Below are 109,164 nucleotides of genomic sequence, written 5' to 3'. Positions count from 1 at the left end.
GGGCCCACGAGGGCGTTGCCGTTCTGGCCGGTGACCAATCGCTGGTTGGCCTCGGAGATCTGCCGGTCCAGCTCGGCGAGATTGCGGTTCACCTCGTCAAGAGCCTTGGCGGGGACGCCCGGCAGCTTGTCGCGGACCGACGGGCACCGCACCTGCGGAGTCGCGGCCGTGCCGTGCCCACTGTGGAGGGTGATGTGCACGGCGTCGAAGCTCACGTCACAGTCGGCCAGCGAGACCATGCCGCCGGCACCGACCGCCTTGCCGAGCCGTTGCAGGAGGGCGAGGCGCTGGGTCCGCAGCCACTGAAGCACCTCGGTGTTCAGCTTGGCGTTCACGCCGCGGGACGCCAGCACGCGACGGTCGGCGGTGACTTCGAGCCGGTCCAGGTCGGCCAGCATCCGGTCGACCGTCTTCTTGGCGCCGGCGGGCACGGCCGGCATCCGGCCGCGTACCGACGGGCAGACCACCGTCGGCGAGGTCGAGGCCAGAGCCTGCTTGACCGCGTTGTCCCCGGCCCGGACCGCCTTGTCGATCCGCACGACCGGCCAGAAGTACGAGGACTTGTCGCCGTTGCGGCACGTCGTGCCGGATGCGGCGAGATCGGCATCCGACGAATCCGCGGTGATGGCGAGGTTGCCGACGAAGTCGTGCACGTGCTGCGCGCCGTTCTTCACGCCCGGCTGCGCCACCGGATTGTCCGGGCTGAACTTGCCGTTGCCGTTGGTGCCGCAGTCCACCGTGAACCGCCCGGTTGAGGCCCTGGGCCCGGCTTTCGGCCTGACCACGTTGGGCGGCACCTGCTCGATCGCCAGAAAGTCCGCCAGGCTCGTGGCGGCGTCAGCGGAGCCCTTGCCGCCGCTGGACACGAACGTGACCGTGAGCGCGCCGGTCGCCACCAGCACCGCCGCCACCAGCGCCAGCCGGACGGGCCGCGCGTCGCGCCATTTCGACTTCCTTCTCATCCGCTTTCCTCCTCGTGCCCGGGGGTGATGTGCCCGGATACGAGGGCGACCGAGGGCAGGGATGAGGAAAGCGGCCGAGCGTCATCGGTTGGTAAGAACTGCCCCTATCGAGGCGGGAAGCCGGGATAGAAGTAGCCCGGGGACCAGTACGGCGGAAATCCGTAGTATCCGTAGAGGTCCTCGTAGTACGGCCGCTGGTCGGCGAGGTCCGGGCTGTACCGGGGCGCGCCGGCGATGCGGTCCTTCGCCGAGGCCACGTGCACTTCGTCGTCGGTGACCCGCTCAATCGCATCGACGGGGATGAAGGACGTGGTGGCCCCGAACCCGAGGATGCCACCATGCTCGACGCTCAGAAACCGGACCGCCTCGCCGGCGGAGTCGACCAGAAGGTCAATGACAGTGCCGACCTTCTCACCGGCGCTGTCGATCACGCTACGGCCGCGGACATCCTGCGCGGGATCGGCAACGGTCTGCCCGGTCTCGCTCAACGGAGTCAGCGTCCCTGACGGCTCAGCCATCCCCGGCGATTACCCAAAATCGGTCAAGTTCATGCGACACCCCGCCCGCTCGCCGCCCCCGAGCGGCTAGCCCATGAGGGCGGCCTCGCGCGTGGCGGCGGGCTCGCGCGTGGCGGCGGGCTCGCGCGTGGCGGCGGGCTCGCGCGTGGCGGCGGGCTCGCGCGTGGCGGCGGGCTCGCGCGTGGCGGCGGGCTCGCGCGTGGCGGCGGGCTCGCGCGTGGCGGCGGGCTCGCGCACATCGGAGACGTTCGGCGCGAGGTCGCATTGCGTGGTGGCGCGTCGCTTGGAGGGCACTTCGCTTAGGGGCACGCTGTGCAGATGGCGCGCCGTGCAGAGCCGGCGCGTCGCGCGTTGCGCAGGGCGTGCGCCGCGCGTGGCGGCTCCCCGTGTGGCGGCTCCCCGTGTGGCGGCTCCCCGTGTGGCGGCTCCCCGTGTGGCGGCTCCCCGTGTGGCGGCTCCCCGTGTGGCGGCTCCCCGCGTGGCGGCTCCCCGCGTGGCGGCTCCCCGCGTGGCGGCTCCCCGCGTGGCGCCTCCCTGCGTGGCGCCTCCCTGCGTGGCAGTGGGGCGGTCAGGCGGCGGGCTGCAGGGTCTGGTGGTCCGGCCCCTCCGCGACCAAGGGCTCGGCGATCGCGGGCTCGGCCTCCACCGGCTCGGGCTCCAAGGACTCGGCAAGCAGGGGCTCGGCGGGTGGGGTGGCGACGGCCAGGCGGGCGGTCGGGGCGGGCTCGACCGGGATCGGGATGGCGGCGGCGCCGGCGCCGGTGGGGCGTGGTTTGCGTTTGGGGGAGCGTGACGACGCGCTGCCGCCCCGGCCGGGGTAGACGTAGAGGCCGTTGACCGGGTCGGGGGTTGCGTCCAGGGCCGCGGTGACGACGGGCAGGGAACGGAAACGGTCCCACTCGTCGGTCTCGCGGAACGCCACCTCCAGGACGACGCCGCCGGGGATCACGGTCCACTCCCACTTGCGGGCGCCGTTGGTGATGGCCGCTTCCAGAAGGGCCTCACCGTAACCGTCCTTCCACCGCATCGCGGGCAGGACGCCATCGCGCACCTCGATCGACCACCACCGCACGCTCATGCCATCGAAGGTACGCCGCGAAAGCACGTTCCGGGGGTACGCATCCGGGCCGTGATGAATCGGAGCGAGCTGGGCGCTGCAACTTATCAATGATGAATTGGCGCGAGCGGGGCACGGCAGATCATCAACGGTGAGGTGGTGCGAGCGGGGCACGGCAGATCATCAACGGTGAGGTGGTGCGAGCGGGGCACGGCAGATCATCAACGGTGAGGTGGTGCGAGCGGGGCACGGCAAATCAGCAAGGCTCAGGGGGCCTCGAGGGCGCCGTCGGGGCGGCGGACCGTGGCCGCCCAGCGTTCATGGGCGCCGACGACCGGCGGGTGGGCCGCGGCGAGTTTCTCGTTGAGCTCGATTCCCCAGCCGGGAGCGGTGGAGGGGCGGGCATATCCAGCCTCGATCACCGGCGTCCCGGGGAAGATCTCGTGGACCACATCGGGATAGATGTGGCCCTCTTGTATGCCGAAGGCGGGGCTGGCCAGATCGAGCGCGAGGTTGGCGGCGGCGCCGATCGGGGAGACGTCGGCGGGGGCGTGCCAGGCCGTCTGGACGCCGGAGAGCTCGCACAAGTCGGCCAGCTTCCGGGCGGGGGTCAGGCCTCCGATCGCGGAGATGTGGCAGCGCAGCAGGTCGACCCCGCCGGTGGAGACCAGGCGGGCCGCTTCGGCGACCGAGGTGGTCAGCTCACCGCAGGCGATGGGTACGGGTGAGGCCGCGCGCACCTCGGGCAACCGGTCGTAGTGCTCGGGCGCGATCGGGTCCTCGAGGAAGAACAACCGGTACGGCTCGAGCGAGCGGGCCAGCACCACGGCCTGCTTGGGCGTGAGCCGGCTGTGCACGTCGTGCAACAGCTCGACGTCGTCGCCGAGGCGGTCGCGGGCGGCGGCGAACAGGCGCGGCGTCTGGGCGAGGTAGTGCTGGACGCTCCAGCCGTCGGGGTAGGGCGCCAGCGGATAGCCACCGGGCCGGCCGGGAGCACCGTAGGCGCCGAGGCCCGGCTGGCCGGTCTGCAGGCGTACGTGCGTGAAGCCGTCCTCGATCAGCGACTCCGCATGGTCGAGGGTTTCCGGGATGGTCGCGCCGGAGGCATGCAGGTAGACCGGCACGTCACCGCGGAGCCGCCCGCCCAGTAGCGAGTAAACGGGCATGCCGGCGCGCTTCCCCGCGATGTCCCACAGCGCCATGTCCACGCCGGACAAAGCACTGTTCAGCACCGGTCCAGCCCGCCAATACGACGAAAAATGCAACAGACGCGAAATTTCGGAAATGTCCGAAATTGGGTGGCCGACGAGCAGCGGCGCCACGTGCGACTCGAGGGCGGAGACAACCGCGGCGAATCGCTGGGTAAAAGTGGCGCAGCCCAAACCGTAGAGCCCCGGCGAAGAGGTGTCGATCCGGACCACCACGAGGTTGACCCCCTCGGGGGCGGTGATCACGACCCGCACGCCGGTGACGGCGATGTCGTTCCCCTGATCCCACGGCGGCCTCATGCCCGTACCTCATAAAGGAATTTTGCGGTGAAATCCAGCAGATCGAGCGCCGGCGTCAGATCGATCGGCACCGAACGACCGGCGAAGCGGGGCCGCGGCACGCCGGGATGAAAGGTCTCCAGCAGCCACTCCGTCGGCTGCGGCGCCAGCGTGGACGGCGCCGCCACGTACACGACGTGGTGCCCGGCCACCGCCGGCCGCAACCCGGCGACGAGAGCCCGCGCCGCGTCCCGATCGTCCAGATAGCTCCAGACGTCGGCCGCGCCCGTCTGCGGCGAGTGGGTGAATCGCGCGGCCGCCTCGGCCAGCCGCCCCTCCGCGGTCCCCACGAACGGCAGCCGCAGCGCCACCACGCTCATCCCGTACTGGCGGTGGATCATCAGCGAGGTGGCCTCGTCGACCTGCTTGGACAGCGCGTACGGGTCGGTGATCTGCAGCGGGATCTCCGCGTCGATCGGGAAGTACGGCATCCGCAGCGGCGCCCGCGCGAACGGCAGCCCGCAGATCGCATAGCTGCTCGCGATCGCGGCCCGCTCGACGCCCGCCCGGCCGGCGCGATCGAGCACGGTGAAGGTCGCGAGCGTGTTGTGCCCGAAAACCTTCTCGCCGGGATCGTGCAGCGGAGTCGGGATGGCGGCCAAGTGGATCACGTCGGTCACATCGCGCAATGCTTCGTCGACCACCGGCGCCGAGCAGGCGTCGCCCACCACGACCCGGTCCGCGAGCAGGCCCGGCGCCTCCTCGAGGACCAGCGCCGTGACCGGGACGCCGCGGTCGGCGAGCAGGGTGAGCACGGCCGACCCGACCAGCCCGGCCGCGCCGGTCACGAGGGCGCGCATGAGCTGCAACTTACTCTGATCATGACCGCGACGAACGCCTGGCCACGCCATTATCATCGAGCCGCTATGGCTTACCGGGTGGAGTACAACGGCGAGGACATCGAGCTCGCCACCCTCGATGCCGCCCTGAATTGCGCCCGCAACGCGATCGCCAACGACGTCGACCGTTTCGACGGCTGGGCGGTCGAGCACGACGAGGAGCTGGACGACTGGTTCGTGCAGGCCGTGCGCAGCGGCCGCCGGATCGGGCCGACCGCGGTGATCTCCGGACCCGGCGCCCGCGTCGTGGAGGAGTGGGAGCGCCGGGTGTCGTTCGTCGGCCGCACGCCGGCCGAGGCGTTCGCGATGGCGGCCGACTGGCTGGAGCGCCGGCCCGACGTCGAGGTGCTCGGCGACGTCGGGTGGCACCACACGTCCAGCGGCCACCAGTTGCGCATCTACTTCCGCGGTTAGGCGGCCTCGTTCTTCAGCGAGTTCTCCAGGTCGGCGCGAAGCTTCCGGAAATCGACGTCGTGGTCGGCCAGGACGCGGGCGGCCAGTCCCTGGCCCTCGCGCAGCAGGCCCAGCATGAGGTGCTCGGGGGCGATGAAGTTCTGGTGCAGGCGGATCGCCTCGCGCAGCGAGAGCTCCAGCACCTTCTTCGCTCGCGGGGAGAACGGGATGTGCCCGCTGCCCGCGTAGAACTTGCCGAAGATGCCCCGCTTCTTGGGCGCCGGCTTGGGCAGCTTCAAAGCGCCCGCGCCGAAGCTCTCCTCGATGGCGGCGCGCACCTTGTCGAGGTCGATGCCGATGGCCTTGAGCGCGGCGGTGTCCTCATCGTCGGCTTCCGTGAACGACAAGTCGGGCTTCAGGGGACCGATCGCCTCCCGGGCCGCCTCGTAGTCGAAGGGCCGGAGCAGTCGCGCGACCGCGCCATCCGCGTCGGCGAGCATCGAGAGCAGCACGTCCTCGGTGCCGATGTGATCGTGGCCCAGGTCGCGGGCCTCTTCCTGGGCGCCGACGACGACCTGGCGCGCGGCGGCGGTGAACCTCTCGAACATGTCAGCCCTCCCGTGGGTCGCGCGCCGGCATGAGGTGCGCGTGCTTCTTGTGGACGCCCTGGCGGGTCACGTCGAGCGCGTCGGCGATCTCCTGCCAGGACCAGCCCTGGCGGCGGGCGTTGGTGACCTGCAGATGCTCGAGGCCCTCGAGCAGGCGGCGCAGGGCGACCACCGCGCGCAGGCCGACGCGGGGGTCGGTGCTGCCGGCGGCGGCGGCGAGGTCGGTTGCCTCAGTCATGCTGTCAACTTACGTTGACGCGGGCCAACCGTCAACCCCGGTTGACATCGCGCGCGCAAAAAAAGGCCGGCTTCTTGCGAAGCCGGCCAAAAACTAGCCGCCGTACGTCAGCTCGAACCCGATGATGTCGTTGTAGGCGATCGAAAGCTCCACCGGCCGCGGCGCCGGCGCCGTGATCGCGAACGCCGCACCCGTCGGATCGCAGATCTCGACATACCGCCCGAGGCCCATCTCCACCGGCCCGGCCGTCACCCGGCCACCCATCCGGGCCACGTCGTCCACCAGCGAGGGGCAGTCGGCCACCTGGAACGACGGCTGCCAACGGTTGTCGTACCGCCCGGTGATCAGCCCGGCCACCGAGTCGTGCGCTTCCGTCAGCCATTCGCCACTGCCGAACTCGTGCGTCAGCGTCCACCCGAACACCGAGCCGTAGAACGCCGTCGCCGGGGCCATGTCGTCGATCAGCAGGTCCGACCAGGCCATCGTGCCCGGCTCGCCCCGCAGCTGGGCGCCCGCGAAACCGGTGGACTGCCAGAGTCCGAACAGAGCGCCGCCGGCGTCGGCGACAATCGAGCTGCGTGCGCCGGCTCGCTCTTCCGGCGGGGTCAAAATTCTCCCGTACGCCTGGAGCACACGTTCCCAGGTCTCCTCGAGCTCGGGTGTCGCGAGGTACGTCAGCCACCCGTCGGGCCGGTCGTGCCGGCTTCGGGAGATGCCGGCAACCGCGCGGCCATTGAGCAGGAACCGATCGCCGTCGATCTCCCAGCCGAACAGTCCGGCGTAGAACTCCGCCGCCCGCGCCGGGTCCGAAGTCGTCAGTTCCACCCAGCAGGGGGTCGATGGCGCAAAGCCTCTGATCCTCATGTGCCGCTCCAACCTGGATGTCCCCGAATTGCTGAACACCTTACGGCACCCAATACGCTTCGTCACTACCCAAGGGTTCAATGTCCGGTTTGGCGCGTGTTGCCGCAACGCAGAGTAATTGGTTGAGGGTTCGAATGTAACGCGACCGTTAACCAGTCGATCAGTCGAGTGTGGACCTGATCAACATCTCGAACCACACCGTCGAGCCGCGGACCGACGGATCGGTGCCCCACGAGTCGCTCAGCTCCTCGATCAGCCCGAGGCCACGCCCGCGACTGCTCAGGCTCGTCTTGGCCTCGGCCTGCGTGCGGATCACGCTGCCCCGGGTGCCCGTGTCGGCGACCGAGACGAGCAGCCTTTCCGCGTTGAGGTCGATCTCCACCTGGGCCGGGGTCCCGGCGTGCAGCAGGGCGTTGGTGGTGAGCTCGCTGGTGCACAGGACGGCGGAGGCGATCACCGGCTCGGGCACCGACCACTCGCGCAGGCGGGCGGTCATCCAATGGCGTACGCGGCTGGGGCCGCTCGGATCGGCCGCCACCCGCATCGTGTCCGACCGGCTGCGGGTCACCGCCCGCTCCACCGCGAGCACCGCCACGTCGTCGTCGGTCGGCGGGCCCGGCACCGCCGCGGTCGCCAGCGAGCACAGGTTGCGCGGGTCGCCGCTCGGCGCCGCCGCGGCCGCCGCCACCAGCGCGTCCAGCCCGTCGTTCAGCGCCCGGCCGCGGCGCTCCACCATCCCGTCGCTGAACAGCATGATCGTGTCGCCCGGCTCGAGCCGCACCTGGCCGGTCTGCCAGCGGCCACCCAGCCCCAGCGGCGCGCCCGGCGGCACCTTGACCAGCTCGGCGCTCGGCGGCTCGCCGGCCACGCCCGCGCGGCGCAGCACCGGCGGCGGGTGGCCCGCGCTGGCCAGCGTGATCGTGCCGTCGGCGAGGTCGAGCACGCCGTACGCCACGGTCACGAAGATCTCCTCGTTGCGCGACTCGGCGCCCAGCGAGCCGACCAGCCGGTCGAGGCCGGCCAGCACCGCCGGCGGCTCGGGGTCGGTCAGCGCCATCGCCCGCAGCGCCGCCCGCACCTGGCCCATCACCGCGGCCGCCCGCACGTCGTGCCCGGCCACGTCGCCCAGCACGATCGCCAGCCGGCCGTCGGCCAGCCGGAACGCGTCGTAGAAGTCGCCGCCCGCGGCGTTGCCGTCGACGCCCGGGGCGTACCGGGCCGCTATGCGGAAATGCTCCAGCTCGGGCAGGTGCTCGGGGAGCATGCTGCGCTGCAGCAGCTGGGCGGTGCCGTGCTGCGCCTCGAAGCGGCGGGCCCGCTCGGCGGCCTGCGCCACCAGCTGGGCGACGGCGCTGAGCAGCGCCCGCTCGGCCGGCAGCCAGGTGTGCGCGGCGCGGTAGCCGATGCTCAGCGCGCCGGTCAGCGACGGCGTCCGCAGCGGCAGCACGGCCAGCGCCCGGATGCGCCGCTCGTGCCGGTCGGCCGCCACCTCGCGCAGCGGCTCGCCGTCGGGCACGAACGACGGCCGGCCCTCGCGGGCGGCCGCCACCACCGGGGCGCGCGGATCGTCGGGGATCCTCTTCCACACCGGGGGGAGGCGCTCGTCGGCCTCGTCGAGCACCTCGCCGCGCACCCGGCGCACGATGCGGAACGCGGCGCCGTCGTCGACGGCGAAGACGCAGTGGTCGACGTCGAACGAGGCCAGCGCGTAGCCCAGCACGACCCGGGCCACGTCGTCGACGGTCAGCGCGACCGCGAGCCGCGCGGTGAGATCGCCCAGATTTTGCAGGCGCCGGGTCACCTGGGTGGTCTCGGCGGCGACGGTCAGCACCCCGGTGACGGCACCCCGCGAGTCGTGCACGACCGAGTGCCCGCGGGTGAAGAAGGCCTGCTCGGAGGGGCCGCCCTCGGTGCGGGCCACGGTCAGCTGGGTCTCGGCCTCGAGGAACGGCTGGCCGCTGCGGTAGACCTCCTCGACCACGCCGCCCAGGGACGCCCAGAGATCGGCGAGCCCCTCCGGCGCGGGGCGGCCGAGCGCGGCCGGGTGCAGGGAGCCGATCATCTCGGCGTACGCGTCGTTGTAGATCAGGACGAAGCCTGCGCCGGCGCTGAACGCCATCGGCATCGGCGACGCCAGCACGAGCTCGACCGCGGCCGCGACCGCCGGATCCCAGTGGTCACGCGGGCCGAGCGCGGTGGCCGACCAGTCGATCTCGGCGACGATCTCGGCGCAGCTGCGGCGGCCAGGCGGGAGCCCGCCCTGCTGCGCGGGCAGCGTGGGCATCACTGAGGGGCTCACCCCACCCGTCCCGGCCATGACCAAAAGCGTAGCCCGACTCGGCCATTCGGACGATGCCCCGCCCTCCGTCCGTCCGATTCCTGACGGTACGAGTTATTGACATTGCGAGCCGAGCGGCGTCGCTCGTTCCGTCTTATGGTCGCAGTGGCCTCGATGACAGCAGGGGAGTGGTGATGACCGGGAACGGGATCGGCCAGGGACTCAGCGACATGTGGCGCTCGGTGCTGTTGTTCCTGCCCGCGGCGCTGGCGTTCATCGTGATCCTGGTCGTCGGATACTTCGTGGCCCGGGTGCTGCGGACGCTGGTGGCCAAGGGTCTGGCACGCACCGGGTTCGACCGGGCGGTGTCGCGCGGGGGCGTCGGGCGGGCGCTGCGGAACGTCAGCGCCGCCGACCTCTGTGCGAAGATTGTCTTTTATGCGGTGCTGCTGTTCGCGCTGCAGCTGGCCTTCGGCATCTGGGGTCCCAACCCGGTCAGCGATCTGCTCACGGCGCTGATCTCGTGGCTGCCCCGGGCGTTCGTGGCGATCGTGATCGTGGTGGTGGCCGCGGCGATCGCGGGGGCTGTCCATGATCTGATCGCCAGCGCGCTGGGCGGGCTCGGGTACGGGCGGGTGCTGGCCCGGGTGGTCGCGATCGTGATCGTGGCGCTGGGGGTGATCGCGGCGCTCGACCAGGTGCGGATCGCCACGTCGGTCACCCAGCCGCTGTTGATCGCGGTGCTGGCCACGGTCGCCGGCGTGGTGATCGTGGGGGTGGGCGGCGGGCTCATCCGGCCCATGCAGCAGCGGTGGGACGGGTGGCTGGATCGCGCCTCGACCGAGTCCAGCGCGATCCGGGAGCACGCGAAGGCGTATGCGGACGAGCGCCGCGCCGAGGAAGAGCGCCGTGCCGAGGAGGCGCGCCTGGCGGAAGAGGCCCGGCTGGCGGAGGAGGCCCGGAAGGCCGAGGAGGCCCGTCGCGCGGAGGAAGCGCGTCTGGCCAAGGAGGCCGAGGTGGCCCGTCGCGCGGAGGAAGCGCGTCTCGCCAAGGAAGCGGAGGACGCCCGTCGCGCTGAGGAAGCTCGTCTCGCCAAGGAGGCCGAGGAGGCCCGTCGCGCCGAGGAAGCGCGTCTGGCCAAGGAAGCGGAGGACGCCCGTCGCGCTGAGGAAGCTCGTCTCGCCAAGGAGGCCGAGGAGGCCCGGCGCGCGAATGAAGCCCGCCAGGCCGAAGAGGCCCGCCAGGCCGCGGTCGCCGCCGCCGAGGCCGAGCGCCAAGCCGCCGCCTCCCGCGCCGCCGGCCAGCAGCCCGCCGGGGGCGCCGAGCCGCCGCCGGACGACACCCAGGTCATCCCGACCCCGCGCGGCCGCCGGGTCACCGACAGCGCCTTCGACACCGAGCGCCGCGAGCACCGCCCCGACTTCATCCCCGGCTTCGACCCCGACCCCGACGACACCACGATCATCACGTCGGACACCGCCGACACCACGATCATCAACCCGGGCGCCGACAACACGGTGGTGATCGGCCCCGACGAGACCCAGGTGATCCGCCCGGACGGCACGACGCCGGACGACACGACGCAGGACTTCGCGACGCAGGACGACACCACCCAGGACGTCACCGCCGCCGAGCGTCGCAAGCCCAAGACATAGAAAGGGCCGCCGCCGGGCGTGAACCCGGCGGCGGCCCCTGGTCGGACAGCCTGTGGAGCGGTGTTGCCCTAGCTCAGCTGGGGTCGGGCAGGGTGCGGGCGAGCACGCACACGGCCAGCAGCCGGCGCATGACCCAGTCGTTGTCCGACCAGTCGATCGGGCCGACCGGCGGGCGCCAGCCGTGGGTGAACGCGGCGTCGCGCACGCCCTCCGCGTACGCGGCGAGCAGAACCGCCGTCAGCGGGCGGACGTCCGCGGACAGGCTGTCGCGGATCCCGGCGGCGTGCTGGTCGACGATGGCCATCAGGCCCGGGCCGGCGTCGGCGGCGTCGAGGCCGCTGACACCCACCGTGTCGTGGAGCTCGGCGAGGCAGGCGTAGGCGGAACGGAGGGCAGCACGGGCGGCAGCGCCGCTGAACAGGCCATTCATGAGAAGAAAAGTTACGGAGCCTCGGGTAGGGAAAGGTTCTCCGTACAGGTGCAGGTCGGTTGAAGGGGAAAGACTTTGGAAGACGGACCGGACGAGGCCCACCGGCGCCCGGAGGGCCTCGACGATCTCACCGTGCAGGCGCTGGGCAAGCTGAGCGAGGCCCTCGAGACCACCGAGCGGGTCCGCGGGCACCTGTACGCGATGCACCAGCTCACCGGCACCGCCGACTTCCAGCTCGACGAGGCGGTCTCGCTGTTCATGCAGGCCGGCCACGAGGAGCTGGCCGAGCGCATCCAGCGGGAGCTGATCGGCCGCAACGTCACGCCCGGCCACTGGACGTTCCAGCTGGTCGAGGAGTACGACGACGGCTACTGGTCGGAGTTCCGCGCGCTGGAGAGAGAGGCCCGCGAGAAGCTCGCCGGCGGCCGGCGGCATCTTTACGAGGCGGAGCTGAAGGAGCGCCGCCGCACCCACGGGAGAACCGGGCACGAGGCGCGGTAGAGCGCTACTCGATCGGCTCGGGCCGGCGGCGCTGGGCGTCGTCGGCCAGGATCACGGTGGCGACGCAGAGGGCCACGGCCACGGCGAACAGCCAGGACGCGTCGTCGATGACCTTGGCGGCCACGGGCGCCTGGACGGCGGCCAGCAGGAAACCGACCCAGGCGAAGAGACGCTGGCGTTCGGACAGGAAACCGGCAGATCGCATTCGGCCAGTTTGTCGCGATCACACGGGATCGCCGTCACCCGTTCGGCCGATTCTCCGTTGTCCGATCGTGCCCTCAGGATTGCGTCCCCGCGGCTCAAGACTTCGCGCGTTCGTCGCATTGTCGCTGGTCACCGCGCTGGCCGGGTGCGCGCCGCACGAGACGCCCCCGGCGGCCCCCGCGCCCGCCCCGCATGTGGCCGTGGGGTCCCTTCTCGGTCGCACCGGCGCATACCTGACGGTCGACGACGCCGCCTCCCGGGTCCAGGTGGTCACCGCGACGCTCCCCGGCCTCCTCTACCGTGTCACCACCCCCGCCGACAGCGGCCTCACACCTCATGTGACCAGCGAGAACGGCCATGTCCGGGCCATTCTGCGACCGAACGGCGCCGACGGCCCCGACGAGGTTCGCATCGTGCTCAACCGGGACGTCCGGTGGGGGATAAGCCTGCCCTCGGGCGCCGGCGAGCAGCAGCTGGACCTGCGCCGCGGCCGCGTCTCCCGGCTCGAGCTGGGCGCGTCGGGCCTGCTGGAGCTGCGCCTGCCGCCGCCGGCCGGCACCGTGCCGATCACCCTCGCCGGCGCCGTCGGCAGCGTCGTCCTGAGCGCGTCGCCGCTGCGCCTCGAGCTCGATCAGGGCGCCGGCTTCGCCGAGCTTCCGTGGGGGTCCGGCCAGGCGATCACGCCGGGCGCCGTCGTGGAGACGCCCGGGTGGAGCAAAATCCCTGATCGGTACGCGATCAGAGCGCGCTCGACCATCGGAAGCCTGACCGTCCGTCAGAAGGAGTAGGGCCCGAACCGCCCCCACGCGACCACCACGGTCAGGATCAGCAGCACGACGTTGCCGATCACCATCGGCGTCTCCTTGCGGCGCGCGTGCACGACCACCGCCCCGGCCATGACGATCGCCAGCCCCGTCGCCGCCAGCGGCACCAGGATCGGCGCGATGTCGAGCGCCGCGGGCAGGATCAGCCCGATCGCGGCCAGCACCTCCAGCGCCCCGATCAGCTTGATCGTGCCCGCGCCGAAGTCGTCGGTCCACCCCATGCCCTGCGCCTTGAGCTGCTCCTTCGGCCGCAGCACCTTCAGCAGGCCGCTGCCGAGGAAGACGGCGGCGAGCAGGCTCGCAATGATCCACAAAACGACGTTCACGGGCCCTCCATCAGTTAACGAGTGAAGCGAACCGTACGCAGATTCACTTCACGCCGCAAGTGATCATCGGTTCAAGCTTTAAGCTACGATGGCCGGTGTGGAGACCGATGCGGAGCCGCGCTGGCTGGATGACGACGAGCAGGAGGCCTGGATGGCGCTGCTCGCCGTCCTGATGCGCGTCCCCGGCGCCCTCGACGCCCAGCTCCAGCGCGACGCCGGCCTCACCCACTTCGAATACCTCGTGATCTCCGGCCTTTCCATGTCTCCCGGCCGCACCCTGCGCATGAGCGACCTCGCCGCCTTCGCCGAGGGCTCGCTGCCCCGCCTCTCCCAGGTCGTCTCCCGCCTCGAGAAACGCGGCTGGATCCGCCGCACCCCCGATCCCACCGACGGCCGCTACACCCTGGCGATCCTCACCGAGGAGGGCTGGGCCAAGGTCGTGGCCTCCGCGCCCGGCCACGTCGAGGCCGTACGGCGGCTGGTCTTCGACCCTTTGACCAAGCCGCAGCAACGCCAGCTGAAGGAGATCGGCCGCCGCATCATGCAGGCGATCGATCCCGGCTGCCCCCGCCCCGCCCCGTCCTCGGAAGGCCCCCGGCCGTGACCTCGATCTTCGATCCCGCGGTGCCCGCCGGCGCCTACGACGACTTCCTGCTCGAGGCGCTGCCCGCTGCCCGCGACCAGCGCGACTGGACCCCGGCCGACGGTCCGATGCCCGCGCTCTACCTGAGCCACGGCGCACCGCCCCTGTTCGACGACCCGGCCTGGCTGCGTCAGCTCTTCACCTGGGCCCGGTCCCTGCCGAAGCCCCGCAGCATCCTGATCGTCTCGGCCCACTGGGAGAGCGCTCCCTTGATGCTCTCGGCCCCGGCCGCGCGCACCCCGCTGGTCTACGACTTCGGCGGCTTCCACCCGCGCTATTACGAGCTGACCTACGACACTCCCGACGCCTCCGCCCTGTCCCGCCGGGTGGCCGCCGCCATGCCCGACGCCGACCCGGTCCACCAGCACCCCCGGCGCGGCCTCGATCACGGCGCCTGGGTTCCGCTGATGGCGATGTACCCGCTGGCCGACGTCCCCGTCCTCCAGCTGAGCATGCCCACCCACGACCCCGGCCGCCTGCTGGCCCTGGGCGCCCGGCTGCGCGAGCTCCGCCAGGAGGGCACGCTGGTGATCGGCTCCGGCTTCATGACCCACGGCCTGCCGTTCATCACCCGGGAGATGCTCACCGGCGCCGTCCCGTCCTGGTCCTCGGAGTTCGACGCCTGGGTGTCGGAGGCCCTCGCCCGCGGCGACGTCGACACCCTGGCCGACTACCACCGGGCCCCGGGCATGCCGTTCGCCCACCCGACCCCCGACCACTACCTGCCGCTGTTCGTCACCCTGGGCGCCGCCACCAACCCCGAGTCCCCGGTGAAGACCACCATCGACGGCTGCATGTTGGGTTTCGCCAAGCGCTCGTTCGAGACGATCGACTAGCGCAGCTGGTCGCGGCGGCGCGTCAGGTAGGCGGTCTCGGCGGTGTTCCCGGCCAGCTCGATGGCTTTGTCGTAGGCGGCTCGGGACTCCGCGCTGCGGCCCAGCCGGCGCAAGAGGTCGGCGCGGGTGGCGTGAAAGGCGTGGTAGCCGGCCAACCGCTCTTCGAGACGGTCGACGGCGGACAGGGCTACCTCGGGCCCGTCGAGCTCGGCGACCGCGATGGCCCGGTTGAGCGCGACGACCGGGGAGGGGTCGACCCGGACGAGCTGGTCGTAGAGGGCGAGGACCTGCGACCAGTCGGTGTCGCGCATGTCGCGGGCGGAGGTGTGCACGGCGTTGATCGCGGCCAGGATCTGGTAGCGGCCCGGCGGCACCCCGGCGGCGGCCGCGGCGAGGCGCTCGCGCACCAGCCGGTGGCCTTCCGCGATCAGCGCCTTGTCCCAGCTGCCGCGGTCCTGCTCGTCGAGGGCGACCAACTCGCCGCCGGGCGAGACCCGGGCGGTGCGGCGGGCCTCGATGAGCAGCATCAGCGCCAGCAGCCCGGCCACCTCGCCGTCCTCCGGCAGGAGGGCCCGGGTCAGGCGGGTGAGCCGGATGGCCTCGGCGGTGAGGTCCTGGCGCACCGGGTCGGTTTCGGGGCCGGTCGCCAGGTAGCCCTCGTTGAACACGAGGAAGAGGACGGCGAGCACGCCGGAGACGCGGACCTGCAGATCTTCCGCGGACGGCACGCGATAGGGGATGCGCGCCGCTTTGATCTTGGCCTTCGCGCGGGTGATCCGCTGCCCGGTGGCGCTCTCGGCCACCAGGAAGGCGCGGGCGATCTCGGGCACGGTCAGGCCGCCGACCATCCGCAACGTCAGCGCCACGCGGGACTCCATCGCGAGCGCCGGGTGACAGCAGGTGAAGATCAGCCGGAGCCGGTCGTCGTCGATGGCGCCGGGAGGTTCGGGACGGTCGTCGCCGTACGCCATCTGCGCCTCCCTGTGCTTGTCGTCGCGCTTGTTCTCGCGCCGGATCCGGTCGATGGCCTTGCGGTTGGCGGTGGTGGTCAGCCAGGCGCCGGGGTTGGGCGGCACGCCGTCGGCCGGCCAGCGCTCGACGGCGGTCGCGAAGGCCTCGGCGGCCGCCTCCTCGGCTATGTCGAGGTCACCGAAGCGCCGGGTCAGGGCGGCGACCACCCGGGCCCACTGTTCGCGGTGGACCCGGGTGACCGCCTGGTGGACGTCGTCCTCGCTCACCGGAACGGCCGCACCTCGACCTTGCGGTTGCAGGCCTTGGATCCCTCCGAGGAGAGCTTGAGCGCCACGTCGAGGTCGGGGGCCTCGATGATCCAGAAGCCGGCGAGGTACTCCTTGGACTCCAGAAAGGGCCCGTCGGTGACCATCGCCGCCCCGGCCCGGTTGTCGATGACGGTGGCCGAGTCGGGCGAGGCGAGACCGCCGGCGAAGACCCATTGGCCGTCGGCCTGGAGCCGGTCGTTGAACACATCGATCGCGGCGGCCTCCTCGGCCGTGGCGAGACCGTCGTTCTCGTCGAAGATGACGGAGATCAGGTACTGCATCGGAAGATCAGCTCCTCGGGGTTGTCAGGCCGGCCGGTAGACGTTGATCGCCACGCCCTTGGTGTCGACGCGCGACTCGACCAGATCGAGCGCGAGATCCGGGCCGTTCTCGGGGAACAATCGCGCGCCCTGGCCGAGAATCACCGGGACCACCATCAGCGTCATCTCGTCGACGAGATCGTTCGCCAGCAGCCACCGGATCAGCGTGCCACTTCCGTGCACTTGCAGCTCGCCGTCCGACTTCGCCTTCAGCTCCCGGATCGCGGCGGCGACGTCCCCGGCCAGCAGGGTGGTGCCCGGCCAGGCCGGATCGGCGAGCGTCGTCGACACCACGTACTTGGGCTGCGTGTTCAACGCGCGCGTGACGGCCGCCCAGTCCGGGTTGTCCTGTTCCGTCATGGATCCCCACGAGGCGGCGAACAGCTCGTAGGTCCGCCGGCCGAACAGGAACGCGTCGGCGCGCTGGTAGGTCTGCTTGATCAGCGCGTGGGTCTCGTCGTCGCCCTTGCCGAGGGCCCATCCGCCGCGCTCGAATCCGTTCCGGCGGTCCTCGTCCGAGGCGCCGCCGTTGCCCTGCATCACGCCGTCGAGGGTGACCTGGGTCATGGTCGTGAGCTTCATGCTCGGGGTTCCCTTTTCTTCGGGCCGCCCCTCGTGGGCGGTCTCACCCCTGCTACGAACACCACCGGCCGGATACGACACCCGCGCGGAAAGAATTTGGCGGACACGGAAAACGGCCGCGCTCGGCGGCCGTCTCCCTGGTGTCGCGCTTACAGTCCGGGTCGATCCACGTCGCCGCGCCACGCGCCGGTCTCGAGGCCGTCGCGGTCCTCGATGAACTCGCGGAAGCGCTTCAGGTCGCCCTTCACGCGGTGGTCGACCATGCCCAGCTTGGCGCCGGCCGTCTCGACCGCGCCCTGCGGGTCGAAGTCCATCTGGACCGTCACCCGGGTGTGGGTGTCGTCCAGGCGGTGGAAGGTGACCACGCCGGCCTGCTTCTCGCCGCCGGTGGACTTCCAGGCCACGCGCTCGTCCGGCACCTGCTCGGTGATCTCGGCGTCGAACTCGCGCTTGACGCCCGCGATCTCGGTCTTCCAGTGCAGGTGGGTGTCGTCGAGCTGGCGGATCTCCCGCACACCGTCCATGAACCGCGGGAACTCCTCGAACTGGGTCCACTGGTTGTACGCGGTGCGAACGGGAACGTTGACGTCAACAGACTCCGTCACGGTACTCACGGGATCTCTTTCCTTCCGGTCGAGTTTTCCGTTCGTGTTATGCAAGGACGTGCCCGGGCATTCTGGGGCTAAACGTGGTGGGGAGATCACATGGACACCGCCGACGCGATCGTGATCGGCGCCGGGCACAACGGGCTGGTCGCCGCGAACGTGCTGGCCGACGCCGGGTGGTCGGTGCTCGTGCTGGAGGCGACGCCGCGGCCGGGCGGCGCCGTGCGGTCCGGCTTCGTCACCTCGCCGGGGTACCTGTCGGACCTGTTCAGCTCGTTCTATCCGCTGGGGATCGCGTCGCCGGTGCTGCGCGAGCTCGACCTCGGCATCGAGTGGCGGCACGCGCCCGACGTCTTCGCCCACCTGCTGCCGGACGGGCGGGCCGCGACCGTCAACCGCGACCTCGAGACGACCATGGCGTCGATGGAGCAGTTCGCCCCGGGTGACGGTGAGCGATGGAAGTCCGCGTACGAACAGTGGCTGTCGATCTCGGCGCCGTTACTGGGCGCGCTCCTGCGGCCGTTCCCGCCGGTGACGGCCGGCCTGGGATTGCTCGCCCGGCTACGGGTCGCCGGCGCGCTCCGGATGGGGCGGCGGCTGATGTTGCCGGCCCGCCAGCTCGGCTCGGAGCTCTTCCGCGGCGAGGGCGCGACGCTGGCGCTGGCCGGCTGCGCGCTGCACACCGACCTGTCGCCGGACGACGCGGGCAGCGGCGTCTACGGCTGGCTCCTCGCCATGCTCGGGCAGGAGGTCGGCTGGCCGGTCCCGTCCGGCGGCGCCCAGCGGATCACCGACGCGCTGGTGGCCCGGCTCGAGGCCCGCGGCGGCGAGATCGTCTACGACGCGCCGGTCGAGCGTGTCCTGATCGCCCGCAACCGGGCGATGGGTGTCCGCGCCGACCGGGATTACCGGGCAAAACGGGCGGTCCTCGCCGATGTGCCGGCCCCGGCATTGTTCCTCGATCTTGTCGGAGCTGAGAAGATGCCGCCGCGCCTCGTAGACGATTTGTCCCATTTCCGCTGGGACGGCGCCACCCTCAAGGTCGACTGGGCCCTTCGCGGCAAGATCCCGTGGACCAACCCGGCCGTCAACGGCGCCGGTACCGTCCATCTGAACGCGGATCTGAACGGGCTCACCCGATACGCGGCCGAGCTGGCCACCGGCGAGATACCGCGGAATCCCTTCCTCCTTCTCGGCCAGATGTCCACGGCCGACCCGCGGCACTCGCCCCCCGGCACGGAGTCCGCCTGGGCCTACACGCACCTGCCGAGGCTCGACAAATGGCAGGCCGACGAGATGGCGGCCCACGTCGACAAGGTGGAGGCCGCGATCGAGAAGGCGGCGCCCGGCTTCCGCGAGCTGGTCATCGGCCGGAATGTGTTCTCCCCGGCCGACCTCGAGCGCGAGAACCCGTCGCTGAACGGCGGCGCCATCGGAGGCGGCACCGCGGCCGCGTACCAGCAGCTCTTCCTCCGCCCGATCCCCGGCCTCGGCCGGGCCGACACGCCGGTCGACCGCCTTTATCTGGCGAGCTCCTCGGCCCACCCCGGCGGCGGCGTGCACGGCGCCCCGGGCGCGAACGCCGCGCGGGCCGCGCTGGCCCGCGAGGCGCCCGTCACAGGCGATCTCTACCGTGCGGCCATCGCCGCAGCTCAGCGGGCTGTCTACCGGTAACGTGGGAGGGGTGATGTTTACCGATTCGGGCGTCGGGCACCAAGCACCCCGTCACCGTCGCCCGACCGGAGGGACACCGTGCGCATCGCGATGATTTCCGAGCACGCCAGCCCCTTGGGCGACGGCGGGCAGAACACCCACGTCGCCGACCTCTCGGCCGCGCTCGCCGAGCTCGGCCACGAGGTACGCGTCTACACCCGGCGGGACGACCCCACGGTCGCCGAGGAGGTGACCACCCGCGGCGGCATCCACGTCGTGCACGTGCCGGCCGGCCCGGCCCACGTCGTCGCGCCCGACCTGCTCCTGCCGTACATGGGGGAGTTCGCGCGCTGGCTCGAGGAGCGGTGGCGCGCCGGCTGGGCGCCCGAGGTCGTGCACGCCCATTTCTGGACCAGCGGCCTGGCCGCCGTGACCGCCGCCCGCCAGCTGGGCGTACCGGTGGTGCAGTCGTTCCACGAGCTCGGCGAGGCCGAGCCGACCGGCGACGGCAAGCCGTCGCGGTCGGGCTACGAGCGGGCGCTGGGCCGCGCGGTCGACCGGGTGGTCGCCCAATCACAGGACGAGGTACGCGGTCTCGTGCGCATCGGCGTGCCGAGGACGCAGCTCACGGTCGTCCCCGCCGGGGTCAACTCGGAGCGGTTCACGCCCGAGGGCCCGGCCGTCGAGCGCGACCCGGAACGGCCGCGGATCCTCTCGGTCGGCAAGCTGGTCGAGCGCAAGGGCTTCGGCGACGTCATCCAGGCCATGCGCTGGGTGCCGAGCGCCGAGGTGGTGGTCGTCGGCGGACCGCCCGCCGATCAGCTGCCCGCCGACCCGGGCGCCCGCAAGCTGCGCGCCCTCGCCGAGCGCCTGCAGGTCGCCGACCGGTTCCGGCTGGTGGGCCGGGTTCCGCCGGCCGACATGCCGGGCTGGTACCGCTCGGCCGACCTGCTGGTGGCCGCGCCCTGGCAGGAGGAGTTCGAGCCGTCCGCGCTGGAGGCGATGGCCTGCGGCGTGCCGATCGTGGGGACCGCGGTGGGCGGGCTCAACGACGCCGTGGTCGACGGGCTGACCGGCGATCTCGTGCCGGCCCGCGACCCGCGGGCGCTGGGCGGGGCGCTGCGCCGGCTGGTCAACGACAAGGTGCGCCGATTCGCGTACGCGACGGCCGCCCTCGATCGCGCGCGGCAGGCGTACTCGTGGCGGCGGGTCGCCTCCCAGGTCGGCTCGGTCTACGCGGCCGTGGCCGGATTGCGCCGGGGCACCAGCACGAGCGAGGCGAACACCGAGGCCGTGGCGTAGGGCGTAAGCCCGCATCCACCAACTGGTTGACCGGAACGCTCGCTCGCCGGTCGATTCGGCGGGGTCGATTCCACGCGACGCTCGATGCATGCCAGTCATCGAGGTCCAGAATCTGCGGAAGCGCTACGGGGACACGGTCGCGGTGCGGGATGTCTCGTTCACCGTCGAGCGTGGCGAGATCTTCGGAATCCTCGGCCCCAACGGCGCCGGCAAGACCACCACCGTCGAGTGCGTCGCCGGCCTGCGCGTGCCGGACGGGGGCACGATCAGCGTCCTCGGCCTGCCGCCGAGCGACCGGAAACTCCGGCAGAAGGTCGGCGTGCAGCTCCAGGAGAGCCAGCTCCCCGACAAGATGACCGTCCAGGAGGCGTTGCAGCTCTACGCCTCCTTCTACCAGGCCCCGGCCGATTGGCGGGCGTTGGCGCGAGAGCTCGGGCTTTCCGACCAATTGCGTACGCGTTACGCGAAGCTCTCCGGCGGCCGCAAGCAGCGGTTGTCGATCGCGCTCGCCCTGGTCGGCAACCCCGAGATCGCCATTCTCGACGAGCTCACCACGGGCCTGGACCCGCAGGCCCGCCGCGACACCTGGGACCTGATCGAGTCGATCCGCGACAGCGGCGTGACGATCGTGCTGGTCACCCACTTCATGGAGGAGGCCGAGCGGCTCTGCGACCGGCTCGCCGTGATCGACCACGGCGGGGTCGTCGCGCTCGACACCCCGGCCGGGCTGGTCGACGCGATCAGCGCCGAGCAGCGGATCCGCTTCCGGCCCTCGGCGCCGCTCGACGACGCGCTGCTGCTGGCCGCGCCGGAAGTGACCTCGGTCGAGAGGCGCGGCCCGCAGGTCGAGGTGTCCGGCACCGGCAACCTGCTGCACGCGGTCACCTCGGTGCTGGCCGCCCACCAGATCATCGCCAACGACCTGCGGATCGAGCAGGCCAGCCTGGACGAGGCGTTCGTCCGGCTCGTCGGGAAGGACTGACACCATGTTCACCAAACTGACCTTGAGCGAGCTCAGACTGCTGGCCCGCGAGCCGGTGGCCGCGTTCTTCTCGCTGCTCTTCCCGACCGTGCTGGTGGTGATCCTCGGCAGCGTCCCGGCGTTCCGCGAGCCGTCGGCCGACCTGGGCGGGTTGCGGGTGGTCGACGTCTACGTGGGAATCGCGGTGGCGCTGACCCTGGCGATGCTGGGCCTGCAGGTGACGCCGATGGCGCTCGCGACCTACCGGGAGAAGGGCATCCTGCGGCGGCTCGCCACCACGCCGGCCCGGCCCGAGCTGTTACTGGCCGCGCAGATGGCGTCGGCTCTGGTCACGGCGATCGCGTCCAGCGCGCTCGCCATCGCCGTGGGGCGCCTTGCTTTCGACGTACCCATCGCCGGGAATTTTGTGGGTTTTGTCCTGGCCTTTGTTCTCACCGCGCTGGGGGTCTTCGCGATCGGGCTGTTCATCGCGGCGCTGGCGCCGAGCGGGAAGGCCGGCAACTCGATCGGCACGCTGCTGTTCTTCCCGGTGATGTTCTTCGCCGGGCTGTGGGTGCCGCGCGAGGTGATGCCCTCGTGGCTGCAGCGGGTCGGTGACTTCACGCCGATGGGCGCGGGGGAGCGGGCGCTGCACGAGACCATGACGGGTCACTGGCCCGGCCTGCTGTCGGCTACCGTGCTGGTGGGATACCTCGCGGTGTTCGGGTTCGCGGCGGCCCGGCTGTTCCGCTGGTCCTGAGGAGGTCGGCCGAGATGTCGGGTGTGTCGGACAGGGCGGAGGCCGCCCGGCTGGAGACCTCGCAACGACGGCTCGACCGGTGGCTGATGTGGGTGCCGTACGGCGCGCTCGTCTGCTCGACCGCGATCGTCCCGATCGGCGCGGCCGCCGACCTGCCGACGGTGCCGTACCCGCTGATCGGCCTGATCGTGGTCGTCACCGCCGGCTGGATGCTCTGGTGGACCACGCTGCACCCGCAGTGGGAGCACAACCCCCGCCGGATGGTGGTCTTCTACTGCGTCGTCATCGTGCTGATCTACCTGCTGGTCTGGTGCAGCCCGCTCTTCGGGTTCTTCGCCTGGTCCGGATACCTCTTCACCGGGTACGCGTTGAAGGGACGCTTCTCGCGGCTGGCCGGCGCCTCCGTGGTCGCCATCGCCACCGCACTGTCCCAGGCCGGCGGCTTCCCGGTGATCGAGAATCGGGACGCGTGGGGCTACTTCTTCATCCTCCTGCTGTTCAACGTGGTGATCGCCGGGTCGATGACGCTGCTGAGCACGATGACGCACGAGCAGTCGGCCAAGCGCGCCGAGATGATCCAGGAGCTCGCGGAGGCCAACGCGAAGCTCGAGGCGGCGCTGAAGGAGAACGCCGGGTTGCACGCCCAGCTGCTGGTGCAGGCGCGGGAGGCGGGCGTGCACGACGAGCGGCAGCGGATGGCGGGGGAGATCCACGACGTGCTCGCCCAGGGACTGACCGGGATCGTGACCCAGCTGGAGGCGGCCGCGGCGGTGCCCTCGTCGTGGGAGCGGCACGTCGCGGCGGCGAAGAAGCTGGCCCGGGAGAGCCTGACCGAGGCCCGGCGGTCGGTGCAGGCCCTGCGGCCGCAGCCGCTCGATTCCGCCGGTTTGCCGGACGCGCTCGCGGAGGTGGTGTCCACCTGGTCCTCCCTGCACGGCGTGACGGCGTCGCTGATCACCACGGGAACCCCTCGGCCGCTGCTGCCGGAGATCGAGATGACGCTGCTCCGGACGGCGCAGGAGGCCCTTGCCAACGTGGCCCGCCACGCCTCCGCCGTACGAGCGATCCTGACTTTGTCGTACATGGAAGATGTAGTCACCTTGGACGTACGGGATGATGGTGTTGGGTTTGATGTGTCTGTTTCCCCCGAAATTTCGTCTTACGGGCTGACGGCGATGCGCGACCGGGTGCTGCGCGTCGCCGGGACGCTCGAGGTCGAGTCGGAGCCGGGCTCGGGCACGGCGGTGTCGGCGTGCGTGCCGGCGCTCGGGGTCGCGGCATGATCGGCCTGCTCATCGTCGACGACCACCCGGTCGTGCGGGACGGGCTGCGCGGCATGTTCGCCGGGGACGATCGTTTCGAGGTGCTCGGCGAGGCCGGGAACGGGCGCGAGGCGCTGGCGGTGGCCCTGTCGATGTCGCCCGACGTGGTGCTGATGGACCTGCGCATGCCTGAGATGGACGGCGTCACCACGATCAAGGAGCTGCGCGCGCAGGGCAGCACGGCTCGCGTGCTGGTGCTGACCACCTATGACACCGACCGCGACGTGCTGCCCGCGATCAAGGCCGGGGCCACCGGATACCTGCTCAAGGACACGCCGCGCGAGGAGCTGTTCCGGGCGGTCACGGCGGCGCATCGCGGGGAGTCGGTGTTGTCACCGGCCGTGGCCGGCCGTCTCATGGGCAGCCTGCGCTCGCCGGTGAAGGAGCCGCTGTCCGCCCGCGAGATCGAAGTGCTCACGCTCATCGCGCGCGGCAACAGCAACCGGGAGGCGGCCGCACTGCTTTTCATCAGCGAGGCGACGGTCAAGACCCACCTTCTTCACGCGTACGCCAAATTGGGCGTTCGCGACCGAGCAGCGGCCGTTGCCGCGGCCTTCGAGCAGGGATTGATGAGCCGCGACTGAGGCCCGTGTCATACCCAGGTGGTAGAAGGCTGTACGACGCTGGTGCGACGCGCACCCACTTCTCTTCCGCAAGGATCGACGCCATGCCCGGTACATCGAGCTCCGCCTCCGCCGTCCACGCGCTGCCCTTCGGCCCACCAGCCCCCGGCGTGCCGGTGCCCGACCCGCCTCCGGTCGCCGCGCCGTCTGCCTTGGGGGTGCGGCCCATCGAGCGGGCGGGCTATCTCCTCGGTGCGGTGCTGATCGCGAGCGGCCTCTTCCACGCCGCCGTCCTGATCACCTCCGGCGGCACCTGGGAGGGCCCGGTCTCCTGGCGCAAGCCGATGACGTTCGGCCTGTCCTTCGGCCTGACCCTGATCACCATGGCCTGGGTGACCTCGTCGATCCCGCTGCGCGACCGCACCCGCAACCTGCTGCTGGGCGTGTTCGCCACGGCCTCGGTCGTCGAGGTCCTGCTGATCACCCTGCAGGCCTGGCGCCGGGTCCCGTCGCACTTCAACATGGAGACCCCGTTCGACAGCGCGGTCTCCCGCGTCCTGGCCGCCGGCGGAGGCGTCATCATCGTCGTCCTGCTGGCCCTGACCATCGCGACCTGGCGCCCGCTTCCCGGCGTGGCCCCGTCGATGCGCCTGGCCCTGCGCGCCGGTTTCCTGGCCCTCGACACGGCCTTGCTGATCGGCGCCGTCATGGTCGTCACGGCGGTCCTCGACGTCTCCCGCGGCGACCAGCTGGCGGCCTATGCCGTCGGCTCCCAGTGGAAACCGGCCCACTTCGTCCCCATGCACGGCGTCCTGGCGTTGCCCCTGCTGGCCTGGCTGCTGGCCCGCACCCCCCTGCCGGAGCGATCACGGGTCCGGACGGTGGCCCTGGCCACGGCCGGCTACGCCGTCCTCTGCGCGCTGTCGGTCGTCGAGTCGGCCGCCGCCATCAACCCGCTGCAGGCCCCGCTGCTCGCCGACACCATCGCCGCCGTGGCCGTAGCGGCGATAGTGGCGGCCGCCGCACGGGCGCTGGCACTCCTGCGGAGCACCCCGATGGCCACCTGAGCGGCTACTCTTCGCCGGAGAACCGCTCCCACGCGGATTGGCGCGTGATCCGGAGGGCGGAGCCGATGCGCGCCCAGGTCACCTTCCGCTCCCGCAGGATGGTGACCAGTCGCTGGAGGCTCTCCTCGGTCTGGGCTCCCACGGCGGCGACGCGGGGAAGCTGGTCGAGGATCTGCTCGTCGGTCATCCCCTCTTCCCAGGTGGAGACTCGCCTGTCCGCCTGCTCGGACCGGAGGACGTCGTTGCACCGCTCGACGCACTCGTTGCAGATGTACACGCCGGGCCCGGCGATCACCTTCTCGACTTCCGGGCTCGGCTTGGCGCAGAAGGAGCAACAAAGCTGAATTGCCGTCATGGCATCTCCCGGCGGTAGAGGTTTGTCAGGTGCTCCCTGACGGCTGTCAGGCTACACCTGACAAGCCCGTATGTCCCCTGCGGCTGGTACTTTCCGACTCGCTGCCGCGGGTCGGTGATCTCCGGCGACGGTCGGGGTAGTGAAGAAGCGATCTGCCGATGTGCCGAGATGTGAGGACGATTGTCGTGACGGACGAACCGCTCTACGCGAAGCTGGGCTTCACCGACGCCGAGTGGGGGCTGCTGGTCGGCCTGCCGCAGTCGGTGCTGACGGCGGCGAGCGCCGCTACGCCCGACAGCGCCCGCAAGACCCGGGCCGAGAACGAGGCCGGCCGCGACGTGATCGCCGACGCCCGGGTGTCCGCGAGTCCCCTGGTCGCCGCCGTCGCCGCCGAGCTGCTCGCCGAGGTGGGCGATCCCGAGCTGGGCGAGGAGGCTCCGGTGATCGAGCCGCCGGACCCCATCGCGTACGTCGGGGACGTGCTCGATCGCGCGGCCGAGGCCAATGCGCTGCTGACCGCGAAGGCCGACCAGGCCGACGCCGAGACCTACAAGCACTGGCTCGTCGAGATCGCCGAGAGCGTCGTCGGCGCGGCCAGCACCGGCGGCGTGCTGGGGATCGGCGGCGAGCAGGTGACCGACACCGAGCGCGAGTTCCGCGACGAGCTGGCGAAGGCGCTCGCCGAGTAGAACTGCCATGCTGGCGGGATGGGAGTCGACGAGTACACGCAGGCGCGGCCCGCGGCCGCCCTGCGCCCGTTCGTCGGCTTCTATTCCGGGTACCGCCAGACCGGAGTGGCGCCGGCCCGCCATCGTGGGCTGCCCTCGCCGTACCTGACGCTGATCTTCACGATCGACGACCCGCTGGACGTGGTGGTCCACCCCGATCCCCGCCAGCGCCCCGAGAGCTACGACGCGCTGATCGGCGGCCTGCACCTCGCCCCCGCGGTGATCACCCATCCGGGCCGGCAGTCCGGTGTCCAGGTGGCGTTGCACCCGCTGGGCTGCCGGGCGCTGTTCGGGCTGCCCGCCGCCGAGCTGGCCGGTTCCGACCTGGCGGCCGCCGACGTGCTGGGCGACCTGATGGTCGACAAGATCCGCGATCGCCTGCGAGCCGCCTCCGACTGGCCGTCGCGCTTCGCGGTGGTCGACGAGGCCTTGCTGCGTCACCTACGCGACGATTCACCCGGCGTGGCGCCCGAGATCGCGTACGCCTGCGGCCGTCTTTTGATCGGCGAACCCGCCCCCGTGGCCGCCGTTGCCGCCGAGGTCGGCTGGAGCCCCCGCTATCTCACCGATCGTTTCCGGGCCGAGGTGGGCCTGCGCCCCAAGGAGGCCGCCCGGGTCGCCCGGTTCGATCGCGCCCGCCGCGCGCTGAGCCCCGCCACCCGCCTCGCCGACCTGGCCGCCGCGCACGGCTTCGCCGACCAGTCCCATCTGGTCCGCGAGTTCCACGCCTTCGCCGGCTGCACGCCGACGACCTGGCTGGCCGACGAGTTCGACCTCCTCACCAGCCTGCGCGAGATCTAGTTCGGTTTTGTCCAAGCCTTCGCCCGCCACGACGGGCGAGGATCGAGCCATGACCGATGCGAAGACCCCGCCACCGCAGGTGTGGCCCACGCTGCGCGCGAACGACGCCCGCGCCCTGATCAAGTTCCTGGTGGAAGCGTTCGGCTTCGAGGAGACCGTCGTCTACGGCGAGGGCGACCGGGTGGATCACGCCCAGCTGAGCTGGCCGCCCGGCGGCGGCATCATGCTCGGCTCCGCCAACCGCGGCCCCGACGACCAGTGGGCCCTCCCACCCGGCACCTTCGGCGCCTATGCGGTCGCCGACGACGTCGACGCCCTCCACGCCCGAGCCGCGAAGGCCGGCGCCGAGATCATCCGCCCGCCCCAGGACACCGAGTACGGCTCCCACGAGTTCGCCGCCCGCGACCCCGAGGGCAACCTCTGGTCCTTCGGCACCTATCGCGGAGAGCCGAGGGGCTAGCGGGCGTAACTCTACCTATATAGAGTTACGCCTCGTGACCCGGATGAGGCGCCCTTCCCCGCAGACCGCTGCGGTCCTGCACGCGCTGGCCGACGAGCCGTCGACCTGGCGATACGGCTACGAGCTGGGCCGGCAGGTCGGCTTGCGGGCCGGCTCGCTCTACCCGATCCTGATGCGCCTCACCGACCGGGGCCTGCTGGAGTCCACATGGGAGATCGCGCCGCCGGCCGGCCGCCCGCCCCGCCACCTGTACCGCCTGACCGAGGCGGGCCGCGAGCTGGCGGCGGAGGTGGCACCGGCGACCGAGCGACCGCCGTCGACGGCCGGCCTCCGCCCACGAACGCTGCGCCCGGCGGAATTCGGGGGTGCGTGGTGACCGATTCACCACACACGCCGCAATCCAGCGCGCCGCCGCGGTCCGGCGGGGTTCGACGCGACGCGGCCGGGCGTGCGCTGGCGGTCGCGGTGCAGCTGCTGCCGCCGGAGCAGCGCGAGTGGGGCATGGCCATGCGCGCGGAGCTGGACGCGGTCACCCAACGCGACGAGCGACGCCGCTTCGCGACCGGCTGCGTCGCGGCGATCGCCACCCGCCCGGCGGTGTGGCGCCGCGTCGCTTACGCGCTGCTGCCCGCCTCCGTCGTGGCCTACGTAGTTCTCTGGAGCGCCACCATCGACTGGGCGCCGCGGCGGTGGGGTGTAGTGGTGTTCGCCGCCGTCCTGGCCGTCGTCGCCGAGCTGGGTGTAGTCGGACCACTCGGCCCGGTAGCTCCGAGCCGGGCGGCGCGGTTCGCTCGCGCCTTCGGATATCTGCTGGTCGGCGCCCTGGCAGTGGAGCTCGACGTCTCGATCGCCCACAAGGACAACAACGACCTGACCGGCGTGCCCGTCCTCTCGGTCGTGCTGGCCGTCTACCTCGCGGCGACCCTGGCCATGACCGGCCGCCGCGCCCGCGCCACGTCCCGCTCGCTGCTCCTCGGCCTGGCCGGCGGCACAACCGCAGCCGCCGCATGGGCGCTCGTGGTGCTGCTGGCCCCGCCGATCCCGCCCGGCCCCGGCTTCGCCGCCGCCCTGACCGCCGCCGGCATGGCCCTCACCATCCTCCTGACACCGCGCCGCGACCCGATGGCCGCCCTGCGAGCCGCCCTGATCGCCGGAACCACCGGCGCCCTACTGATCTTCAACGCCGTGGTGATCCTGTCCAGCTTCGGCCCGCCCGACCTCATCCCCAGCCTGGCGCCGCACGCCTTGACCCCGGCCGACCAGCTCACCAACAGCCGCATCGAGCTCGTCGACCCCTACTTGTGGTTGCTCCTGCTCGGCTGGTTCGTAGCCGTCGGCCAATGGATGGCCGCCCGCTCACCGGCCGCTCCGGCAGTCACCGCCCCGCCACCCGCCATCCCCGCCGAGGAGCCGGCCTGACCCGCCGCCCGCCCGCGCCGGCCGCCCGCCGGCCCGCCCGCCGGCCCGCCGCCCGTCGGCCACACGCCGATCCAGGCGCACCGCCTCGGGATGGTCCTGGCGGGCCGCTTTCTTGGCGGAGCCCAGCGACGTCCTCTAAGCCGCGACTGAATCGGCCGCGCACCTCAGCATGGTTCCTCGCCAGTCGGGACGACTGACCGGCTATTCCGTAACCTCCGCCGCCCAGGCGGTCAACGCCGCGAAGTCGGCTTCGCAGGGCGGTTGGGGGGTCGAAGGTCAGCAGCAGCGCGCGGCCGGCGTGATGCTCGTAGACGTACTCCTGGTCGGCCGGCGGGTAACGGGGGCCGCCCTCGGGATCCAGCACGCCGTCGAGGTCGAGGTAGAGCAGTGGCCGGGCGATTACGCGGAGGCGAGGAGCTTGTTTTCCAGCACGACCGGGACCGACAGCGTCTTGTAGCCGACGTCGTCGAAGAGGACGGTCATGCGGTCTTCCTCGTAGCCCATCACCATGCCCGTGCCCCACTCCCCGTGGCGGACCTTGCTGTGCACGGCGAACGGCTCGGCGGAGGAGGACGGCTCCGTGGTCACGCCGTTCACGCAGTTGTCGCAGTGGCCGCACGGCCTGGGCATGTCCTCGCCGAAGTAGGCCAGCAGCATCTGACTGCGGCATCCGCGAGCCTCGGCGAAACCGCGCATCATGTCGGTCCGGGAACGGGAGACCACCTGCTGCCGCTCGTACGCGTCAATGGCAGCCTTTGCCGCCGCGGCCGGAAGCGGGGCGAAAAGCGGAATCGTCATCTTGTTGCCGGCGCCGGACACGGCGGCGCCTACCTGTTCCAGCAGGCCCAGATATGCACCCAGCTTGCGCGGGCCCAAGCCCGTTTTGTCCTTCAAAGCCGTTTTGGTGACAGGGCCGTTGCGCAACGCGGCGGCCAGTGTGCGCAGCTCGGTCTCGTCGGGCGCGCCGCCGGTGAAGAAGCGCTGGATGGCTTCGTCTTCGGCCCGCCACAGCAGCATGGCGTGGGCGGGCTCGCCGTCGCGGCCGGAGCGGCCGATCTCCTGGAAGTAGCTGTCCGGCGAATCGGGCAGGGCCACGTGCGCGACCCAGCGGATGTTGGCCTTGTCGATGCCCATGCCGAACGCGGACGTAGCCACCATGATGTCCACTTTGTCGGCGGTGAAGTCCTCCTGGCGCTGCTCGCGCGGACCGCCGGCCATGCCGCCGTGGTAGAAGGCGGCGTTGTAACCCGCGTCGGTCAGGCGCTCGGCGAGCTCCTCGGCGGCCCGGCGGGTGGCGACGTAGACGATGCCGGGGCGGGAGACCGAGTCGATCAGCTTGGTGAGCCGCCGCCAGCGGTAGTCCTCGTCGGGGCAGTAGGCGACCTCGAGGAACAGGTTGGGGCGGTCCAGGCCGGAGATGTGGATCTCGGGCCGGCGCAGGCCGAGCCGGTCGATGATGTCGTCGCGCACCGGCGGAGAGGCGGTGGCGGTCAGCGCCAGCACGGGTGGCCGGCCCATCTGCTTGATCATGTCGCCGAGGGCGAGGTAGTCGGGGCGGAAGTCGTGGCCCCAGGCCGAGATGCAGTGCGCCTCGTCGACGGCTACCAGCCCGGGCTTGAGCGCGCGGACCTCGGCCAGCCGGTCGGGGTTGCTCAGCTGCTCGGGTGTGATGAAGAGGAACTCGGCGCGCCCGGTGCGGATCTCCTCGAGCGCGGCCTTCTGCTGATTCGGCGTCTCGGCCGAGCTGACCCGCACGGCGCGGATCTTCGGATCGTTCCGCTCGTTGAGCGCCGCGATCTGGTCCTGCTGCAGGGCGAGCAGCGGGGAGATCACGACCGTCGGGCCCGGCAGCAGGACGGCGGGCACCTGGTAGATGGCCGACTTTCCGGCCCCGGTGGGCAGCACGACCAGCGCGTCGCGGCGGCGCAGCACCGCGCGCATCGGCTTGAACTGGCCGGGGCGCAGGGAGGGCCAACCGAATTGGGAGCGCGCGACCCGGCGCAGGCGTGGTCCGTACACAGGCAGCTTCATGGCGCGGGCCATTGTGCCCCACGGGTGTGACAGTCAAACCGCTACTTGAACATCCGCCGGATCGCCCAGAGCAAGAGCAGCACTGCAAGAGCAACACCCAGCAGGCGTACGGCGTGGATCTGTGACCAATCGACGCCGGAGGCGGCTAGCGGATACGACACGTCTCGCATGGTATCGAGTCCCGCCATGGTCTCGATAAATAGGAAGGTTTGTTGACTAAATCGGGGAAGGGGTGTGACCATAGGTCCGCACAACGGGGGGCGCGCTCCCACGGGCGCGCGCGACGACATCAGCGGAGGTACGGGGGCCCATGCCCAACCAAGGCGAACTGCCGGAGCTGGCCGCGACGGTGCTCCAGCCGGGTTTTGTCGGCACGAGCGCGCCGGACTGGATCCGTCGATGGCTCGCCGACGGACTGGGCGGCGTGGCGCTCTTCGCCCGCAACGTCGAGTCGCCGGCGCAGGTGGCCGCGCTGACCGCCCAGCTGCGGGCCGAGCGCCCCGACGTGATCGTGGCGATCGACGAGGAGGCCGGCGATGTCACCCGCTTCGAGTCGCGGCACGGCAGCTCCCGCCCGGGCAACCTGGCGCTGGGGGCGATCGACGATCCGGCCCTGACCTTCGCCGTGGCGTGTGACCTGGGCGCCGAGCTCGCCAACGCGGGCATCACCCTCGACTACGCACCCGACACGGATGTCAACAGCAACCCCGACAACCCCGTGATCGGCGTACGGGCCTTCGGCGCCGAAGCACAGTTGGTGGCGCGCCACTCGGCGGCGTTCGTCCGCGGTCTCCAGGAGGCCGGCGTCGCCGCCTGCGCCAAGCACTTCCCCGGCCACGGCGACACCAGCGTCGACTCGCACCACGACGTCCCGCTGATCGACCGGGACCGGGCCGAGCTGGACGCCTGCGAGCTGCTGCCCTTTCGCGCCGCGATCGAGGCGGGCGTCCAGGCGGTGATGACCGGGCACCTGCTGGTCCCCGCCTACGACGACCGGCTGCCGGCGACGCTGAGCCACCGCATCATGACCGGCCTGCTGCGCGAGGAGCTCGGCTTCCAGGGCCTGATCGTCACCGACGGCATCGAGATGCAGGGCGTACGCCGCCGGTACGGGCTGGCCGGCGCCGCCGTCATGGCGCTGGCGGCCGGGGTGGACGCGATCTGCGTCGGCGGGGATCACGCGGATGAACAGACCGCGACGCAGCTGCGCGACGCGATCGTCCAGGCCGTCCGCGACGGCTCCCTGAGCGAGGAACGGCTGGCCGACGCGGCCGCCCGGGTGCGCCGCCTCGGCGCTTGGACCACGCGGGTGCAGACGGAGACGGGCGCTCGCGCCGCCGTGCATGCGGCGAGCAGCGGGTCGGCGGTCGGGTTCGACGCGGCCCGGCGGGCCGTACGGGTGACCGTGGCCGAAGGCGCGACCACGCTGCCGATCGACCGGCCGGCGCATGTGGTGGAGTTCGCCCCGCCGCGGAACATCGCCATCGGCGCCGAGACGCCGTGGGGGATCGGGGCGCCGCTGGACGGCCTGCTGCCCGGCACCACCTCGGTGCGGCTCACCGCCGACGACCTCGAAGGCCCGGCGGATCCGCTGGCCGGCGCGGCCGACCCGCTGGCCGGCGCGGAGGGTCGCGCGCTGGTGCTGGTGGCCCGCGACGTGCACCGGCATCCGTGGCTGGAGGCGGCGATCCGGCGGGTCCTCGAGACGCGCCCCGACGCGATCGTCGTGGAGATGGGCGTGCCGGTGACGGTGCTGGGCGGCGTGCACATCGCCACTTATGGGGCAACTCGGGCGTGCGGGCTGGCCGCTGCTGAGCTCATCGCCGGTAGCCCGGTGCCCGCCCCGATCGCCGCCTAGGGCGCTGTCGCTGGCACCGGGACGATCCTGCTGGTCGAGGACGATCCCGGCTGTCTTCCCGCTATGTGGCGGTGGCTATCGGATGATGGGACTGAGTCCCGGATCCCGGCCGACCGTCCCGTCGGCTGGACGCGCGAACCGCATCGCGGGATGTTGGCGGCCCATCCGCCGGACATAGCCCGATTTTTCCGGTGACGCGCTCTGCCGCCCTCCGAAGGATGATGAGTTCCCGCGCGCATCGAACAGCAATTGCTCAAGATCTCGCGGCTGCGGGAGCCTCTTGGTGAGTTGCCGGCTTCAGCGGGTCGGGCGGAGAAGACGGCACCCGCGGCGGGCTGCACCTGGCAGCTCTCGGGCCATGGCACGCCCCAGCGGGGGCCACCGATCGCCGCAACCGACCGCGGCGACCAAGCTCAGCGGACCTCTGGGGCAAATGCGCTTTTCGCCGTCTTTGTCCGGCCGCCCACGGACCGCCCCCACCCGGTTTGGGTGGGGCCCAGTGAAGCAGCTGGGTATGACAAAAACCGGGCGCCGTCCACAGAGGGCTAGCGGACGACGATGTCGTCGTACTCCGAGTGCTCCTCGACATAGCGGGCGAAGAACGGGCAGATGGGCACGATCTTCTCGCCCCGGGAGCGGATCAACTCCAGCGTCCGGCTCGCCAGCTCGTTGCCCAGGCCCTGGCCGCGGAACTCGGGCTTCACCTCGCTGTGGGTGACCACGACGGTGTGCTCGTCGCGGCGGCGGTACATGGCCAGGCCGGCGACCGCGCCGTCGACCAGCAGCTCGAAGCGATGGTTGGCGGTGTTGTCCTGCACATCGAAGTCGCTCACGCCCCTCACTTTAGGGTCGCGCGGTCCCCGTACCCTCTAATGGTGCTCAAGCCCACCCGGCGCGTCGGCGCCGCACTCAGCTCCGCCGTCCTCGGCCTCGCGTTGCTCGCCGGATGCGGCAGTGACAACGTCAACTGCGGCATCGACCAGTGCACGGTGACCATCGACCGCGAGGTGAACGCGAGCGCCAGCGTCCTCGGCATCGACGCGAAATTCGTCAGCGCGGACGCCAACACCGTGACGCTCGACGTGGCGGGGGAGCAGGTCACGCTGACCAAGGGGCAGCAGGCGGCGCAGGTCGCGGGCCTTCAGGTGTCGCTCGACAGCATTACCAACGACACCGTCAGTTTCCAGGTGTCACGTAACTGAGGTTTGTCAGACGTCAAGTCCGGTCAATGAGGGGGTATGTCGTCTGCCACCTCGAACGTCAAATACACCGCCTCCCGAGCGGCGGACAGCAAGCCGCTCGAGTATGTGGCCCGCGCCGGATTCATCGGCTACGGCATCATCCACCTCCTGTTCGCCTGGATCGCGTTCCAGGTCGCCTTCCGCGGCTCCGGCCAGGAGAGCGACCAGTCCGGCGCGCTGCAGACCCTGGCCGGCAACGGCGTGGGCAAGGTGCTGCTAGTCCTGATCGCGATCGGCATGGTCGGCCTGGCCATCTGGCAGGGCTTCGAGGCCGTGATCGGCGAGAGTGGCCCGCGGGACCGGACGGCGGTCGCCGAGCGGGTGATCTCCGGTGTGCGCGCGATCCTCTACCTTTGGCTGGCCTGGTACGCGATCAACGTGCTGCGCGGCGCGAACGCGTCGATGGCGCAGAACCAGGAGAACAAGTCCGCGGGGATCATGTCCCATGATGGTGGCCGCTGGCTGATCGGGCTGGTCGGCCTGGTCGTGCTGGGCGTCGGCATCGGGATCTTCGTGTACGGGTTGCGCAAGAAGTTCGTGAAGCACCTGAACACCGAGCAGATGGCCGCCTCGGTGCGGAAGTCCACGGTCCGGCTCGGCATGCTGGGTTACATGTCGAAGGGCGTCGCGTACGGCATCGCCGGCATCCTGGTCGTCGCCGCCGCCGTCACCTTCGACCCGGAGAAGGCCCGTGGCCTCGACGCGGCGCTGAAGACGCTGGCGGGGCACCCGTGGGGCGTGTGGCTGCTGGCGCTGATCGGGCTGGGCATCGCCGCGTTCGGCATCTACTGCTTCGCACAGGCTCGGTACCGCAAAGTGTGAGCCAGCACCAAACTCTCCGGGAAAGGGTTGGGAGACCCGGCCGCTGGAGAGGATGGCACGATGCGCGACTTGATGATCGGCATCCTGACCGTCGTGGCGTCGGCCGGCGCCGCGATCGTCGTAGTCGAGATTTTGCACTGGGCTGTCCGCCGGATCGGCCGCCGCTCCGTCCTGGCGGCCGACCTGGCCCGGACAGCCCACCGGCCGTTTCTGGCCACGCTGACGCTGTTCGCGGTCCAGCAGGGCATCCGCTGGCAGGCCGGTGATTTCGCCGGCCGCGGCGCGCTGCTGCACCTGCTGGTGATCCTGTTCATCGCGGCGTTCGCGTGGCTGGTGGCGGCGCTGGTGCTGGTGCTGGAGGACGCGGCGCTGGCCCGCTGGCGCACCGATGTGCCGGACAACCTGAAACGCCGCCGCCTCAAGACCCAGGTGGTGATCCTGCGGCGGGTCACCGTCGCCACGATCGTGGTGCTCACGCTGGGCGTGGTGCTGATGACCTTCCCGGGGATCCGGGCGCTGGGCGCTTCGGTGCTCGCCTCGGCCGGTCTGGTCTCGGTGATCGCGGCGCTGGCCGCACAGAGCACGCTCGGCAACGTCTTCGCGGGGCTGCAGCTCGCCTTCAGCGACGCGGTGCGGGTCGACGACGTGGTGGTCGTCGAGGGGGAGTGGGGGCGGATCGAGGAGCTCACGCTCACGTACGTGGCCGTGCAGGTCTGGGACGACCGCCGGCTGATCCTGCCGACCTCCTACTTCACCACCAAACCCTTCCAGAACTGGACGCGTACGGGATCGGCGGTCCTCGGCACCGCCGAGCTGGACGTGGATTTCGGCACCGACATCGAGCCTCTGCGCGCCGAGCTGCGTGCCGTCTGCGAGGCGACCAAGCTCTGGGACGGCCGCGTCTGCGTGCTGCAGGTGACGGATGCGGTGGGCGGTAACGTCCGGCTGCGGGCGCTGGTCAGCGCCAACGACGCGCCGGCGCTGTGGGACCTGCGGTGCCTGGTGCGGGAGAGGCTCATCTCGTACGTGTGGCAGCACCAGCGCGATGCTCTCCCGAGAGTTCGCGCCGACCTGGAGAGCTCGGGTCCCACCCCGCTGCGGCCCACGCCGCCACCGCCCTCGCCGACCAGGCCCTCGGACGATTCCAAGGTTTTCTCGGGCGGGCCGGACGCGGAGGCTCGCGCGGCGCGGTTCGGGGGACCCGACGATACGACACAGGTCATCGCCAAGGCGGGTTTCGGGCAACAGGATTGACGTGCAGTTGATCAGGGCATAAACCAAAACCAGGGGAAAGGGGGACACGATGGCCGATGTCCTGAACGGTAGGGCAACCAGGCCGGTCGCGGAGCAGTCCACGGCCGAGCTCGTGCAGACCGCCAGCGAGCAGATCTCCCGGCTGGTCCGCGACGAGTTAGCGCTCGCGAAGGCGGAGCTCGCCGAGAAGGGCAAGCACGCCGGCATCGGGATCGGGCTGTTCGGCACCGGTGGCGTCCTGGTCTTCTACGGCGTGGGCGCGGCGATCGCGACGCTGATCATCGTGTTCGACATCTTCCTGCCGTTGTGGCTGGCGGCGCTGATCTGGACCGTGGCGCTGTTCCTTGTGGCCGGGATCCTGGCGCTGGTCGGGAAGAATCAGGTGACCAAGGCGGTGCCGCCGGAGCCGATGGCCGCGATCGAGAGCGTCAAGCTCGACGTCGACGAGGTCAAGCAGGCGGTCAAGGAGCGGAAGCGGGCATGAGCGAACAGACGAGCGACGGCGCCGCGGCGCCGGTGCCGAAGCCGACGATCGACGAGCTGCGGGCCGACATCAAGCAGACCCGCGCCGATCTCGGCGAGACCGTGCAGGCCCTGGCGGCCAAGGCGGACGTCAAAGCGCGGGCGCTGGACCAGGTCGAGGTGGCCAAGCAGCGGGCCCGCGAGGCGGTCTCCACCTCGCCGGTGCCGATCGCGCTGGTCGTCGCGGGCGTGGCAGCCGTTGTCGGGATCATTCTGGTGATGCGAGGGAGACGCCGGTGAGCAAGGTATCCAAGATCGCGTACAAGCCCGTCGGCCTGTTGCTCGGCGCGGCGGCCGGCGCGCTCGCCGGGTTCGCATTCAAAGAGGTCTGGAAGGTGGTGTCCGGCGACGACGATGCGCCGAACGCAACCGATGAGGAACGTGGATGGGGCGAAGTGCTCGCGGCCGCCGCGTTGCAAGGACTCATCTTCGCTGTCGTGAAGGCGGCCGTCGATCGGGGTGGCGCCACCGGAGTCCGCAAACTGACTGGTCAATGGCCGAACTAACTCCATGCTGAAGTGCAACGGCCTCCCACATCGCGAGAGCGAAGTGGGGGGCCTTTTCCGCATCAGCCGACGTTTATTCGATTCGGTTCAGGGGCAGCTTTCCGGGCAGTTTCTCAGGTACAGTGTGGCCAGTTTTTGCGTACGTGGTTCGCTGCTTCCGCCAAGACCACGAGACGCCGGCCGATCTGAGCGTCGGCGGGCGTCCACGGGTCGCGACGGATGGGACGTCCTCTGAAAGGCCGCCTCACGGCGCCGCTGCTCGAAAACGGTCATCGGCCCGGGCTTCAGCAGGGTCGGCATTTTCAGAGGGAGAGTTCAGCATGGCGCAAGGAACCGTGAAGTGGTTCAACGCGGACAAGGGCTTCGGCTTCATCACCGTCGATGGTGGGGGTGCTGACGTGTTCGTCCACTTCTCGGCCATCCAGATGAGCGGATACCGCAGTCTGGAAGAGAACCAGCGGGTCGAGTTCGAGATCGCCCAGGGCCAGAAGGGCCCGCAGGCGGAGCAGGTTCGCCCGCTCTGAGACACCACGCGCGGTCCTACGTGACCGGCTCGCCGATCGCCTGGCGGAGATCGGCTCGGAACTAGACAAGCCCCGCACTCCGGTTTCGGAGTGCGGGGCTTTCCGTTAATCGCTCTTATTGTCTTTTGGATCGAGATCGGACACGTTCGCCGATCATGGTCAAGATCAGCCCGAACACGGCAACGGCGCCGCCGACGAATGCCCAGGTTTGTTTACCGCTCATCTTGCTGTCGGTGAGAATGTCCAGTCCCTGAACTGTCCACAACGCACCGACGACGATCGCGAGTAGCCCGATCGTCATGAGGAGCCACCCCTTGAGTTTCGGGGGTGATGCCGGTTCGTTCACCATTTGTCATGCACCTGGGGACGAATCAGTTCGTCGTACACCTTTTGCACCTCCGCGTGCGTCTCGGCCGACAGCGGGGCGAGGTCGTCGGCGGCCGCGTTGCCACGGGCCTGCTCGCCGTTGCGGGCGCCCGGGATGACCACGGTGACGGCCGGCTGGTCGATGATCCAGCGCAGCGCGAACTGGGCCATCGTCGCCCCCGGGGGGACCAGCGGGCGCAGCCGGCGGACCGCCTCGAGGCCGGTCTCGAAGTCGACGCCCGCGAACGTCTCGCCCACGTCGAAGGACTCGCCGTGCCGGTTGAAGTTGCGGTGGTCGTTGGCCGGGAAGGTGGTGTGCTCGTCGTACCGCCCGGACAGCAGGCCGCTGGCGAGCGGGACCCGGGCGATGATGCCGACCCCGGCCTCGGCGGCGGCCGGCAGCACCCGCTCGAGCGGCTTGAGCCGGAACGCGTTGAGGATGATCTGGACGCTCGCGGTGCCGGGGCGGGCGATCGCGGCGAGGGCCTCGTCGACCTTCTCGACGCTGACGCCGTACGCCTTGATGCGCTTCTCCTCGACCATGGTGTCGAGCGCGTCGTAGACCGCGCCGGTGGAGTAGACCGGCGTCGGCGGGCAGTGCAGCTGAACCAGGTCGAGCGTGTCGACGCCGAGGTTGGCCCGGGAGCGGTCGTTCCAGCGGCGGAAGTTGTCGAGCGTGTAGTTCTCCGGCAGCTGCTCGACCCGGCGCCCCATCTTGGTGGCGACCGTCAGCTGCGGTTTGTCTTTGACGAACGAGCCGACGATCTGCTCGCTGCGACCGTCGCCGTACACGTCGGCGGTGTCGATGAAGGTGACGCCGGCGTCGACCGCGGCCTGCAGGGTGGCGTGCGCGTCGGCCTCGCTGACCTCACCCCAGTCGGCGCCCAGTTGCCAGGCGCCCAGGCCGACCACGCCGACCGTGCGGCCCATCCTCGAGAAGCTGCGATTTTCCACGGGAAAACCCTATCGCTTCCTGTGCTAGCTTCTAGCAAGACGTACGTACGGTTTGGAGGTTTGAGCATGTGGGATCCGACCGTCTACCGGCGCTTCGGGGCCGAGCGCTCCCGTCCCTTCTTCGATCTGACCGCCCGCATCGACGCCCAGCGCCCCCGGGCGGTCGTCGATCTCGGCTGCGGCCCCGGTGAGCTCACGCTGACCCTGGCCGAGCGCTGGCCGGAAGCCCGCGTGACCGGCGTCGACTCGTCGCCCGAGATGATCGACAAGGCAGTCGCGCACGGCGGCAACGCCTGGTTCCAGCTCGGCGACGTGCGCGACTGGAAGCCGGGCGCCGACGTCGACGTGCTGATCACCAACGCCACCCTGCAGTGGGTCGACGGCCACCGCGACCTGCTCGCCCGCTGGGCCGTCGAGCTGCCGGCCGGCGCGTGGCTGGCCATGCAGGTCCCCGGCAACTTTGACGCGCCCTCGCACCGGCTGCTGCGGCAAGTGGCCGGTCGGTACGGCGTCGGCCATGTGACCCGGGAGGCGCCGGTCGACGATCCCACCGGCTACGCCGATCTGCTGATGGCGGCCGGCGCGAGCGTGGACGCCTGGGAGACGACCTATCTGCACCTGCTCCCCGAGGGTGGCGAAACACACCCCGTGCTGCGCTGGATGGAGGGCACGGCGTTGCGGCCCGTCAAGGCCGCGCTGGACGAGAATGCCTGGGAGTCGTTCCGCGCCGACCTCGGCCGGGAGCTGACCGCCGCCTACCCGGCGGCACACGGGCACGTCGCGTTCCCGTTCCGCCGCGTCTTCGTGGTGGCCCGGACCGCGGCATAACGGAAGGAACATCGGGTGACCGAGCTGACCTCGTTCATCGCCGGGCTGCCGAAGGCCGAGCTGCACGTGCACCACGTGGGCTCGGCCTCGCCGCGGATCGTGGCCGAGCTGGCCGCCCGGCACGAGGGGCGGTCGCCGGTGCCGGCCGACCCGGCCGCGCTGGCCGACTACTTCGCGTTCCGCGACTTCGCGCACTTCATCGACGTCTACCTGACCGTGGTCGACCTGATCCGCGACGACGAGGACGTGCGGACGCTGACCTACGAGGTCGCCCGCGAGCTGGCCCGCCAGCAGGTCCGGTACGCGGAGCTGACGATCACGCCGTTCTCCAGCGTCAAGCGGGGCATCCCGGCCAAGGCGTTCTGCGAGGCGATCGAGGACGCGCGGCGCGGCGCGGCCGGGGACTTCGGCATCGAGCTCCGCTGGTGCTTCGACATCCCCGGCGAGGCCGGCCTGCCGGCGGCCGAGGAGACGCTGCGGATCGCGCTCGGCGAGCGGCCCGACGGACTGATCAGTTTCGGCCTCGGCGGCCCCGAGATCGGCGTGCCGCGGCCGCAGTTCAAGCCGTTCTTCGACCAGGCGCGGGCGGCCGGGCTGCACAGCGCGCCGCACGCCGGCGAGACCACCGGGCCCGAGACCATCTGGTCGGCCATCCGGGACCTCGGCGCCGAGCGGATCGGGCACGGCATCTCCGCCGTCCGGGACCCGCAGCTGATGGCGTACCTGGCGGACAACCGGATCCCGCTGGAGATCTCACCGACCTCCAACGTGCGGACCCGCGCGGTTCCGTCGATCGAGGAGCACCCGCTCGCCACGCTGGTCGGCGCGGGCGTGCGGGTCAGCATCAACTCCGACGACCCGCCGATGTTCGGCACCACGATCGAGGAGGAGTACGCGGTCGCCGCCCGCCTGCTCGACCTCGACCAGGACGGGGTGGCCGAGCTGGCGCGGGGCGCGGTCGAGCAGAGCTTCCTGGCCCCGGCCGGGAAGGAAGCCCTGCTCAAGGAGATCGGCGACTATCAGAACCGCGCGTAGAGCGGTTCCTGCCAGACCGCGAGCACCACGATGATGCCGATCGTGAGGATCGCGATCCAGCGCACCAGGCGCCTCTTGTTGAACCGGGCCGGGCCCTCCTCGGGCTCGGCCAGGGGCTTCGTCAGCAGATCGGGCATCGTCGCCTCCCAATAAGGCGGGCCTAGTCGGGTACCGCCGTCCAGCTCTGGTGGCGCTGACCGTTGCCGTTCTGGAGCACCAGCACCCGGTGCGCGCCGAAGCGTTGCTGTCCTACGCCGGCGACCAGGTCGCCGACCGTGGTGCGCATGGTGAATCCGTAATCCGAGGCCTGCAACTGCCAGCGGGCCCCGTCGTCGGTGCCGCAGTCGCCCTGCACCAGTGGCGTGCCGGCCACCGGGTTGCCGTCCAGCGGCACCACGCACTTGCCGGTGGCCCGCGAGACGAGCGAGTAGGCGCCGTTGCCGGCCGGCACCAGCTGCCACTGCTGTTGCGCGTTGCCGTCTGTCTCGGCGAGCGTGAGCGGCGTGCCGTTGGCGGTGCGGGCCGCGTACAGGTCGGCGGCGCCGCCGGTCAGGGCGTTGGTGAGGGTGAACCACGTGTTCTGGGCCGGGCGGGCGGCCGGCGCGGTCTCGGCGGTCGCCGTCGCCGCGTAGGCGCTGCCCGACTTGATCGTCACCTGATACTTGGCGTCGGGCTTGAGGCCGATCAGCCGGGCCCGGGTGGCCTTCGTGGTGGCGATGGGGGAGTCGCCGACCCACACCTCGTAGGTCGCGGTGGGGGACGCCGCGCTCCACGTGAGACGGGCCGAGCTGCTGGTCGCGTCGCGGATCTCGAGGACCGCCTGCACCGCCTGGGCCTGCGCCTTCTCCTGGGCGGCGGGCAGCACCCGGTGGCCGGCCTGCTCGGTCGGCGGCCCGGCCGACGGCGGCGTGCTGGGGGAAGCGGGCGCGCCGTTGTCGCCGTCCGGATTGCCGTTCCCGCTTCCGGCGCCGTTCAGGTCGCCGTTGCCGGACGCCGTGACCTCGGGGCTGGGGGGCGCGTCGCCGCCGCCGTCGGCCGCGCCCGGGTCGTACGAGACGCCCGCGCTCGGCGCCGCCGTGGGCGCCTTGGTCGGCTCGGCGGCGACGTCGGGGGCGCCGTCCGCGTCGGGCACGTCGTCGCCGCCGTCGCCGCGCAGCAGGAACTCGCTGGTCGCGATGTTCCAGTTCTTCGCGAGGTAGCTGCCCGGCTTCGGGTTCGTGCTGAAGTAGTCGTCATGGCCGCAGTCGAGCCGCGTCTCGTGCTTCTTGGGGCACGCGTTGCGCACCGGCTTGCCCGAGCGGTCCTCGCCGCAGAGCAGGTCGTACTCGTCGAGGCAACCGCCGGCGCCGCTCGCGTTCGGCGACTTGACCAGCACCGCGCCCAGCGTCTGGGTCAGCTCGCGGGCGGCCATCACCGAGCTCCAGCAGCCCGAGTCGACCCGGCCGTAGGAGGGGCCGCCGTTGTTGCGGTTGCCCAGCCCGGCGCGGGTGTCGGCGATGTAGGTGGCGATGCCGCAGTAGACGCTCGTGTCGGCGAACATGAGGTATTTGCGGTCGTTGCGGTTGTACCCGAGCGTCTGCAGCGCCCGGATGCTCTTGGCGAACGTGCCGAGCGCCTCGGGCGGTAGCTGCACCTCGGCGACGTCGACCCGGCACTGCGGGTTGGTGACGAAGCGGACGTGCCGCGAGCCGCCGGTCTCGCCGGCGCTCTCGTCGAAGATCTGGTCGGCCCCGCCCACCCAGGTGCGGATCGAGCCGAGGTAGTCGGTGTACCGCGACGGCGTGCCGAACTCGTGCAGGTAGAGCACCTGGACCCGCTTGCCGCTGCGGCCGTCGGCCTCGCACGCGACGTTCTGTGAGCCCATGACGAAGTCGGCCTCGCCGGGGGCGGCGTCGGGGATCAGCGCGGGAGCGTCGGCGGTCAGCGCGCTGCCGCCCTCGTCCCGGGCGATCTCGGCGTCGGCCGGCACCGCGCCGGTCTCCAGCGTCGGCTGGACCGGCTCGGGCGCTTTCGCCGTCACCGGGGCGACGCCGCGGCGCACCGCGAGCCCGGCCGGAGCCGGGTCGGGGCCGCGGGTGCAGGTCTGATCGTCCAATTGGTACGTGCCGGCGCAGATCGCGTCGGACTTGGCCGCCGCGAGTCCCTCGTAGACCAGGCCCTGACCGGGGTTGTCGGCCGGCAGCGCGGTCAGCTCGAGCTGCCGGGAACCGCCGGAGACCTCCTCCACCACGCTGGGGCCGACCACGCCGCCGACGCCGAGCACGGCCAGGCCGAGCCCGACCGGCAGTAGCCGGTGGGTCCAGGGCCGGTCCGACGCGCGGGAGCGTTCCACCCGGCGATGCGCGCGCGGCGCGACGACCGGCCGGCGGTGGGTGGACAAGTCCTCTCCTTGCCTGGCGGGGGCGCGGTGGGAGGCGGCCATGGGGTTGCCGCCTCTCACCGCGCGTGAGCTTCGCCGGTTCGTTTCGCGGGGACGATTTGCGGGCTTCGAACCGGGAAGCCGGATGGGATCGTCGGGAACGATCCCACTCCGGCCCAGCCAGGGAAACCTTCTTAACGCAGATCTAAGCAACTACTCACTCCGACCTGCCCGGGCGGCTGGTCCGCTCCCGGGCCAGGCGTCCGACCAGGCCGAACCGGCTCGCCTGCTTGGGGGTGGCCTCGGCGTCGGACAGCAGCATCACCACGCTGGCGCCGCCCATCGCGGCCCGGTCGAGGCTGACCGATCCACCGGCGGCCGTGGCCGCGCGGCGGGCGATGTCGAGCCCCAGGCCCGTCGAGCCCTGGTTGCTCTGACCACGCTGCATTGCTCTCTCCGGATCGGGGATGCCGGGCCCCGCGTCGTCGACCCGGACGGCAACCCAGCCGTCACGGCGGGAGATGCCGACCTCGAACGCGGTGCCCTGGGGGGTGTAGCGGAACACATTACCCAAAACGGCATCAAGAGCGGCAGCCAGCTCCGCCCGCGCCACCGGCACGGGGATACGGAGATGAGCGCCGATCACGCGGTACTGCCTGTTCTGGTCGGTGGCCAGCGCCGACCAGAACATCATCCTTTCCCGGACCACCTCGCTGGCGTCGCACAAACCGTCCTCGGGGGCCTCGGCAACCTGCGCCGCGACCGCCTGACGGGTCGTGTTGATCAGCTGGTTGACCTCGCCCTCGAGGGTCACGATCGCGGTCCGGATGCGGCGGATGCCGCGGCGCCGGTCGAGCTCCTCCTGGTCGAACATCCCCACCTGGGTGTCGTCCGGGTCGAGCGCCTCGGCGTCCAGCCGCAGCGCGGTCAGCGGGGTGCGCAGCCGGTGCGACAGGTCGGCGACCAGCTCTCGCTCGTCGGTGCGGGCGGTGACCAGGCGGTCGGCCATCCGGTTGAACGCGTACCCGGCCTCGGCCAGCTCGCGCGGGCCGGAGGGCTGGATGCGCACGCCCAGGTCGCCGTCGCCGACCGCGAGCGCCGCGTGCACGAGGTTGCGGGCCGAGCTCACCGCGCCGCGGGCCAGCCGGTCGACCACGAAGACCGAGCCGCCGACCAGGCCGAGCGCGATGCCGAGCAGCAGCAGCCAGTTGCGGGTGGTGTCGCCGGCGAGATCGGCGGACGGCACGAACACCTCGACCACCGAGGTCTTGCCGGCGACGGTCACCGGCTCCAGGCGTACGCGGCCATTGGTGACACCCACCTCGCGGATCGCGCCGCTGGAAGCCGTCAGTTTCACCTCGGCCGCGCCCGCCCACCCGCCCGCGACGTCACCCGGGGGATGGGCCACCGCCTCGCCACCGGCAGCCGAGACCGCGGCGGCCAGGCCCTTCTTGTCGGCGCCCGACGCGATCGCGCCCGCGATCGTGGCGCTGCGCCGCTCGGCCAGCGACATGACCTGTTCACGATGCTCGGAGCGCAGGTACCAGCCGAGCGGAACGAGGAACGCGAGGGCGGCGACGGCGGTCGTGGCGGCGGTCATGATCGCCAGCCGGGACCTCAGTCCGGCGCCACCAACCGGAACCCGACCCCCCGCACGGTGCGCAGGTAGCGAGGCTTCGCCGCGGACTCGCCCAGTTTCCGACGCAGCCAGTACAGATGAACGTCGATCGTCTGATCCTCGCCGACCGATGGCTGTCGCCATACCTCCTCCAACAGCTCACGACGAGAGACCACCCGCCCGGGGCGGGCCGCCAGGTAAGCCAATAGATCGAATTCCTTGCGGGTCAGGGCCAGCGCCTGGTCGCCCAGGCTGGCGCTGCGCTCGCCGACGTCCACCCGCAGCTCGCCGACCTCGTGCACGGCGGGCTGGGCGGTACGGCTCGCGCGGCCCACCCGGCGCAGCACGGTGGCGATGCGCGCGTCCAGGTGGGCGCCGGTGAACGGCTTGACCATGTAGTCGTCGGCGCCGGCCCGCAGCAACCGCACGACGGACTGCTCGTCGTCGCGCGCGGTCGCGATGATGATCGGCACGTCGGTGATGCCGCGCAACATGCGCAAAGCATCCGAACCGTCCAGATCGGGCAGTCCGAGGTCGAGCACCACCAGGTCGGGGGTCTCGGCGGCCACCCGGCGCAACGCGTCCAGCGCCGTGCCGACGGCGTGCACGGCGTGCCCCCGGTCGGTGAGCGATCGGAGCATGGCGCCGCGCACGACGTGATCGTCCTCGACGAGCAACACCGTGGCCATGCAGAGACCGTACTGCCAAGGGCAAGACACGCCTAACCGGTGATTCAGGGACACCCTTCGATCACATGGAGTGACGGATTACCATCCGATGTGCTGATGTCATTCACGCTTTTCCCCGGTACGCGACTGGCCCTGGCGCTCGAGAGCCTGGCCGGTCTGAGCGTCGGCGACGCGCTCGGGGCGCAACACTTCGCGGCCCGGATCGACTTCGCTGACTTGCCTCCCGGCCCGTGGGAGTGGACCGACGACACCGAAGAGGCGTGCTGCCTGGTGGCCGTCCTGAACGACGGCGACTTCGACCGTGACGCCTTCGCCGAGCTGCTGGGGCGTCATCACGATCCGTATCGGGGCTACGGTCCCGGCGCCGTCGTCATGCTGCGCGCCATCCGCGAGGGTCTGCCGTGGCCGATCGCGGCGGCGTCGGCCTTCGACGGCGAGGGCTCGGCCGGCAACGGCGCCGCCATGCGGGCCGCGCCGCTGGGCGCCTGGCACGCCGACTCGCTCGCGCACGCGGCCGTGCAGGGCGCCCGGGCGGCCGAGGTGACCCACGCGCACGCCGAGGGCATCGCGGGCGGCGTGGCGGTAACCGTGGCCGCGGCGCTGGCGGCGGCCGGCCGGCTCGACGGGCACCGGCCGGGGCTGCTGCGGGCGGTGGCCGCGCACACCCCCGACGGCCGGGTCCGGGAGGGGCTGCTGGCGGCGATCCGGTGCCGCTCGGCCGAGGAGGCGGCGTACGAGCTCGGGTCCGGGGCGCGGGCGATGGCGCGCGACACCGTGCCGTTCGCGATCTGGGTCGCCGACCGGTTTCTCGACGACTATCCGGCGGCGATCCGGGCGTGCGTCGCGGCCGGCGGGGACGTGGACACCACCTGCGCGATCGCCGGTGGGATCGTGGCCGCGCACACCGGGCTCGACGGCATCCCGGCCGCGTGGCTCTCGGCACGGGAGTCCTTACCGCCCTGGCTCGCCACCTCGTTGGCATAGGCTGCTTGGCGTGACGGAGACGGGGGAGCCTGACGGCCTGGAAAGGCTGTGGACGCCGTACCGGATGGCCTACGTCACCGGCGAGGACGCGCCTCCCGAGGGCTATGCGAAGCCCTCCGGCTGCCCGTTCTGCCGTGCGCCGTCCGAGCCCGAGAGCCTCGTGGTCGCCCGCGGTGAGCTGGTCTATGCGGTGCTCAACCTGTATCCGTACAACCCCGGGCACTTGCTGATCTGCCCTTACCGCCACGTGGCCGACTACACCGATCTGACCGAGGGCGAGACCGCCGAGGTGGCGGCTTTCACGCGTACGGCGATGCGCGTGATCCGCACGGTGAGCAGCCCGCACGGCTTCAACCTGGGGATGAACCAGGGCGCGGTGGCCGGCGCCGGCATCGCGGCCCACCTGCACCAGCACGTGGTGCCGAGGTGGGGCGGCGACGCCAACTTCATCTCGGTGATCGGCCGCACCAAGGTGCTGCCTCAGGTGCTGACCGACACCCGGGTCATGCTTCAGAAAGCCTGGCCAGCGCTCTGATCCCGGCGACGATCTCCTCGGGGCCCGGCGCGTTGCCGGGGTCGGTGAACCACTGGGTGAGGATCCCGGACATCAGCGCCATCTGCACCGCGCCGAGGGTACGCACGGTCTTGTCGTCGAGCTGATCCTCGGGCACGCCGGTCAGCAGCGCGGCCATGCCGCTGCGGCCCTGCTGGATCCCGCCGGCCAGTTGCTCGCGCAGGGCCGGGTTGTGCTCGGCCTGGATCACGATCTCGAGGCTGGCCATCCAGAGGGCCCGGTCCTCCTTGATCGAGCCGATCACCCGCCGCCAGAAGCCGATCAACTGATCCTCGCCGTCCTCAGGCGGGCCGGCCAACGCCAGGCCGATCCGGTCACCCCAGTCCTCCATGGCGCTGAGCATGGCGGCGGTCATCAGCGCCTCGGTCGAGCCGTAGTGGTAGCCGATCGAGCCGAGGTTGGTGCCGGAGAGGGCCACGATGTCGCGCGCCGTGGTGCGGGCATAGCCCTTCTCCAGCAGCGCTCGCTTGGCGCCGACCAGCAGCTCTTCCTTGTGGCCCATGTTCGCGATCCTAACTTCTATACAAACGTGTAAGACGTTTGTATAGTAGTCCGCATGACAGCGAAACGAGTACTGATCTCCGGGGCCGGCGTGGCGGGCCCAGCGTGTGCGTTCTGGCTGCGTGAGCGCGGCTTCGAGGTGACCGTCGTCGAGCGCGCCCCGGCGCTGCGCGAGGCGGGTTACAAGGTGGACGTTCGCGGCGCCGCCACCGAGGTGCTGCGGCGGATGGGGCTGCTCGAGGCGGCGCAGGCGGCCGACACCGGCATGCGGCAGATCACCTACGTGCGGGGCAACGGCAAGCCGATCGCGGCCCTGCCGGCCGACCTGCTCATGGGCCGCCGCGGCGACGACGTCGAGATCATGCGGTGGGACCTGAGCCGGATCCTGCACGACGCCACCGCCGACGGCGTGGAGTACGTGTTCGGCGACGCGATCGCCAAGATCGCCGACGGGCCGGAGGGCGTGGACGTGGCGTTCGAGCGCGGCGCCCCGCGGCGGTTCGACTATGTGATCGGCGCCGACGGGCTGCACTCGGCGACCCGGCGGATGGTTCTGGGCGAGACCCCGCTCAGCCACCTCGGGGCGTACATCTCGATCTTCTCGACGCCGAACCTGCTGGGCATCGAGCGCGAGGAGGTCATGTACTTCCGGCCCGGGCGGCTCGTCTTCGCGTACGCGATGGACCCGGACCAGGACGCGCGGGTCGGCCTCGCCTTCGCCGCGCCGTCACCCGACCTGGCCCGCGGCGATGTAGCGGCGCAGAAACGGCTGGTCCGCGAGGCCTTCGAGGGTCAGGGGTGGAAGGTCGACGAGTTCCTCGCGGCGATGGACGACGCGAGCGACTTCTACTTCGACTCGATGAGCCAGGTCGAGCTGCCGTCCTGGTCCCGCGGGCGGGTCGCGCTGCTCGGCGACGCCGCACACTGCCCGGCGCCGGCCTCGGGACAGGGCACCAGCCTGGCGCTGGTCGGGGCGTACCTGCTCGGCAAGCACCTCGGCGAGCCGGACGGGCTGGCCGCGTACGAGCGGACCATGCGGCCGTACGTCGAGAAGAACATGGCCTTCGGCAAGAAGATGGCCAAGGACATGGTGCCGGGCGGCCGCCTCGCGATCGCCTTCCGCAGTTACGGCATGCGGACCCTGAAGTACCACCCGCGCAAGGAGCAGGTGATCGACAAGATCCTCGCGCCGATGCACGAGGCGGCCAACGCCGTCGAGCTGTAGGGCCGGTCGTGCTGGTCGCGTGGGAGCGAGGCGAGGTCCAGGTGGTGGCTGACGTCGTCCGCGAAGCGGTCGCATACCGGGGTGTATGTGGCCGTTTCGCGGACGCCGTCAGGCGCCGCCTGGGCCACGCCGCAGCCCCGCGTGACCAGCACGACCGGCCCTCCCTACTTCGTGTGCTCCTTGCGCACCGCGTCGGCCAGGTGGGCGGGCATGGGCTCGTGGCGGATGTACTGGCGGGTGAACGTGCCGGCGCCCGACGACAGGGCGCGCAGCTCCACCGCGTACCGGATCAGCTCGGTCGCCGGCACCTCGGCCCGCACGACGCTGTGCGCGCCGTCGGCCTCGGACTCCGAGCCGAGCGGGCGGCCGCGGCGGCCGGAGAGGTCGCTCATCACGGCGCCGACGAACATCTCCGGCACCCGCACGGCGATCTCGTCGATCGGCTCGAGCAGCGTGAGCTGGCCGGCGGCGGCCGCCTCGCGCAGCGCCAGCGCGCCGGCGGTCTGGAAGGCGGCGTCCGACGAGTCGACGCTGTGCGCCTTGCCGTCGAAGAGCGTCACCCGCAGGTCGACCACCGGGTAACCGGCGACCAGGCCACGCTCGAGCTGGCTGCGCACGCCCTTCTCCACCGAGGGGATGTAGTTGTGCGGGACCGCGCCGCCGACGACCTTGTCGACGAACTCGAAGCCGGAGCCGCGGGGGAGCGGCTCGACGTTGATGTCGCAGACCGCGTACTGGCCGTGGCCGCCGGACTGCTTGACGTGCCGGCCGTGGCCCTTGGCCCCGCAGCCGAATGTCTCGCGCAACGGCACCTTGACCGGCTCGGTGTCCAGCTCGACGCCGCCCGAGCGCAGCCGGTCGAGCACCATGTCGGCGTGTGACTCGCCCATCGTCCAGAGCACCAGCTGGTGGGTCTCGATGTTGCGCTCGAGGCGCATCGTCGGGTCGCCGGCCACCAGGCGCGCCAGGTTTTTCGCCAGGGCATCCTCGTCGGAGCGCGTCTTGGCGACCACGGCGATCGGCAGCAGCGGCTCGGGCATGCTCCACGGCGCCATCAGCATCGGGTCGTCCTTGCCCGAAAGCGTGTCGCCGGTCTCGGCGCTGCCCGACTTGGTGATCGCGCAGAGGTCGCCGGCCACGCAGTAGGGCACCTCGCGCAGCGTCGCGCCGAGCGGGGAGTAGACGTGCGCCACGCGCTCGTCGGCGTCGTGGTCGGGGTGGCCGCGCTCGGCCATGCCGTGCCCGGAGACGTGCAGGACCTGCTCGGGGCGCAGGGTGCCGGAGAAGACCCGGACCAGCGAGACCCGGCCGACGTGCCGGTCGATCGTGGTCTTGACCACCTCGGCCACCAGCGGGCCGTCGGGGTCGCAGGTCAGCGGCGGGCGCGGGGCGCCGTCGACGCCGGTGACCACCGGCAGGTCGTGCTCCAGCGGCGAGGGCGCGCCGGTGACCAGGCCGTCGAGCAGGGCGTCGAGGCCGACGCCGGTTGCCGAGCAGACCGGGATGACCGGGTAGAAGTTGCCCTTCGCCACCGCCTTTTCCAGGTCGGCGACCAGCGTGTCGGCCGTGACCTCCTCGCCGCCGAGGTAGCGGTCCATGAGGGTCTCGTCCTCGCTCTCGGCGATGATCCCCTCGATCAGCGTGTTGCGGTCGTCCTGGATCGGGTTCAGGTGCTCGGGCTCGGCCTCGCCCTCCTTCGGCGGGAAGCCCTCGGAGTAGTCCAGCACGCGCAGCGTGACCAGGCCCATGAGGCCGGCGATCGAGGCGCCGTCGTCGCCGAGCATGGGCTGGTAGATCGGCATGACGTTTTCGCCGAAGGCCTCCTGGCAGGCCTCGAGGGTGGCGTCGTAGTCGGCGCGCGGGTGGTCGAGCCGGGTGATCACCACGGCCCGGGGCATGCCGACCGCGGCGCACTCCTCCCACAGGGCGGTGGTCGCGTCGTCGACGCCGCCCTCGGCCGAGACCACGAAGACGGCGGCGTCCGCGGCCCGCAGGCCGGCGCGCAACTCGCCCACGAAGTCGGCGTAGCCGGGGGTGTCCAGCAGGTTGATCTTGACGTCCTGGTGGATCAGCGGGGCGCAGGAAAGAGAAACCGACCGCTGCTGACGCACCGCGGCCGGGTCATGGTCGGACACCGTGGTGCCGTCGGCCACCGTGCCCGCCCGAGGAATCGTCCCGGTGGCGGCGAGCAGGGCTTCGACCAGTGTGGTCTTGCCCGAGCTCGAATGGCCCACCAGCACCACGTTTCGTACTCTGCCGGGCTCGGTCACCACCGGCGCCGCCGCGCCGTTGAGCCCCTTCTCCGAGGTCTTCTGCGCCATGGCGTCCGCTCCCTAGCCGTTTGATGACTGTTACGACGCTGTTTCTGAATCCCACACCCGCTGCTGTGGCGCTGGCAACCCTTTGTAGTCGGCAAACATCATGTTATGCCTTTGGTCCGTTTAGGGGTGGTGGGCGGGGCGGTTGGATGGATGACGATACGGGCTCGGCCGGGACCGCCACGTGCCTACTCCCGTTCCGCGCCGTTATGGTGGGACCGCCATGGCAAAGATCGTCCAAGTACCCGCCCGTGCTGTCGTGTCGCACGTCGTCAACCCGGTTGCGCGTTTCCTGCTGCGGATCGGGATCACACCGAACGCCGTGACCATCGCCGGCACCGTCGGCGTGCTCGGCGGCGCCTACCTCGGCGCCATCGGCGAGCTCTTCTGGGGCACGTGGGTGGTCACCGCGTGCGCCCTCACCGACGTGCTCGACGGGACGATGGCCCGGATGCGCGGCGGCAACGGCAAGTTCGGCGCCCTGCTCGACTCGTCCATGGACCGGATCGCCGACGGCGCGGTCTTCGGGGCGGTCGTCTACTACATGGCGACCGAGGGCAATCCGTACGGCGGCACGATCGCCGCGCTGATCAGCCTGACCGCCGGCCAGGTGGTCTCGTACGTGAAGGCGCGCGCCCAGAGCCTCGGGCTGAACGCCGACGTCGGCATCGCGGAGCGACTCGAGCGCCTGCTGATCCTGGGCGTCGGCGGCCTGCTCGGGGCGGCCGGGCTCGAGTGGGGCCTGCCGGCGGCGCTGTGGGTGCTGGCGCTGCTCTCCGTCATCACGGTCTTCCAGCGCCTGATCCACGCCGCTCGCACCGAGCCCGCGCCCGCACCGGAGTCCGCGTGAAAGACCGGCTCACCGAGATCGGTTTCCTGGCCGGGTGGCGGCTCGTCCGGGCCCTGCCGCAGCCCGTGGCGCGGTCGTTGTTCATGGCGGCGGCCGACCGGGCGTACAAGAAGAATGGACCCGGCACCCAGCGCCTGCGCAAGAATCTCACCCAGGTTGTCGGCGAAGGCATGCCGGACGAGCTGGTCCGGGACGGGTTGCGCTCCTACGCGCGGTACTGGCTCGAGGCCTTCCGGCTGCCGTCGCTGTCGAAGGAGCAGCTGCTCGCGGGGTTCGGCATCTCCGACGAGCACTACGACTGGATCAAGACCGGGGCCACCGACGGCCGCGGCATCATCCTGGCCCTGCCGCACCTCGCCAACTGGGACGCCGCGGCCGGCTGGGTGGTCTCCAACGGCTGGCGCATGGTGACCGTCGCCGAGCGGCTCAAGCCCGAGGGCGTGTACCGGCAGTTCATGGCGTACCGCGAGAACCTCGGCATGGAGGTCGTCCCGCTCACCGGCGGCGCGCGGTCGCCGCTCGACGTGCTCGCCGAGCGGCTGCGGCAGGGCTTCGTCGTCTGCCTGCTCAGCGACCGTGACCTGTCCCGCAACGGGGTGGAGGTCGAGTTCTTCGGCGGCCGCACCCGCATGCCGGCCGGTCCGGCGATCCTCGCGATCCGCACGGGCGCGCCGCTCTACGCCGTCGATCTTTCTTTCCACCCGACGCAGACGTACGCGGTGTTGCGCCCGATCACGCCGCCTACCGAGGGCCCGCTCGACCAGCGGGTCAAGGCCACCACGCAGATGCTGGCCGACGCCTACGCGGCCGGGATCGCCGAGCACCCGCAGGACTGGCACATGCTCCAGAAGCTGTGGCTGTAGGGGGAGCATCGTGCGGATCGGGATCGTCTCGCCCTACTCGTTCGACGTGCCCGGCGGCGTGCAGAACCACATCATGGACCTCTCCGAGGCGCTGATCGGGCTCGGGCACGAGGTCAGCGTGCTGGCCCCGGCCGACGAGGACGCCGACCTGCCCTCGTACGTGGTGCCGGCGGGGCGGGCGGTTCCCTTTCCGTACAACGGGTCGGTGGCGCGGATCGCGTTCGGGCCGGTGTCCACGGCCCGGGTGCGGCGCTGGCTCAACCGCGGCAACTTCGACGTGCTGCACGTCCACGAGCCGATGGTGCTCTCGCTTTCCATGCTGGCCGTGCTCTCCGCGCGGGGGCCGGTGGTGGCCACCTTCCACACGGCCATGACCCGGTCGCGGGCGATGTCGATGGCGCAGGGCTTGTTGCAGCTGGTCATCGAGAAGATCACGGCCCGGATCGCGGTGAGCGAGCTGGCTCGCAAGGTGCAGGTCGAGCACCTCGGCGGGGGAGCGGTCGAGATCCCCAACGGGGTCGCGGTGGCCAAGTTCGCCGATGCCGTGCCGCTTTCCGGCTGGCCCGGATCCGGGGGCACCATCGGTTTTCTGGGGCGGTTCACGGAGCCCCGGAAGGGTTTCGACATCCTGCGGACGGCATTCGTGGCGCTGGCCCGGGAGCGGCCCGAGTTGCGCTTCCTGGTGGCCGGGCCAGGCGACATTGACGACCTCTACTCGGACATTCCCGACTCGCTTCACGATCGAGTGATATTTCTCGGGTTAGTGTCTGAAGCGGACAAAGCTCGCATGTTGCGCAGTGTCGACGTGTATGTGGCGCCCAACACGGGCGGTGAGAGCTTCGGCATGATCCTGACCGAGGCGATGGCGGCCGGGACGGCGATCGCGGCCTCGGATCTCGACGCTTTCCGGCGCGTGCTCGACGGCGGCAAGGCGGGGGCGCTGTTCCCGACCGGGGACGCGGCCGCCCTCGCGGTGCTGCTCGGGGCGTTGCTCGACGACCCCGACCGGCGTTCCGCGCTCTCGGACGCCGCCCGCACGGCGGTCGCCGCCTTCGACTGGCCGGCCGTCGCGCTGCGCGTGCTCGAGGTCTACGCCACCGCGATCGAGGCCACCGACGGCCGGGTCATCGACGAAGAGTGGGCAGAGCCACGGCCGGGGGCGTGACCCGCGGCCACGAAAGGGCACTACGATGCCCGGCATGTGGTGGGTGCTGGGGGTTGTCGCGCTTGTCGCGCTGCTCTCCGCCTACCTGGGCTGGACGGCGCATCGGGTCGAGCGGGTGCACGTGCGCGCGCAGTCGGCCGAGCGTGCCCTCGACGCACACCTGCTGCGCCGGGCCGCGGCCGCCGCGGTCGTCGCCGAGCAGCAGGACAACGTCGAGCTCTACGCGGCCGCCCGGCTGGCGCTGGACGCCGATCCCGACGAGCGCGAGCCGGCCGAGAACGACCTGACCCGCCAGCTGCGCTCCACCCGGCTGAGCGCCAACGACCCGGCGGCGCGACAGCTGATTGCCACCAGTCGCCGTGTGGGATTGGCCCGGCAGGTGCACACCGATCAGGTACGCGACGCGCTGACGTCCCGCCGGCGTCTGCTGGTGCGGGCGCTGGGCATGGCCCGGCGGTACCCGCTGCCGCAGTATTTCGACATCGAGGACCCGGCGCTGTCTTTGGTGGAGGTGCCGCAGCCGGCCGCGCCGCCCACGGCACCTCTCGAGTCGGTCTGACCCGTACGTCGGTCGCGGGTTACCAGCCGCGCTCGGCCAGGCGGTGCGGGACCGGGATGTCGTCGACGTTGATGCCGACCATGGCCTCGCCCAGGCCGCGGCTGACCTTGGCGATCACGTCGGGGTCGTCGTGGAACGTGACGGCCTTGACGATCGCGGCGGCGCGCTGGGCCGGGTTGCCGGACTTGAAGATGCCGGAGCCGACGAAGACGCCCTCGGCGCCCAACTGCATCATCATCGCGGCGTCGGCCGGCGTGGCGATGCCGCCGGCGGTGAACAGCACCACCGGGAGCTTGCCGGCCTCGGCGACCTCCTTGACCAGATCGTACGGCGCCTGCAGCTCCTTGGCCGCCACGAACAGCTCGTCCTCGGGCAGGGTCTGCAGGCGGCGGATCTCCTGCCGGATCTTGCGCATGTGGGTGGTGGCGTTCGAGACGTCGCCGGTGCCGGCCTCGCCCTTCGACCGGATCATGGCGGCGCCCTCGGTGATGCGACGCAGCGCCTCGCCCAGGTTGGTCGCGCCGCAGACGAACGGCACGGTGAACTGCCACTTGTCGATGTGGTTGGCGTAGTCGGCCGGAGTCAGCACCTCGGACTCGTCGACGTAGTCGACGCCGAGCGCCTGAAGCACCTGGGCCTCGACGAAGTGCCCGATGCGGGCCTTGGCCATCACCGGGATCGACACCGCGGCGATGATCCCGTCGATCATGTCAGGGTCGGACATGCGGGACACGCCGCCCTGGGCGCGGATGTCGGCGGGCACCCGCTCGAGCGCCATCACCGCCACGGCGCCGGCGTCCTCCGCGATCTTCGCCTGCTCCGGCGTGACGACATCCATGATCACGCCGCCCTTGAGCATCTCCGCCATACCGCGCTTGACCCGCGCGGTCCCGACTGCGCTCTGGTTCTCGGACATGGTGTATCGGCTCCTCAAGCAGGGGTTTCGGTACCGGAATCGTATCCAGCTCCCCGGGGGCCAACGATGGCCAATCGACCCCCCGGTGGCCTGCTCCCTCCCACTTTCGTCTTCTCGAGGTTTTCCGGGGCGCGAACCGACTTGAGGTTTTCCGGGGCGCGAACCGAACCGCAACCCGGCTGCGCCCGTTCCGCACTCCGCGCCCGGGCGATCGGCCCGAACTGACTGGCATGACCGACACGATGATTGTTGAGCTGGGCCTCCAGGCGATGACCATTGCGGCGAAGATGTCCGCGCCGGTGCTGCTCACCGCTCTCGCGGTGGGCTTCGCGATCTCCCTCTTCCAGTCGGTCACCCAGATCCAGGAGGCGACCCTCTCGTTCGTCCCCAAGGCGGGCGCGGTCGGCGCGGCGCTGCTCTTCTCGGGCAACTGGATGCTGCACGAGATGGTCACCTACACCCAGCAGCTGTTCGAGAAGATCCCCCAGCTCATCGGCAGCTGAACAGTCTTCGCGGAAAGGCCGGCCCCCTTCGGGCCGGCCTTTCGCGTTTTCAGAACTTCTTGAGGTCGTCCGGGGTGAACGGCTTGCGCTCGACCAGCGTGAGCCAGTTGCCGGTGTTGTCGCGAATGACCGCTTCCACGCCGTACGGGCGATCGGCCGGCTCCTGGATGAAGGTGACGCCGGCCTCCCGCAGCTCGGCCGAGGTCTTGCGGCAGTCGTCCACCTCCAGGCCGAGGCCGCCCATCTGGCCGGCCTCGAGCTGGCCGCGTACGAAGGCGGCGGCGTCGGGGGAGAGCGGCGGGCCCGGGACCATGAGCGTCACCTCGAGCTCCGGCTGGCTGGGCTGCGCGATCGTCACCCAGCGGAACTCGCCCATGGTGGCGTCGACCCGGGCCTCGAACCCCAGCCGCCGGACGTAGAAGTCGCGGGTGGCGTCCTGGTCGAGGCAGTAAACGGTGACCAGAGAGATGTTCTTAATCATTCCCCGACGCTAGGCGCCGTCGCGCCGGTGACGCTTCTCCCCGATTGCGGGATCACCCCGTTCATGAACAGGTGACAGCCGGGGATGTGCTGAGCGGCGCCGGAATAGCGACGCTGATAGGCCGCGGGGGACTCGCCGACCAGGGCGGCGAAGCGGGAGGAGAAGGAGCCCAGGGACGAGAAGCCGACGGCCACGCAGACCTCGGTGACGGTCAGGTTCGCGTACCGGAGGAGGTCTTGTGCTCTTTCGATGCGCCGCCGGGAGAGGTAGCTGATCGGGGTGTCGCCGTAGGCCGCCCGGAAGGTCCTGATCAGGTGAAATATCGAAATTCCCGACAAGTCCGTCAGGTTGGCGAGCGTGATCGACTCCGCGTAGTGACGGTCCAGGTGGTCCCGCACCCGGCGGATCGCGAACACGCGGCCAGCCTAAGCTGGGAAGAGTGAATATCGGAGTCCTCGCCTTGCAGGGCGATGTTCGGGAGCATCTGGCGGCGCTTGCGGAGAGTGACGTGCTGGCGCGGCCGGTGCGGCGGCCCGAGGAGCTTGCGGAGGTCGCGGCGCTCGTGATTCCTGGCGGGGAGTCGACAGCCATCAGCAACCTCGCGGTCAGTTTTGGGCTGCTGGACCCGATTCGGAAGCGGATCGCGGACGGGATGCCGGTCTACGGGTCGTGCGCCGGCATGATCATGCTGGCCACCTCGGTGCTCGACGGGCGTCCCGACCAGGAGTCGTTCCACGGGATCGAGATGACTGTGCGTCGCAACGCGTTCGGGCGGCAGGTGGACTCGTTCGAGGGCGACGTGACCATCGACGACATTCCGGGCGGTGATTTTCACGCCGTCTTCATCCGCGCGCCATGGGTCGAAGAAGTGGGCGCCGGCGTGCGGGTGTTGGGCCGCGTCAAGGACGGACCGGCCGCCGGTAGGATTGTCGCCGTTCGGCAGGGGAACCTGCTCGCCACGGCTTTCCACCCGGAGCTCACCGGCGACCTCCGCGTCCACCGGTACTTCGTCGAGATGGTCCGCCAGGCCGCCTGAGACACGGAGGTTTTCGCATGTCCGGCCACTCCAAGTGGGCGACGACCAAGCACAAGAAGGCCGTCATCGACGCCAAGCGCGGCAAGATGTTCGCCAAGCTCATCAAGAACATCGAGGTCGCTGCCCGTACCGGCGGTGGGGATCCGGCCGGCAACCCGACGCTCTACGACGCCATCCAGAAGGCGAAGAAGAGCTCGGTCCCCAACGACAACATCAACAACGCGGTCAAGCGCGGCTCCGGCCTGGAGGCCGGCGGCGCCGACTGGCAGACGATCATGTACGAGGGGTACGGCCCCAACGGCGTCGCGATCCTGATCGAGTGCCTCACCGACAACCGCAACCGCGCGGCGACGGAGGTGCGCACCGCGCTGACCCGCAACGGCGGCACCTTCGCCGACGCCGGCAGCGTGTCGTACCTGTTCAACCGCAAGGGCGTGGTGATCGTCCCGAAGGGCTCGCTGAGCGAGGACGACCTGATGCTGGCGGTCCTGGACGCCGGCGCCGAGGAGATCAACGACCTTGGCGACTCGTTCGAGGTCGTGTCGGAGCCGACCGACCTCATCCCGGTGCGCACGGCCTTGGTCGACGCCGGCATCGAGTACGACTCGGCGGAGTCCTCCCTGGTCCCGACGATGACGGTGCCGGTGGACGAGGACGCGGCCCGCAAGGTCTTCAAGCTGATCGACGCGCTCGAGGACTGCGACGACGTCCAGAACATCTTCGCCAACTTCGACGTGTCGGACGAGGTCATGGCCGCAATCGACGCGTGACACGCGTGCTTTCCGACGGGGCCGGTGCTGGCGAGCACCGGCCCCGTTCGCGTATCCGGGGATTGTCCAGTGACACCTGGTCTAGCGACCAGTAGGCTGGGTGGCGGGTGAGTGATGGGAGGACAGGTTGGACTGGTCGCGGGCGGAGGAGCCCTCCATCAGCCTGGTGGTCGAGATCTTCCCCGGCGGCGACGAGGGCGCCCGCTGGTATGCGCGACACGGCGTCCCGGAGTACTGGACCGTCGATCAGACCCCCGATCGCGACGAGGATGACGCGCGCGTCCAAATCCTTCGACTGCGGCCGGAGACGTCTTCGTACGCGTGGGAGCGCAGCCGGCTTTTGTCCGAACTGGAAGCGGAGTACAGCGCGGGGTAATGGCGTGAGTCGATCTGAAAAGCCGGGCCGGAGTGATCCGGGCCGGCTTTTCTCAGGACGTTGTCGTGGAGAGCCAGGACATGTACTGGATCATTCCGCCGACCAGGAGAATGCCGGTGGCCACCAAGCGGCCCACCCGGTGCCACTGCTGTTTGCGGTACGCCTGGACCCACGCGATGCCCGCGTCGGCGTAGGGGCCTGCTCCCACCCGTACGGTGTCATCAAGAACGTCCGCCTTGCGCAACGCCAACGTCGGCGCCGGGCCCCGCATGGGCATGTAGGGCTGCGTGCGCAGCACGCGGATGTCGACCTCGTAGATCTGCTCGTCGCGCCACTGCTTCGTGCGCGACGCCAGGCGGCGGGTCATGTACTCGGTCGGCGCGTCCTTGTGGGCCAGCCAACCCCACCAGGCCAGCCGGCGCCAGTGGCCGGCCACGTCGGCCAGCACGTCCATATAGAGGTGCGCCGCCTCGAAGTCGCCGCCCACCAAGCGGTCCGTCTCGCGGCGTAGGGCCGCGAGGTGGCCGGCGACAAAGGCGACGTACTCCGGTGGCGGTTCGTCATCCATCGGCGGAACGAGGTACATAGCTACCTCCCGACACCCATCGTCGAGGCGTGTCGGTGCCGGGCGCAAGACCGGCCCGTATTAGGGTGTCGAACACACGTACGTGAGACAGGGGAGGTCCGTGGTGCGCGTGCTCGGCGTCGACCCGGGCCTCACCCGCTGCGGGGTCGGCGTGGTCGAGGGCGTGCCGGGGCGGCAGTGCAAGCTGATCGGCTACTACGTGGTCTACACCGACCCCGACGACGACATCGCCCTGCGGCTGCTGCGGCTCGACACCGAGCTGGCCAAGCTGGTCGCCGAGCACCAGCCCGGGAGCGTCGCCGTGGAGCGGGTGTTTTCCCAGCACAACGTACGGACGGTGATGGGCACGGCGCAGGCCAGCGGGGTCGCGATCCTGGCCGGCGCGCGGGCGGGGCTGCCGGTGCAGACGTACACGCCGAGCGAGGTGAAGGCGGCCGTGACCGGCTCCGGCACGGCCGGCAAGCAGCAGGTGACGAGCATGGTCACCCGGCTGCTCGGGCTCGACGCGCCGCCCAAGCCGGCGGACGCCGCGGACGCGCTCGCCCTCGCCATCTGCCACATCTGGCGCGGCGGGACGCGCGCACGTATAGAGGCCGCGGCGCTTGCCGCCAAAAGAAGGGCACGGCGATGATCGCGAGCGTCCGCGGCGTGGTCGCCGCGATCAACCCGGACAGCGCCGTGATCGAGGTCGGTGGCGTCGGCCTGCAGGTGCAGTGCGCGCCGGGCACTCTGGCCGGCCTGAAGGCCGGCGTCGAGGCTCGCCTGGCGACCAGCATGGTGGTCCGGGAGGATTCCCTCACCCTGTACGGCTTCGCGGACGACGACGAGAAGCAGCTGTTCGAGCTGCTCCAGACCGCCAGCGGCGTGGGCCCCCGCCTCGCCCAGGCGGTGCTCGCCGTGCACACGCCCGACGTGGTGCGCCGCGCCATCGCCGGCGCCGACCTGGCGACGCTGACCCAGGTGCCGGGCATCGGCAAGAAGGGCGCCGAGAAGATGGTCGTCGAGCTGCGCGACCGGATCGGCCCGCTGCCGATCGGCGGCGACGGCTCGGCCGGCGTCCTCAGCGGCGGCTGGCAGGAGCAGGTGCGCCAGGGCGTGCTCGCGCTGGGCTGGACGGTGGCCCAGGCCGACCAGGCGGTGTCGAAGCTCGCCGAGGACATCGACGGCGACGTCCCGCCGGTTCCGCAGCTGCTGCGCCAGGCGATCCGCCTGCTGGGCCGGGCTCGATGAGCGTGGTCTCCGCCGACGCGGGCGACGACGACCTCGACGCCGAGGCCAGCGTCCGGCCCCGCCGGCTGGCCGACTTCATCGCCCAGCACCGGGTGCGCGACCAGCTGGAGTTGCTGCTCAAGGGCGCGATGGGCCGCGGCACGCCGCCCGACCACATTCTGCTCTCGGGCCCGCCTGGCTTGGGTAAGACGACGTTGGCGAACATCGTGGCGGCCGAGCTCGGCACCGGCATCCGGACGACGAGTGGGCCGGTGATCGAGCGGTCCGGTGACCTCGCCGCGATCCTGACCAGCCTCGCGCCGGGCGACGTGCTGTTCATCGACGAGATCCACCGGATCGCGAAGCCGGCCGAGGAGCTGCTCTACAGCGCGATGGAGGACTTCCGGGTCGACGTGGTGGTCGGCAAGGGGCCGGGCGCCACCGCGATCCCGCTGGACGTCGAACCGTTCACGCTGGTGGGGGCCACGACACGCGCGGGGCTGCTGTCGGGGCCGATGCGTGACCGGTTCGGGTTCGTGGCGCATCTCGACTTCTACTCACCGGCCGATCTGGACGCCCTGTTGCACCGCTCGGCGCGGATTCTTGGGGTGCCGATCACGGCGGAGGGCGCCGCGGAGATCGCCGGGCGCTCGCGCGGCACGCCGCGCATCGCGAACCGGCTGCTGCGCCGGGTGCGGGATTACGCGGAGGTGCGGGCCGAGGGAGTGGTCACCCAGGAAACTGCCAGGGAGGCCCTTCGGGTGTACGACGTGGACGCGCTCGGCCTGGACCGGCTCGACCGTGCGGTGCTGCGGGCGCTGATCGAGACATTCCGGGGTGGCCCGGTCGGTCTGTCCACTCTTGCCGTCGCGGTGGGGGAGCAGTCCGACACGGTCGAGGAGGTCTGCGAGCCGTTTCTCGTGCGTGCGGGGCTGCTGGCGCGTACGCCGCGAGGGCGGGTGGCGACCGAGTCGGGGTGGCTGCATCTGGGCAGGACGCCCCCGTCCGGTGCGGTTCAGGCGGACTTGTTCGCCCGAGACGTATGAAATCCGCTCGTAATGTGAACGTGATGTGTGCCGCATTCGGACTTCCCAGGTTGACCGATTAGACTCGCCGCGGTTCAACCCAGATGTGTATATCGCCCTGACGCGCGCGACCGGTCGCGCCCGGGCCTACGGAAGGCTTTCTTGTGTATCTGTCAGCGGCCGCCTCGGGCGGGGGGAGCAGCTTCACCACGATCCTGTTCCTGCTTCTGCTCTTCGGCGTCGTCTATTTCCTGATGATCCGGCCGCAGCAGAAGCGGCGCCGCGAGGCGCAGAACATGCAGAAGCAGCTCGGCCCCGGCGACCAGATCGTCACCATTGGCGGACTGCACGGCACGATCGTCACGATTGACGACGACGCGGCTACTCTTGAGGTCGCTCCGGGTGTTCAGGTGAAGTTCGCCCGTCAGGCCATCGCCCGCGTCCTGCCCCGCCCGGAGGCGGAGGAGGCTGCTCCGGTCGAGGAGCCGACGGTCGACGACGTCGAGACCACGGTCGTCGACGACACCCAGAAAAAGGACTGATAGATCTTCCGGACCGGCCCGCGGCGCACTGAGCCGACGGGCCGGTTCGTCCGGCCGGAGATCGGCCACCGACACCGTACGGGTGCCGCCAGGGGGGCGGCCGTCAACGCAGGGAGACCGAACGCCGTGGCACGACCACCACAGGGACAGATGCATCCCGGACGCCAACTCGGCGTGCTCGGCCTGGTCTTCGTCGTCCTGTATCTGCTGGTCTTCTTCGCCGGTGGGGCGAAGGGGAGCTTCACCGACCGGCTCCACCCCAAGCTGGGGCTGGACCTGGTCGGCGGCACCCAGGCCACCTACATCGCGTCCGTGCAGGGCGGCCAGGTGCCGTCGAAGGAAAGCATGGAGCAGGCCAAGAACATCATCGAGAACCGCGTGAACGCGCTCGGTGTGTCCGAGGCCGAGGTGGTCGTCCAGGGCGACCGCAACATCGTCGTCTCGCTCGCGGGCAAGGCCGACGACCAGCTCAAGAACCTCTCGCAGGCCGCGCAGATGCGGTTCCGGCTGGTGATCGGCGCGACCGGTGACGTGTCGTCGACGGCGCTGAACCCGCCGTCGCCGTCCGCCTCGGCCTCGGCCGCGGCGCCCTCGAGCTCGGCCAAGCCGTCGACTTCGGCCAGTGCGCCCGCCGCCAACGCTTCGCCCTCGACCGGTGGTCAGGGTGGTGGCGAGGTCGTGAAGGCGCCGAGCCCGAGCGCCACGCCGAGCGCGTCGCCCACGGCGACCCCGGCCGCGACCAGCACCGCCGCCGTGCCCGGCCAGGAGCAGGTCTCCGTCGCCGACGTGCAGAAGAAGGTGGGCGCGGCCGCGTGGACCGCCGCCGAGAAGCTGACCGCGCCGGTCGACCTCTCCACCGACACCAAGGCCGGCCTGCCGTTCGCGAACTTCGCGAAGCTCTCCGGCGCCGAGGTCAACGCGCTGACCCCGCAGATGCAGTACTACGTGCCGACGGTCGGCTGCCAGCAGCTCGACAACCGGCCCAACGGCGCGATCGACGACGTGAACAAGCAGGCCACGGTCTGCTACCAGGGCGGCAAGATCCTGCTGGACAAGGCGCCGGTCGTCGGTGACGACATCTCGAAGGCCAGCCCGCAGCTCGACCAGCAGAACGGCCAGTGGGTCGTCTCGCTCGACTTCAAGAGCGAGGGCTCGACGAAGTGGGCCAACCTGACCCGCCAGGCGTTCAACGCGACCTCGAGCGACCCCTGCTACACCGCCGCCACGGCGATGTACGGCAGCATCGAGCACTGCGCCGTCGCCGTCGTGCTCGACAAGACGGTGATCTCGGCGCCGCAGATCCAGGGCGTGCTCACCGGCACCTCGCAGATCACCGGCCAGTTCACCGCGGTCAGCGCCAAGCAGCTGGCCGACCAGCTCAACTTCGGCGCGCTGCCGGTGACCTTCACCTCCGGTCCGGCGCAGACGGTCTCCGCGACCCTGGGCATCCAGCAGCTCAAGGCGGGCCTGCTCGCCGCCGCGATCGGCATGGCGCTGGTGGCGGTGTACGCGTTCTTCTACTACCGCCTGCTCGGCTCGGTCATCTTCCTGAGCCTGATCCTGTCGGGTCTGCTCACCTTCGGCGCGCTGGTCTTCCTCGGCCGCACGCTGGGCTTCACCCTGACCCTGGCCGGTATAGCGGGCTTCATCGTTTCACTAGGTGTGGCAGCAGACTCGTTCGTCATCTACTTCGAACGCCTCAAGGACGAGATCCACGAGGGCCGAAGTCCGCGTAGCGCCGTGCCCCGCGCCTGGGCCCGGGCGCGCCGCACGATCATCTCGGCGAACACGATCACGATCATGGCCGCGGTGGTGCTCTACATCGTCTCGGTCGGCGCCGTTCAGGGCTTCGCCTTCGCGCTGGGTCTGTCCACCGTGCTCGACCTGATCGTGGTGTTCCTCTTCCGGCACCCGATCATGACGATGTTCGCGAACACCAAGGCGTTCATGTCGCCGCGGGTCAGTGGTCTCGGCCGCGTCCTGCGTCGCGCCCCGACCGACGTCAAGGAGGCCTGATCATGGCCCGCACCGGTCTCGCCACCCGCCTTTACCAGGGCGAGGCGAACATCAACATCGTGGGCCGGCGCAAGACCTGGTTCACGATCGCCGCGATCCTCGTCGTGATCTCGATCGGCAGCTTCGTGTTCCGCGGCTTCAGCCTGGGCATCGAGTTCGCCGGTGGCACGTCGTTCAGCGTGCCGGGCAAGACCAGCAGCGGCGAGAAGCTCACCCAGAACGAGGTGCGCGACGCGGTGGAGAAGGCGGTCCAGGGCGTCGACCCGGGCGCCGAGGTCACCGCCGCGCAGACGGTCCGCGGGGCCGGCCAGGAGAGCTTCATCATCCGGGCCTCGGCGCTGACCGCGTCGCAGGCCGAGCAGGCGAAGACCACGCTGGTCGACGACCTCGGGGTCAAGGCCGAGGACGTCAGCGACGACCAGGTCTCGGCGGCCTGGGGCGGGCAGGTGACCCGGCAGGCCGTCATCGGCCTGGTCATCTTCCTGATCCTGGTGATGGCGTACCTGGTGATCCGATTCGAGTGGCGGATGGCGGCGGCCGCCGTCTCGTCGCTGCTGCTCGACCTGATCCTGACCGCGGGCGTGTACTCGCTGGTCGGCTTCGAGGTGACGCCGTCCACGGTGATCGGCTTCCTGACGATTCTCGGTTACTCGCTGTACGACGTGGTGGTGGTGTTCGACAAGGTCCAGGAGAACACCCGCGGCATCACGGCGGGCAGCACCCGGACCTACTCCGAGGCGACCAACCTGGCGGTCAACCAGACCATCATGCGGTCGATCAACACGGGCCTCGTGGCGCTGCTGCCGGTCGGCGGCCTGCTGTTCATCGGCGCCGGCCTGCTCGGGGCGGGCACGCTGAAGGACCTCGGCCTGGTGCTCTTCGTCGGCATGGGCTTCGGCGTGATCTCCTCGATCATGTTCGCGGCGCCGGTGCTCACCGTGCTCAAGGACCGCGAGCCGAAGATCAAGGCGCACACGGCCCGGGTCCTGGCCCGCCGCGCGGCGGTCAAGTCGGGCGACGTCGCCCCGCGCGCCGAGCGTCAGCGCCAGCCGAACGCCACCGAGTCGGACGAGGCCGCTCCGGCCCTGGCCACTTCGTCGGCGCCGCGGCCGGGCTCGCGGCCGACGGCCAAGCGCAACACGAACCGCGCCGGACGCCCCGGCGGCGCCGGCAACCGCCCGAGCGGCGGCGGCAAGCGCCGCTGATTTCTCGCGCTGGTGGCCCGTCTTTCTCCGGAGAGGCGGGCCACTAGTCTGTTGGCCGTGACTGATCAGACTCCGCGGGGTGACGGCGGGCCCGAGCTGGCGGCCGTGGTCGAGAACGGCACGGTCGACGTGCCCGACTTCCCGAAGCCGGGCATCGTCTTCAAAGATCTGATGCCGCTGTTCGCCGACGGCGCGGCCTTCCGCCGGGTGGTCGACGGGATCGTCGCCCACTACCCGGACGGCTTCGACGTGGTCGCCGGGGTCGAGGCGCGCGGGTTCGTGGTGGCCGCCGCGGTCGCCTACGCGACCGGCACCGGCGTGGTCCCGGTGCGCAAGGCCGGCAAGCTGCCGCGAAAGGCCCTGAGTGCCTCGTACGCGCTCGAGTACGGCGAAGCCACCCTCGAGGTGCACGAGGACGCGTTCATCGCCGGTCAGCGGGTTCTGGTGGTCGACGACGTGCTCGCCACCGGCGGCACGGCCGGCGCGGCGCTCGATCTCGTGGAGCGCGCGGGCGGCACGATCGCCGGCTTCACCGTGCTGATGGAGCTGGCCTTCCTGAAGGGCCGGGAGCGGCTCGCACCCCGAGAGGTGCACGCGCTGCTGACCGTTTGACCGCTTTGTCGGATTGGCAGTCGTTCTTTCGGAGGTTCGGCCGGGCCATCGGGGAAGACGGTGCGGGTAGGATGGCGTTCCAGACCAGGTGACCAATGGCATGAGCGGACTTCTCCGGCCGACGGCGACCGGTGAGGTTCCAGGCGATGGTGTGAGGAGGCCGGTGTCCAGCGACGTCGCCCCTCCGGCGGAGGGCACGGTGCAGCCGACCGAAGACACACAGACCGGAGCGGACGCCACGGAGGCGCCGCCCGTGGAGGAGGCGCGCGCGGCCGAGACGGTCGTCGAGCCGGCGGCTGAGCCGGCCGTCGAGCCCGGTCAGCCTCGTCCCGCGGTGCCGACTCCCGCGCCCGATCCCGAGGTCACCCAGCCGATGCCACCGGGCGAGGAGCCCAGCGGCGGGTTCGGGCTGGCCAGCGCGCCGACCGGCCGGCGGGTTCGCGCCCGGCTCGCCCGGTTCAACGCGCCGTGGCAGAGCACGCAGGTCAGCGAGGTCCTCGAGCCGCTGATCGCGACCCACCGGGCCAGCCACCCCAAGGCCGACGGGCGTCAGCTCCAGCGCGCCTTCGACGTGGCCGCCCGCTGGCACTCGGGTCAGTACCGCAAGTCCGGCGACCCGTACATCACGCATCCGCTCGCCGTGGCGACGATCCTGGCCAACCTCGGCATGGACACGACCACCCTGGTGGCGGCCCTGCTGCACGACACGATCGAGGACACCGACTACTCGCTCGACCAGATGCGCACCGACTTCGGTGGCGAGGTGGCGCTGCTGGTCGACGGCGTGACCAAGCTCGACCGGGTCAAGCTGGGCGACGCGGCCAAGGCCGAGACGATCCGCAAGATGGTCGTCGCGATGGCCAAGGACCCGCGCGTGCTGGTCATCAAGCTGGCCGACCGGCTGCACAACATGCGTACGCTGACGTTCCTGCCCCGCGCCAAGCAGGAGCAGAAGGCCAAGGAGACGCTCGAGATCCTTGCTCCCCTGGCCCACCGCCTGGGTATGAACACGATCAAGTGGGAGCTCGAGGACCTCGCGTTCGGCACGCTGTTCCCCAAGCGGTTCGAGGAGATCAACCGGCTGATCGGCGAGCACCAGCCGCAGCGTGAGGCGCTGCTGCGCCAGGTGACCAACCGGGTCTCGCTCGACCTGAAATCAGCCAAGATCAAGGCGGAGACGACCGGCCGCCCGAAGCACCTGTACTCGATCTATCAGAAGATGATCGTGCGGGGCCGCGACTTCAACGACATCTACGACCTGGTCGGCGTGCGCATCCTGGTCGACACGGTCCGCGACTGCTACGCCGCGCTGGGCGTCATCCACGCGAACTGGCAGCCGGTGCCGGGCCGGTTCAAGGACTACATCGCGATGCCGAAATTCAACATGTACCAGTCGTTGCACACGACGGTCATCGGCCCGACCGGCAAGCCGGTCGAGATGCAGATCCGCACGTTCGCCATGCACCGTACGGCCGAGTTCGGCATCGCCGCGCACTGGAAGTACAAGGAGCAGAAGGGCGCGACGATCGTCGGCCCGCCGGCGCACATCGACGAGATGACCTGGCTGCGGCAGCTGCTCGACTGGCAGCGCGAGGCGAGCGACCCGTCCGAGTTCCTGGACGCGTTGCGCTTCGACCTGTCCAGCCAGGAGGTCTACGTCTTCACGCCGAAGGGCGACGTGATCCCGCTGCCCACCGGCTCGACCCCGGTCGACTTCGCCTATGCGGTGCACACCCAAGTCGGGCACAAGTGCATCGGCGCCCGGGTCAACGGCAAGCTGGTCCCGCTCGAGTCGACGCTGTCCAACGGCGACGTCATCGAGATCTTCACGTCGAAATCGGCCACGGCCGGCCCGACGCAGGACTGGCTCGGCTTCGTCAAGAGCCCGCGGGCGCGTACGAAGATCCGGCAGTTCTTCAACAAGGAGCGCCGCGAGGAAGCGATCGAGGTCGGCAAGGAGTCGATCGTCAAGGCGATGCGCAAGCAGGGCCTGCCCCTGCAGCGCATGCTGACCAGCGAAAACCTCACGACCATCGCCCGCGACCTGCACCTGGCCGACGTGGCCTCGCTGTACGCCGCGGTCGGGGAGAACACGGTCTCGGCGCAGTCCGTCGTGCAGAAGCTCGTGGCCGGTTTCGGCGGCGAGGAGGGCGCGGTCGAGGACATCGCCGAGACCGCCGTCGCGACCCGTCCGCCGCGCAACCGCAGCACCGCGCAGGACCCGGGCGTGGTGGTCAAGGGCGTCAGCGACGTGTGGGTCAAGCTGGCCCGCTGCTGCACGCCGGTGCCCGGCGACGCGGTGTTCGGCTTCGTCACCCGCTCCGGCGGGGTGAGCGTGCACCGCGAGGACTGCGCCAACGCCGAGGACCTGCGCGACCAGTCCGAGCGCGTGGTCGAGGTCAGCTGGAAGCCGACGAGCGCGTCGACGTTCCTGGTGGCGATCCAGGTCGAGGCGCTCGACCGGCACAAGCTGCTGGCCGACGTGACCCGGGTCCTCTCCGAGGAGCGCGTCAACATCCTGTCGGCGACGGTCACCACGACCCGAGACCGCGTCGCGGTAAGCCGCTTCACCTTCGAGATGGCCGACCCGAAACACCTCGGCCACCTGGTCGCGGCGGTCCGCAAGGTCGACGGCGTCTTCGACGCCTACCGGGTCACCTCGGGCGCATAGCAAAGGGCGGGGCCGAGGCCCCGCCCTTTCAGCAACACAAAGCTCAGGACATCGTTAGCGTCTTGATGTCGAGTTCCTTCTTGGGGTGGCCGCCGCCTGCCTGCTGCGCGAACGCGCCGTCGTCGCCTGCTTTGACCACGTCCTTGACGACGTCGAGGCCCGTGGTGATCGTGCCGAGCAGCGTGTAGTTCGCCGGGAGCTGGGTGTTCTCCGAGCAGATGAAGAACTGGCTGCCGGTGCTGCCGGCCTGGCCCGTGTTCGCCATGGCGATGGAGCCGGCGGGGTACGGGTTGTTGGTGTCGGTCGGCAGGTTTTCCTCGGTCATGGTGTAGCTCGGACCGCCCTGGCCGTCGGTGTCGCGGTAGCCCTTGCCGCTGGCGAAGGGGTCGCCGCACTGGAGCACCTTGAAGCTGGCCTCGTTCACCAGGCGGTGGCACTTCGTGTTGTCCCAGAACTTCTTGCTGCTCAGGTACGCGAAGCTCGACGCCGTGCACGGCACCTTGGCCTTGTCGATCGTCGCCACGATCTTGCCGAGGTTGGTGTCCATGGTCAGCGTCGCGGTGCCGGTGTTGGGCGCGGTCGCCGGCGGGGTGCCGACGTCCTTGACCTTGCCGCCGCCGGAGTCCGGGGTCCAGGTACAAGCCACCTGACCGGCGGGCACGGCGCTCGCGGTCGAGGTCGACTTCTTGTCGTCCTTCATCGCGGTCACGATCCAGACCGCCACGCCGGCGATGACCACGACCGCGATCGCCGAACCGATGATGGCCTGCCGCTGCCGGCGCTTACGAGCGGCCGCGGCGCGCTCGGCCATCTCCTTCTCGAGCCGGGCCCGCGCCGCCGCGCGCTGCCGGTCCTTGATCGACGACACGGTGTTCCTCCTGCTGGTGTTCGGCCTGGGGGATTTAAGACTGTGCGCTCGCCGAGGGCGCCGCGGAGGCCGCCGTCTGCCCGACGGTGAGACTGGTAATCGTGATCTTGGTCTTGGGCTTGACCTTGTCGCCGGCGTCGTCCGCGACGGTGGGGATCTTGCCGATCTTCTCGACGGTGGTCATGCCGCCGGCCACCGAGCCGACGGTCGAGAACTCCGGGGTGGCCGGCGAGTAGTCCTTGAAGAAGATCAGGAACTGGCTGCCGTTGGTGCCGGGCGGGTTGCCGATCAGCGCGACCGTGCCCTTGGGGTAGAGCGGGGTCTTGGCGGCCGTGCCGGAACTCGGCGACGGGTCGGGCGCGGCCGGCGTGTTCTCGCTGTACACGCTGTAGGTCGGGCCGCCGAGGCCGGTGCCGCTCGGGTCGCCGCAACGGATCGCGCCGTACGTCGTGATCTCGTGGCAGGTGGTGTTGTCGTAGAAGTTCTTGCTCGCCAGGTACCGAAGGTCCTCCGCGCCGCACGGCGCCGAGGCCAGATCCAGGCTGACCTCGATCGGGTCGCCCTGGTCGGTCTTCACCGTCATCGTCTCGGCGCCGTCGACGGGAATGTCCTTGGTGGGCGGCGTGCCGACGTCCTTGAGGTTGGTGTTGGTCGTCGCGCTCTGCGGCGTCCAGGCACAGATGTCCTGGTCGGCCGCAGTGGTCGTCTCGTCGGAGTCGAACGCCCCGCCGATCCACGCGATCCCGGCGACGATCAGGAGAACCGCGACACCAGCGCCGACACCGGCGTACATCCGGCGCCTCCGCCGCTCCTTGACGGCTCGTCGTGCCATTTGCCGATCGAGCTTCGCCCGGGCGAGCTTGCGCTGCCGGTCCTTACTGGATGCCACCGAACGCTGCCCTTCCTCCTGTGTCTTGTCACACGCCCGCAAGAGTGTACGGGTACCTCCTGAGAAAGTGGTGTGCCCCCGCCCGGCTAGGCTCGTTACGATTCGTACCCGATCTGTCTGTGGAGTGGATCAGTTGCTCGTCACTGGGTTTCCGGCTGAAGCCTTCGGCACCAATTGCTATGTGGTGGCCGCCGGGCCGGGCGAGCAATGCCTGATCGTCGATCCCGGCATCGGGGTGCTCGACCAGCTCGACGAGGTGCTCGCCTCGCACAAGTTGCAGCCGGCGGCCGTGCTGCTCACGCACGGCCACCTGGATCACACCTTCTCGGTGGCGCCGGTGTGCGGCGCGCGCGGCATCCCGGCGTACGTGCACCCGGCCGACCTCGAGATGCTCGCCGACCCGGCCAAGGGGCTCAGCGCCGATCTGTCTTCGCTGTTCGGCGGCCGCCTGGAGTACACGGAGCCGTCCGACGTGGCCGAGCTGACCGACGGCGCGGTATTGAACCTCGTCGGTCTCGAGGTGACCGTCGACCATGCCCCTGGCCATACCGGCGGGTCGGTGCTGTTCCGCCTGCCGGGGGATTCGTCGCCGCTGTGCCTTTCCGGCGACGTGCTCTTCGCGGGATCCATCGGACGCACCGACCTGCCGGGCGGGAACACCGAGACGATGATGACCAGCCTGCGGGACAAGGTTCTGCCGCTGGCCGATGACACCGTCGTCCTGCCCGGCCACGGACCGGCCACCACCATCGGCCGCGAGCGCGCGACGAACCCGTATCTGCGGGAACTGATCGCCGCGCCCGGCCGTGGTCTCTGATCGAATTCCTAGGAGATTTTGAGAATGCCGATTTCCGGCTTCCCCGAATGGCTGCCCGCGCAGCGCATGATCGAACAACGTGTCATCGACCGGATTCGCACGACCTTCGAGCTGTACGGCTTCGCGCCGCTGGAAACACGCTCCGTCGAGCCGCTCGAGACGCTCCTCAGCAAGGGGGAGACCTCGAAGGAGGTCTATCTGCTGCACCGCCTCCAGGGAGCCCCCGACTCCTCGTCCGACGATCAGCTTGGGCTGCACTTCGATTTGACCGTGCCGTTTGCCCGATATGTCGTGGAAAATGCCGGCAAGCTGGTCTTTCCGTTCCGGCGCTACCAGATCCAGAAGGTGTGGCGGGGTGAGCGGCCGCAGGAGGGTCGCTATCGGGAGTTCCTGCAGGCCGACATCGATGTGGTCAACCGGGACAATTTGCCGTTCCACTACGACACCGAGATGCCGCTGGTCGTCGGGGACGCGCTGAGCGGGCTGCCGATCCCTGCGGCGCGCATCCAGGTCAACAACCGGAAGGTTTGCGAGGGCTTCTACCGGGGGCTCGGCCTGTCCGACACCGACCAGGTGCTGCGTACCGTCGACAAGCTCGACAAAATCGGCCCTGCGCGCGTATCCGAAATGCTGGTCGAAACCGCAGGCGCGACCGCGGCCCAGGCGGCCGCGTGCCTCGACCTCGCGGCGATCTCGGCCGAGGACGCCTCGTTCGTGGACGCGGTGCGCAAGCTGGGCGTCAGCGATCCGCTTCTCGACGAGGGGCTCGAGGAGCTCGTACGCGTCGTGGAGACCGCTCGCGAGCACGCGCCCGGCCTGGTCATCGCCGAGCTCAAGATCGCCCGCGGCCTCGACTACTACACCGGAACCGTCTACGAGACCCAGTTGCGCGGCTACGAGCGGTTCGGGTCGGTCTGCTCCGGCGGCCGCTACGACAACCTCGCCTCCTCGGCCAAGGACAGGTTCCCCGGCGTCGGCATCTCGATCGGCGTGTCCCGCATGCTGGGCGTGCTCTTCGGGCAGCAGGCGCTGAGCGTGTCGCGCTCGGTGCCGACCTGCGTGCTGGTCGCGCTGCCGCACGAGGACCAGCGGGGGACTTGCGACCGCATCGCCGCGTCGCTGCGGCGACGCGGCATCCCCACCGAGGTCGCGCCGGTCGCGGCAAAATTCGGCAAGCAGATTCAGTACGCGGACAGGCGCGGGATTCCGTACGTGTGGTTCCCGGGCGACCAGGACGAGGTCAAGGACATCCGCTCGGGCGCCCAGGTAACGGCGGACGCGGCCTCGTGGACGCCGCCGGCGGAGGATCTGAACCCGATGGTGACCGGCGCTTGACTCTCCCCTTACGGGAGACACCAAGCTCGAGCCATGCCCCACTACATCGGCTCCGGTCCGTATTGCTACGCCAACTCGCTCGCGATGATGCTCGGGCCGGCGGCGCCACCGCCGTCGGTCATCGAGGTGCTGACCGGCTCGCCGTTCGGCTTCGAGCTGCTCGGCGGGCGGTTGCCCCTGTTCGACCCGTATGGCTGGGATCCCGATCGCGGCCTCGACGACGCGATCGGGATCCTCGGCTGCCGATGCCTGCGCGGTGGCGCCGACGATGACGAGCAGGCCCTCGCGATGCTGCGCGATGTGCTCGCGCGCGGGCCGGCGCTGGCCGGGCCGGTCGAGATGGGCCTGCTCCGACATCAGCCCGGCATGACCGGCCCGATCCAGGCCGACCACTTCGTGGTGGTGCTCGAGGCCGACGACGAGACCGTGCTATTCCACGACCCGGAGGGCCATCCCTACGCGACGCTGCCGACCCCGCAGTTCCTGGCCGCGTGGCGGGCCGACACCATCTCGTACAGATCCAAGCCCTACACAGTGCGGCATGGTTTCCAGGGCCCGCTCCCGGCGGTCGGCGCCGACGATGCGCTGAGGTTGGCGATGCCGCGGGCGGTCGACTGGCTGCGGGGGCGAGACGACCTCGAGGTGCCACCGGGCACGCTGGGCGGCGCCGAGGGTGTGCTCCGGCTCGCCGAGATGGTCGAGGACGGTTCGGCCAACGTCGGGTTCCTGACCAACTTCGCCGTCCGCGTCGGCGCCCGTCGCCTCTCCGACGCCGCAGCCGCGCTAGCCGGCCTCGGCCTCGACAGCGCCGCTTCGGTGGCCACCCGCCAGGCCCGCCTGGTCGGCAGCTTGCAGTACGACCTCGTGGCCGGCGAGACCGCCGCAGCCTCCGCGACGCTGCACCGGCTGGCCCCCACCTACGAGGAGCTGGCAACCCACCTCGGCGCCTGACACCGCACCGCCTCGCCGTCGCCTGCTAGGAGTGCGCAGCCCACCTCGGCGGCTGACACCCCAACCGGTTCGCTGGCGGAGTTGGCAAACCGCCCTCGGCGGCTGACACGTGCGCGGCCGCCGGGCCGGTGCCTCCGGCGACGAGCCTGCCTCCGCCCGGCGGTGCCTGCTCGGCGGGCGGTCCGGCGGTGTCTGGTTGGCGGGCGGTCCGGCGGTGTCTGGTTGGCGGGCGGTCCGGCGGTGTCTGGTTGGCGGGCGGTCCGGCGAGGTGTCGTGTCGGCGGGCCGGCCCGTGCGGGTGGCGCGTCAGCGCGTGGACTCGTGGCGGTGGCGGTGGCGGTGGCGGTGGTGCGTCAGCGGAGGTGCATCACCTCGACGGTGTGGGGGAGCTTGGGGGTGGTGAGGGTTTGGGCGGAGGTGGTGCCGTCGTTGCCGCACAGGGCCAGGACGAGGAAGTTGGCCAGGGCTATGTCGATGGGGTGGGGCTCGGTTTCCGAGGTCTGGTAGAAGGCCATGCTCTGGGCGTATGTCACCTGGCGGCGGCCGTCGGGGCTGTGCCATGAGACGGTCTGGTGGCCGATCGTGCCGCCGTCGTGGCCCCAGAAGCGGCCGCAGGGGAGGTCCACCCAGTACAGGCCCAGGCCGTAACCGCCCAGGGACGGGTCCTCGGGGACCTCGGGAACTGTGGTCTGCATCTGGGCCAGCTGGGCGGGCTTCAGGAGTCTGCCGGTCAGGAGGGCGCGGTAGAAGACGTTCAGGTCGCGTGCGGTGGAGACGATCTCGCCCGCGGCCCAGCCCCAGGACATGTTGCAGCGGGTGAAGTCTTTGAGCGTTCCGTCCAGCCAGGGCACGTAGGCGTGCATGTGTGGGCCGCGGATGTCGGGGTCGGTGCCCTCGAAATAGGTGTCGCGCAGGCCCAGCGGGCGCAGGACGCGCTTGGTGACCTCGGCACGGTAAGCGTGGCCGGTCACGCGCTCGATGATGATCCCGGCGAGGATGTAGTTGGTGTTCGAGTAGGAGTGCATCTCGCCGGGGGCGTTCGTGGCGCCGGCGCCTACGCCCAGGCGGACCAGCTGCTCCGGCGAGTAGGTGGTGCCGCACAGGGCGGGCAGGTCTTCCAAGCCGTGGATGATCGCGGTGTCGTAGTCGCCGATGCCGCTGGTGTGGTTCAGCAGCATCCGTACGGTGACCTGTCGTGCCAGGTCGGCGGGTACCAGGCCGCGCGGCAGGTACCGGGCGATCGGGGCGTCCAGGGCGATCCGGCGCTCGCCGACGAGCTGGAGGACCGTCGTGGCGGTGAAGGTCTTGGTGATGCTGCCGACCCGGTGCCGCATCCCGTCGCGGACGGGCGCGCCGGTGGCGATGTCGGCGACGCCGGTGGCCGGGGTCCACGTGCGGCGGCCGTCGCGCACCTCCGCGAAGGCGCCGGGCATCCCGGCGGCGTGCACGGCATCGAGCTGTTCCTGCAGCTGGAGGCCAAAATCGGCCGTGGCGGCGGCCGGCGCGGCGGGAGCTAGCAGGACGGTGAAGACGGTCAGAACGGTCAGGGCGCGTCGCAACACTGCTGCCTCCCGGGTCGTTTGAGCCATCCATGATGGTCCATACGCGCCACTTGAAGTCAGCTGGGAATGTGCCTCCCCTCTGGGAGAACCGGCGGGTAGGAGGCTACGGTTGCGTAGGTTACGCAACCGTAGGGAGTGATCGTGGACCAAACCGCCCTGCTCATCGAGCTGGAGCCCGTGGTGGCTGCCAACCTCGACCGGCATCTGTCGCTGGCCAAGGAGTGGTTCCCGCACGAATACGTGCCGTGGAGCGAGGGGCGCACCTTCGACGGTCTCCTGAACGGCGAGCCGTGGCGCGAGGAAGACTCCGCGATCCCGGACGTGGCCCGCACCGCCCTGATCGTCAACCTGCTGACCGAGGACAACCTGCCCTCGTACCACCACGAGATCGCGACGCTCTTCGGCCGCGACGGCGCCTGGGGCACCTGGGTGCACCGCTGGACGGCCGAGGAAGGCCGGCACGGCATCGCCCTGCGCGACTACCTGACGGTGACCCGGGCGGTCGACCCGGTCGCCCTGGAGCGCGCCCGGATGACCCACATGCAGGCCGGGTACGCCAACGCGCACCCGGAGGAGATGATGCACTCCATCGCGTACGTGGCGTTCCAGGAGCTCGCCACCCGCATCTCGCACCGCAACACCGGCAAGGCGACCGGCGACCCGCTCGCGGAGCAGCTACTGGCCCGGGTGGCGGCCGACGAGAACCTCCACATGGTCTTCTACCGCAACCTGCTGGCCGCGGCCTTCGACCTGGACGCCGACAACGCGATGCAGGCGGTCGCCGATGTGGTGGCGGGCTTCGAGATGCCGGGGGCGAACATCGAGGGCTTCCAGCGCAAGGCCCTCTCGATCGCCCTGGCCGGCATCTACGACCTGCGCCAGCACCGCGACGAGGTGCTGCAGCCGGTCCTGCGCCAGTGGAACGTCTTCGGCCGCACCGACCTGACCGCCGAGGGCGAGAAGGCGCGCGAGCAGCTGGCCGCCCACATGGACGGCCTCGAGGTGCAGGCCGCCCGCTTCGAGGAGAAGCGCGAGGCCCGGCGCCTGCGTCAGATCCAGAAGCTCTGAAGCTCAGCGGTGATACGGGAACGGACGGCCGGCGACCTCGACGCCTGCGTGGCGGGGCTGCGGGCCGTTCACCTGACCGACGGCTATCCGAGGAACTGGCCCGCCGACCCGGCCGGGTGGCTCTCGCCGCCGCGGCTGCTGCGGGCCTGGGTCGCCGAGCTGCCGGAAGTGGGGCTGGCCGGGCACGTCGCCGTTCAGGGGGACGGCGAGGTGTCCCGGCTCTTCGTGGTGCCGGGCGCCCGCCGGCAAGGAGTGGCGGAGGCGCTGGTACGGCAGGCCGTCGCCTGGGCCCGGGCGAGCGGGCAAGTGCTGACTCTGAACGTCACCGACGAGCAGCGGTCGGCGGCGATCGCGTTCTACGAGGCCACGGGGTGGCGCTACACCCACACCACCGTGGCCGGGTGGACCGGGCCGGCCGGCGAGCCGGTGCGGCTCCTGCACTACCGGCTCGAGCCCGGCGCCTGAGGGATCTCGAAGAGCATGCAGGAGCTCGTGGCGTGGGCCAGCAGGCGGTCGGCGCCGTCGACGATGCTCGCCTCGGCCAGGGCCGTGCGGCGGCCGCGCTGCAGGACCTTGCCGGTGCAGACGATGCGGCCGGTGGCGATCGTGATGGGACGCAGGAACTTCACCGTCAGGTCGAGGCTGGTGTAGCCGACGCCGACCGGCAGCGTGCTGTGCACCGAGCAGGCGGCGGCCGTGTCGAGCAGCGTGGAGATGACGCCGCCGTGCATGGTGCCCAGGGGGTTGTAGTGGAACTCCTGGGGATCCAGCCGCAGGGTGACCGCGCCCTCCTCGACTTCCATGGCGGCCAGGTCGATCAGGTGCATGATGGGCGGCGCCGGGAAGTCGCCCCTCGCCATGGACTGCAGGAAGTCCAGGCCGCTCCGGCGGCCGATCTCGGCGGCGTGGGTGGCGGGGTCGGTCCAGCCGAAGGTTCGGGTGCGCTCCTGGGTCTGCGTCATGGATCCAGGCTTCGGGCGGTTGCTGCGTCTGTCAAGTAGACCTAGCCTGGCTGTCATGAATCCCACAACCTCCTTCGACGCGCTGAGCTGGTCGATCGACGGGTGCACGATCGGCCGGGCGATGGAGGTGCTCGGCGAGAAGTGGACCGTCGTGGTGCTGCGGGAGGTGTTCAACGGGATCCGCCGCTTCGACGACATGCGGGTGCGCACCGGGATCCCGCGGCAGGTGCTCACCAACCGCCTTGCGATGCTGGTCGAGCAGGGCCTGCTGCGGCGGGAGCCGTATCGGGAGCCGGGCGCGCGGGAGCGCCACGAGTACCGGTTGACGCGCAAGGGGCTCGACGTCTACCCGGTGCTGATCACGCTGCTGGAGTGGGGCAACCGGTACCTGGCCGATCCGGGCGGCCCGCCGCTGCGGTTTGCGCATCGCGACTGTGGGGCGGAGGTGCGCGCGGAGCTGCACTGTTCGGAGGGACATCGGTTGGCGGATCCGCGCGAGGTGGTGCCGAGGCCGGGTCCAGGGGCTCGTCGCAGGTGACGACGACGGAATCACCCTGGGCGCCGCTGCGCAACTCGGTGTTCCGGAACCTGTGGATCGCCGTGCTCGCCAGCAACGTAGGCACCTGGATGCAGACGGTCGGCGCCCAGTGGCTGGTGGTCAAGGAGCCGGACGCGGCGACCTGGGTGAGCGCGGTGCAGGCCGCGACGACCCTGCCGGTGCTGCTGCTCGCGCTGCCGTCGGGGGCGCTCGCCGACCGGTTCGACCGGCGACGGCTGCTTCTCGCCGTACAGATAGGGCTGTTTGTTGTTGGTTGTGGTTTGACCGCACTCACGGCGATGGACCTCATGCCGCCGCCGTTGCTGCTGGTCTTCACGTTCCTGCTCGGGGTGGGGCAGGCGCTCACGCTGCCGTCCTGGCAGGCGGTGATCCCGGAGGTGGTGCCCCGGGACGAGCTGCCGTCGGCCTCGGCGCTCGGTGCCGTGAACACGAATCTGGCGCGGTCGGCCGGCCCAGCGGTGGCGGGGTTGCTGGTCGCCCAGATCGGGTCCGCGGCCGTCTTCGCGATCAACGCGCTCTCGTTCGGGATCTTCGCTCTCGCCCTCGTCGTCTGGCGGCGCAAGCCGCAGACTCCCGCGTCGCATCCGGAGCATCTGGGCTCCGCGTTGCGGGCCGGCGGGCGATACGTCCGCTATTCGCCGGTGGTGCGTCGGCTGCTCGGGCGGGTCGTCCTCTTTGTCCTGCCGGGCAGCGTGGTCTGGGGCCTGCTCCCGCTGGTCGCTCATCAGGAGCTGAAGATGGGCGCGAGCGGCTACGGCATCCTGCTCGCGGCTCTGGGGGTGGGCGCGATCGCCGGCGCCCTGCTGATGCCGAGGATCCGCAATCTGATCACGCCGAACCAGCTGATCGCGATCGCCGGCGTCGTCTACGGCCTTGCGCTGGTCGTCATCGCCCTGGTGCCCAACCGGTACGCGGTCACCGCCGTCCTGGTCGCGGCCGGGCTGGCCTGGATGACGCTGGTGTCGCGGATGAACGCGACGCTGCAGCTCTTCCTCCCGAACTGGGTGCGAGCCCGCGGCTTCGGCATCTACCAGGTCGTGTTCGCCGGCGGGCAGGCGTTCGGCGCCCTGATCTGGGGGCAGGTCGCCCAGGGCGGCGGCCTGAAGGTCGCCTACCTGGCCGCGGCGGCGCTCATGCTCCTCGGCACGGTCACGGTGCTCTGGTGGCCGATCCACGAGCAGGACGGCACCGACCGCAGCCCGGCGATCTTCTGGGCCGAGCCGCACCTGATGCTCGAGCCGCACCTCGACGAGGGCCCGGTGCTGGTCACCGCCGTCTATCGGGTCGACGAGGCGAACGTCGACGCCTTCCGGGAGGCGATGGAGGCCCTGCGCGGTTCTCGCCAGCGCACCGGAGCGACCCGGTGGGGCCTGTTCCGCGACGGCGAGGACCCGGCCAAGTTCGTCGAGGTCTACCAGGTGCCGACGTGGGCCGAGCACCTGCGGCAGCACGAGGGGCGGCTGACCGTACGCGACGAGGAGGTCGAGGAGAAGGCCGTGGCGCTGGCCCGGGGCCCGGCCGAGGTCACGCACCTGTTGCCCGCCAACGACAATACGGACTAAAGGCATTAGCCCGATGTTTCGTATTTGTTCCGTTTAATCTTAGGCGGTGTCGAGTCGCCGGCTCCTGATCATCGGCGGCGCGGCCGGACCGGGCCTGCTCGGCCGCTTCGTCTCGCTGGCCGGCGGCGCGGCAGCCCGCATCGTCGTGATCGCCACCGCCAGTTCCGCGCCCGCGGAGGCCGAGAGCGCCCATTGCGAGGCGTTCACCGCGCTGGGCGCGGGCGAGGTGCATGCGCTGCGCCTGGCCACCCGCGGCGACGCTCAGTGTGAACAGCCGCTCCTCAAGACGGCCACCGGTGTCTTCTTCACCGGCGGCGACCAGGAGCGGATCTCCTCGGTCATCGGCGGGACGAAGGCCGACGCGGAACTCCAGCGACATCCGCTGATCGGCGGGACCAGCGCGGGCGCCGCCGCCATGTCCGGCACGATGATCGTCGAGGGCGACGCGCCCGGCGTGACCCGCGCCAGCGTGCGCACCGGCCCCGGCCTCGAGCTGCTGCCCGGCGTGCTGATCGACCAGCACTTCGCCGAGCGCGGCCGGGTCAACCGCCTGCTCAGCGCGGTCGCCCTCTACCCGCACGAGCTGGGCCTCGGCATCGACGAGGACACCGCGATCCTGACCGAGGGCGACTGCTTCGAGGTGCTCGGCTCGGGCGCGGTCACGGTGATCGACGCCGGCGCCGCCACCGACATCCGAGCCCCCGCGCAGGGCCCGATCACTCTGGCCGGCGCGCGCATCCACGTGCTCGCCGCCGGGCACACCTTCCACCTCACGGGACGCCGGCCGGTCGTCGACGCACCCGCGCCTGAACGGGGAGTCGCATGAAGATCGAGAGCCTGCGCCGCCTGCGCGGACCCAACGTGTACCTGTCGCGGCCCGCGATCGTGGCCGGCCTGCGGCTGGGTGCGCTCGCCGGACGGGAGACCTCGGACGTCACCGGCTTCGCCGAGCGGCTGCTGCGCGCGCTGCCCGGGCTCGCCGACCACCACTGCGCGGCCGGGGCGCCGGGCGGCTTCGTCAGCCGGCTGCGCGGCGGCACCTACTTCGGGCACGTCACCGAGCACGTCTGCCTGGAGCTGTCCCAGCTGATCGGGCGGGACGTGAGCTTCGGCCGTACCGTCTCGACCGGCGAGCCGGGGCTCTACCACCTGATCATCGAGTGCCCGGTGGACGAGCCGGCCGAGTCGGACGTGCCGGGCGACCTGCTGGCCGTCGCCGTCGACCTGGTCACCGAGATCGTCGCGGGGGTGTCGTACTCGAGCGTCGCGCTGGCCGCCGCCGGCGCCGGCGTTCCGCAGATGCAGCATGGATCGGCGGGCCGGCTGGCGATGCTGGCCGCGACCGCCGAACGGGAGGCGACCGGGCCGAGCACCCGGGCGATCATCGCGGCGGCCCGGCGGCGGGGCATCCCGGTCGAGCGCTGCGCCGACCTCAGCCTCGTGCGGCTCGGCTGGGGCAACCGGCGGCGGCTGGCGTGGGCCGCGATGAGCGACCGCACCAGCGGCGTGGGCATCGACATCGCCGGCGACAAGGAGATCACCCGGCGGCTGCTCCTCGACGCGGGCGTGCCGGTCCCGGCCGGTGGGGTCGCGCGGTCCGCCGCCGAGGCCGCGCGCCTGTTCGCCACTCTCGGCGCACCGGTCGTGATCAAACCACGCCAGGGCCGGCAGGGCGATCGGGTCACGCTGAGCGTGACGACCGGAGCAGAGGTCGCGTACGCCTTCGCGGCAGCCGGCCAGGACGTGGTCATCGAACGGCAGCTGAGCGGCCGCGACTACCGGGTGCTCGTGGTGAACGGTGAGATCGTCGCCGCCGCCGAGCGCATCGCCGCCCACGTCGCCGGCGACGGCCGCAGCACCGTCGCCGAGCTCGTCGACCGCACCAACACCGACCCGCGCCGGGGCGCCGGCCACTCCCGCGTGCTGACCCGGATCACCGTGGACGACGCCTCGATGCGGGTGCTGGAGCGGCAGGGCCGCTCGCTGAGCGACGTGCCCGCGACCGGCGAGAGCGTCTGGCTGCGCGAGACCACGAACCTGTCCACCGGCGGCACCAGCCACGACGTCACCGAACGTTTGCACCCCGACGTGGCCCGGCTCTGCCTGCGGGTGGCCGCGCTGGTCGGGCTGGACATCGCCGGGATCGACCTGCGGCTGCCCGACATCGCCGAGCCGCTGCCGCCGGTCGCGGCCGGGTGCGAGGTCACCGGCGGCGTGATCGAGGTGAACGCCGTGCCCGGCCTGCGGATGCACCTGGCGCCGGTGCGCGGCCGGTCGCGCGACGTGGGCGACGCGATCGTCCGGGCGATGTTCCCGGCCGGATCCGACGGCCGGATCCCGACCGCCGCGGTGACCGGCACGAACGGCAAGACCACGGTGGCCCGGCTGACCGCGCACCTGCTCGCCGACACCGGCATGCGGGTCGGGCTGACCACCACCGACGGGGTGAGCATCGACGGCCGCACGATCTTCCGGGCGGACGCGACCGGGCCGCTCTCGGCGCAGATGGTGCTGGGCGACCCCGGCGTGCAGGCGGCGGTGCTGGAGACGGCGCGGGGCGGGCTGTTGCGGCGCGGGCTCGGCTACGACTGGTCGGACGTCGGCGTGATCACCAACATCACCGCCGACCACCTCGGGCAGGACGGCCTCGACACGATCGACGATCTCGCGCACGTGAAGGCGCTGGTGGCCGAGCGGGTCCGCGACGGCGGCACGCTGGTGCTCAACGCGGACGACCCGTGGGTGCGCTCGCTGGTGGACCGGCCGCGGGTGCGCGCCGACCGCAAGCGGATCGTGTGGTTCGGGCTCGACGCGCGGCAGCCGGTGGTGGTCGAGCACCTGGCCAGCGGCGCGACCGCGTACCTGCTGCACGACGGCTGGCTGGTGCAGGCGACCGGCGCCCGGCGCACGCCCATGCTGCGGGTGGCCGACCTGCCCGGGGCGTACGGCGGGGCGGCGCCGCACGCGGCCGCGAACGCGCTCGCGGCGGTGGCGGCGGCCCGGGCGCTCGGGGCCGGGCAGGAGTCGGTGGCGAGCCGCCTCGCCGACTTCGACCCGCCGGTGGCGAACCCGGGACGGGCGACGCTGCTGCGGATCGGCGACGTGTCGGTGTTCGTGGACTACGCGCACAACCCGGCCGCGCTCGCCGCCACGCTGCGCACCCTGCACCGGCTGTGGGGCGTCGAGCGGTGCGTGGCCGCGGTGACGCTGCCCGGCGACCGCCGCGACGACCTGCTGGCGGCGTGTGCGCAGATCGTCGCGGACGGGGTGGGCCGGGCGGTGCTCTACGACGACGAGGATCCGCGCGGCCGGCAGCCGGGGGAGGTCTCGGCGCTCGTCGAGCGGGAGATGCGGGCGCGGCGGCCCAAGCTGCTGGCGCTGCGGGCGGACGGCTACCGCGACGCGATCACCGAGTCGCTGCGGCTGGCCCGGCCCGGCGACGTGGTGCTGGTGCTGTACGAATCGCTGGCGCCGGTGCTCGCGCTGCTGGTCGAGCTGGGGGCGGTACGGGCCTCGGACGTGCCGGTGATGACGCTGCCGACGACCAAGGCGCCCGGGGCGGTGCAGTCGCCGGCCCGTGACCTGGCCAGGGGCGTTCTGCTGGGGTAACGACAAGGCTCTGTTTCGTGACCCGACCAGGGCTGCGGCGTGGCCCAGGCGCCGCCTGACGGCGCCCGCAGGGCGGCCACATACAACCCCGGTATGCGACCACCCTGCGGGCGTCGCCAGACGACCCCTGGACCTCGCCTCACACATGGCCGGGTCACGAAACAGAGCCTTAGTCCGACTTATCGGAGATGGACACGCCGCGTGATGATGTTGGCACGCGGAAATGGCTGAACAGGCGGGGGGATCACCCGATCAGATGGGGTTGCACAGGTAGATCCTTCAACATTTGTCGTATGGCTAGTAATTAAAGATCATCAGTGTGTGACGGGTTTCGTCTCGCTGCGTGACGCGTTGACGACAATCAGTGGGCCGACCGGATGTGGACATTCAGAAACTAGAACTAGCGACGCATCGGCTATATCCCGAAAAAATGGGATTCAGAGGGCGAAACGGCACGGCAAACAGTCCATGATCCGACTTTCGGCCCCTCGAAGATCGCCCCGACGGGTGGCATATACGTGGAAACGGTCCGTAACGATCCGCAGGTAGAGCACGCTCTGGGCGTCTCGTGATAGTGCCCGAGGTGGGCTAACATCCTCGCCGTCGATGGGGAACGCACGGTCCAACGGCGGGCCGGGTGAACCCCGACGTCGGGTGGCATGGCGGTGTGACCCGGCGTTTCTTCGGAGCGCGCATGTGGGGGCACATGAGCACGACGGACCTGCCCGGGTCGAGCCTGCTAGCCGGTAGATACCGGCTGGTGGAGAGGCTTGGCGCCGGCGGGATGTCAGTGGTGTGGCGAGGGTTCGATGAGGTCCTCGGACGGCAGGTCGCGGTCAAAGTCCTGCCGCCGTCGACGAGCACCGACCCGGCCTTCCGGCGCCGGCTACGGGCTGAGGCCCAGGCCGCCGCCCGGCTCAGCCACCCGAACATCACCAATGTCTACGACTACGGTGAGGCCACCACGGTTGACGGTGAGCCCGTGCCGTACGTCGTCATGGAATTGATCGACGGCGAGTCGCTCGCCGCCGTACTCGCCCGGACCCGGCGGCTGCCCTGGCAGCACGCGGTCCGGATTACCGCCGAGGTCGCCGCGGCGCTCGCGGCCGCGCATTCGCGCGGCATCGTGCATCGCGACGTCACCCCGGCCAACGTGATGCTCACCCCGACCGGGGCCAAGGTCGTCGACTTCGGCATCTCGGCCCTCATCGGGGAGAACGACATAGACCCGGACGGCAGCCTGCTCGGCACGCCGGCCTATCTGGCGCCCGAGCGGCTCGAGGGCGGCCAGGTCAGTCCGGCCACCGATGTGTACGCGGTGGGCCTGCTGATCTACCGCACGCTGATCGGGCAGTTGCCGTGGGACGTCGGCACCACCACCGCGCTGCTGCGCGCGCACCAGTACGTGGAGCCCGACCCGCTGCCGGCGGTCGAGGGCCTGCCGCCCTCGGTCGACGCCCTGGTCGGCCGCTGCCTGGAGAAGCACCCGTCGGACCGGCCGTCCAGCGCCGAGCTCGCGCACGTGCTCGCCCAGATCGCGGCCGGGGCGCCGATGGCGGCCCGGGGCTACGTCCCGGACTGGGCCGAGAACGGCGAGGACACCACGATCCTGCCGGCCCCGCACTCCTACCCGGACGTGATCCGCCAGGAGCAGCCGGCGGCATCGGCCGGCGAGCCGGAGGCCCCGGCCCGCAACAGCCGGTTCGCCGAGCTCAAGTCGGGCCCGGTCCTGATCGGGGCGGCCGCCGCGGGAGCCGCCGCGGGCGGAGCCGTCGCCGCGAACGCCGCGGGCGACAGCCCGGCCTTGCGCAACGCCGTCGACAACAAGCCCGGCGGCACGCCGCCCGGCGAGCAGGACAAGGCCCGCAACAACTCCCGCGTGCACACCCGCCGGGTGCTGTTCGTGGCGGGCGCGGTCCTGCTGCTCGGCGCCGGCACGTACGCGTGGAGCCTGACCAGCAATCTCACCGGCAGCAGCGGCGCCGGCCGGCATGCGGCCACCCCGCAGCCCAGCGTGGTGCCCGCCACCGGCAAGTGCGTGGTCAGCTACGCGGTCTGGTCGGACGCCAACAACCAGTTCAAGGCCCAGGTGACGCTGGCCAACCGGGCGGACGCGCCGATCGACAACTGGAAGCTGTGGTTCATCATGCCCGGCGACCAGGTGGTCGCCGGCAGCGGCAAGTCGCAGCTCACGCAGGCCGGCCAGGGCGTCACGGTCACCTCGGCCAGCCCGCTCAAGCCGCAGACCACGCTGAACGTGCCGATCACCGGTCACTACCAGCTGAACAACACGCCGCCGCTGGCGTTCATGCTGAACAACCGCACCTGCGAGACCTTCGTGTCGTCCAAGCCGGGCGAGCCGTCGCGGCAGGTCGAGCACCTGTCGGACGGCACGGTGCGGCTCGGCGCCACCCCGGCGGCCAGCAACCCGTCGGTGGGCGTCTCGGTCGACCCGGGCGGAATAGTGCACATCACGCCGACCACGGCGCCGCCCACCACGCCCACCACGGGCGCCACGAATCCCACCACCGGCTCCACCACGGGCGCCACCCAGCCGACCACGGGCGCGACGACGACGCAGGACACGCTGGCCCCGAAGCCCGGGGAGAACACGACCTCGCCGACTCCCACGGAGACGACCGCGACGACCACCGAGCCGGCGGTCGACCCGACCACCCCGCTGGAGAGCCCGCCGCCGCCGCTGCCGAGCGACGAGGGGTGCGTGGACATCAACAACCCGGACTGCTTCCCGGCCTGATCCACCCGGTGATCGGCCGTCCGACCAAAAGCGCGAGTCGGGCGGTCGATCATCGCGTTAGGGTGAAAGTGATGTGAGCAGTCACTTTCTGGAGCGATCTGTTCCCAGCACCGATGAGACGAACGTGCGGCGTGGCGGACACCCCGGACACGCCCGGCGGGCAAGAATCGCTCCAGCGGGGCCATATCGTCGTACATCGGGGAGATCGACCAAAATGATCAGCATCGTGAAGGATCTGGCGGCGGAGGCGCTGTTCGTCTCCAGCCTGCAGCCGTCCGAAAGCCCCAGCAGGCAGGCGGTGGAGCAGGCCGTCACCGCGATGATCCTGCTGTACGGCAGCGACGGCTGCGCGGCCGAGGTGGCCACCGAGTTCGGCGACCACCCGGAGATGGCGGTCCGCCGCATGCACTGGGTGCATGACGAGCTCATCGGCGTGGTCACGCCCGCCATGAACTGAAACCTGAGCATTTCTCGCAAAAAGCACCCCAAAAGCAACCGAGTTCGGCCGCCGCTGCACCTTTCGGCGGCAAAGGTTCTCCTCGTCAGCCGGTTTTCACAACCGGTCGTATGAGCGAGGAGGACCACGTGACGACCACGACCGAGCTCCCCGCCACCATCGGCACGACCCACGACGCGCCGTCCGCGCGTGACATCGAGGACCTCGTCCGCGAGAACATGCCGATGGTTGGCCATCTGGTCCGGGAACTGCTCAACCGGGTACCGGGCCATGTACACGCGGATGACCTGTCGTCGGCCGGATTCGCCGCCCTGCTCGGCGCGGCCCGATCATTCGACGTGACCAGGGGAATTCCCTTCCACCGCTTCGCCGCGGTCCGGATCCGCGGCGCCCTGCTGGACGAGCTGCGGGGCCAGGACTGGGCCAGCCGCTCGGTGCGGGCCAGGGCGAGGCGCACCGCGGCCGCCCGCCAGGAGCTGACCGCCGCGCTGGGCCGCACGCCCACCGACGCCGAGGTGGCGGAGCTGCTGGGCATCGGGGTCGCGGAGCTCGCCACCGTCGAGGACGACGTGCAGAAGGCCGCCCTGCTCAGCCTGCAGGGCTTCCCCACGGGCGCGGCCGAGGAGATGGTGCCGGAGATGTCGGAGGGGCCGGAGGACCTGCTGCTCAAACGCGAGCGGCTCGGCTACCTGCATCAGGCGATCCAGGCCCTGCCCGAGCGGCTGCGGCTGGTGGTGACCGAGTCGTTCCTGCAGGAGCAGCCGCTCAGCGACGTGGCGGCGCGGCTGGGCGTGACCGAGTCCCGGATCTCCCAGCTGCGCACCGAGGCCCTTCAGCTGCTCCGTGAGGGCCTGAACAGCTCGCTGGCGCCCGAACTGCTCACCGTGGCCGCCGGCGGCCCACGGACCCGCAAGGGGTGCCTGCAGCGCCGTCGCTCGGAGTACTTCGCCCGGGTCGCTCAGCAGGGCAACCTGCACACCCGGCTGGCGCTCACCGACAGTCACGGGGTGCCGATAGCCGTAGCGGCCTGAGAAAAGATGTCACCTCCCGGATGTCCGCGCCCACGGCCGTGGCGAGCACGCCCGGCCCGGCCAGCGGCATGATCGCGGCCTGGCCGGTGGCGGGGGCGCCGCCGGCCAGGCCCGGGACCGCCACCAGGGTGCCCAGGGCCCGGAAGCCGCCGAGCACGGCGGGGGAGTCGAGGCCGGGACCGACGGCGAGGTCGTGCCGGTAGAGGGTGCGGCCGGCGTGGCGGATCGTCGTGCTCAGCCGGACCGTGCCGGTGGGCTCGGCGTGCCGGCCCAGGACCAGGTCCTCCCGCCACAGCAGGGCGCCGCCCTCGGCCACGTCGACCCGGGTGCCGGTCCGGTGGTCGCACCCCGCGGCGGCGATCAGCGGCTCGGGCTGCCAGTCGAGCGTGCCGGCCACCTCGGCGACCAGCGAAAGCCGGGACGGGGATGAGCCCGGCTTGCCGGGCAGTGCCAGTTGCGCGGCCACGCTCCGTACGATCAAATGCGCAGCCGCACCCACCGTGACCTCGACGCTCAGCTCGTCGCCCCGCAGCGGCCCGGCCGCACCACCGACCAGATGGACCGTCACGCCCGGCCCGCCACGACCGCCGGTGCGGCGAAGCAGCAGCGGCGATTCCCCGCGCAGCACCGCCAGCCGCGTGCCGCCTCGGCCGTCCGCCTCGGCGACGATGCGCGCGGCCGCCTTCACGGTGTGCGTCCGGCGTGCGTCACGACGTGCGTCACGACGTGCGTCACGACGTGCGTCACGACGTGCGTCACGACGTGCGTCACGGCGCGCGTCACGACGTGGGGAGCAGCGCGCGGATCCAGGTGGCGACCGCGGTGGCGTTGCGGTCCTCGACCAGCGAGACGAAGACGGTGGGCAGGTCGCCGCGGCGATCCTTGGCGTCGCGCTCCATCACGGCGAGGTCGGCCCCGACGAGCGGGGCCAGATCGGTCTTGTTGATCACCAGGAGGTCGGCGGCGGTGACGCCCGGACCGCCCTTGCGCGGCACCTTGTCGCCGCCGGCCACGTCGACCACGAAGATCTGCTTGTCGATCAGGCCCTTGCTGAAGGTCGCGGTCAGGTTGTCGCCGCCGCTCTCGACCAGCACGAGATCCAGCGGGCCGAGCGTGGCCTCGAGGTCCTCGACGGCGTCCAGGTTGGCGGAGATGTCGTCGCGGATGGCGGTGTGCGGGCAGCAGCCGGTCTCGACGGCACGGATGCGCTCGGCCGGAAGGACGCCGTTGCGCAGCAGGAAGTCGGCGTCCTCGGTGGTGTAGATGTCGTTGGTGACCACGGCCAGCCGGAGCTGGTCGCCCAGCGCCCGGCAGAGGGCGGCCACCAGGGCGGTCTTGCCGGAGCCGACCGGGCCGCCGATGCCGACCCGGAACGCCCGCGGCCCCTTCGCCGTCGTGTCCATGGTCGGGAGCGGATGCGTGTGCGGCATGTGCGGCACGTAGTTGTCGGAGGGCCGGGGCCAGGCCCCGCCGGTGGAGTGTTCAAGATGCAAAGAGACGCACCTCCCAGGTGGCGTGGTGTTCGGCGCCGATGTCGAGCAGGGGAGCGCCCGTGGCCGGCAGGTCGTCGACCGGGTCGCCGGCCCGGCGGGCGGCGTCGGCGGCGATGAGGTCGCACTCCGGGGCCAGCCTCGCGATCAGCGCGTGGGTCGCGTAAGGGTCGAGGCCCAGAAGGCGGACGGCGGCGCTGGCTACCCCGGCGACGGTTCCGTGCGCCGCGGCGACGGCGGCCTCCTGTGGGCCCAGGCCGGCGGCGTGCGCGAGGATGCCGAGGGCGACGGGCTGGTGCGGGCTGGGGCCGGTGGGCGGCAGCGGCCACATGGCCCGGCCGGCGCGCAGCAGGGCCCGGCCCTGGGCGCGGGAGGCCTTGCGCAGCGCGGGGGAGGGCGTGCGGGCGTCGAGGCCGTCGTCGAGGGCGGCCCACTCGGCGGGCCGATGGCAGGCGGCCGCGGCGAAGGCGGCGGCGACCAGGCCGGAGGTGGCGAGCTTGCCCGTGAGGAAGCCGGCCACGTCGTCCAGGTCGCGCACCCGGCCGGCGGCGACCTGGGCCTCGAGGCCGCCGGAGTGCGCGTGGCCGCCGGCGGGCAGGCGGCCGTCGGCGAGCACGAGAAGGGTCGAGAGGCCCATGTCAGAACAGGAAGTAACGCTGGGCCATCGGCAGCTCGGTCACCGGGTCGGGATCGATGACCTCGCCGTCGATACGGACGGTGAAGGTGTCCGGCTCCACCTCGATGCGGGGGAGGGCGTCGTTGCGGGGCAGGTCGGCCTTGCCCACCCGGCGGGTGTCCGCGACCGGGACGAGGGCGCGCTTCACGCCGACGCGGTCGCCGAGAAGGGCGTCGATGGCGGCCGGCGCCACGAACGCCAGGGACGTCTGGGCGGGCACAGCGCCGTACGCTCCGAACATCGGGCGCGGCAGCATCGGCTGCGGGGTGGGGATCGAGGCGTTCGCGTCACCCATCTGGGCGTACGCGATCATCCCGCCCTTGATCACCAACGAGGGCCGGACGCCGAAGAAGGCCGGCTCCCACAGCACCACGTCGGCCAGCTTGCCTTTCTCGACCGAGCCGATCTGTTCCGCCATCCCGTGGGCCCTCGCCGGACAGACCGTATATTTCGCGATATAGCGTTTTACGCGTTCGTTATCTGATTTGTCGTCGCCGGGCAACGCGCCGCGCCGGGCCTTCATCACGTGCGCGGTCTGCCAGGTTCGCATGATCACCTCGCCGACCCGGCCCATCGCCTGCGAGTCCGAGCCGATCATCGAGATCGCCCCCAGATCGTGCAGCAGGTCCTCGGCCGCCATCGTCGACGGGCGGATCCGGCTCTCCGCGAACGCCAGGTCCTCCGGCACCGCCGAGTTCAGGTGATGGCAGACCATCAGCATGTCGAGGTGCTCGCTGAGCGTGTTCCGGGTGTACGGCCGGGTCGGATTCGTGGACGAGGGCAGCACGTTGGGGTGCGAGGCGACCGTGATGATGTCCGGCGCGTGCCCGCCACCGGCCCCCTCGGTGTGATACGCGTGGATCGAGCGTCCCGCGATCGCCCGCAGCGTCTCCTCGACGAAGCCGGCCTCGTTCAGCGTGTCCGTGTGGATCGCCACCTGCACACCCGAGGCGTCGGCCACCCGCAGGCACGCGTCGATGACCGCCGGCGTCGTACCCCAGTCCTCATGCAGTTTGAATCCGCCCGCCCCGCCGCGCAGCTGCTCCCACATCGACTCCTCCGACATGGTGTTGCCCTTGCCGAGCAGCAGCACGTTGACCGGGTACGTGTCGATCGCCTCGAGCATCCGGGCGAGGTGCCACTGGTTGGGGGTGACCGTGGTGGCCTTCGTCCCCTCGGCCGGCCCGGTCCCGCCGCCGACGATCGTGGTGATCCCGCTGGCCAGCGCCGTGTCCAGGATGGTCGGGCTGATCAGGTGCACGTGGCTGTCGACGGCGCCGGCCGTGAGGATCTTCCCATTGCCCGCGATGATCTCGGTGCCCGGGCCGATCACCAGCTCCGGGTCCACGCCGTCCATCGTGTCCGGGTTGCCGGCCTTGCCGATCCCGACGATCCGCCCGTCCCGGATCCCGACGTCCGCCTTGACGATCCCCCAGTGGTCGACCACGACCGCGCCGGTGATCACCGTGTCCGGGGTGCCCTCGGCGCGCGTCGCCCGCGACTGCCCCATCGACTCCCGGATGACCTTGCCACCGCCGAAGACCACCTCGTCGCCGGCGTGCGGGCCGCCGCTGCGGTCCTGCTCGACCTCGATCAGCAGGTTGGTGTCGGCCAGCCGGATCCGGTCGCCGGTGGTCGGCCCGTAGAGCGCGGCGTAGCGGCCGCGGTCCAGGGTGCTCATCGCGGGCTGCCGTTCTCGGGCTCTTCTTCGTGCTCTTCCGCTTGCTCTTCCGGCAGCGCCTCCGCGTCCAATGCCCCGCCCGCCAGCCCTCGCAGCCCCGGCACGATCCGCTTGCCGCGCAGCGCCACCAGCTCCACATCGCGCGGCATCCCCGGCTCGAACCGCACGGAAGTCCCCGCCGGAACCGCCAGCCGCAGCCCCCAGGCGGCCGCCCGATCGAACTCGAGCGCCGCATTGCACTCCGCGAAGTGGAAGTGCGACCCCACCTGCACCGGCCGATCTCCGGTGTTACGCACCGTCAGCGCGACCACCTCACGCCCCGCATTGATCTCGATCGCCCCGTCACCCGCGATGACCTCGCCCGGAATCATCACGAGATCGGCCCGTGCACGGTGACGAGCTTGGTCCCGTCCGGGAAGGTCGCCTCGACCTGCACCTCACCCAGCATCTCGGGCACGCCTTCCATGACGTCGTCGCGCGTCAGCACCCGCCGGCCCGAGTCCATCAGCTCCGCGACGGTCCGCCCGTCCCGGGCACCCTCCAGCAGGAACGCCGTGATGATCGCCGTGGCCTCCGGGTGATTGAGCTTCAGACCACGTTCCTGCCGCCGCCGCGCCACATCAGCCGCGACGTGGATGAGCAGGCGTTCCTGTTCGTGCTGGCTGAGGAACAACCGAACCTCCCTGGATCCCCGGCGATGCTCGCACCCCGACGTTTCCCACCTGTTACCGGTTATCGCTGATCAAATCATCCGAAGCGCCGGATTCCATCAAATTCAAAAGCCACGATCGAGTACGGGCAACGCAAACCACCCGCCGAGCCGCACCGGCCAGTCAGTGGTCCGGGCCGTCGGCCGCCGCCGGGCTGTCCTGCAACGCACAAACCAGACGCCGCTCCCCGCGCCGCGCCGGCCCCCGCGCCGCGCCTGCTCGCGCCCTCCGCGCTCCGCGCCTGTGCGCGCCGCGCCCCCCGCGCCTGCGCGCCCCGCGCCTGCGCGCCCCGCGCCTGCGCGCCCCGCGCCTGCGCGCCCCGCGCCTGCGCGCCCCGCGCCTGCGCGCCCCGCGCCTGCGCGCTCGCCGAGCCAGGCGTGGCGATCTTGATGAACCGCGGCTCGCAGCGCACGGCAACTCATCAGCGCCGCCTCGCGCCCCCGTGGCCGGCTCAGATCTTGATGAAGCACCGTTCGCCGCGCACGCCAACTCATCAACGGCCCTGGGGCAGCTCCTCAGGCCGGCGACGTCAGATAACGCTGGATCGTCGGTCCGACCCACCCGGCGGCCTCCTCGGCCGGCATGGTCATCACCGGCGGCAGCCGCAGCACGAACCGGCACAGCGCCAGCCCCAGCATCTGGCTCGCCACCAGCCCCGCGCGCCGCGGCGCCGAAGCCGGGTCGGGGCAGACCGCGGCCACCACCGGCAGCAACTGCGCGCCGAAGAGGTCGCGCATCCGGTCGGCGGCCGCCTCGTTGGTCGCGGCCGCGCGCAGCAGCGCCGTCAGCGTGTCGTCACCCTCCCAGCGGTGCAGGAAGTGGCGGGCCAGGGTGGCGCCGAGCTCGCCGGCCGGGACCGCGGACACGTCCGGCAGCTGCAGATCGAACTCCGCGGCGGCCGCGAACAGCTTCTCCTTGTTCCCGTAGTACCGCATCACCATCGACGGGTCGATGTCGGCGTCGGCGGCGATCGAGCGGATGGTCGCCCGCTCGTACCCGTCGCTGGCGAACCTCTCCCGGGCCGCCACCAGGATCGCCGCGCGCGTGGCGTCGGACCGTCGTTCGGCCATTTCTAAGCTCCCGTCGCCACTTTGTCCCGGTGGATCGTAGACAGCTCGGAAAGATTCATCGCGAGCCCGCGCCCGACAGCCGGGATGCCGCCCACGAGCGGCAGCACCGCGTTGCGCAGCGCGATCAGCGGCCTGCTCCGAAGCGTGGCGACCTTGGTCATGCGGTGGGTGAGCGCGACGACCTCGGCGGCGACCGGGCGCCGGCGAGCTTCGTACGCGTCGAGGTCTGTCCCGTCGGCCAGCACCGCGGCCAGCTCGATCGCGTCCTGGATGCCGGTGTTCATCCCCTGCCCGCCGGCCGGGCTGTGCACGTGCGCGGCGTCGCCGGCCAGGAAGATCCGCCCGTCGCGGTAGCGGTCGGCGAGCCGGTGGTGCACCCGGAAGCGCGAGCTCCACACGACTTCGCGCACGTGAGCGGGCTGCTTGCGGGGCCCGCGGGCGTCGAGCAGCGCCTGCACATCGGCCGCGCCGGGTTGCTCGGGCGCGTCATCCAGCGTCGCGACGATCCGATAGCGGCCGCCGGGCAGCGGTGCGACCACGGCCAGGCCCTCGGGCGCGAACCACAGCGTCACCTCGTCGTCCGGCACCGGCCAGTCCATGCGCACGTCGGCGAGCACGAACGATTGCGCGTACGCGTCGCCACTGAAGGTGATGCCGCTCAGCTCACGCACCGTGCTGTGCATGCCATCGGCACCCACCAGATAGCGAGCCCGGATCGTCTCACCGTCGCGCAGCGTGGCCGTCACGCCGCCGTCGTCCTGCCGCACGCCGACCAGCTCCGCCGGCCGGCGGACCGAAACCCCGAGGTGGTTCAGCCGGGCGGCCAGGATCCGCTCCGTCTCGTTCTGAGGCAACATCAGCGTGTACGGGTACGCCGTCGGCAGCCCGCGAAAGTCCACCGTGAGCAGCGCCCGATCCCCATCCCGCACGGTGAACCGCGGCACGACGATCCCCTGCTCCACGAGCTCGCTAGCGACACCGATCTCGTCGAGCACCTCGAGCGTCCGCGCATGGATGACAGCCGCGCGCGACGTGTTGGCGCCCTCCGCCTGCTTGTCCACGATCTCGGCCACCATCCTGCGCTGCGTCACCGCGGCCGCCAGAGCAAGCCCGACCGGCCCGGCCCCCGCGATCAGAACGTCGATCTCACGCATGACTCCTCCTCGTTTGCCAACAACCGTTGGCACGAAGGTAGTCGATGCCAACACCTGTTGGCAAACACTTGTTGGCAAGCTTGCGAAGACGTGCGCCAAACGCGAGAACTCGCGCCGCACGGGCGGAGCGACGCTGATGAGTTGCCGCGCGCTGAGGGCCGCAATTCATCAAGATCGGCCGGCGGCGGAAGCAATGCGGGCGGCGGCGGGCTGCGGGCGGCGGCGGCGGGCGGGGGCGGCGGCCCGCAAGCGGGGCGCGGCAGGCGTGGGCGTGAGCGGGTGGGTGAGCTGGCGAACCGTCACGAGTCGCGAGGGGTGGGTGGCGCGGCTAGCGTCAGAGGCATGTTGCAGGTGACGCCCAACGGGCCGTGGGGCAAGGACGTACACGCGAACATGCCGGTCACGCTCGACGAAGTGCTTGCGGACCTGCGCGAATGCTTCCGGGCCGGCGCCACCGGCGTACATCTGCATGTGCGCGACCACGACGGCGCCGAGACGCTGCGGCCGGCGGCTGTCAACGAAAGCTGCCGGAAGGTGCGGGAGCTGGCGACCGAGGAAGGCATCGAGGTCGAGGTCGGGCTGACGACCGGCGCGTGGATCGTGCCCGATCTCGGGGAGCGCGTCGCGATGATCCGGGAGTGGGAAGGCGTGGACTGCGCGACCGTCAACCTCTCCGAGAAGGGGTTCGAGGGGGTCATGCAGGCGATGCTCGACACCGGCATCGGCATCGACGTCGGGCTGTGGTCGCCGGCGGAGATGGAGCTACTGACCGGCTCGGGATTCCTGAAGAGCGCGCAGCGGATCAGCATCGAGCTCGACGCGGGTGAGCCCTACTTCCTCACCGGCGACCCGTCCGAGGTGGCGCGGCAGGTCAACGACGCGCTCGACGCGGCCGGGTCGACGTGTCCGCGGCTCACGCACGGCATGGGCGACTGGACCTGGCCGCTGGTCGCCGACGCGTTCCGCCGGGGGCACGACACCCGGGTCGGCTTCGAGGATTCGATCCACCTCCCGGACGGCTCCCCGGCCCAGAGCAACGCCGAACTGGTCCGAGCCGCCCAGGCCCTCAACCCCGACCGATAGGGGCGCTCAACCCCGAGCAACAAAGGCGCTAACCCGAGTGAAAGGGCGCTAACGGCGCTCAGCCACAACCAGCGTGACCAGCGCCCCCAACGTCAGCAGCGCCCCCACCCCCGCCAGCGGCTGCGCCCCATGGACAGGCAGCACCGCCCCGCCGACCAGCGACCCCGCCGCGATCCCCAAATTGAAAGCCGTGCTCACCTCGGCCGAAGCGATATCCGTGTTGCCGGGCGCGAGCTGCAGCATGCGATTCTGCAGCGAGGTGGCGAAAGCCGAGAACGAGATCCCCACCCCGGCCAGCAGCACCACCACGACCGCCTGCACCGAGCCGAGCAGGTACAGCCCGAGCAGCGACACCGACCCCACCCCGATCGGCGTGAGCAGCGAGGTGACCGGGTGGGCGTCCAGGGTCCGGGACACGATCATCGTCCCGGCGATCCCGGCGATGCCCGACACGAACAGCAGCGGCGCCAGCGAGCTCGCCGAGAACCCACTGACGTCCAGCAGGAACGGCGTCACATAGGTGTTGAACACCAGAAACCCGGTGACCCCGGCGGCGACCGCGAACAGCAGCACCACGAAGGCGCGCCGATTCGGTGCGGTTCCGCGTGCTGCGCCGCCGTCGCTCGGCGGGTAGGTGGGAATCAGCGCCACCACCGCGATGGTCACCGCGACCCCGACCGCCGCCATCACCGCGAACGCCGCCCGCCACCCCGCCTGTTGCCCCAGCCAGGTACCGATCGGCACGCCGAGCACAGGCCCCAGCGCCGCGCCCGTCGAGAAGAACGCGACCACCCGCCCCCGCATGCTCGTCGGGAACATGCCGCTCACCACGGGCGGCGCGATCGACCAGAAGAGCGCCTGCGTCAGGGCGGTGACAAGCCGGGCAAGGGCCAGGATTTCGTACGAGGGAGCCAGCGCACCCGCGAGATTGGCCGCCGCGAACAGCAACATGGCCGCGCCCAGCACCCGCCTCCGGGGCACGTTCTTGGTGAGCGCGGTCAGCGGGACCGACGCCAGCACGACCACGATCGCGTACCCGCCGACCAGCAGGCCGACCTGGGAGCGGGAGCGGTCGAGGTCGTCGGCGATCACCGTGAGCAGGCCGATCGGCAGCAACTCGGTGGAGACCAGCGCGAACGCCGACACCGCCAGCACGATCAGCGCGGCCCAGGACCGGCGGAGCGTGAAGGCGGGCATCGACAGAGACGCTACAGGTTGTTCAGCAGAGCGATGAGCAGCAGAGCGGGCGCGCACAGCAGGGTGGACAGGAAGATCGCGTCGCGGGCCAGGACGAGGCCGACGCCGAAGCGCTGTCCGTAGAGGAAGACGTTCTGGGCGGTGGGAAGCGCGGCGAGCACGCTGACGGCGTACGCGTGATCATGACGCAGCCCGAGCACGACGGCCAGAAGGTAGGCGATCGCCGGCATCGCGGCGATCTTGAGGAGCACCGCGGCGAGCGTGGCCGTGCGGTCGGGACCCGCGGCGAGGACGCGACGGCCGGAGAGCGACATGCCGAAGGCGATCAGCACGACCGGCACCGCGGCGTGACCCATGGTCGTGATCGGATCGGCGATGACGGTCGGTAAGCGCATTCCCGTCACGGAGAAGAGTGCCCCGAGCAGCACCGCCACGATCATCGGGTTGCGCAGCGGCGCCAGCACGGTCGACCGCCACGACGCGTGCCCGGTCTCGGCGATCTCCAGCAACCCCAGCGCGATCGGGGTGACGATCAACAGCTGAAGCATGATGATGGGTACGACCAGAGCGGCGTCACCCAGCACATACGTGGCGATCGGGATCCCGATGTAGTTGGCGTTGACGTAGCCGGCGGCGAGCGCGCCCATGATCCGCGTACCCGGCGTGCGCCGCCGCGTGAACAGCAGGTGCAGCCCGAAGCAGACGCAGGCCGCCGCGGTCGACACCAGCAAGGGCTCGCTGAAGAGAACGCCCAGGTCGGCACTCTGGACCCCGATGAACAGCAAGCACGGATTGAGCACCGTGTAGACCAGCCGGCCGATCGCCGCCTCCGCGTTCGGCGGCAGCCCGGCCCAGCGCTTCGCCGCCCAGCCCGCGGCCACGATGACGCCGATCAGCACGAAGCCCGACAGAGCCGAGATCATGGCTCTCCGTCGATGGCATATCGCGGTAACCTGCTGCGGTGACGGATCGTATGCCGAACGTAGGGGACGTGGCGGCGATCCCGTTGCGTGACGGCTACGGCGCCTGTCTGGTGACCGGTCTCGGCCCGATGGCGTGCGCGCTGGACTTCTTCTCCGCCGAGATGCCTTCGCTGGACGAGCTGGCGGACGCCCAGCCGCTCATCCTCGATCATCACGTCCTCCGCGGGCAGCCTACCGAGATCAACGTCATCGGCGACGAGCCGCCCCCGCCCTGGTGGGTGTGGCGGGGCCGCCGCGACCTGCCCGCCGGCGTCTCCGAGCGGGTCGAGTCGCACGCCGGCTGGTCGTGGCTGTCCGCGCAGATCGCCGCCCAGCGCCGCTGGGACCACGGCCTCCCCGAGTTCGCGAAAGAGGCGTACCGCACCGGCCAGGGCAAGGCCACCTCGATCCTCGACATGACCGGCGCGGCGGCGTCCTGGGCCGACCTCGACCGCCTGCCCCGATGCCGGTCGCTGGTCTGGTCGGGCCCCGACCGCGGCCTGCGCGAGGCCCTCGTGGCGCACCCGATCGTCAGCGACTTGACCTGGGTGGACGCGCCGCGCCGGGTCGATCTGACCGGCACCTACCTGACCCGTCTGCGCCTGTCCGCGTCCGATGTCGACGTCGCCCGCCTCCCCGACGACCTCGAGACGCTCAAGCTCGACGAGGACACCCGCGTGGCATCGGTCGTCGCCGCCGACGACGGCCGGTGGCTGAAGCTGACCGCCGACCACGCCGAGCTGCCGCGCGGACTCACCGGCCTGTGGGACCTGGAGCTCACCGGCGACGGCACGATCTCCGCCGGCGTCCTGGAGAACCTGCACGACCTGCGCCGCCTGCGTCTGACCTGGCGGTCGGCCCCCGGCGAGCTGAGCGCGGCGTTCGCCCTGAGCGGCCTGTCACGCTTGACCGACGTCAAGTTCATCGGCGCGTACGGGATGAGCGCGCGCACCCTCCCGGACCTGCCGTCCCTGAGCTGGCTCGTCTGCGACGGCTTGTACCGCAAGGCCGCGGCCGGCATAGAGGCCCGCTACCGAGACGCCGACGTGCGAGTCGACATAACCGGCATCGAGAACGAGTGGAGAGAGTTCTGACCCCTTCGGACGTCCTCCTCGTCGAGCCCCGCCCGGACGGCCAAGTCGTGGTAGCCGTGGTCGTGCCTCCCTGGCTGGCCTGTCTCCGCGGGTCGGACAACGACGACTCGCCGACGCGGGCGACGAGGACACAGCCCGCCGCGACGCCGACGCCCTGGAACCCTCGGACCCGGCCTTGGCCGAGTGGGTCCGCTCGTCGATCCGGTCCAGCTCACGCGCCGTAGCCGTGGTCGTACGCGGCCCCGCGGTTCTGGTCATCAAGCGCCACTACCGGGGGCGCGACTACGCCGTCCTCCCCGGCGGCGGCGTCGAGGAGGGCGAGACCTTCGAGGTTCCCGGGTTGCTGTCGGATCCAGGCCGGGTCGTTCGTAGAAAGAGCGAGAAGCCCTGAACGCACCGAGAGGCAGAGGCATGGCCAAGCTGATTTATCTGACCAATGTTTCGGTTGACGGCTACATCGAGGACGAAAGCGGAGATTTCTCCTGGTTCCCGCGCGACGACGAGGTATTTTCCTTCACCACCGACCTCGTGCGCTCGGTGGGGACCTTCCTCTACGGGCGGCGCCTGTACGAAGCGATGGCTGTCTGGGAAACCGATGCCTCTCTGGCCGCGCAGTCCGGCCTCATGGCCGACTTCGCCCATGCTTGGCAAGCGGCGAACAAGGTTGTCTACTCCACGACGCTCACCGAGGTGTCGACCAAAGCGACCAGCTTGGAGCGCAGTTTCGACCCCGCCGCCGTCGAGAAGCTGAAGGCCACGGCCGACAGCGACATCACCGTGGGGGGCGCCAACCTGGCGGCGCAGGCGATGCGGGCCGGCCTGGTCGACGAATGCCAGCTGATCGTCTGGCCCGCGTCCGTCGGAGGCGGCAAGCCGGGGCTTCCTACCGGTGTGCGCAACAACTTCACACTCCTCGACGAGCGCCGATTCCGGAGCGGCGTCCTTCACCTGCGTTACGAGGTCGTCGGACGCTGACGTTCTCGGCTCTGGATGATCCGGGCCGGCCTGCCGCTCACGTGACGCTCCCTGAAGCCGCCCGGATCAGTTCAGGCAGAGGCAGAAGGGGTGACCGGCCGGGTCCAGGAAGACCCGGAAGGAGGTGCCTGGCTGGTCCGGATGTTTGGTCGCGCCCAACTCGAGCACCGCCGCCTCGGCCGCGTCGAGGTCGTCGACGAGCATGTCGAGGTGCATCTGCTGGGGCCGTTCCTGGGTCGGCCACGTCGGCGGCGTGTAGTCGGCCACCTGATGGAAGGCGATGCACTGGCCGTTCTCGGCGCAGACCGAGGCCGGATTGGCGGCGTCGTCGATCTTCCAATCCAGCATCGCGCCGTAGAACCTGGCGAGCGCGCCCGGATCGGGACAGTCGATGGCGAGAAGCGGCATGCGGGCGATGGCCATGCCGGCCAGGATATCGACGATCACGGTCGGCGGGTGGCCGGCTTCGATCACTCGAACCAGTAGGTCAGGGTGTCCCGGGCCGCCCAGCCGGTGCTGGTCCGGGGCGCCCGTGCCGCGGAGAACGCGGCGAAGCCGCGCAGGCCGCGCAGGTCGCCCGTGCCGGAGCCGGGCACGACCTCCCAGCGCCCGCGGACGATGCTCGCGGCGTCGATGAAACCCTCGGCCGTCAGCGCGAACGAGCCGGACCGCCCGTGCAGCGAGCCGGCGAAACGCTCGACGCAGGTGAACGTGCCGGTGCCGTCGCGGTGGATCACGCGCAGGTGGCGGGCGGTGCCGTCGCCGTCGAGGCCGCCGGTGAAGCGCTCGTGGAGGGTGGTCTCGATCAGGCTGATGCCGCTGTCGTCGGGCGGGCTGATGACGGCCTGGTCGTAGCTCAGCACGGCCACGTCGCTCTCGCTGGTCTGGTGGTCTCCGGACTGCATCGTTGACCTCCTTCGATCGATGCGGCTAAATTATGCCGGTGACCGGCACATGTCAACGAGAGGCAGATGCCAGTGGCTGACGGGCTGCGAGACCGGAAGAAGGCCCTGACGCGGGAGGCGATCGAGGAAGCGGCGCTGCGCCGGTTCGTGGCGGACGGCTACGACCAGGGCCGGGTCGAGGACATCTGCGCCGACGTCCTGGTCTCGCAGCGCACGTTCTTCCGCTACTTCGCCTCGAAGGAGGACCTGGTTCTCGGTCGGCTGCGCGGCCACCTCGAGGAGGCCGGCCGGCACCTCGACCGGCGCCCGAGCGGGGAGCCGATCGGCGATTCGCTGCGGTCGGCGATCGCCGGGGCGTGCGGCGACTACGAAGCCGGGCCGGAGCGCGAACTGCGCAGGTTGCGCCTGGTCACGACGACGCCGGCCCTGCGCGCGGGCCTGCTCGCGGTCTTCGACGGTTTCGAGGGCCTGGTGTGCCAGTTCGCCGCTCGCCGCGGCGCCGCCCAGGCGCGACTGCTGGCCGCCGCCGCGGTGACCGCCTTTCGCGTGGGGCTGGAGACCTGGCGCGACGACGAGGCCCGGCCGCAGCTCACGGGCCTCGTCCTGCGAAATTTGGACGCGCTCACCAAGGGTCTGGCCGGGGCGAGCGGCCGGGACTATCCGACGTAGAGGATGGCGTCGATCTCGATGTCGAAGTCCTCCAGCGCGACCGGCAATGTGGTGCGCACGGGCAGGTTGTCGCCCTTGATGTACTCCTTGTAGATCTGGTTGAGCTCGGCGAAATCTCCGAAGTCGCGCAGGTAGACCCCCAGCCGCACCGCGTCGTCGAGGGACGCCCCGGCTGCCTCGGCGCACGCCGCCAGGTTGCGGAAGGCCGCGTGTGCCTGCTCGGCGAAGCTGCCCGTCACGCGGGTGCCGTCGGGCAGCGCGGGGATGGCGCCGGCCAGGTAGATGGTGTCGCCGGCGACGACCGCGTGGGAGTAGGGGCCGCCGGCGGGGGCCGCCGTGTCGGTCATGATGGCGCGCTTGGGCATGTCAATGACTCCTGGGGTCTCGTGGGAACTGATCTTCCAAAGCGTCCGCCCCGACCAGCGGCGTGCTGAGCAGGGCGCGGATGTCACGGTCGCGGCGGGCCAACGCCGCATGCTGCGCGTCGGTGAGCGGGATCCACGGTGGCACGGGCGGCGGCAGCTGCGGGGGGAGCAGCCTGCCCTTCGCGTACGTGTAATGGTTGATCAACCGCAAGGGCGACCGGCGCGCCTGGAGGTGGGCGTCGGTGACCTCGAGCTCTTCGGCACGGACCTCGAAGACCGCCAGGTCGGCGGGCGCGCCGACCTCGAGCGTGCCGCCGGGCAGGCCCAGCGCCTGCGCGGGCCGGACCGTGACGGCGGCGAGCACCTCGTCGAGCGGCAGGCCTACCGCCAGGAGCTTGGCCATCGTGGTCGGCAGGTCGAAGGCCGGCCCGTGCAGCGACCGCGCGTGCAGGTCGGTGGAGATCGTGTGCGGCCGGATGCCCAGGTCGAGCTGCCGTTCGAGGATGTCGAAGGCGAACCCGCCCGACCCGTGCCCGATGTCCAGCAGCACCCCGCGCCCGACCGCCTCGACCAGCGCCCGACCGAGCGGCGCGGCCAGCCCGCTGGCGCAGTGCGTCACTATGTCGCCGGGGCGCAGCAGGTCGAGCACGTCGTCGACCTCGGGCGGCGCGGCCCCGACGTGGACCATCACCGGCACCTTGCACGCTTCGGCGGCGGTGAGAGCGCGCCGCAGCGGTTCGAGGCCGCTGTCGCCGACCGCCTCCCGGTCGATCCGCACTTTGATGCCGCGCAGCAGGTCACGGTGCTGCTGGATGGTGTCGATCGCCAGCGCGACGTCGCAGTTGGCGAGGTCGCGATTTTCCCCGGTGCGTCCGGCCAGCCCGGTCGCCGAGATGTTCAGCAGCGCCGCGACCCGCACCTGAGTCGCCGGGAAGCGGAGCGTGTAGGCGCCGGTCGAGCCCGCGTCCACCCAGGTCGTGACGCCCGTGTACCAGGCGATCGGGTCGGGCGCGATCCCCCAGTATCCCGGCCCCACGTGCGTGTGCAGGTCGATCAGCCCCGGCGTGACCAGCAGCCCCGGCACATCCACGATCGTGCCGGCGTCGCGGGGAAGGTCGTCGCCGGTCGCGGCGATCACCCCGTCGGCGACGGCCACGTCGAAGGGCTCGCCGCCCGCCAGTAGGAGATCCCAGGTCATCCGGCTCCCGTTGACAGAAATTGCCAGGTCAGCGAACTATATCGGAGTGATTCCGCGGCCGTCGTCCGTCCACCTCGACCAGGAGACTTTCGCCGTCGACCCGGAAACCGAGCTTTCCGCCTGGCTGCGCGGCGCGATCTCCGTGCCACTTCCGCGCAGCGACCGCGGCTTCCGCCTGGCGATCGATCAAGACCAGGACCATGACGGGTACGTCCTGAGCACCGCGCCCGCCGGAATCGAGATCGTCGGTGGGTCGGAGGCGGGCGTCTTCCACGGCGCGCAGACACTTCGCCAGCTGTTCGAGGACGGGCGGCTGCCGCGGGCCCGGATCGTCGACGCGCCCCGCTTCCGATGGCGGGGCGTCATGCTCGACGTCGCCCGCCACTTCATGCCGGTCGCCGACGTGCTGCGCTTCATCGACCTGGCCGCCTACCACAAGCTCAACGTGCTGCATCTGCACCTGACCGACGATCAGGGCTGGCGCTTCGAGGTGCCGGGCTGGCCGCGGCTCACCTCGGTCGGGGCGTGGCGTGGCTCGACGATGCGGGGCGCCCGCGTTCACGCACGGTATGACGGGCAACCGCACGGAGGGTTCTACGCCGCGGACGACCTGCGACGGATCGTGGCCTACGCGGCCGAGCGCTTCGTGACGGTGGTGCCCGAGGTGGACATGCCGGGGCACATGCAGGCGGCCGTGGCGGCCTACCCCGAGCTCGGGAACGGCTTTGCCGGAGGCGTACGGGAAAGCTGGGGGATCTCCACCCACGTGCTGAACGTGACCGCCCGGGCCCTCGATTTCTGCCGCGACGTGCTGACGCACGTCTGCTCGATCTTTCCGTCGGAGCTGATCGGCATCGGCGGTGACGAGTGCCCGGTCGACGAGTGGGCTTCGCTGGAACGGCCCGGCGAAGTGCAAGCGTGGTTCACCGGGCTGATGGCGGAGCATCTCGCCTCGCTCGGCCGGCGCGTCTACGGCTGGGACGAGCTGCTGACCCGGGGCGCGCCGACCGACGCCGTGATTGCTGCTTGGCGCGGGCCTTCGCCGACGATTGCCGCCGCGCGTGCCGGCTTCACCGTGGTCTCCTGCCCCGATATTTCGTGCTATCTGGATTACCGCCAGTCGGACGACCCCGGCGAGCCGACGCCGGTCGGCACGCTGCTCACCCTCGACGACGTCTACGCGTTCGAGCCGATCCCGCCCGGCCTGACCGCTTCGGAGGCCGCCCGCGTGATCGGCGCCCAGGTCAACGTCTGGACCGAGCACATGGAGTCGGCGCGGCGGGTCGACTACATGACCTACCCGAGGCTGTGCGCGTTCGCCGAGGTGGTGTGGGGCACGCGCGACCCCGCATCGTTCCGCGCCCGCCTGGAACACCACCTGACCCGGCTCGCCGCCATGGGCGTCAACTTCCGCCCGCTCGACGGCCCACGCCCGGCCGACGCCCGCCCCGGCGCCCCCGGCAACCCGCGCGACCGCGACGACCGCCTCGCCGAACTGCACGAGATGACCGCCGACCTGCGCGCCGCGGGCCTCTAAGATCCTGCGGTGGACTTCTTTCGCGCCGCCGACGGCACCAAGATCGCTTTCCATCGCCGCGGCGAGGGCCCACCCCTAATCTGCGTCCCCGGCGGCCCCATGCGCGCGTCCGCGTACCTGGGCGGCATGGGCGGCCTCGACGCCCACCGCACGCTGATCCAGCTCGACCCGCGCGGCACCGGCGACTCGGACACCCCCGACGACCCCGCCTCCTACGACTGCCGCGTCGTAGCCGAGGACATCGAGGCGCTGCGCCTGCACCTCGGCCTCGACCGCCTCGACCTGGCCGGCCATTCCGCCGGCGCCGCCGTGGCCGTCCACTACGCGGCCCGCCACCCGCATCGGATCGCCCACCTGGCCCTGCTCAACCCGAGCCCGCGCGTCATCAACCTCGAGATCACCAACGAGGACCGCCGCGAGGTGGCCCAGCTACGCCGCGACGAGCCCTGGTTCCCTTCGGCTTACGCGGCTCTGGAGCGCATCTGGTCCGGCACCCAGACCGACGCCGACTGGTCCGCCATCGACCCGTTCAACTACGGCCGCTGGGACGAGATCGCCCGCGCGGACGCCGCCATCGAGCGCAACGAGAAGGCCGCCGCGCTCTACTACGGAGCTTCCGGCACGCCGGACCTGTTCGGCGTCTTCGCCCCGGTCCTGCTGATCACCGGCGAGTACGACCTGCAGATCCCCCCGCGCCGCCTGAGGAGCTACGCCGCGAAGTTCCCCAACGCGACGCAGGCCGTGGCACCCGGCGCCGCGCACACCACGTGGCTCGACGCCCCGGAGTGGTTCGTCCGCACCATGACAGCCTTCCTGTAATACGCCGCCGACTCCGCACGCTCCGTCCCCCACTCACCCGCGCCGCCCGCCCTCGCTGCGCCGTGCTCGCTGCGCCGTGCTCGCTCCGCCGTGCTCGCTCCGCCGCACTCGCTCCGCCGTGCTCGCTCCGCCGCACTCGCTCCGCCGTGCTCACTCTGCGTCGGAGCCAGCGCCTGCGCCCGCCCGCGCCCGCCCCGCCGAGCCTGCGCCCGACCGACTTTTACTGATATTTCGGGCGGCGTGCCTTCCCGCGGGCGGATGTTGGCGAACTGGTGCGCGCAGCGAACCGCAAATCATCGAGGTCGGCCGCAGTTGAGCTCGGGCGAGGGTGAGCGACAGGTGGTGGTCCTGGGCGTTCCTCTAGGAGCGATTCGGCGGGCCCTCGACCACCAGGGTCAAGCACTCCAGGAACAGGTCGTCGACGGTGCGGCCGGGGCGGAAGTACTCCGTTATACCGGCGATCATGGTGGGGTAGGGGGTCAGGTCGAAGGACTTGGCGGCCTCCTCGTCGGGGCGCGGACCCTGCTCCTCCAGGACGAAGCCGATCGTCATCCGCTCGACCGTCAGCACGGTTATGCGAGCCTGGTGCAGCGGGAAGCCCTTCGTCACCAGGGTGCTCATCGCCAATTCCGACAATGACGCCATATTTCGGGACAGCTGGGCTATCGAGATGATGCGGGCGCCGTCGGGGTGGGCCAGCATGGCGCGCCGCAGGCCGGCGGCGAAGCCGATGAGCCAGTCTTGCCAGCGCTCTTCCGCGGCGGCGGCGCGAGCGGGCAGCGGAGTGAGGATCTCCTCGGCGATGGCTGTGATCAAAGCGGCCTTGTTGGGGATGTGCCAGTAGAGCGTGGGCGCCTGCACGCCCAGCCGGGCCGCGAGTTTGCGCAGCGTGACGTGCTCGAGGCCCTCGGCGTCGAGCAGGGCGACCGCCTCCTCGACGATCCGCTGCCGATCCAACGCCATGACACGTCACCCTATCAGTGTTAGAGTTCTCTAACACTGTAAGAGAGGCGGAGGCGATGAAGGCAGCGGTCCTGCACGAACGCGATGGTGTCCCGCGCTACGAGGACTTTCCCGACCCGGTGGCCGGCGAGGGCGAGGTGATCGTCGAGGTCGTGGCGGTCGCGGTGGAGAACGTCGACCGTGCCGTCGCGGCCGGCACGCACTTCGCGGGGCGGGCGATGATGCCGGAGCTCCCGGCGATCCCCTGCTTCGACGGCATCGGCCGCCTGCCGGACGGGCGGCTGGTCGGCTTCGGCAACCCCCGGCCGCCGTACGGCGCTCTCGCCGAGCGGACCGTCGTCGCCGAGGGCCATTTCGCCCCGATCCCGGAAGGGCTCGACCCCGCGGTGGCCACCGTGCTGGCCAGCGCGGTCAGCGGCATGTCCATGAAGGTCGCGGCCGGTCTCGCGCCGGGCGAGTCGGTGCTGGTGCAGGGCGCGACCGGGGTCGCGGGCCGGCTCGCGGTGCAGGTGGCCCGGCTGCTCGGCGCCGGCCGGGTCGTCGCGACGGGCCGCGACGACGAGCAATTGCGCGAGCTGGGCGCCGACGAGGTGATCAACACCAGCCGGAGCGATGAGGAGCTCCTCCAAGCCTTCAAGGACAACCGCACCGACGTGGTCGTCGACTTCCTCTGGGGCCGGCCCACCGAGATCCTGCTGCGCGCGATGGTCCCCGACGGTTTCGCCTTCGCCAAGCCGCTGCGCCTCGTGCAGATCGGCGAGGTGGCCGGCGCCGACCTGCGCCTGCCGGCCGAGAGCCTGCGCACCTCGGGCGTCGAGATCTACGGCGCCGCCCGCAATCTGAACGCCGCGACCATCGGCGACGCCTACGGCCAGGTCGTCGAGTGGGCGCAGTCGGGCACGCTCACCTTCGGGCTCGAGCGGGTCCCGCTGAGCGACATCGAGTCGGCGTGGCAGCGCACCGACCTTCGCGGGAGGCGGCTTGTCGTGGAACCCTGAGGGCAACGAGAGGGGGCCGCACGTGGACGTTCCGGAGCCGCGGGTCGACTGGCGCAGCAAGGGTTTCTTCGTCCCGGAGGGGGAGCGGACAGCATCCGACTACGCCAAGGAGCGGCCGAGCCTGTTCGGCGGCGGCTTCACCTGGCCGGTCCTGGCGCTGCGCCAGGAGGCCGTCCTGGCCAACATCGCGACCATGGCCGCCTACGCCGAGCGGCACGACCTTCTGTTCGCCCCGCATGCCAAGACCACGATGGCGCCGGGCCTGATCGCGGCGCAGTTCGACGCGGGCGCGTGGGGGATGACGGTCGCCACGCCCAACCAGGCGCTCGTGCTGCGCCGCCTCGGCGTGGGGCGCATCCTCATCGCCAACGAGGTGCTCGACCCCACCGCGCTGCGCTGGCTCGCCACCCAGGAGGACATCTACTTCCAGGTCGATTCGCTGGCCGGCGTGGCGGCCGCGGCGGCGGTCGAAGAGGGTCTTCTGCGCGTGTTCGTCGAGCTCGGCCATGCGGGCGGGCGCACCGGCGTCCGTACCCTCGAAGGCCTTGAAGCGGTGGCGCGCGCCGCGCAAGGCGCCCCACGGCTGGAACTCGCCGGCGTGACCGCGTACGAAGGTCAATTGACGACGCAGCAGGAGGTCGACGACTTCCTGGACCAGACGGTGGCCGGGGTTTCGCGGCTGAAGGCCGCGGGGATCGAGTTCTCGCTGGTGTCGGCGGGCGGGAGCGCCTGGTTCGACCGGGTGGTGGCTCGCCTCGCCGCGCTGCCGCGCGACATGCGGCTGATCTTGCGGAGTGGGGCCTCGGTCACGCACGACGACGGTTTTTACCGATCTCGTACGCCGTTCCGGCGCGTTCCCGCGGAGGGGCCATTGACCGCCGCGCTGGAGATCTGGGCGCAGGTGCTGTCCACTCCGGAGGCGGGGCTGGCGATCGTGGGGATGGGCAAGCGCGACGCGCCGTTCGACGAGGGGCTGCCCGTCCCGATGGAGGTGCACCGGGACGGCAAGCGGCTCGAGGTGGCCGCCTCGGTGACCAAATTGAACGATCACCACACCTATCTGGCGGCCGACGGCCTGGTGCCGGGCGACCTGATCCGTTTCGGGATCTCGCATCCGTGCACGGCCTTCGACAAGTGGCGGCACATCCCGGTGGTGGACGAGGACCGTCGCGTGGTCGACGTGCTCCAGACGTTCTTCTGACGACGGTGCCTCCTTGGAAACTTGTCGTACCTCTGCGAGAACATGACCCCATGACGAACTTCTGGCTCGAGCCGTGGGACGAGCGAGGTCCCGGGCTGGAGCGCCGGGCGAACACCCCCGAGATGCAGGCCTTCCTGGGCGGCGTCGAGTCGGAGGAGTCGATCATGTCGCGCCACAAACGGATCCTCGACGGGGTCCGCGACGGCACGACCGGGTTCTATCTCATCATGGTCGACGACTGGGAGGACCCGGTCGGCTCGGTGGGGTATTGGGAGAAGGAGTGGCTCGGCCAGACCGTCTACGAGATGGGCTGGAAGGTGCTGCCCGGCTTCCAGGGCCGGGGCCTGGCGGTCGGCGCCACCATCGCGGCGATCGGGCTGGCCGCCGCCGAGGGCCGGCGACGGTTCGCCCACGCGTACCCCAAGGTCGACAACGCCGCCTCCAACGCGATCTGCCGCAAGGCCGGCTTCGAGCTGCTCGGCGAGTGCGACTTCGAGTACCCGAAGGGCCATCCGATCCGCTGCAACGACTGGCAGTTCGACCTGAAGGAGGTCGGCGGCCCACCCTGAGATTCATCCGTGACGATGCCTTCACCTAGAGTGAGGTCATGAGCCTCGCTGACGGGCAGGGCGGGTACCGCGTGCGCTTCGACTGGGGTCCGGTCGGCGCCGACGCGGTCTCGCCGGGGGCGGCATACGTTGCCGTCGTCGACGTCCTCTCCTTCACCACGACGTTGACCGTGGCGGTCGAGCAGGGGCTGCACGTGCTGCCCTACCGCTGGCGCGACGACTCGGCGGTCGCCGTGGCCCGGTTGCACGGCGCGATGCTCGCGGTGCTGCGCAAGGAGGCCGGCCCCGGCCAGGTCACCCTGTCGCCCGAGAGCATCCTGCACGCCAACCTGCGGGCCGACGGCATCGACCGGCTGGTGCTGCCGTCGCCGAACGGCTCCGCCATCTCGGTACGGCTCGCCGACGCGGGCGTCACGGTGATCGGGGTGTCGCTGCGCAACGCGGCCGCCGCGGCGGCGTGGGTGCGCGAGCGGGCCGGCGACCGGCCGATCGGCGTGGTCGCGTCGGGGGAGAGGTGGCCGGACGGCTCTCTGCGGCCGGCGATCGAGGACCTGCTGGGGGCGGGGGCGTTCCTCGACGGGCTCGCCGAGGGGTCCTCCGTGGGTTCGGGCCCTTCCGTGGGTTCGGGCCCTTCCGTGGGCTCGGTTCCTTCCGTGGGCTCGGTTCCTTCCGTGGGCTCGGTTCCTTCCGTGGGCTCGGTCCCTTCCGTGGGCTCAGTTCCTTCCGTGGGCTCGGCCTCGTCCTCGGTCGAGGGCTTCTCGCCTGAGGCCGGTGCGGCGCTGTGGGCGTGGCGGGGCGTGGCCGGGGGTGCCGTGGAGGCCCTGCGGGAGTCGGTCAGTGGGCGTGAGCTGCGCGGATTCGGCTTCGCCGGCGACGTCGCGGTGGCCTCGGCGGTCGGCGTCAGCAAGGTCGTGCCGGTGTTGCGG

At 71.0% G+C, this 109,164-nt stretch carries 121 protein-coding genes (2 of these 121 only partly in view); 70 read left to right on the top strand and 51 right to left on the bottom strand.

Going from position 1 to position 109,164, the window contains the following annotated elements; translation table 11 throughout:
• The 6 genes from ACQPZX_RS36900 to ACQPZX_RS36875 all read right to left on the bottom strand — a co-directional run.
• Window positions 1-962: the 5' portion of a DUF1996 domain-containing protein gene (locus ACQPZX_RS36900; protein ID WP_433365996.1), read on the bottom strand. The gene continues 760 nt to the left of window position 1, outside the view; 962 of the gene's 1,722 nt are visible here — the first part of the coding sequence; it begins with the start codon at window positions 960-962; its stop codon lies beyond the left edge, outside the window.
• Between the two features lie 104 nt (window positions 963-1,066).
• Window positions 1,067-1,450, bottom strand: coding sequence for a PRC-barrel domain-containing protein (locus ACQPZX_RS36895; protein WP_433365994.1), 384 nt, complete (start codon window positions 1,448-1,450; stop codon window positions 1,067-1,069).
• 96 nt (window positions 1,451-1,546) lie between these two features.
• Window positions 1,547-1,774 carry a hypothetical protein gene (locus tag ACQPZX_RS36890; protein ID WP_433365991.1) on the bottom strand — a complete coding sequence of 76 codons (228 nt, stop codon included), beginning with the start codon at window positions 1,772-1,774 and terminating at the stop codon, window positions 1,547-1,549.
• Between the two features lie 274 nt (window positions 1,775-2,048).
• Window positions 2,049-2,558 (bottom strand): hypothetical protein, encoded by a 510-nt coding sequence (locus tag ACQPZX_RS36885; RefSeq protein WP_433365988.1) that lies wholly within the window; start codon window positions 2,556-2,558, stop codon window positions 2,049-2,051.
• Window positions 2,559-2,803: 245 nt separating this feature from the next.
• Window positions 2,804-4,045 (bottom strand): enolase C-terminal domain-like protein, encoded by a 1,242-nt coding sequence (locus ACQPZX_RS36880; RefSeq protein ID WP_433365985.1) that lies wholly within the window; start codon window positions 4,043-4,045, stop codon window positions 2,804-2,806.
• Window positions 4,042-4,884 (bottom strand): NAD-dependent epimerase/dehydratase family protein, encoded by an 843-nt coding sequence (locus ACQPZX_RS36875; protein ID WP_433365982.1) that lies wholly within the window; start codon window positions 4,882-4,884, stop codon window positions 4,042-4,044. The genes ACQPZX_RS36880 and ACQPZX_RS36875 overlap by 4 nt, the downstream gene beginning before the upstream one ends.
• A 66-nt stretch (window positions 4,885-4,950) precedes the next feature.
• Between ACQPZX_RS36875 and ACQPZX_RS36870 the strand changes: the two genes are divergently transcribed.
• Window positions 4,951-5,337, top strand: coding sequence for a hypothetical protein (locus tag ACQPZX_RS36870; protein WP_433365979.1), 387 nt, complete (start codon window positions 4,951-4,953; stop codon window positions 5,335-5,337).
• Here ACQPZX_RS36870 and ACQPZX_RS36865 read toward each other — a convergent pair.
• The 4 genes from ACQPZX_RS36865 to ACQPZX_RS36850 all read right to left on the bottom strand — a co-directional run bounded on the left by ACQPZX_RS36865 (window position 5,334) and on the right by ACQPZX_RS36850 (window position 9,343).
• The gene (locus ACQPZX_RS36865; protein WP_433365977.1) at window positions 5,334-5,924 is read right to left on the bottom strand and encodes a Clp protease N-terminal domain-containing protein; all 591 of its coding nucleotides are present in this window, start codon (window positions 5,922-5,924) and stop codon (window positions 5,334-5,336) included. The genes ACQPZX_RS36870 and ACQPZX_RS36865 overlap by 4 nt on opposite strands.
• Before the next feature lies 1 nt (window position 5,925).
• Window positions 5,926-6,162 (bottom strand): helix-turn-helix domain-containing protein, encoded by a 237-nt coding sequence (locus ACQPZX_RS36860; RefSeq protein ID WP_433365974.1) that lies wholly within the window; start codon window positions 6,160-6,162, stop codon window positions 5,926-5,928.
• A 93-nt stretch (window positions 6,163-6,255) separates the two neighbouring features.
• Window positions 6,256-6,987, bottom strand: coding sequence for a VOC family protein (locus ACQPZX_RS36855; RefSeq protein ID WP_433365971.1), 732 nt, complete (start codon window positions 6,985-6,987; stop codon window positions 6,256-6,258).
• 199 nt (window positions 6,988-7,186) lie between these two features.
• Complete coding sequence (locus ACQPZX_RS36850; RefSeq protein ID WP_433365969.1) at window positions 7,187-9,343, bottom strand: ATP-binding SpoIIE family protein phosphatase; 2,157 nt, start codon at window positions 9,341-9,343, stop codon at window positions 7,187-7,189.
• A gap of 155 nt (window positions 9,344-9,498) precedes the next feature.
• Here ACQPZX_RS36850 and ACQPZX_RS36845 point away from each other — a divergent pair, with 155 nt between their 5' ends.
• A complete protein-coding gene (locus ACQPZX_RS36845; protein ID WP_433365966.1) occupies window positions 9,499-10,959 on the top strand; it encodes a mechanosensitive ion channel family protein in 1,461 nt (486 codons plus the stop codon).
• A gap of 73 nt (window positions 10,960-11,032) precedes the next feature.
• Here the strand turns inward: ACQPZX_RS36845 and ACQPZX_RS36840 are convergent, their stop codons facing one another.
• Window positions 11,033-11,389 (bottom strand): DUF6401 family natural product biosynthesis protein, encoded by a 357-nt coding sequence (locus ACQPZX_RS36840; protein ID WP_433365964.1) that lies wholly within the window; start codon window positions 11,387-11,389, stop codon window positions 11,033-11,035.
• Between the two features lie 75 nt (window positions 11,390-11,464).
• Here ACQPZX_RS36840 and ACQPZX_RS36835 point away from each other — a divergent pair, with 75 nt between their 5' ends.
• Window positions 11,465-11,890 carry a hypothetical protein gene (locus ACQPZX_RS36835; RefSeq protein WP_433365961.1) on the top strand — a complete coding sequence of 142 codons (426 nt, stop codon included), beginning with the start codon at window positions 11,465-11,467 and terminating at the stop codon, window positions 11,888-11,890.
• 4 nt (window positions 11,891-11,894) lie between these two features.
• Here the strand turns inward: ACQPZX_RS36835 and ACQPZX_RS36830 are convergent, their stop codons facing one another.
• On the bottom strand, window positions 11,895-12,095 hold the full coding sequence (locus tag ACQPZX_RS36830) for a hypothetical protein (protein ID WP_433365958.1): 201 nt from the start codon (window positions 12,093-12,095) through the stop codon (window positions 11,895-11,897).
• Between the two features lie 67 nt (window positions 12,096-12,162).
• Between ACQPZX_RS36830 and ACQPZX_RS36825 the strand changes: the two genes are divergently transcribed.
• Entirely contained in the window at window positions 12,163-12,882 is a 720-nt protein-coding gene (locus tag ACQPZX_RS36825) for a hypothetical protein (protein WP_433365955.1), read from the top strand.
• On the opposite strand, the gene ACQPZX_RS36820 is transcribed toward ACQPZX_RS36825, so the two are convergent.
• Complete coding sequence (locus tag ACQPZX_RS36820; RefSeq protein ID WP_433365952.1) at window positions 12,870-13,244, bottom strand: DoxX family protein; 375 nt, start codon at window positions 13,242-13,244, stop codon at window positions 12,870-12,872. The genes ACQPZX_RS36825 and ACQPZX_RS36820 overlap by 13 nt on opposite strands.
• Before the next feature lie 88 nt (window positions 13,245-13,332).
• Here ACQPZX_RS36820 and ACQPZX_RS36815 point away from each other — a divergent pair, with 88 nt between their 5' ends.
• On the top strand, window positions 13,333-13,848 hold the full coding sequence (locus tag ACQPZX_RS36815) for a MarR family winged helix-turn-helix transcriptional regulator (RefSeq protein ID WP_433365949.1): 516 nt from the start codon (window positions 13,333-13,335) through the stop codon (window positions 13,846-13,848).
• The gene (locus tag ACQPZX_RS36810; protein WP_433365946.1) at window positions 13,845-14,723 is read left to right on the top strand and encodes a dioxygenase family protein; all 879 of its coding nucleotides are present in this window, start codon (window positions 13,845-13,847) and stop codon (window positions 14,721-14,723) included. The genes ACQPZX_RS36815 and ACQPZX_RS36810 overlap by 4 nt, the downstream gene beginning before the upstream one ends.
• On the opposite strand, the gene ACQPZX_RS36805 is transcribed toward ACQPZX_RS36810, so the two are convergent.
• The 4 genes from ACQPZX_RS36805 to ACQPZX_RS36790 all read right to left on the bottom strand — a co-directional run bounded on the left by ACQPZX_RS36805 (window position 14,720) and on the right by ACQPZX_RS36790 (window position 17,519).
• Window positions 14,720-15,961, bottom strand: a complete 1,242-nt coding sequence (locus tag ACQPZX_RS36805) for an RNA polymerase sigma factor (RefSeq protein WP_433365943.1) — start codon at window positions 15,959-15,961, stop codon at window positions 14,720-14,722. The genes ACQPZX_RS36810 and ACQPZX_RS36805 overlap by 4 nt on opposite strands.
• Window positions 15,958-16,284: a YciI family protein gene (locus ACQPZX_RS36800; RefSeq protein WP_433365940.1), complete on the bottom strand. Its 327-nt coding sequence runs from the start codon at window positions 16,282-16,284 to the stop codon at window positions 15,958-15,960. Before ACQPZX_RS36800 ends, ACQPZX_RS36805 begins: the two co-directional genes overlap by 4 nt.
• 24 nt (window positions 16,285-16,308) lie before the next feature.
• A complete protein-coding gene (locus tag ACQPZX_RS36795; protein ID WP_433365937.1) occupies window positions 16,309-16,905 on the bottom strand; it encodes a dihydrofolate reductase family protein in 597 nt (198 codons plus the stop codon).
• A gap of 149 nt (window positions 16,906-17,054) precedes the next feature.
• Window positions 17,055-17,519 carry an SRPBCC family protein gene (locus tag ACQPZX_RS36790; protein ID WP_433365934.1) on the bottom strand — a complete coding sequence of 155 codons (465 nt, stop codon included), beginning with the start codon at window positions 17,517-17,519 and terminating at the stop codon, window positions 17,055-17,057.
• Between the two features lie 90 nt (window positions 17,520-17,609).
• On the opposite strand from ACQPZX_RS36790, the gene ACQPZX_RS36785 reads away from it, so the two are divergent.
• The 7 genes from ACQPZX_RS36785 to ACQPZX_RS36755 all read left to right on the top strand — a co-directional run bounded on the left by ACQPZX_RS36785 (window position 17,610) and on the right by ACQPZX_RS36755 (window position 25,138).
• The gene (locus ACQPZX_RS36785; protein ID WP_433365931.1) at window positions 17,610-19,184 is read left to right on the top strand and encodes a phytoene desaturase family protein; all 1,575 of its coding nucleotides are present in this window, start codon (window positions 17,610-17,612) and stop codon (window positions 19,182-19,184) included.
• Window positions 19,185-19,262: 78 nt separating this feature from the next.
• Window positions 19,263-20,465 carry a glycosyltransferase gene (locus ACQPZX_RS36780; RefSeq protein WP_433365928.1) on the top strand — a complete coding sequence of 401 codons (1,203 nt, stop codon included), beginning with the start codon at window positions 19,263-19,265 and terminating at the stop codon, window positions 20,463-20,465.
• A gap of 88 nt (window positions 20,466-20,553) precedes the next feature.
• A complete protein-coding gene (locus tag ACQPZX_RS36775; protein WP_433365925.1) occupies window positions 20,554-21,447 on the top strand; it encodes an ABC transporter ATP-binding protein in 894 nt (297 codons plus the stop codon).
• A gap of 4 nt (window positions 21,448-21,451) precedes the next feature.
• Window positions 21,452-22,186: an ABC transporter permease gene (locus ACQPZX_RS36770; RefSeq protein ID WP_433365922.1), complete on the top strand. Its 735-nt coding sequence runs from the start codon at window positions 21,452-21,454 to the stop codon at window positions 22,184-22,186.
• A 14-nt stretch (window positions 22,187-22,200) separates the two neighbouring features.
• Window positions 22,201-23,469, top strand: coding sequence for a sensor histidine kinase (locus ACQPZX_RS36765; RefSeq protein WP_433365919.1), 1,269 nt, complete (start codon window positions 22,201-22,203; stop codon window positions 23,467-23,469).
• Window positions 23,466-24,092 (top strand): response regulator, encoded by a 627-nt coding sequence (locus ACQPZX_RS36760; RefSeq protein ID WP_433365916.1) that lies wholly within the window; start codon window positions 23,466-23,468, stop codon window positions 24,090-24,092. The genes ACQPZX_RS36765 and ACQPZX_RS36760 overlap by 4 nt, the downstream gene beginning before the upstream one ends.
• An 83-nt stretch (window positions 24,093-24,175) precedes the next feature.
• Window positions 24,176-25,138: a hypothetical protein gene (locus ACQPZX_RS36755; protein ID WP_433365913.1), complete on the top strand. Its 963-nt coding sequence runs from the start codon at window positions 24,176-24,178 to the stop codon at window positions 25,136-25,138.
• Window positions 25,139-25,142: 4 nt separating this feature from the next.
• Here ACQPZX_RS36755 and ACQPZX_RS36750 read toward each other — a convergent pair whose 3' ends face one another.
• Complete coding sequence (locus ACQPZX_RS36750; protein WP_433365910.1) at window positions 25,143-25,493, bottom strand: ClpX C4-type zinc finger protein; 351 nt, start codon at window positions 25,491-25,493, stop codon at window positions 25,143-25,145.
• A gap of 185 nt (window positions 25,494-25,678) precedes the next feature.
• Here ACQPZX_RS36750 and ACQPZX_RS36745 point away from each other — a divergent pair, with 185 nt between their 5' ends.
• From ACQPZX_RS36745 to ACQPZX_RS36725, 5 genes are read left to right on the top strand one after another with little or no spacing between them, the layout of a single operon-like run.
• Window positions 25,679-26,182, top strand: a complete 504-nt coding sequence (locus ACQPZX_RS36745) for a hypothetical protein (protein ID WP_433365908.1) — start codon at window positions 25,679-25,681, stop codon at window positions 26,180-26,182.
• An 18-nt stretch (window positions 26,183-26,200) separates the two neighbouring features.
• Complete coding sequence (locus tag ACQPZX_RS36740; RefSeq protein ID WP_433365905.1) at window positions 26,201-27,022, top strand: helix-turn-helix domain-containing protein; 822 nt, start codon at window positions 26,201-26,203, stop codon at window positions 27,020-27,022.
• Between the two features lie 49 nt (window positions 27,023-27,071).
• Entirely contained in the window at window positions 27,072-27,482 is a 411-nt protein-coding gene (locus ACQPZX_RS36735; protein ID WP_433365902.1) for a VOC family protein, read from the top strand.
• A gap of 43 nt (window positions 27,483-27,525) precedes the next feature.
• Entirely contained in the window at window positions 27,526-27,858 is a 333-nt protein-coding gene (locus ACQPZX_RS36730; protein WP_433385641.1) for a PadR family transcriptional regulator, read from the top strand.
• Complete coding sequence (locus tag ACQPZX_RS36725) at window positions 27,855-28,901, top strand: hypothetical protein (RefSeq protein ID WP_433365899.1); 1,047 nt, start codon at window positions 27,855-27,857, stop codon at window positions 28,899-28,901. The genes ACQPZX_RS36730 and ACQPZX_RS36725 overlap by 4 nt, the downstream gene beginning before the upstream one ends.
• 399 nt (window positions 28,902-29,300) lie before the next feature.
• Here the strand turns inward: ACQPZX_RS36725 and ACQPZX_RS36720 are convergent, their stop codons facing one another.
• On the bottom strand, window positions 29,301-30,932 hold the full coding sequence (locus ACQPZX_RS36720) for a RecQ family ATP-dependent DNA helicase (RefSeq protein WP_433365896.1): 1,632 nt from the start codon (window positions 30,930-30,932) through the stop codon (window positions 29,301-29,303).
• 310 nt (window positions 30,933-31,242) lie between these two features.
• Here ACQPZX_RS36720 and ACQPZX_RS36715 point away from each other — a divergent pair, with 310 nt between their 5' ends.
• Window positions 31,243-32,790 carry a glycoside hydrolase family 3 protein gene (locus ACQPZX_RS36715; RefSeq protein ID WP_433365893.1) on the top strand — a complete coding sequence of 516 codons (1,548 nt, stop codon included), beginning with the start codon at window positions 31,243-31,245 and terminating at the stop codon, window positions 32,788-32,790.
• Window positions 32,791-33,335: 545 nt separating this feature from the next.
• On the opposite strand, the gene ACQPZX_RS36710 is transcribed toward ACQPZX_RS36715, so the two are convergent.
• Window positions 33,336-33,623, bottom strand: coding sequence for a GNAT family N-acetyltransferase (locus ACQPZX_RS36710; protein ID WP_433365890.1), 288 nt, complete (start codon window positions 33,621-33,623; stop codon window positions 33,336-33,338).
• A gap of 39 nt (window positions 33,624-33,662) precedes the next feature.
• Between ACQPZX_RS36710 and ACQPZX_RS36705 the strand changes: the two genes are divergently transcribed.
• The 7 genes from ACQPZX_RS36705 to ACQPZX_RS36675 all read left to right on the top strand — a co-directional run bounded on the left by ACQPZX_RS36705 (window position 33,663) and on the right by ACQPZX_RS36675 (window position 37,659).
• Entirely contained in the window at window positions 33,663-33,992 is a 330-nt protein-coding gene (locus ACQPZX_RS36705) for a hypothetical protein (protein WP_433365887.1), read from the top strand.
• Between the two features lie 36 nt (window positions 33,993-34,028).
• On the top strand, window positions 34,029-34,853 hold the full coding sequence (locus tag ACQPZX_RS36700; protein ID WP_433365884.1) for a DUF1206 domain-containing protein: 825 nt from the start codon (window positions 34,029-34,031) through the stop codon (window positions 34,851-34,853).
• Window positions 34,854-34,913: 60 nt separating this feature from the next.
• The gene (locus ACQPZX_RS36695) at window positions 34,914-36,107 is read left to right on the top strand and encodes a mechanosensitive ion channel family protein (protein WP_433365881.1); all 1,194 of its coding nucleotides are present in this window, start codon (window positions 34,914-34,916) and stop codon (window positions 36,105-36,107) included.
• 49 nt (window positions 36,108-36,156) lie between these two features.
• Window positions 36,157-36,591, top strand: a complete 435-nt coding sequence (locus tag ACQPZX_RS36690) for a phage holin family protein (protein WP_433365878.1) — start codon at window positions 36,157-36,159, stop codon at window positions 36,589-36,591.
• Window positions 36,588-36,869, top strand: coding sequence for a DUF3618 domain-containing protein (locus ACQPZX_RS36685; RefSeq protein WP_433365875.1), 282 nt, complete (start codon window positions 36,588-36,590; stop codon window positions 36,867-36,869). The genes ACQPZX_RS36690 and ACQPZX_RS36685 overlap by 4 nt, the downstream gene beginning before the upstream one ends.
• Window positions 36,866-37,135: a DUF4235 domain-containing protein gene (locus ACQPZX_RS36680; protein ID WP_433365873.1), complete on the top strand. Its 270-nt coding sequence runs from the start codon at window positions 36,866-36,868 to the stop codon at window positions 37,133-37,135. The genes ACQPZX_RS36685 and ACQPZX_RS36680 overlap by 4 nt, the downstream gene beginning before the upstream one ends.
• A gap of 320 nt (window positions 37,136-37,455) precedes the next feature.
• Window positions 37,456-37,659 carry a cold-shock protein gene (locus ACQPZX_RS36675; RefSeq protein ID WP_030440218.1) on the top strand — a complete coding sequence of 68 codons (204 nt, stop codon included), beginning with the start codon at window positions 37,456-37,458 and terminating at the stop codon, window positions 37,657-37,659.
• A gap of 115 nt (window positions 37,660-37,774) precedes the next feature.
• Here ACQPZX_RS36675 and ACQPZX_RS36670 read toward each other — a convergent pair whose 3' ends face one another.
• Entirely contained in the window at window positions 37,775-38,008 is a 234-nt protein-coding gene (locus ACQPZX_RS36670) for a hypothetical protein (RefSeq protein ID WP_433365870.1), read from the bottom strand.
• Window positions 38,002-38,979, bottom strand: a complete 978-nt coding sequence (locus ACQPZX_RS36665; protein WP_433365867.1) for an aldo/keto reductase — start codon at window positions 38,977-38,979, stop codon at window positions 38,002-38,004. Before ACQPZX_RS36665 ends, ACQPZX_RS36670 begins: the two co-directional genes overlap by 7 nt.
• 66 nt (window positions 38,980-39,045) lie before the next feature.
• Here ACQPZX_RS36665 and ACQPZX_RS36660 point away from each other — a divergent pair, with 66 nt between their 5' ends.
• Together ACQPZX_RS36660 and ACQPZX_RS36655 are read left to right on the top strand one after the other, a co-directional pair.
• The gene (locus ACQPZX_RS36660) at window positions 39,046-39,807 is read left to right on the top strand and encodes a trans-aconitate 2-methyltransferase (protein ID WP_433365864.1); all 762 of its coding nucleotides are present in this window, start codon (window positions 39,046-39,048) and stop codon (window positions 39,805-39,807) included.
• A gap of 15 nt (window positions 39,808-39,822) precedes the next feature.
• On the top strand, window positions 39,823-40,842 hold the full coding sequence (locus ACQPZX_RS36655; protein WP_433365861.1) for an adenosine deaminase: 1,020 nt from the start codon (window positions 39,823-39,825) through the stop codon (window positions 40,840-40,842).
• Here ACQPZX_RS36655 and ACQPZX_RS36650 read toward each other — a convergent pair.
• The 4 genes from ACQPZX_RS36650 to ACQPZX_RS36635 form a co-directional block, all read right to left on the bottom strand.
• Window positions 40,827-40,979, bottom strand: coding sequence for a hypothetical protein (locus tag ACQPZX_RS36650; RefSeq protein ID WP_433365858.1), 153 nt, complete (start codon window positions 40,977-40,979; stop codon window positions 40,827-40,829). The genes ACQPZX_RS36655 and ACQPZX_RS36650 overlap by 16 nt on opposite strands.
• Before the next feature lie 23 nt (window positions 40,980-41,002).
• The gene (locus ACQPZX_RS36645) at window positions 41,003-43,222 is read right to left on the bottom strand and encodes an RICIN domain-containing protein (protein ID WP_433365855.1); all 2,220 of its coding nucleotides are present in this window, start codon (window positions 43,220-43,222) and stop codon (window positions 41,003-41,005) included.
• 196 nt (window positions 43,223-43,418) lie between these two features.
• Window positions 43,419-44,801: a HAMP domain-containing sensor histidine kinase gene (locus tag ACQPZX_RS36640; RefSeq protein WP_433365852.1), complete on the bottom strand. Its 1,383-nt coding sequence runs from the start codon at window positions 44,799-44,801 to the stop codon at window positions 43,419-43,421.
• Window positions 44,802-44,818: 17 nt separating this feature from the next.
• Window positions 44,819-45,508: a response regulator transcription factor gene (locus tag ACQPZX_RS36635; protein ID WP_378971899.1), complete on the bottom strand. Its 690-nt coding sequence runs from the start codon at window positions 45,506-45,508 to the stop codon at window positions 44,819-44,821.
• 96 nt (window positions 45,509-45,604) lie between these two features.
• Here ACQPZX_RS36635 and ACQPZX_RS36630 point away from each other — a divergent pair, with 96 nt between their 5' ends.
• Window positions 45,605-46,492 (top strand): ADP-ribosylglycohydrolase family protein, encoded by an 888-nt coding sequence (locus tag ACQPZX_RS36630; protein ID WP_433365849.1) that lies wholly within the window; start codon window positions 45,605-45,607, stop codon window positions 46,490-46,492.
• Between the two features lie 64 nt (window positions 46,493-46,556).
• Complete coding sequence (locus tag ACQPZX_RS36625; RefSeq protein WP_433385638.1) at window positions 46,557-47,027, top strand: HIT family protein; 471 nt, start codon at window positions 46,557-46,559, stop codon at window positions 47,025-47,027.
• On the opposite strand, the gene ACQPZX_RS36620 is transcribed toward ACQPZX_RS36625, so the two are convergent.
• Window positions 46,996-47,568 carry a TetR/AcrR family transcriptional regulator gene (locus ACQPZX_RS36620; protein WP_433365846.1) on the bottom strand — a complete coding sequence of 191 codons (573 nt, stop codon included), beginning with the start codon at window positions 47,566-47,568 and terminating at the stop codon, window positions 46,996-46,998. The genes ACQPZX_RS36625 and ACQPZX_RS36620 overlap by 32 nt on opposite strands.
• Window positions 47,569-47,622: 54 nt before the next feature.
• Between ACQPZX_RS36620 and ACQPZX_RS36615 the strand changes: the two genes are divergently transcribed.
• Window positions 47,623-48,792 (top strand): FAD-dependent monooxygenase, encoded by a 1,170-nt coding sequence (locus ACQPZX_RS36615; protein WP_433365843.1) that lies wholly within the window; start codon window positions 47,623-47,625, stop codon window positions 48,790-48,792.
• A 164-nt stretch (window positions 48,793-48,956) separates the two neighbouring features.
• On the opposite strand, the gene ACQPZX_RS36610 is transcribed toward ACQPZX_RS36615, so the two are convergent.
• Entirely contained in the window at window positions 48,957-51,113 is a 2,157-nt protein-coding gene (locus ACQPZX_RS36610) for an elongation factor G-like protein EF-G2 (protein WP_433365840.1), read from the bottom strand.
• 220 nt (window positions 51,114-51,333) lie between these two features.
• On the opposite strand from ACQPZX_RS36610, the gene pgsA reads away from it, so the two are divergent.
• The 4 genes from pgsA to ACQPZX_RS36590 are packed head-to-tail and all read left to right on the top strand — an operon-like array spanning window position 51,334 to window position 54,547.
• Window positions 51,334-51,960 (top strand): phosphatidylinositol phosphate synthase, encoded by a 627-nt coding sequence (pgsA, locus tag ACQPZX_RS36605; protein WP_433365837.1) that lies wholly within the window; start codon window positions 51,334-51,336, stop codon window positions 51,958-51,960.
• The gene (locus tag ACQPZX_RS36600; protein ID WP_433365834.1) at window positions 51,957-52,823 is read left to right on the top strand and encodes a phosphatidylinositol mannoside acyltransferase; all 867 of its coding nucleotides are present in this window, start codon (window positions 51,957-51,959) and stop codon (window positions 52,821-52,823) included. Before pgsA ends, ACQPZX_RS36600 begins: the two co-directional genes overlap by 4 nt.
• A gap of 10 nt (window positions 52,824-52,833) precedes the next feature.
• Window positions 52,834-53,988 (top strand): glycosyltransferase family 4 protein, encoded by a 1,155-nt coding sequence (locus ACQPZX_RS36595; protein WP_433365831.1) that lies wholly within the window; start codon window positions 52,834-52,836, stop codon window positions 53,986-53,988.
• 25 nt (window positions 53,989-54,013) lie between these two features.
• The gene (locus ACQPZX_RS36590) at window positions 54,014-54,547 is read left to right on the top strand and encodes a hypothetical protein (protein WP_433365829.1); all 534 of its coding nucleotides are present in this window, start codon (window positions 54,014-54,016) and stop codon (window positions 54,545-54,547) included.
• Between the two features lie 19 nt (window positions 54,548-54,566).
• Here the strand turns inward: ACQPZX_RS36590 and pdxS are convergent, their stop codons facing one another.
• The gene (gene pdxS, locus ACQPZX_RS36585; RefSeq protein WP_433365826.1) at window positions 54,567-55,463 is read right to left on the bottom strand and encodes a pyridoxal 5'-phosphate synthase lyase subunit PdxS; all 897 of its coding nucleotides are present in this window, start codon (window positions 55,461-55,463) and stop codon (window positions 54,567-54,569) included.
• 230 nt (window positions 55,464-55,693) lie between these two features.
• Here pdxS and fliQ point away from each other — a divergent pair, with 230 nt between their 5' ends.
• Window positions 55,694-55,966, top strand: coding sequence for a flagellar biosynthesis protein FliQ (gene fliQ, locus ACQPZX_RS36580; protein ID WP_433365823.1), 273 nt, complete (start codon window positions 55,694-55,696; stop codon window positions 55,964-55,966).
• Window positions 55,967-56,015: 49 nt separating this feature from the next.
• On the opposite strand, the gene ACQPZX_RS36575 is transcribed toward fliQ, so the two are convergent.
• A complete protein-coding gene (locus ACQPZX_RS36575) occupies window positions 56,016-56,447 on the bottom strand; it encodes a VOC family protein (protein ID WP_433365820.1) in 432 nt (143 codons plus the stop codon).
• Window positions 56,444-56,863 (bottom strand): helix-turn-helix domain-containing protein, encoded by a 420-nt coding sequence (locus tag ACQPZX_RS36570; protein WP_433365817.1) that lies wholly within the window; start codon window positions 56,861-56,863, stop codon window positions 56,444-56,446. The genes ACQPZX_RS36575 and ACQPZX_RS36570 overlap by 4 nt, the downstream gene beginning before the upstream one ends.
• Window positions 56,864-56,886: 23 nt before the next feature.
• Between ACQPZX_RS36570 and pdxT the strand changes: the two genes are divergently transcribed.
• The 3 genes from pdxT (at window position 56,887) to ACQPZX_RS36555 (ending at window position 58,629) form a co-directional block, all read left to right on the top strand.
• The gene (gene pdxT, locus ACQPZX_RS36565) at window positions 56,887-57,483 is read left to right on the top strand and encodes a pyridoxal 5'-phosphate synthase glutaminase subunit PdxT (RefSeq protein ID WP_433365815.1); all 597 of its coding nucleotides are present in this window, start codon (window positions 56,887-56,889) and stop codon (window positions 57,481-57,483) included.
• Between the two features lie 17 nt (window positions 57,484-57,500).
• Window positions 57,501-58,253, top strand: a complete 753-nt coding sequence (locus ACQPZX_RS36560; protein WP_433365812.1) for a YebC/PmpR family DNA-binding transcriptional regulator — start codon at window positions 57,501-57,503, stop codon at window positions 58,251-58,253.
• A 127-nt stretch (window positions 58,254-58,380) separates the two neighbouring features.
• On the top strand, window positions 58,381-58,629 hold the full coding sequence (locus ACQPZX_RS36555; RefSeq protein WP_433365810.1) for a hypothetical protein: 249 nt from the start codon (window positions 58,381-58,383) through the stop codon (window positions 58,627-58,629).
• 52 nt (window positions 58,630-58,681) lie between these two features.
• Here the strand turns inward: ACQPZX_RS36555 and ACQPZX_RS36550 are convergent, their stop codons facing one another.
• On the bottom strand, window positions 58,682-59,197 hold the full coding sequence (locus ACQPZX_RS36550; protein WP_433365807.1) for a hypothetical protein: 516 nt from the start codon (window positions 59,195-59,197) through the stop codon (window positions 58,682-58,684).
• A 121-nt stretch (window positions 59,198-59,318) separates the two neighbouring features.
• On the opposite strand from ACQPZX_RS36550, the gene ruvC reads away from it, so the two are divergent.
• The 8 genes from ruvC to ACQPZX_RS36510 all read left to right on the top strand — a co-directional run bounded on the left by ruvC (window position 59,319) and on the right by ACQPZX_RS36510 (window position 68,495).
• Window positions 59,319-59,846 (top strand): crossover junction endodeoxyribonuclease RuvC, encoded by a 528-nt coding sequence (ruvC, locus tag ACQPZX_RS36545; protein ID WP_433385635.1) that lies wholly within the window; start codon window positions 59,319-59,321, stop codon window positions 59,844-59,846.
• Window positions 59,843-60,445, top strand: coding sequence for a Holliday junction branch migration protein RuvA (gene ruvA / locus ACQPZX_RS36540; protein ID WP_433365804.1), 603 nt, complete (start codon window positions 59,843-59,845; stop codon window positions 60,443-60,445). Before ruvC ends, ruvA begins: the two co-directional genes overlap by 4 nt.
• Window positions 60,442-61,470 carry a Holliday junction branch migration DNA helicase RuvB gene (ruvB, locus tag ACQPZX_RS36535; protein WP_433365801.1) on the top strand — a complete coding sequence of 343 codons (1,029 nt, stop codon included), beginning with the start codon at window positions 60,442-60,444 and terminating at the stop codon, window positions 61,468-61,470. The genes ruvA and ruvB overlap by 4 nt, the downstream gene beginning before the upstream one ends.
• Window positions 61,471-61,613: 143 nt before the next feature.
• Window positions 61,614-61,991, top strand: coding sequence for a preprotein translocase subunit YajC (gene yajC, locus ACQPZX_RS36530; protein WP_433365799.1), 378 nt, complete (start codon window positions 61,614-61,616; stop codon window positions 61,989-61,991).
• 150 nt (window positions 61,992-62,141) lie between these two features.
• Window positions 62,142-64,007, top strand: coding sequence for a protein translocase subunit SecD (gene secD / locus ACQPZX_RS36525; RefSeq protein WP_433385632.1), 1,866 nt, complete (start codon window positions 62,142-62,144; stop codon window positions 64,005-64,007).
• 2 nt (window positions 64,008-64,009) lie between these two features.
• Window positions 64,010-65,212: a protein translocase subunit SecF gene (secF, locus tag ACQPZX_RS36520; RefSeq protein WP_433365796.1), complete on the top strand. Its 1,203-nt coding sequence runs from the start codon at window positions 64,010-64,012 to the stop codon at window positions 65,210-65,212.
• A gap of 96 nt (window positions 65,213-65,308) precedes the next feature.
• Window positions 65,309-65,824, top strand: coding sequence for an adenine phosphoribosyltransferase (locus tag ACQPZX_RS36515; protein WP_433385629.1), 516 nt, complete (start codon window positions 65,309-65,311; stop codon window positions 65,822-65,824).
• 163 nt (window positions 65,825-65,987) lie between these two features.
• The gene (locus ACQPZX_RS36510; RefSeq protein ID WP_433365793.1) at window positions 65,988-68,495 is read left to right on the top strand and encodes a RelA/SpoT family protein; all 2,508 of its coding nucleotides are present in this window, start codon (window positions 65,988-65,990) and stop codon (window positions 68,493-68,495) included.
• 43 nt (window positions 68,496-68,538) lie between these two features.
• Here the strand turns inward: ACQPZX_RS36510 and ACQPZX_RS36505 are convergent, their stop codons facing one another.
• Window positions 68,539-69,363: a peptidylprolyl isomerase gene (locus ACQPZX_RS36505; protein WP_433365792.1), complete on the bottom strand. Its 825-nt coding sequence runs from the start codon at window positions 69,361-69,363 to the stop codon at window positions 68,539-68,541.
• A gap of 34 nt (window positions 69,364-69,397) precedes the next feature.
• Window positions 69,398-70,252 carry a peptidylprolyl isomerase gene (locus ACQPZX_RS36500; RefSeq protein WP_433365789.1) on the bottom strand — a complete coding sequence of 285 codons (855 nt, stop codon included), beginning with the start codon at window positions 70,250-70,252 and terminating at the stop codon, window positions 69,398-69,400.
• 133 nt (window positions 70,253-70,385) lie between these two features.
• On the opposite strand from ACQPZX_RS36500, the gene ACQPZX_RS36495 reads away from it, so the two are divergent.
• The 3 genes from ACQPZX_RS36495 to ACQPZX_RS36485 are packed head-to-tail and all read left to right on the top strand — an operon-like array spanning window position 70,386 to window position 73,355.
• The gene (locus tag ACQPZX_RS36495; protein WP_433385626.1) at window positions 70,386-71,069 is read left to right on the top strand and encodes an MBL fold metallo-hydrolase; all 684 of its coding nucleotides are present in this window, start codon (window positions 70,386-70,388) and stop codon (window positions 71,067-71,069) included.
• A 24-nt stretch (window positions 71,070-71,093) separates the two neighbouring features.
• A complete protein-coding gene (hisS, locus tag ACQPZX_RS36490; RefSeq protein ID WP_433365786.1) occupies window positions 71,094-72,404 on the top strand; it encodes a histidine--tRNA ligase in 1,311 nt (436 codons plus the stop codon).
• A gap of 33 nt (window positions 72,405-72,437) precedes the next feature.
• Window positions 72,438-73,355: a hypothetical protein gene (locus tag ACQPZX_RS36485; protein WP_433365784.1), complete on the top strand. Its 918-nt coding sequence runs from the start codon at window positions 72,438-72,440 to the stop codon at window positions 73,353-73,355.
• A 352-nt stretch (window positions 73,356-73,707) separates the two neighbouring features.
• Here ACQPZX_RS36485 and ACQPZX_RS36480 read toward each other — a convergent pair whose 3' ends face one another.
• Window positions 73,708-74,823, bottom strand: a complete 1,116-nt coding sequence (locus ACQPZX_RS36480) for a serine hydrolase domain-containing protein (protein WP_433385623.1) — start codon at window positions 74,821-74,823, stop codon at window positions 73,708-73,710.
• A gap of 228 nt (window positions 74,824-75,051) precedes the next feature.
• Here ACQPZX_RS36480 and ACQPZX_RS36475 point away from each other — a divergent pair, with 228 nt between their 5' ends.
• Together ACQPZX_RS36475 and ACQPZX_RS36470 are read left to right on the top strand one after the other, a co-directional pair.
• A complete protein-coding gene (locus ACQPZX_RS36475; protein ID WP_433365781.1) occupies window positions 75,052-75,984 on the top strand; it encodes an acyl-ACP desaturase in 933 nt (310 codons plus the stop codon).
• Window positions 75,985-75,993: 9 nt separating this feature from the next.
• Window positions 75,994-76,449: a GNAT family N-acetyltransferase gene (locus tag ACQPZX_RS36470; RefSeq protein ID WP_433365778.1), complete on the top strand. Its 456-nt coding sequence runs from the start codon at window positions 75,994-75,996 to the stop codon at window positions 76,447-76,449.
• Here the strand turns inward: ACQPZX_RS36470 and ACQPZX_RS36465 are convergent.
• Window positions 76,425-76,946 (bottom strand): PaaI family thioesterase, encoded by a 522-nt coding sequence (locus tag ACQPZX_RS36465; RefSeq protein WP_433365775.1) that lies wholly within the window; start codon window positions 76,944-76,946, stop codon window positions 76,425-76,427. The genes ACQPZX_RS36470 and ACQPZX_RS36465 overlap by 25 nt on opposite strands.
• Window positions 76,947-77,001: 55 nt before the next feature.
• Between ACQPZX_RS36465 and ACQPZX_RS36460 the strand changes: the two genes are divergently transcribed.
• The 7 genes from ACQPZX_RS36460 (at window position 77,002) to ACQPZX_RS36430 (ending at window position 86,922) form a co-directional block, all read left to right on the top strand.
• A complete protein-coding gene (locus tag ACQPZX_RS36460) occupies window positions 77,002-77,484 on the top strand; it encodes a winged helix-turn-helix transcriptional regulator (protein WP_433365772.1) in 483 nt (160 codons plus the stop codon).
• Entirely contained in the window at window positions 77,481-79,067 is a 1,587-nt protein-coding gene (locus ACQPZX_RS36455; protein ID WP_433365769.1) for an MFS transporter, read from the top strand. Before ACQPZX_RS36460 ends, ACQPZX_RS36455 begins: the two co-directional genes overlap by 4 nt.
• Window positions 79,068-79,113: 46 nt before the next feature.
• Window positions 79,114-79,893 (top strand): cyanophycinase, encoded by a 780-nt coding sequence (locus tag ACQPZX_RS36450; RefSeq protein ID WP_433365766.1) that lies wholly within the window; start codon window positions 79,114-79,116, stop codon window positions 79,891-79,893.
• Complete coding sequence (cphA, locus tag ACQPZX_RS36445) at window positions 79,890-82,676, top strand: cyanophycin synthetase (RefSeq protein WP_433365763.1); 2,787 nt, start codon at window positions 79,890-79,892, stop codon at window positions 82,674-82,676. Before ACQPZX_RS36450 ends, cphA begins: the two co-directional genes overlap by 4 nt.
• Before the next feature lie 706 nt (window positions 82,677-83,382).
• On the top strand, window positions 83,383-85,434 hold the full coding sequence (locus tag ACQPZX_RS36440) for a serine/threonine-protein kinase (RefSeq protein ID WP_433365760.1): 2,052 nt from the start codon (window positions 83,383-83,385) through the stop codon (window positions 85,432-85,434).
• Window positions 85,435-85,648: 214 nt separating this feature from the next.
• Window positions 85,649-85,891: a hypothetical protein gene (locus tag ACQPZX_RS36435; RefSeq protein ID WP_433365757.1), complete on the top strand. Its 243-nt coding sequence runs from the start codon at window positions 85,649-85,651 to the stop codon at window positions 85,889-85,891.
• A 128-nt stretch (window positions 85,892-86,019) separates the two neighbouring features.
• The gene (locus ACQPZX_RS36430; protein WP_433365755.1) at window positions 86,020-86,922 is read left to right on the top strand and encodes a sigma-70 family RNA polymerase sigma factor; all 903 of its coding nucleotides are present in this window, start codon (window positions 86,020-86,022) and stop codon (window positions 86,920-86,922) included.
• Here ACQPZX_RS36430 and ACQPZX_RS36425 read toward each other — a convergent pair.
• The 8 genes from ACQPZX_RS36425 to ACQPZX_RS36390 form a co-directional block, all read right to left on the bottom strand.
• The gene (locus tag ACQPZX_RS36425) at window positions 86,882-87,610 is read right to left on the bottom strand and encodes an urease accessory protein UreD (protein ID WP_433365752.1); all 729 of its coding nucleotides are present in this window, start codon (window positions 87,608-87,610) and stop codon (window positions 86,882-86,884) included. The genes ACQPZX_RS36430 and ACQPZX_RS36425 overlap by 41 nt on opposite strands.
• A gap of 91 nt (window positions 87,611-87,701) precedes the next feature.
• Window positions 87,702-88,352 carry an urease accessory protein UreG gene (gene ureG, locus ACQPZX_RS36420; protein ID WP_433385620.1) on the bottom strand — a complete coding sequence of 217 codons (651 nt, stop codon included), beginning with the start codon at window positions 88,350-88,352 and terminating at the stop codon, window positions 87,702-87,704.
• Between the two features lie 52 nt (window positions 88,353-88,404).
• Complete coding sequence (locus ACQPZX_RS36415; RefSeq protein WP_433365749.1) at window positions 88,405-89,049, bottom strand: urease accessory protein UreF; 645 nt, start codon at window positions 89,047-89,049, stop codon at window positions 88,405-88,407.
• Between the two features lies 1 nt (window position 89,050).
• Window positions 89,051-90,769: an urease subunit alpha gene (locus ACQPZX_RS36410; RefSeq protein WP_433365746.1), complete on the bottom strand. Its 1,719-nt coding sequence runs from the start codon at window positions 90,767-90,769 to the stop codon at window positions 89,051-89,053.
• On the bottom strand, window positions 90,766-91,140 hold the full coding sequence (locus ACQPZX_RS36405) for an urease subunit beta (RefSeq protein WP_433365743.1): 375 nt from the start codon (window positions 91,138-91,140) through the stop codon (window positions 90,766-90,768). Before ACQPZX_RS36405 ends, ACQPZX_RS36410 begins: the two co-directional genes overlap by 4 nt.
• Complete coding sequence (locus ACQPZX_RS36400) at window positions 91,140-91,442, bottom strand: urease subunit gamma (RefSeq protein WP_433365740.1); 303 nt, start codon at window positions 91,440-91,442, stop codon at window positions 91,140-91,142. The genes ACQPZX_RS36405 and ACQPZX_RS36400 overlap by 1 nt, the downstream gene beginning before the upstream one ends.
• A 552-nt stretch (window positions 91,443-91,994) precedes the next feature.
• The gene (locus ACQPZX_RS36395; RefSeq protein ID WP_433365737.1) at window positions 91,995-92,549 is read right to left on the bottom strand and encodes a TetR family transcriptional regulator; all 555 of its coding nucleotides are present in this window, start codon (window positions 92,547-92,549) and stop codon (window positions 91,995-91,997) included.
• Between the two features lie 2 nt (window positions 92,550-92,551).
• Window positions 92,552-93,703, bottom strand: coding sequence for an FAD-dependent monooxygenase (locus ACQPZX_RS36390; protein WP_433365734.1), 1,152 nt, complete (start codon window positions 93,701-93,703; stop codon window positions 92,552-92,554).
• Window positions 93,704-94,045: 342 nt separating this feature from the next.
• On the opposite strand from ACQPZX_RS36390, the gene ACQPZX_RS36385 reads away from it, so the two are divergent.
• A complete protein-coding gene (locus ACQPZX_RS36385) occupies window positions 94,046-94,786 on the top strand; it encodes a 3-keto-5-aminohexanoate cleavage protein (RefSeq protein ID WP_433365731.1) in 741 nt (246 codons plus the stop codon).
• A 48-nt stretch (window positions 94,787-94,834) separates the two neighbouring features.
• Here ACQPZX_RS36385 and ACQPZX_RS36380 read toward each other — a convergent pair whose 3' ends face one another.
• Both ACQPZX_RS36380 and ACQPZX_RS36375 read right to left on the bottom strand, forming a co-directional pair.
• Complete coding sequence (locus tag ACQPZX_RS36380; protein WP_433365728.1) at window positions 94,835-95,983, bottom strand: MFS transporter; 1,149 nt, start codon at window positions 95,981-95,983, stop codon at window positions 94,835-94,837.
• Between the two features lie 11 nt (window positions 95,984-95,994).
• On the bottom strand, window positions 95,995-96,906 hold the full coding sequence (locus ACQPZX_RS36375; protein ID WP_433365726.1) for an AEC family transporter: 912 nt from the start codon (window positions 96,904-96,906) through the stop codon (window positions 95,995-95,997).
• A 38-nt stretch (window positions 96,907-96,944) separates the two neighbouring features.
• Here ACQPZX_RS36375 and ACQPZX_RS36370 point away from each other — a divergent pair, with 38 nt between their 5' ends.
• From ACQPZX_RS36370 to ACQPZX_RS36360, 3 genes are all read left to right on the top strand, one after another.
• Window positions 96,945-98,039 carry a hypothetical protein gene (locus tag ACQPZX_RS36370; RefSeq protein WP_433365724.1) on the top strand — a complete coding sequence of 365 codons (1,095 nt, stop codon included), beginning with the start codon at window positions 96,945-96,947 and terminating at the stop codon, window positions 98,037-98,039.
• A gap of 175 nt (window positions 98,040-98,214) precedes the next feature.
• Entirely contained in the window at window positions 98,215-98,430 is a 216-nt protein-coding gene (locus ACQPZX_RS36365) for an NUDIX domain-containing protein (protein WP_433365721.1), read from the top strand.
• A gap of 20 nt (window positions 98,431-98,450) precedes the next feature.
• The gene (locus tag ACQPZX_RS36360) at window positions 98,451-99,014 is read left to right on the top strand and encodes a dihydrofolate reductase family protein (protein WP_433365718.1); all 564 of its coding nucleotides are present in this window, start codon (window positions 98,451-98,453) and stop codon (window positions 99,012-99,014) included.
• Between the two features lie 66 nt (window positions 99,015-99,080).
• Here ACQPZX_RS36360 and ACQPZX_RS36355 read toward each other — a convergent pair whose 3' ends face one another.
• Together ACQPZX_RS36355 and ACQPZX_RS36350 are read right to left on the bottom strand one after the other, a co-directional pair.
• The gene (locus ACQPZX_RS36355; protein WP_433365715.1) at window positions 99,081-99,461 is read right to left on the bottom strand and encodes a VOC family protein; all 381 of its coding nucleotides are present in this window, start codon (window positions 99,459-99,461) and stop codon (window positions 99,081-99,083) included.
• A 23-nt stretch (window positions 99,462-99,484) separates the two neighbouring features.
• Window positions 99,485-99,919 carry a DUF3224 domain-containing protein gene (locus tag ACQPZX_RS36350; RefSeq protein ID WP_433365712.1) on the bottom strand — a complete coding sequence of 145 codons (435 nt, stop codon included), beginning with the start codon at window positions 99,917-99,919 and terminating at the stop codon, window positions 99,485-99,487.
• Between the two features lie 66 nt (window positions 99,920-99,985).
• Between ACQPZX_RS36350 and ACQPZX_RS36345 the strand changes: the two genes are divergently transcribed.
• On the top strand, window positions 99,986-100,588 hold the full coding sequence (locus ACQPZX_RS36345; RefSeq protein WP_433365709.1) for a TetR family transcriptional regulator: 603 nt from the start codon (window positions 99,986-99,988) through the stop codon (window positions 100,586-100,588).
• Here ACQPZX_RS36345 and ACQPZX_RS36340 read toward each other — a convergent pair.
• A complete protein-coding gene (locus ACQPZX_RS36340) occupies window positions 100,576-100,953 on the bottom strand; it encodes a RidA family protein (protein ID WP_433365706.1) in 378 nt (125 codons plus the stop codon). The two genes, ACQPZX_RS36345 and ACQPZX_RS36340, sit on opposite strands and share 13 nt — an antisense overlap.
• A gap of 1 nt (window position 100,954) precedes the next feature.
• Window positions 100,955-102,151: an amidohydrolase family protein gene (locus ACQPZX_RS36335; protein ID WP_433365703.1), complete on the bottom strand. Its 1,197-nt coding sequence runs from the start codon at window positions 102,149-102,151 to the stop codon at window positions 100,955-100,957.
• A 46-nt stretch (window positions 102,152-102,197) separates the two neighbouring features.
• On the opposite strand from ACQPZX_RS36335, the gene ACQPZX_RS36330 reads away from it, so the two are divergent.
• On the top strand, window positions 102,198-103,688 hold the full coding sequence (locus ACQPZX_RS36330) for a beta-N-acetylhexosaminidase (protein WP_433365700.1): 1,491 nt from the start codon (window positions 102,198-102,200) through the stop codon (window positions 103,686-103,688).
• A gap of 9 nt (window positions 103,689-103,697) precedes the next feature.
• Window positions 103,698-104,507 carry an alpha/beta fold hydrolase gene (locus ACQPZX_RS36325; protein ID WP_433365698.1) on the top strand — a complete coding sequence of 270 codons (810 nt, stop codon included), beginning with the start codon at window positions 103,698-103,700 and terminating at the stop codon, window positions 104,505-104,507.
• A 360-nt stretch (window positions 104,508-104,867) separates the two neighbouring features.
• Here the strand turns inward: ACQPZX_RS36325 and ACQPZX_RS36320 are convergent, their stop codons facing one another.
• Complete coding sequence (locus tag ACQPZX_RS36320; RefSeq protein ID WP_433365695.1) at window positions 104,868-105,470, bottom strand: TetR/AcrR family transcriptional regulator C-terminal domain-containing protein; 603 nt, start codon at window positions 105,468-105,470, stop codon at window positions 104,868-104,870.
• Between the two features lie 56 nt (window positions 105,471-105,526).
• Here ACQPZX_RS36320 and ACQPZX_RS36315 point away from each other — a divergent pair, with 56 nt between their 5' ends.
• The 4 genes in view from ACQPZX_RS36315 to ACQPZX_RS36300 are tightly spaced (at most 50 nt apart) and all read left to right on the top strand, a layout consistent with a single transcriptional unit that may run on beyond the window.
• Window positions 105,527-106,468, top strand: a complete 942-nt coding sequence (locus tag ACQPZX_RS36315) for a zinc-binding dehydrogenase (RefSeq protein WP_433365692.1) — start codon at window positions 105,527-105,529, stop codon at window positions 106,466-106,468.
• 22 nt (window positions 106,469-106,490) lie between these two features.
• Window positions 106,491-107,669 carry an alanine racemase gene (locus tag ACQPZX_RS36310; protein ID WP_433365689.1) on the top strand — a complete coding sequence of 393 codons (1,179 nt, stop codon included), beginning with the start codon at window positions 106,491-106,493 and terminating at the stop codon, window positions 107,667-107,669.
• A gap of 50 nt (window positions 107,670-107,719) precedes the next feature.
• Window positions 107,720-108,238, top strand: a complete 519-nt coding sequence (locus ACQPZX_RS36305) for a GNAT family N-acetyltransferase (protein ID WP_433365687.1) — start codon at window positions 107,720-107,722, stop codon at window positions 108,236-108,238.
• A 38-nt stretch (window positions 108,239-108,276) separates the two neighbouring features.
• On the top strand, window positions 108,277-109,164 hold the 5' portion of the coding sequence (locus ACQPZX_RS36300; RefSeq protein ID WP_433365684.1) for a 2-phosphosulfolactate phosphatase. Its footprint extends 30 nt past the window's final position; the window shows 888 of its 918 coding nt (coding positions 1-888); its start codon is at window positions 108,277-108,279; the stop codon falls past the right edge of the window.

The organism is Actinoplanes sp. CA-142083 (assembly GCF_050942195.1).
Taxonomy (GTDB): Bacteria; Actinomycetota; Actinomycetes; order Mycobacteriales; family Micromonosporaceae; genus Actinoplanes.
This window is presented reverse-complemented; position numbering and strand designations above follow the sequence as displayed.

Bases quoted from the DNA above. Each gene is read 5' to 3' on its own strand.
- ACQPZX_RS36885 (WP_433365988.1), bottom strand. From the start codon at position 2,558: ATGAGCGTGCGGTGGTGGTCGATCGAGGTGCGCGATGGCGTCCTGCCC.
- ACQPZX_RS36880 (WP_433365985.1), bottom strand. From the start codon at position 4,045: ATGAGGCCGCCGTGGGATCAGGGGAACGACATCGCCGTCACCGGCGTG.
- ACQPZX_RS36875 (WP_433365982.1), bottom strand. From the start codon at position 4,884: ATGCGCGCCCTCGTGACCGGCGCGGCCGGGCTGGTCGGGTCGGCCGTG.
- ACQPZX_RS36870 (WP_433365979.1), top strand. From the start codon at position 4,951: ATGGCTTACCGGGTGGAGTACAACGGCGAGGACATCGAGCTCGCCACC.
- ACQPZX_RS36865 (WP_433365977.1), bottom strand. From the start codon at position 5,924: ATGTTCGAGAGGTTCACCGCCGCCGCGCGCCAGGTCGTCGTCGGCGCC.
- ACQPZX_RS36860 (WP_433365974.1), bottom strand. From the start codon at position 6,162: ATGACTGAGGCAACCGACCTCGCCGCCGCCGCCGGCAGCACCGACCCC.
- ACQPZX_RS36850 (WP_433365969.1), bottom strand. From the start codon at position 9,343: ATGGCCGGGACGGGTGGGGTGAGCCCCTCAGTGATGCCCACGCTGCCC.
- ACQPZX_RS36845 (WP_433365966.1), top strand. From the start codon at position 9,499: ATGACCGGGAACGGGATCGGCCAGGGACTCAGCGACATGTGGCGCTCG.
- ACQPZX_RS36840 (WP_433365964.1), bottom strand. From the start codon at position 11,389: ATGAATGGCCTGTTCAGCGGCGCTGCCGCCCGTGCTGCCCTCCGTTCC.
- ACQPZX_RS36830 (WP_433365958.1), bottom strand. From the start codon at position 12,095: ATGCGATCTGCCGGTTTCCTGTCCGAACGCCAGCGTCTCTTCGCCTGG.
- ACQPZX_RS36815 (WP_433365949.1), top strand. From the start codon at position 13,333: ATGGCCGGTGTGGAGACCGATGCGGAGCCGCGCTGGCTGGATGACGAC.
- ACQPZX_RS36800 (WP_433365940.1), bottom strand. From the start codon at position 16,284: ATGCAGTACCTGATCTCCGTCATCTTCGACGAGAACGACGGTCTCGCC.
- ACQPZX_RS36795 (WP_433365937.1), bottom strand. From the start codon at position 16,905: ATGAAGCTCACGACCATGACCCAGGTCACCCTCGACGGCGTGATGCAG.
- ACQPZX_RS36785 (WP_433365931.1), top strand. From the start codon at position 17,610: ATGGACACCGCCGACGCGATCGTGATCGGCGCCGGGCACAACGGGCTG.
- ACQPZX_RS36775 (WP_433365925.1), top strand. From the start codon at position 20,554: ATGCCAGTCATCGAGGTCCAGAATCTGCGGAAGCGCTACGGGGACACG.
- ACQPZX_RS36770 (WP_433365922.1), top strand. From the start codon at position 21,452: ATGTTCACCAAACTGACCTTGAGCGAGCTCAGACTGCTGGCCCGCGAG.
- ACQPZX_RS36765 (WP_433365919.1), top strand. From the start codon at position 22,201: ATGTCGGGTGTGTCGGACAGGGCGGAGGCCGCCCGGCTGGAGACCTCG.
- ACQPZX_RS36760 (WP_433365916.1), top strand. From the start codon at position 23,466: ATGATCGGCCTGCTCATCGTCGACGACCACCCGGTCGTGCGGGACGGG.
- ACQPZX_RS36755 (WP_433365913.1), top strand. From the start codon at position 24,176: ATGCCCGGTACATCGAGCTCCGCCTCCGCCGTCCACGCGCTGCCCTTC.
- ACQPZX_RS36750 (WP_433365910.1), bottom strand. From the start codon at position 25,493: ATGACGGCAATTCAGCTTTGTTGCTCCTTCTGCGCCAAGCCGAGCCCG.
- ACQPZX_RS36740 (WP_433365905.1), top strand. From the start codon at position 26,201: ATGGGAGTCGACGAGTACACGCAGGCGCGGCCCGCGGCCGCCCTGCGC.
- ACQPZX_RS36735 (WP_433365902.1), top strand. From the start codon at position 27,072: ATGACCGATGCGAAGACCCCGCCACCGCAGGTGTGGCCCACGCTGCGC.
- ACQPZX_RS36730 (WP_433385641.1), top strand. From the start codon at position 27,526: ATGAGGCGCCCTTCCCCGCAGACCGCTGCGGTCCTGCACGCGCTGGCC.
- ACQPZX_RS36720 (WP_433365896.1), bottom strand. From the start codon at position 30,932: ATGAAGCTGCCTGTGTACGGACCACGCCTGCGCCGGGTCGCGCGCTCC.
- ACQPZX_RS36715 (WP_433365893.1), top strand. From the start codon at position 31,243: ATGCCCAACCAAGGCGAACTGCCGGAGCTGGCCGCGACGGTGCTCCAG.
- ACQPZX_RS36705 (WP_433365887.1), top strand. From the start codon at position 33,663: ATGGTGCTCAAGCCCACCCGGCGCGTCGGCGCCGCACTCAGCTCCGCC.
- ACQPZX_RS36700 (WP_433365884.1), top strand. From the start codon at position 34,029: ATGTCGTCTGCCACCTCGAACGTCAAATACACCGCCTCCCGAGCGGCG.
- ACQPZX_RS36695 (WP_433365881.1), top strand. From the start codon at position 34,914: ATGCGCGACTTGATGATCGGCATCCTGACCGTCGTGGCGTCGGCCGGC.
- ACQPZX_RS36690 (WP_433365878.1), top strand. From the start codon at position 36,157: ATGGCCGATGTCCTGAACGGTAGGGCAACCAGGCCGGTCGCGGAGCAG.
- ACQPZX_RS36685 (WP_433365875.1), top strand. From the start codon at position 36,588: ATGAGCGAACAGACGAGCGACGGCGCCGCGGCGCCGGTGCCGAAGCCG.
- ACQPZX_RS36675 (WP_030440218.1), top strand. From the start codon at position 37,456: ATGGCGCAAGGAACCGTGAAGTGGTTCAACGCGGACAAGGGCTTCGGC.
- ACQPZX_RS36670 (WP_433365870.1), bottom strand. From the start codon at position 38,008: ATGGTGAACGAACCGGCATCACCCCCGAAACTCAAGGGGTGGCTCCTC.
- ACQPZX_RS36660 (WP_433365864.1), top strand. From the start codon at position 39,046: ATGTGGGATCCGACCGTCTACCGGCGCTTCGGGGCCGAGCGCTCCCGT.
- ACQPZX_RS36650 (WP_433365858.1), bottom strand. From the start codon at position 40,979: ATGCCCGATCTGCTGACGAAGCCCCTGGCCGAGCCCGAGGAGGGCCCG.
- ACQPZX_RS36640 (WP_433365852.1), bottom strand. From the start codon at position 44,801: ATGACCGCCGCCACGACCGCCGTCGCCGCCCTCGCGTTCCTCGTTCCG.
- ACQPZX_RS36635 (WP_378971899.1), bottom strand. From the start codon at position 45,508: ATGGCCACGGTGTTGCTCGTCGAGGACGATCACGTCGTGCGCGGCGCC.
- ACQPZX_RS36630 (WP_433365849.1), top strand. From the start codon at position 45,605: ATGTCATTCACGCTTTTCCCCGGTACGCGACTGGCCCTGGCGCTCGAG.
- ACQPZX_RS36625 (WP_433385638.1), top strand. From the start codon at position 46,557: ATGGCCTACGTCACCGGCGAGGACGCGCCTCCCGAGGGCTATGCGAAG.
- ACQPZX_RS36620 (WP_433365846.1), bottom strand. From the start codon at position 47,568: ATGGGCCACAAGGAAGAGCTGCTGGTCGGCGCCAAGCGAGCGCTGCTG.
- ACQPZX_RS36615 (WP_433365843.1), top strand. From the start codon at position 47,623: ATGACAGCGAAACGAGTACTGATCTCCGGGGCCGGCGTGGCGGGCCCA.
- ACQPZX_RS36610 (WP_433365840.1), bottom strand. From the start codon at position 51,113: ATGGCGCAGAAGACCTCGGAGAAGGGGCTCAACGGCGCGGCGGCGCCG.
- pgsA (WP_433365837.1), top strand. From the start codon at position 51,334: ATGGCAAAGATCGTCCAAGTACCCGCCCGTGCTGTCGTGTCGCACGTC.
- ACQPZX_RS36590 (WP_433365829.1), top strand. From the start codon at position 54,014: ATGCCCGGCATGTGGTGGGTGCTGGGGGTTGTCGCGCTTGTCGCGCTG.
- pdxS (WP_433365826.1), bottom strand. From the start codon at position 55,463: ATGTCCGAGAACCAGAGCGCAGTCGGGACCGCGCGGGTCAAGCGCGGT.
- fliQ (WP_433365823.1), top strand. From the start codon at position 55,694: ATGACCGACACGATGATTGTTGAGCTGGGCCTCCAGGCGATGACCATT.
- ACQPZX_RS36575 (WP_433365820.1), bottom strand. From the start codon at position 56,447: ATGATTAAGAACATCTCTCTGGTCACCGTTTACTGCCTCGACCAGGAC.
- ACQPZX_RS36560 (WP_433365812.1), top strand. From the start codon at position 57,501: ATGTCCGGCCACTCCAAGTGGGCGACGACCAAGCACAAGAAGGCCGTC.
- ACQPZX_RS36550 (WP_433365807.1), bottom strand. From the start codon at position 59,197: ATGGATGACGAACCGCCACCGGAGTACGTCGCCTTTGTCGCCGGCCAC.
- ruvA (WP_433365804.1), top strand. From the start codon at position 59,843: ATGATCGCGAGCGTCCGCGGCGTGGTCGCCGCGATCAACCCGGACAGC.
- ruvB (WP_433365801.1), top strand. From the start codon at position 60,442: ATGAGCGTGGTCTCCGCCGACGCGGGCGACGACGACCTCGACGCCGAG.
- secD (WP_433385632.1), top strand. From the start codon at position 62,142: ATGCATCCCGGACGCCAACTCGGCGTGCTCGGCCTGGTCTTCGTCGTC.
- secF (WP_433365796.1), top strand. From the start codon at position 64,010: ATGGCCCGCACCGGTCTCGCCACCCGCCTTTACCAGGGCGAGGCGAAC.
- hisS (WP_433365786.1), top strand. From the start codon at position 71,094: ATGCCGATTTCCGGCTTCCCCGAATGGCTGCCCGCGCAGCGCATGATC.
- ACQPZX_RS36485 (WP_433365784.1), top strand. From the start codon at position 72,438: ATGCCCCACTACATCGGCTCCGGTCCGTATTGCTACGCCAACTCGCTC.
- ACQPZX_RS36465 (WP_433365775.1), bottom strand. From the start codon at position 76,946: ATGACGCAGACCCAGGAGCGCACCCGAACCTTCGGCTGGACCGACCCC.
- ACQPZX_RS36460 (WP_433365772.1), top strand. From the start codon at position 77,002: ATGAATCCCACAACCTCCTTCGACGCGCTGAGCTGGTCGATCGACGGG.
- cphA (WP_433365763.1), top strand. From the start codon at position 79,890: ATGAAGATCGAGAGCCTGCGCCGCCTGCGCGGACCCAACGTGTACCTG.
- ACQPZX_RS36440 (WP_433365760.1), top strand. From the start codon at position 83,383: ATGAGCACGACGGACCTGCCCGGGTCGAGCCTGCTAGCCGGTAGATAC.
- ACQPZX_RS36435 (WP_433365757.1), top strand. From the start codon at position 85,649: ATGATCAGCATCGTGAAGGATCTGGCGGCGGAGGCGCTGTTCGTCTCC.
- ureG (WP_433385620.1), bottom strand. From the start codon at position 88,352: ATGCCGCACACGCATCCGCTCCCGACCATGGACACGACGGCGAAGGGG.
- ACQPZX_RS36415 (WP_433365749.1), bottom strand. From the start codon at position 89,049: ATGGGCCTCTCGACCCTTCTCGTGCTCGCCGACGGCCGCCTGCCCGCC.
- ACQPZX_RS36410 (WP_433365746.1), bottom strand. From the start codon at position 90,769: ATGAGCACCCTGGACCGCGGCCGCTACGCCGCGCTCTACGGGCCGACC.
- ACQPZX_RS36405 (WP_433365743.1), bottom strand. From the start codon at position 91,140: ATGATTCCGGGCGAGGTCATCGCGGGTGACGGGGCGATCGAGATCAAT.
- ACQPZX_RS36395 (WP_433365737.1), bottom strand. From the start codon at position 92,549: ATGGCCGAACGACGGTCCGACGCCACGCGCGCGGCGATCCTGGTGGCG.
- ACQPZX_RS36390 (WP_433365734.1), bottom strand. From the start codon at position 93,703: ATGCGTGAGATCGACGTTCTGATCGCGGGGGCCGGGCCGGTCGGGCTT.
- ACQPZX_RS36385 (WP_433365731.1), top strand. From the start codon at position 94,046: ATGTTGCAGGTGACGCCCAACGGGCCGTGGGGCAAGGACGTACACGCG.
- ACQPZX_RS36380 (WP_433365728.1), bottom strand. From the start codon at position 95,983: ATGCCCGCCTTCACGCTCCGCCGGTCCTGGGCCGCGCTGATCGTGCTG.
- ACQPZX_RS36375 (WP_433365726.1), bottom strand. From the start codon at position 96,906: ATGATCTCGGCTCTGTCGGGCTTCGTGCTGATCGGCGTCATCGTGGCC.
- ACQPZX_RS36360 (WP_433365718.1), top strand. From the start codon at position 98,451: ATGGCCAAGCTGATTTATCTGACCAATGTTTCGGTTGACGGCTACATC.
- ACQPZX_RS36350 (WP_433365712.1), bottom strand. From the start codon at position 99,919: ATGCAGTCCGGAGACCACCAGACCAGCGAGAGCGACGTGGCCGTGCTG.
- ACQPZX_RS36345 (WP_433365709.1), top strand. From the start codon at position 99,986: ATGCCAGTGGCTGACGGGCTGCGAGACCGGAAGAAGGCCCTGACGCGG.
- ACQPZX_RS36340 (WP_433365706.1), bottom strand. From the start codon at position 100,953: ATGCCCAAGCGCGCCATCATGACCGACACGGCGGCCCCCGCCGGCGGC.
- ACQPZX_RS36335 (WP_433365703.1), bottom strand. From the start codon at position 102,151: ATGACCTGGGATCTCCTACTGGCGGGCGGCGAGCCCTTCGACGTGGCC.
- ACQPZX_RS36320 (WP_433365695.1), bottom strand. From the start codon at position 105,470: ATGGCGTTGGATCGGCAGCGGATCGTCGAGGAGGCGGTCGCCCTGCTC.
- ACQPZX_RS36315 (WP_433365692.1), top strand. From the start codon at position 105,527: ATGAAGGCAGCGGTCCTGCACGAACGCGATGGTGTCCCGCGCTACGAG.
- ACQPZX_RS36305 (WP_433365687.1), top strand. From the start codon at position 107,720: ATGACGAACTTCTGGCTCGAGCCGTGGGACGAGCGAGGTCCCGGGCTG.